The sequence below is a fragment of the Actinokineospora spheciospongiae genome, from assembly GCF_003182415.1.
GTDB classification, from domain to species: Bacteria; Actinomycetota; Actinomycetes; order Mycobacteriales; family Pseudonocardiaceae; genus Actinokineospora; species Actinokineospora spheciospongiae.
The window spans coordinates 169023-284365 of sequence record NZ_QHCP01000010.1 but is presented as its reverse complement, the minus strand read 5'-3'; the positions used below and the strand labels follow the sequence as shown (position 1 = coordinate 284365).

The 115343-nt window shown below is 72.4% G+C and carries 104 protein-coding genes and 2 pseudogenes (2 of these 106 cut by a window edge); 70 read left to right on the top strand and 36 right to left on the bottom strand.

Annotation, left to right across the window (positions count from 1 at the left end):
• Positions 1-854: the 3' portion of an ATP-binding protein gene (locus DFQ13_RS24950; RefSeq protein ID WP_035290669.1), read on the top strand. Its footprint begins 559 nt before the window's first position; the window shows 854 of its 1413 coding nt (coding positions 560-1413); the start codon falls outside the window, past its left edge; the stop codon is at positions 852-854.
• Positions 851-2818, top strand: a complete 1968-nt coding sequence (locus DFQ13_RS24945; protein ID WP_110081548.1) for a vWA domain-containing protein — start codon at positions 851-853, stop codon at positions 2816-2818. Before DFQ13_RS24950 ends, DFQ13_RS24945 begins: the two co-directional genes overlap by 4 nt.
• A gap of 495 nt (positions 2819-3313) precedes the next feature.
• Here the strand turns inward: DFQ13_RS24945 and DFQ13_RS24940 are convergent, their stop codons facing one another.
• Positions 3314-4501, bottom strand: a complete 1188-nt coding sequence (locus DFQ13_RS24940) for a toll/interleukin-1 receptor domain-containing protein (RefSeq protein ID WP_110081547.1) — start codon at positions 4499-4501, stop codon at positions 3314-3316.
• Positions 4502-4518: 17 nt separating this feature from the next.
• A complete protein-coding gene (locus tag DFQ13_RS24935; RefSeq protein WP_110081546.1) occupies positions 4519-5775 on the bottom strand; it encodes an Rv0361 family membrane protein in 1257 nt (418 codons plus the stop codon).
• 139 nt (positions 5776-5914) lie between these two features.
• On the opposite strand from DFQ13_RS24935, the gene DFQ13_RS24930 reads away from it, so the two are divergent.
• The 3 genes from DFQ13_RS24930 to DFQ13_RS24920 are packed head-to-tail and all read left to right on the top strand — an operon-like array spanning position 5915 to position 7388.
• The gene (locus DFQ13_RS24930) at positions 5915-6340 is read left to right on the top strand and encodes a VOC family protein (RefSeq protein WP_035285156.1); all 426 of its coding nucleotides are present in this window, start codon (positions 5915-5917) and stop codon (positions 6338-6340) included.
• A 47-nt stretch (positions 6341-6387) separates the two neighbouring features.
• Entirely contained in the window at positions 6388-6603 is a 216-nt protein-coding gene (locus DFQ13_RS24925) for a hypothetical protein (RefSeq protein ID WP_233438568.1), read from the top strand.
• Positions 6600-7388, top strand: coding sequence for a hypothetical protein (locus DFQ13_RS24920; protein WP_110081545.1), 789 nt, complete (start codon positions 6600-6602; stop codon positions 7386-7388). The genes DFQ13_RS24925 and DFQ13_RS24920 overlap by 4 nt, the downstream gene beginning before the upstream one ends.
• Positions 7389-7431: 43 nt before the next feature.
• Here the strand turns inward: DFQ13_RS24920 and DFQ13_RS24915 are convergent, their stop codons facing one another.
• The 3 genes from DFQ13_RS24915 to DFQ13_RS24905 form a co-directional block, all read right to left on the bottom strand.
• A complete protein-coding gene (locus tag DFQ13_RS24915; RefSeq protein ID WP_110081544.1) occupies positions 7432-8535 on the bottom strand; it encodes a J domain-containing protein in 1104 nt (367 codons plus the stop codon).
• Between the two features lie 102 nt (positions 8536-8637).
• Positions 8638-9639 carry an ABC transporter permease gene (locus DFQ13_RS24910; protein ID WP_110081543.1) on the bottom strand — a complete coding sequence of 334 codons (1002 nt, stop codon included), beginning with the start codon at positions 9637-9639 and terminating at the stop codon, positions 8638-8640.
• Positions 9636-12533: an alpha/beta fold hydrolase gene (locus DFQ13_RS24905; RefSeq protein WP_233438567.1), complete on the bottom strand. Its 2898-nt coding sequence runs from the start codon at positions 12531-12533 to the stop codon at positions 9636-9638. The genes DFQ13_RS24910 and DFQ13_RS24905 overlap by 4 nt, the downstream gene beginning before the upstream one ends.
• A gap of 346 nt (positions 12534-12879) precedes the next feature.
• On the opposite strand from DFQ13_RS24905, the gene DFQ13_RS24900 reads away from it, so the two are divergent.
• Together DFQ13_RS24900 and DFQ13_RS24895 are read left to right on the top strand one after the other, a co-directional pair.
• Complete coding sequence (locus DFQ13_RS24900; protein ID WP_035285076.1) at positions 12880-13929, top strand: TerC family protein; 1050 nt, start codon at positions 12880-12882, stop codon at positions 13927-13929.
• A 75-nt stretch (positions 13930-14004) separates the two neighbouring features.
• On the top strand, positions 14005-15933 hold the full coding sequence (locus tag DFQ13_RS24895; protein WP_035285077.1) for a S9 family peptidase: 1929 nt from the start codon (positions 14005-14007) through the stop codon (positions 15931-15933).
• Positions 15934-16156: 223 nt separating this feature from the next.
• Here DFQ13_RS24895 and DFQ13_RS24890 read toward each other — a convergent pair whose 3' ends face one another.
• On the bottom strand, positions 16157-16591 hold the full coding sequence (locus DFQ13_RS24890; protein ID WP_052021415.1) for an SSI family serine proteinase inhibitor: 435 nt from the start codon (positions 16589-16591) through the stop codon (positions 16157-16159).
• Positions 16592-16844: 253 nt separating this feature from the next.
• Between DFQ13_RS24890 and DFQ13_RS24885 the strand changes: the two genes are divergently transcribed.
• The 6 genes from DFQ13_RS24885 to DFQ13_RS24860 all read left to right on the top strand — a co-directional run bounded on the left by DFQ13_RS24885 (position 16845) and on the right by DFQ13_RS24860 (position 23527).
• Positions 16845-17954 carry a transposase domain-containing protein gene (locus DFQ13_RS24885; RefSeq protein ID WP_110081541.1) on the top strand — a complete coding sequence of 370 codons (1110 nt, stop codon included), beginning with the start codon at positions 16845-16847 and terminating at the stop codon, positions 17952-17954.
• A 46-nt stretch (positions 17955-18000) separates the two neighbouring features.
• Positions 18001-19053: a Gfo/Idh/MocA family oxidoreductase gene (locus tag DFQ13_RS24880; RefSeq protein ID WP_110081540.1), complete on the top strand. Its 1053-nt coding sequence runs from the start codon at positions 18001-18003 to the stop codon at positions 19051-19053.
• A gap of 70 nt (positions 19054-19123) precedes the next feature.
• Positions 19124-20542: an MFS transporter gene (locus DFQ13_RS24875; RefSeq protein ID WP_233438566.1), complete on the top strand. Its 1419-nt coding sequence runs from the start codon at positions 19124-19126 to the stop codon at positions 20540-20542.
• Positions 20543-20770: 228 nt separating this feature from the next.
• Positions 20771-21307 carry a hypothetical protein gene (locus DFQ13_RS24870; protein WP_110081539.1) on the top strand — a complete coding sequence of 179 codons (537 nt, stop codon included), beginning with the start codon at positions 20771-20773 and terminating at the stop codon, positions 21305-21307.
• Positions 21308-21419: 112 nt separating this feature from the next.
• Positions 21420-22715, top strand: a complete 1296-nt coding sequence (locus DFQ13_RS24865; RefSeq protein WP_110081538.1) for a diaminobutyrate--2-oxoglutarate transaminase — start codon at positions 21420-21422, stop codon at positions 22713-22715.
• 113 nt (positions 22716-22828) lie between these two features.
• On the top strand, positions 22829-23527 hold the full coding sequence (locus DFQ13_RS24860; protein ID WP_110081537.1) for an alpha/beta fold hydrolase: 699 nt from the start codon (positions 22829-22831) through the stop codon (positions 23525-23527).
• Between the two features lie 21 nt (positions 23528-23548).
• On the opposite strand, the gene DFQ13_RS24855 is transcribed toward DFQ13_RS24860, so the two are convergent.
• The gene (locus DFQ13_RS24855) at positions 23549-23923 is read right to left on the bottom strand and encodes an FKBP-type peptidyl-prolyl cis-trans isomerase (RefSeq protein ID WP_110081536.1); all 375 of its coding nucleotides are present in this window, start codon (positions 23921-23923) and stop codon (positions 23549-23551) included.
• A 466-nt stretch (positions 23924-24389) separates the two neighbouring features.
• On the opposite strand from DFQ13_RS24855, the pseudogene DFQ13_RS36010 reads away from it, so the two are divergent.
• Positions 24390-24731: pseudogene (locus tag DFQ13_RS36010) on the top strand (DUF6359 domain-containing protein); the annotation flags it as partial.
• Positions 24720-25511 (top strand): endonuclease I family protein, encoded by a 792-nt coding sequence (locus tag DFQ13_RS24850; protein ID WP_407643205.1) that lies wholly within the window; start codon positions 24720-24722, stop codon positions 25509-25511. The pseudogene DFQ13_RS36010 and the gene DFQ13_RS24850, both read left to right, overlap by 12 nt.
• 25 nt (positions 25512-25536) lie before the next feature.
• On the opposite strand, the gene DFQ13_RS24845 is transcribed toward DFQ13_RS24850, so the two are convergent.
• Both DFQ13_RS24845 and DFQ13_RS24840 read right to left on the bottom strand, forming a co-directional pair.
• The gene (locus DFQ13_RS24845; protein ID WP_035285093.1) at positions 25537-25887 is read right to left on the bottom strand and encodes a DUF1801 domain-containing protein; all 351 of its coding nucleotides are present in this window, start codon (positions 25885-25887) and stop codon (positions 25537-25539) included.
• 256 nt (positions 25888-26143) lie between these two features.
• Positions 26144-28051, bottom strand: coding sequence for a UvrD-helicase domain-containing protein (locus tag DFQ13_RS24840; protein ID WP_146241355.1), 1908 nt, complete (start codon positions 28049-28051; stop codon positions 26144-26146).
• A gap of 179 nt (positions 28052-28230) precedes the next feature.
• Between DFQ13_RS24840 and DFQ13_RS24835 the strand changes: the two genes are divergently transcribed.
• Positions 28231-28461 carry a PhdYeFM domain-containing protein gene (locus tag DFQ13_RS24835; RefSeq protein WP_233438565.1) on the top strand — a complete coding sequence of 77 codons (231 nt, stop codon included), beginning with the start codon at positions 28231-28233 and terminating at the stop codon, positions 28459-28461.
• Between the two features lie 66 nt (positions 28462-28527).
• Here DFQ13_RS24835 and DFQ13_RS24830 read toward each other — a convergent pair whose 3' ends face one another.
• A complete protein-coding gene (locus DFQ13_RS24830; protein ID WP_035285097.1) occupies positions 28528-29205 on the bottom strand; it encodes an MBL fold metallo-hydrolase in 678 nt (225 codons plus the stop codon).
• A 126-nt stretch (positions 29206-29331) separates the two neighbouring features.
• On the opposite strand from DFQ13_RS24830, the gene DFQ13_RS35275 reads away from it, so the two are divergent.
• Positions 29332-30600 carry an acyltransferase family protein gene (locus DFQ13_RS35275; RefSeq protein WP_110081533.1) on the top strand — a complete coding sequence of 423 codons (1269 nt, stop codon included), beginning with the start codon at positions 29332-29334 and terminating at the stop codon, positions 30598-30600.
• Here the strand turns inward: DFQ13_RS35275 and DFQ13_RS24820 are convergent.
• Positions 30573-31256: pseudogene (locus DFQ13_RS24820) on the bottom strand (maleylpyruvate isomerase N-terminal domain-containing protein); the annotation flags it as partial. The gene DFQ13_RS35275 and the pseudogene DFQ13_RS24820 overlap by 28 nt on opposite strands.
• Before the next feature lie 254 nt (positions 31257-31510).
• On the opposite strand from DFQ13_RS24820, the gene uvrA reads away from it, so the two are divergent.
• The 3 genes from uvrA (at position 31511) to DFQ13_RS35680 (ending at position 36571) form a co-directional block, all read left to right on the top strand.
• Positions 31511-34360 (top strand): excinuclease ABC subunit UvrA, encoded by a 2850-nt coding sequence (gene uvrA / locus DFQ13_RS24815; protein ID WP_110081532.1) that lies wholly within the window; start codon positions 31511-31513, stop codon positions 34358-34360.
• A gap of 185 nt (positions 34361-34545) precedes the next feature.
• Complete coding sequence (locus DFQ13_RS34095; protein WP_035285107.1) at positions 34546-34749, top strand: hypothetical protein; 204 nt, start codon at positions 34546-34548, stop codon at positions 34747-34749.
• Entirely contained in the window at positions 34739-36571 is a 1833-nt protein-coding gene (locus tag DFQ13_RS35680; protein ID WP_110081531.1) for a YcaO-like family protein, read from the top strand. Before DFQ13_RS34095 ends, DFQ13_RS35680 begins: the two co-directional genes overlap by 11 nt.
• 46 nt (positions 36572-36617) lie before the next feature.
• Here DFQ13_RS35680 and DFQ13_RS24800 read toward each other — a convergent pair whose 3' ends face one another.
• From DFQ13_RS24800 to DFQ13_RS33275, 4 genes are all read right to left on the bottom strand, one after another.
• Positions 36618-38405 carry a fatty acyl-AMP ligase gene (locus DFQ13_RS24800; protein ID WP_110081530.1) on the bottom strand — a complete coding sequence of 596 codons (1788 nt, stop codon included), beginning with the start codon at positions 38403-38405 and terminating at the stop codon, positions 36618-36620.
• On the bottom strand, positions 38402-38593 hold the full coding sequence (locus DFQ13_RS34535; RefSeq protein WP_146241353.1) for a hypothetical protein: 192 nt from the start codon (positions 38591-38593) through the stop codon (positions 38402-38404). Before DFQ13_RS34535 ends, DFQ13_RS24800 begins: the two co-directional genes overlap by 4 nt.
• A 525-nt stretch (positions 38594-39118) precedes the next feature.
• The gene (locus DFQ13_RS24790; protein WP_146241352.1) at positions 39119-41092 is read right to left on the bottom strand and encodes a DNA sulfur modification protein DndB; all 1974 of its coding nucleotides are present in this window, start codon (positions 41090-41092) and stop codon (positions 39119-39121) included.
• A gap of 3 nt (positions 41093-41095) precedes the next feature.
• Entirely contained in the window at positions 41096-41695 is a 600-nt protein-coding gene (locus DFQ13_RS33275) for a GIY-YIG nuclease family protein (protein ID WP_181400139.1), read from the bottom strand.
• Between the two features lie 793 nt (positions 41696-42488).
• Here DFQ13_RS33275 and DFQ13_RS24785 point away from each other — a divergent pair.
• Complete coding sequence (locus DFQ13_RS24785) at positions 42489-43109, top strand: L-threonylcarbamoyladenylate synthase (RefSeq protein ID WP_035285113.1); 621 nt, start codon at positions 42489-42491, stop codon at positions 43107-43109.
• A 93-nt stretch (positions 43110-43202) separates the two neighbouring features.
• Here DFQ13_RS24785 and DFQ13_RS24780 read toward each other — a convergent pair whose 3' ends face one another.
• Positions 43203-44579 carry a cation:dicarboxylate symporter family transporter gene (locus DFQ13_RS24780; protein ID WP_110081528.1) on the bottom strand — a complete coding sequence of 459 codons (1377 nt, stop codon included), beginning with the start codon at positions 44577-44579 and terminating at the stop codon, positions 43203-43205.
• A gap of 154 nt (positions 44580-44733) precedes the next feature.
• Between DFQ13_RS24780 and DFQ13_RS24775 the strand changes: the two genes are divergently transcribed.
• Positions 44734-46452 carry an ATP-binding protein gene (locus tag DFQ13_RS24775; protein ID WP_110081577.1) on the top strand — a complete coding sequence of 573 codons (1719 nt, stop codon included), beginning with the start codon at positions 44734-44736 and terminating at the stop codon, positions 46450-46452.
• Positions 46449-47123, top strand: coding sequence for a response regulator (locus DFQ13_RS24770; RefSeq protein ID WP_035285117.1), 675 nt, complete (start codon positions 46449-46451; stop codon positions 47121-47123). The genes DFQ13_RS24775 and DFQ13_RS24770 overlap by 4 nt, the downstream gene beginning before the upstream one ends.
• Here DFQ13_RS24770 and DFQ13_RS24765 read toward each other — a convergent pair.
• Positions 47104-47463, bottom strand: a complete 360-nt coding sequence (locus tag DFQ13_RS24765) for a DUF1844 domain-containing protein (protein ID WP_035285118.1) — start codon at positions 47461-47463, stop codon at positions 47104-47106. The two genes, DFQ13_RS24770 and DFQ13_RS24765, sit on opposite strands and share 20 nt — an antisense overlap.
• Before the next feature lie 294 nt (positions 47464-47757).
• Between DFQ13_RS24765 and infC the strand changes: the two genes are divergently transcribed.
• The 18 genes from infC to DFQ13_RS24675 all read left to right on the top strand — a co-directional run bounded on the left by infC (position 47758) and on the right by DFQ13_RS24675 (position 67552).
• Positions 47758-48363: a translation initiation factor IF-3 gene (infC, locus tag DFQ13_RS24760; protein WP_052021418.1), complete on the top strand. Its 606-nt coding sequence runs from the start codon at positions 47758-47760 to the stop codon at positions 48361-48363.
• Between the two features lie 96 nt (positions 48364-48459).
• Positions 48460-48654: a 50S ribosomal protein L35 gene (gene rpmI, locus DFQ13_RS24755; RefSeq protein WP_035285120.1), complete on the top strand. Its 195-nt coding sequence runs from the start codon at positions 48460-48462 to the stop codon at positions 48652-48654.
• Positions 48655-48716: 62 nt separating this feature from the next.
• The gene (gene rplT, locus DFQ13_RS24750) at positions 48717-49094 is read left to right on the top strand and encodes a 50S ribosomal protein L20 (RefSeq protein ID WP_035285123.1); all 378 of its coding nucleotides are present in this window, start codon (positions 48717-48719) and stop codon (positions 49092-49094) included.
• Positions 49091-49918, top strand: a complete 828-nt coding sequence (locus DFQ13_RS24745; RefSeq protein ID WP_110081576.1) for a TrmH family RNA methyltransferase — start codon at positions 49091-49093, stop codon at positions 49916-49918. The genes rplT and DFQ13_RS24745 overlap by 4 nt, the downstream gene beginning before the upstream one ends.
• A gap of 246 nt (positions 49919-50164) precedes the next feature.
• Complete coding sequence (locus DFQ13_RS24740) at positions 50165-51397, top strand: ATP-grasp domain-containing protein (RefSeq protein WP_110081527.1); 1233 nt, start codon at positions 50165-50167, stop codon at positions 51395-51397.
• Positions 51394-52191: a hypothetical protein gene (locus tag DFQ13_RS24735; RefSeq protein ID WP_110081526.1), complete on the top strand. Its 798-nt coding sequence runs from the start codon at positions 51394-51396 to the stop codon at positions 52189-52191. Before DFQ13_RS24740 ends, DFQ13_RS24735 begins: the two co-directional genes overlap by 4 nt.
• Entirely contained in the window at positions 52188-53246 is a 1059-nt protein-coding gene (locus DFQ13_RS24730; protein ID WP_035285130.1) for a PLP-dependent cysteine synthase family protein, read from the top strand. Before DFQ13_RS24735 ends, DFQ13_RS24730 begins: the two co-directional genes overlap by 4 nt.
• On the top strand, positions 53243-54250 hold the full coding sequence (locus tag DFQ13_RS24725) for a dipeptide epimerase (protein ID WP_233438564.1): 1008 nt from the start codon (positions 53243-53245) through the stop codon (positions 54248-54250). The genes DFQ13_RS24730 and DFQ13_RS24725 overlap by 4 nt, the downstream gene beginning before the upstream one ends.
• Complete coding sequence (locus DFQ13_RS24720; protein ID WP_110081525.1) at positions 54247-55455, top strand: MFS transporter; 1209 nt, start codon at positions 54247-54249, stop codon at positions 55453-55455. The genes DFQ13_RS24725 and DFQ13_RS24720 overlap by 4 nt, the downstream gene beginning before the upstream one ends.
• A complete protein-coding gene (locus DFQ13_RS24715; RefSeq protein ID WP_110081524.1) occupies positions 55452-56252 on the top strand; it encodes a class I SAM-dependent DNA methyltransferase in 801 nt (266 codons plus the stop codon). The genes DFQ13_RS24720 and DFQ13_RS24715 overlap by 4 nt, the downstream gene beginning before the upstream one ends.
• Positions 56253-56262: 10 nt before the next feature.
• Positions 56263-57795, top strand: a complete 1533-nt coding sequence (locus DFQ13_RS24710) for an ABC transporter substrate-binding protein (protein WP_110081523.1) — start codon at positions 56263-56265, stop codon at positions 57793-57795.
• Positions 57792-58730, top strand: a complete 939-nt coding sequence (locus DFQ13_RS24705) for an ABC transporter permease (protein WP_219994637.1) — start codon at positions 57792-57794, stop codon at positions 58728-58730. The genes DFQ13_RS24710 and DFQ13_RS24705 overlap by 4 nt, the downstream gene beginning before the upstream one ends.
• A 180-nt stretch (positions 58731-58910) precedes the next feature.
• Positions 58911-59237, top strand: a complete 327-nt coding sequence (locus DFQ13_RS33270; protein ID WP_146241350.1) for a hypothetical protein — start codon at positions 58911-58913, stop codon at positions 59235-59237.
• 44 nt (positions 59238-59281) lie between these two features.
• Positions 59282-61492 carry an ABC transporter ATP-binding protein/permease gene (locus DFQ13_RS24695; RefSeq protein ID WP_233438563.1) on the top strand — a complete coding sequence of 737 codons (2211 nt, stop codon included), beginning with the start codon at positions 59282-59284 and terminating at the stop codon, positions 61490-61492.
• Between the two features lie 12 nt (positions 61493-61504).
• Positions 61505-62044 carry a GNAT family N-acetyltransferase gene (locus DFQ13_RS24690; RefSeq protein WP_035285144.1) on the top strand — a complete coding sequence of 180 codons (540 nt, stop codon included), beginning with the start codon at positions 61505-61507 and terminating at the stop codon, positions 62042-62044.
• A 133-nt stretch (positions 62045-62177) separates the two neighbouring features.
• Positions 62178-63248, top strand: a complete 1071-nt coding sequence (gene pheS / locus DFQ13_RS24685; RefSeq protein WP_035285145.1) for a phenylalanine--tRNA ligase subunit alpha — start codon at positions 62178-62180, stop codon at positions 63246-63248.
• Entirely contained in the window at positions 63245-65755 is a 2511-nt protein-coding gene (pheT, locus tag DFQ13_RS24680; RefSeq protein WP_035285146.1) for a phenylalanine--tRNA ligase subunit beta, read from the top strand. Before pheS ends, pheT begins: the two co-directional genes overlap by 4 nt.
• A 183-nt stretch (positions 65756-65938) precedes the next feature.
• A complete protein-coding gene (locus tag DFQ13_RS24675; protein WP_110081521.1) occupies positions 65939-67552 on the top strand; it encodes an alpha/beta hydrolase in 1614 nt (537 codons plus the stop codon).
• Here DFQ13_RS24675 and DFQ13_RS24670 read toward each other — a convergent pair whose 3' ends face one another.
• A complete protein-coding gene (locus DFQ13_RS24670; RefSeq protein WP_110081520.1) occupies positions 67553-68392 on the bottom strand; it encodes an alpha/beta fold hydrolase in 840 nt (279 codons plus the stop codon). It lies immediately after the preceding gene.
• Positions 68393-68428: 36 nt separating this feature from the next.
• Between DFQ13_RS24670 and DFQ13_RS24665 the strand changes: the two genes are divergently transcribed.
• The 10 genes from DFQ13_RS24665 to DFQ13_RS24620 all read left to right on the top strand — a co-directional run bounded on the left by DFQ13_RS24665 (position 68429) and on the right by DFQ13_RS24620 (position 75561).
• Positions 68429-69073: an MOSC domain-containing protein gene (locus tag DFQ13_RS24665; RefSeq protein WP_035285150.1), complete on the top strand. Its 645-nt coding sequence runs from the start codon at positions 68429-68431 to the stop codon at positions 69071-69073.
• Positions 69070-69528: an NUDIX hydrolase gene (locus tag DFQ13_RS24660; protein WP_035285152.1), complete on the top strand. Its 459-nt coding sequence runs from the start codon at positions 69070-69072 to the stop codon at positions 69526-69528. The genes DFQ13_RS24665 and DFQ13_RS24660 overlap by 4 nt, the downstream gene beginning before the upstream one ends.
• 74 nt (positions 69529-69602) lie before the next feature.
• On the top strand, positions 69603-70271 hold the full coding sequence (gene rpe / locus DFQ13_RS24655; protein ID WP_110081519.1) for a ribulose-phosphate 3-epimerase: 669 nt from the start codon (positions 69603-69605) through the stop codon (positions 70269-70271).
• Between the two features lie 684 nt (positions 70272-70955).
• A complete protein-coding gene (gene ribD, locus DFQ13_RS24650) occupies positions 70956-71951 on the top strand; it encodes a bifunctional diaminohydroxyphosphoribosylaminopyrimidine deaminase/5-amino-6-(5-phosphoribosylamino)uracil reductase RibD (protein WP_110081573.1) in 996 nt (331 codons plus the stop codon).
• Between the two features lie 32 nt (positions 71952-71983).
• Positions 71984-72637 carry a riboflavin synthase gene (locus DFQ13_RS24645; RefSeq protein WP_110081572.1) on the top strand — a complete coding sequence of 218 codons (654 nt, stop codon included), beginning with the start codon at positions 71984-71986 and terminating at the stop codon, positions 72635-72637.
• A complete protein-coding gene (locus DFQ13_RS24640) occupies positions 72630-73907 on the top strand; it encodes a bifunctional 3,4-dihydroxy-2-butanone-4-phosphate synthase/GTP cyclohydrolase II (RefSeq protein WP_181400137.1) in 1278 nt (425 codons plus the stop codon). Before DFQ13_RS24645 ends, DFQ13_RS24640 begins: the two co-directional genes overlap by 8 nt.
• A complete protein-coding gene (gene ribH / locus DFQ13_RS24635) occupies positions 73904-74401 on the top strand; it encodes a 6,7-dimethyl-8-ribityllumazine synthase (protein ID WP_035287657.1) in 498 nt (165 codons plus the stop codon). The genes DFQ13_RS24640 and ribH overlap by 4 nt, the downstream gene beginning before the upstream one ends.
• Positions 74398-74838, top strand: a complete 441-nt coding sequence (locus DFQ13_RS24630; protein WP_110081517.1) for a PH domain-containing protein — start codon at positions 74398-74400, stop codon at positions 74836-74838. Before ribH ends, DFQ13_RS24630 begins: the two co-directional genes overlap by 4 nt.
• 63 nt (positions 74839-74901) lie before the next feature.
• Positions 74902-75129: a ribbon-helix-helix domain-containing protein gene (locus DFQ13_RS24625; protein ID WP_110081571.1), complete on the top strand. Its 228-nt coding sequence runs from the start codon at positions 74902-74904 to the stop codon at positions 75127-75129.
• 39 nt (positions 75130-75168) lie between these two features.
• Positions 75169-75561 (top strand): type II toxin-antitoxin system PemK/MazF family toxin, encoded by a 393-nt coding sequence (locus tag DFQ13_RS24620; protein WP_110081516.1) that lies wholly within the window; start codon positions 75169-75171, stop codon positions 75559-75561.
• Here the strand turns inward: DFQ13_RS24620 and DFQ13_RS34530 are convergent.
• A complete protein-coding gene (locus DFQ13_RS34530; RefSeq protein ID WP_146241349.1) occupies positions 75463-75777 on the bottom strand; it encodes a hypothetical protein in 315 nt (104 codons plus the stop codon). The two genes, DFQ13_RS24620 and DFQ13_RS34530, sit on opposite strands and share 99 nt — an antisense overlap.
• Positions 75778-75959: 182 nt before the next feature.
• On the opposite strand from DFQ13_RS34530, the gene DFQ13_RS24610 reads away from it, so the two are divergent.
• From DFQ13_RS24610 to tpiA, 9 genes are all read left to right on the top strand, one after another.
• Complete coding sequence (locus tag DFQ13_RS24610; protein WP_233438561.1) at positions 75960-76469, top strand: Rieske (2Fe-2S) protein; 510 nt, start codon at positions 75960-75962, stop codon at positions 76467-76469.
• Between the two features lie 144 nt (positions 76470-76613).
• The gene (locus DFQ13_RS24605; RefSeq protein ID WP_110081514.1) at positions 76614-77639 is read left to right on the top strand and encodes a GDSL-type esterase/lipase family protein; all 1026 of its coding nucleotides are present in this window, start codon (positions 76614-76616) and stop codon (positions 77637-77639) included.
• Between the two features lie 102 nt (positions 77640-77741).
• Positions 77742-79802, top strand: coding sequence for an excinuclease ABC subunit UvrC (uvrC, locus tag DFQ13_RS24600; protein WP_110081513.1), 2061 nt, complete (start codon positions 77742-77744; stop codon positions 79800-79802).
• Entirely contained in the window at positions 79799-80707 is a 909-nt protein-coding gene (rapZ, locus tag DFQ13_RS24595) for an RNase adapter RapZ (protein ID WP_181400136.1), read from the top strand. Before uvrC ends, rapZ begins: the two co-directional genes overlap by 4 nt.
• An 11-nt stretch (positions 80708-80718) precedes the next feature.
• Positions 80719-81669 (top strand): gluconeogenesis factor YvcK family protein, encoded by a 951-nt coding sequence (locus DFQ13_RS24590; RefSeq protein WP_110081569.1) that lies wholly within the window; start codon positions 80719-80721, stop codon positions 81667-81669.
• A gap of 79 nt (positions 81670-81748) precedes the next feature.
• Positions 81749-82735: a DNA-binding protein WhiA gene (gene whiA, locus DFQ13_RS24585; protein ID WP_035287665.1), complete on the top strand. Its 987-nt coding sequence runs from the start codon at positions 81749-81751 to the stop codon at positions 82733-82735.
• 507 nt (positions 82736-83242) lie between these two features.
• The gene (gene gap / locus DFQ13_RS24580) at positions 83243-84247 is read left to right on the top strand and encodes a type I glyceraldehyde-3-phosphate dehydrogenase (protein ID WP_035287666.1); all 1005 of its coding nucleotides are present in this window, start codon (positions 83243-83245) and stop codon (positions 84245-84247) included.
• An 11-nt stretch (positions 84248-84258) separates the two neighbouring features.
• Complete coding sequence (locus DFQ13_RS24575; protein WP_110081512.1) at positions 84259-85446, top strand: phosphoglycerate kinase; 1188 nt, start codon at positions 84259-84261, stop codon at positions 85444-85446.
• Complete coding sequence (gene tpiA, locus DFQ13_RS24570; protein ID WP_035287672.1) at positions 85446-86231, top strand: triose-phosphate isomerase; 786 nt, start codon at positions 85446-85448, stop codon at positions 86229-86231. Before DFQ13_RS24575 ends, tpiA begins: the two co-directional genes overlap by 1 nt.
• Positions 86232-86285: 54 nt before the next feature.
• Here tpiA and DFQ13_RS24565 read toward each other — a convergent pair whose 3' ends face one another.
• The 3 genes from DFQ13_RS24565 to DFQ13_RS24555 all read right to left on the bottom strand — a co-directional run bounded on the left by DFQ13_RS24565 (position 86286) and on the right by DFQ13_RS24555 (position 89195).
• Positions 86286-87596 (bottom strand): serine hydrolase domain-containing protein, encoded by a 1311-nt coding sequence (locus DFQ13_RS24565; RefSeq protein WP_110081511.1) that lies wholly within the window; start codon positions 87594-87596, stop codon positions 86286-86288.
• A gap of 9 nt (positions 87597-87605) precedes the next feature.
• Positions 87606-87830, bottom strand: a complete 225-nt coding sequence (locus DFQ13_RS24560) for a hypothetical protein (RefSeq protein WP_035287674.1) — start codon at positions 87828-87830, stop codon at positions 87606-87608.
• A gap of 228 nt (positions 87831-88058) precedes the next feature.
• Positions 88059-89195 carry a beta-1,3-glucanase family protein gene (locus DFQ13_RS24555; protein ID WP_110081510.1) on the bottom strand — a complete coding sequence of 379 codons (1137 nt, stop codon included), beginning with the start codon at positions 89193-89195 and terminating at the stop codon, positions 88059-88061.
• 248 nt (positions 89196-89443) lie between these two features.
• Here DFQ13_RS24555 and secG point away from each other — a divergent pair, with 248 nt between their 5' ends.
• Positions 89444-89683, top strand: a complete 240-nt coding sequence (gene secG, locus DFQ13_RS24550) for a preprotein translocase subunit SecG (RefSeq protein ID WP_035287676.1) — start codon at positions 89444-89446, stop codon at positions 89681-89683.
• A gap of 90 nt (positions 89684-89773) precedes the next feature.
• A complete protein-coding gene (locus DFQ13_RS24545) occupies positions 89774-90115 on the top strand; it encodes an RNA polymerase-binding protein RbpA (protein ID WP_035287678.1) in 342 nt (113 codons plus the stop codon).
• Positions 90116-90178: 63 nt separating this feature from the next.
• Here the strand turns inward: DFQ13_RS24545 and DFQ13_RS24540 are convergent, their stop codons facing one another.
• Positions 90179-91591, bottom strand: a complete 1413-nt coding sequence (locus tag DFQ13_RS24540; RefSeq protein WP_233438560.1) for a sensor histidine kinase — start codon at positions 91589-91591, stop codon at positions 90179-90181.
• 135 nt (positions 91592-91726) lie between these two features.
• On the opposite strand from DFQ13_RS24540, the gene pabB reads away from it, so the two are divergent.
• A complete protein-coding gene (gene pabB / locus DFQ13_RS24535; protein WP_110081509.1) occupies positions 91727-93775 on the top strand; it encodes an aminodeoxychorismate synthase component I in 2049 nt (682 codons plus the stop codon).
• A gap of 10 nt (positions 93776-93785) precedes the next feature.
• Here pabB and DFQ13_RS24530 read toward each other — a convergent pair whose 3' ends face one another.
• On the bottom strand, positions 93786-94781 hold the full coding sequence (locus tag DFQ13_RS24530; RefSeq protein ID WP_110081508.1) for a sigma-70 family RNA polymerase sigma factor: 996 nt from the start codon (positions 94779-94781) through the stop codon (positions 93786-93788).
• Positions 94782-94847: 66 nt separating this feature from the next.
• On the opposite strand from DFQ13_RS24530, the gene DFQ13_RS24525 reads away from it, so the two are divergent.
• Positions 94848-95672: an alpha/beta fold hydrolase gene (locus DFQ13_RS24525; protein ID WP_110081507.1), complete on the top strand. Its 825-nt coding sequence runs from the start codon at positions 94848-94850 to the stop codon at positions 95670-95672.
• A gap of 65 nt (positions 95673-95737) precedes the next feature.
• Complete coding sequence (locus DFQ13_RS24520; protein ID WP_181400135.1) at positions 95738-96829, top strand: MFS transporter; 1092 nt, start codon at positions 95738-95740, stop codon at positions 96827-96829.
• Positions 96830-96840: 11 nt separating this feature from the next.
• Here the strand turns inward: DFQ13_RS24520 and DFQ13_RS24515 are convergent, their stop codons facing one another.
• Positions 96841-97149, bottom strand: coding sequence for an ArsR/SmtB family transcription factor (locus tag DFQ13_RS24515; RefSeq protein WP_233427851.1), 309 nt, complete (start codon positions 97147-97149; stop codon positions 96841-96843).
• Positions 97150-97246: 97 nt separating this feature from the next.
• Between DFQ13_RS24515 and DFQ13_RS24510 the strand changes: the two genes are divergently transcribed.
• On the top strand, positions 97247-98425 hold the full coding sequence (locus DFQ13_RS24510) for an MFS transporter (protein ID WP_035287683.1): 1179 nt from the start codon (positions 97247-97249) through the stop codon (positions 98423-98425).
• A 12-nt stretch (positions 98426-98437) separates the two neighbouring features.
• On the opposite strand, the gene wsfD is transcribed toward DFQ13_RS24510, so the two are convergent.
• The 7 genes from wsfD to tkt form a co-directional block, all read right to left on the bottom strand.
• A complete protein-coding gene (gene wsfD, locus DFQ13_RS24505; protein ID WP_146241348.1) occupies positions 98438-99955 on the bottom strand; it encodes a glycan biosynthesis hexose transferase WsfD in 1518 nt (505 codons plus the stop codon).
• Positions 99956-100211: 256 nt separating this feature from the next.
• Positions 100212-100940 (bottom strand): 6-phosphogluconolactonase, encoded by a 729-nt coding sequence (gene pgl / locus DFQ13_RS24500; RefSeq protein ID WP_035287687.1) that lies wholly within the window; start codon positions 100938-100940, stop codon positions 100212-100214.
• On the bottom strand, positions 100937-102043 hold the full coding sequence (opcA, locus tag DFQ13_RS24495) for a glucose-6-phosphate dehydrogenase assembly protein OpcA (protein ID WP_110081504.1): 1107 nt from the start codon (positions 102041-102043) through the stop codon (positions 100937-100939). The genes pgl and opcA overlap by 4 nt, the downstream gene beginning before the upstream one ends.
• Complete coding sequence (zwf, locus tag DFQ13_RS24490) at positions 102040-103575, bottom strand: glucose-6-phosphate dehydrogenase (RefSeq protein WP_035287691.1); 1536 nt, start codon at positions 103573-103575, stop codon at positions 102040-102042. The genes opcA and zwf overlap by 4 nt, the downstream gene beginning before the upstream one ends.
• Positions 103572-105200 (bottom strand): glucose-6-phosphate isomerase, encoded by a 1629-nt coding sequence (locus DFQ13_RS24485; RefSeq protein ID WP_110081503.1) that lies wholly within the window; start codon positions 105198-105200, stop codon positions 103572-103574. The genes zwf and DFQ13_RS24485 overlap by 4 nt, the downstream gene beginning before the upstream one ends.
• Positions 105201-105300: 100 nt before the next feature.
• The gene (tal, locus tag DFQ13_RS24480; RefSeq protein WP_110081502.1) at positions 105301-106407 is read right to left on the bottom strand and encodes a transaldolase; all 1107 of its coding nucleotides are present in this window, start codon (positions 106405-106407) and stop codon (positions 105301-105303) included.
• Entirely contained in the window at positions 106404-108524 is a 2121-nt protein-coding gene (gene tkt / locus DFQ13_RS24475) for a transketolase (RefSeq protein WP_052021811.1), read from the bottom strand. Before tkt ends, tal begins: the two co-directional genes overlap by 4 nt.
• A 318-nt stretch (positions 108525-108842) precedes the next feature.
• On the opposite strand from tkt, the gene DFQ13_RS24470 reads away from it, so the two are divergent.
• A complete protein-coding gene (locus tag DFQ13_RS24470) occupies positions 108843-109790 on the top strand; it encodes a heme o synthase (protein WP_110081501.1) in 948 nt (315 codons plus the stop codon).
• A 238-nt stretch (positions 109791-110028) separates the two neighbouring features.
• Here the strand turns inward: DFQ13_RS24470 and DFQ13_RS24465 are convergent, their stop codons facing one another.
• From DFQ13_RS24465 to DFQ13_RS24455, 3 genes are read right to left on the bottom strand one after another with little or no spacing between them, the layout of a single operon-like run.
• On the bottom strand, positions 110029-110667 hold the full coding sequence (locus tag DFQ13_RS24465; RefSeq protein ID WP_110081500.1) for an HD domain-containing protein: 639 nt from the start codon (positions 110665-110667) through the stop codon (positions 110029-110031).
• Between the two features lie 50 nt (positions 110668-110717).
• Positions 110718-111311 (bottom strand): hypothetical protein, encoded by a 594-nt coding sequence (locus tag DFQ13_RS24460; RefSeq protein WP_052021816.1) that lies wholly within the window; start codon positions 111309-111311, stop codon positions 110718-110720.
• Positions 111312-111345: 34 nt separating this feature from the next.
• Positions 111346-112314: a hypothetical protein gene (locus DFQ13_RS24455; RefSeq protein ID WP_181400141.1), complete on the bottom strand. Its 969-nt coding sequence runs from the start codon at positions 112312-112314 to the stop codon at positions 111346-111348.
• Between the two features lie 226 nt (positions 112315-112540).
• Here DFQ13_RS24455 and DFQ13_RS24450 point away from each other — a divergent pair, with 226 nt between their 5' ends.
• Positions 112541-113095, top strand: coding sequence for an FKBP-type peptidyl-prolyl cis-trans isomerase (locus DFQ13_RS24450; RefSeq protein ID WP_110081499.1), 555 nt, complete (start codon positions 112541-112543; stop codon positions 113093-113095).
• A gap of 41 nt (positions 113096-113136) precedes the next feature.
• On the top strand, positions 113137-113595 hold the full coding sequence (locus DFQ13_RS24445; protein WP_233438559.1) for a MarR family winged helix-turn-helix transcriptional regulator: 459 nt from the start codon (positions 113137-113139) through the stop codon (positions 113593-113595).
• A 499-nt stretch (positions 113596-114094) separates the two neighbouring features.
• Here DFQ13_RS24445 and DFQ13_RS24440 read toward each other — a convergent pair whose 3' ends face one another.
• The gene (locus DFQ13_RS24440) at positions 114095-115096 is read right to left on the bottom strand and encodes a quinone oxidoreductase family protein (protein WP_110081498.1); all 1002 of its coding nucleotides are present in this window, start codon (positions 115094-115096) and stop codon (positions 114095-114097) included.
• Between the two features lie 149 nt (positions 115097-115245).
• On the opposite strand from DFQ13_RS24440, the gene DFQ13_RS24435 reads away from it, so the two are divergent.
• Positions 115246-115343, top strand: the beginning of a protein-coding gene (locus DFQ13_RS24435; RefSeq protein ID WP_052020281.1) for a hypothetical protein. Its footprint extends 184 nt past the window's final position; only the first 98 of its 282 coding nucleotides appear in the window; it begins with the start codon at positions 115246-115248; its stop codon lies beyond the right edge, outside the window.

The following is a 115343-nucleotide window of genomic DNA, read 5'->3' as shown; positions in this document are numbered from 1 at the left end:
CCATCAACGAGCTGCCCGACCTGGCCGAGCGCATCCAGGTGGCGCTGCTCAACGTGATGGAGGAGCGCGACATCCAGGTCCGCGGCTACACCCTGCGGCTGCCGCTGGACGTGCTGGTGGTCGCCACCGCGAACCCCGAGGACTACACCAACCGCGGCCGGATCATCACCCCGCTCAAGGACCGCTTCGGCGCCGAGGTGCGCACCCACTACCCGACCACGGTCGCCGCCGAGGTGGAGGTCATCCGGCAGGAGGCCGACCTGGTCGCCGAGGTGGGTGAGCCGCTGCTGGAGGCGCTGGCCCGGTTCGTGCGCAACCTGCGCGACTCCTCCGCGGTCGACCAGCGCTCCGGGGTGTCCGCCCGGTTCGCCGTGGCCGCCGCCGAGACCGTCGCCGCCGCCGCGCTGCGCCGCTCCGCGCTGATCGGCGAGGACCCGGCGGTGGCCCGGCCGATCGACCTGGAGGCGGTGCCCGCGGTGCTGCGCGGCAAGCTGGAGTTCGAATCCGGCGAGGAGGGCCGCGAGCAGGAGCACCTGACCCACCTGCTGCGCCGCGCGGTGTCGGAGACCGCCCGCGACCGCTTCGCCGGGCTGGACCTGCGCCCGCTGGTGGACGCGGTGGTCGACGGCAACCTGGTGGCCACCGGCGAGCGGGTGCCGGGCAGCGAGGTGCTCTCGGCGCTGCCGGAGCTGCCGGTGCTGCACGAGGTCGCGGCCCGCTTGGGCGTCGAGCCGACCGACCCGCCGGGGCGGATCGCCATGGCGGTGGAGCTGGCGCTGGAATACCTCTACCTCGGGCGCAAGCTGGCCAAGGACTCCGAGGGCGCGGGCGGGGCGGCGGTGTACGGACCGTGACAGCCAACCCCGCCGACCGCTGGAACTACGGGCCGTGGCACGACGGCCCCGACCCGCTCGCGCCGCCGGTCGACCTGCGCGACGCGCTCGAGCAGCTCGGCCGCGACGTGATGAACGGCTCCTCGCCGCGCTCGGCGCTGGAGGAACTGCTGCGCCGGGGCACCGACGGCACCCAGGGCCTCGACGACCTGACCCGGCGGCTGTGGGAGCAGCGCTCGCGCATCCAGCGCAGGAACAACCTCGACGGCACGCTCACCGAGGTCCGCGAACTGCTCGACCGCGCGCTGACCGCGGAGAAGCGGGCGCTGTTCCCCGACCCGTCCGACGACGCCCGCTTCCGGGAGGCGCAGCTCGACGCGCTGCCCACGGGCACCGCCGCCGCGGTCAACGAGCTGGCCAACTACGACTGGCAGTCCGACGAGGCGCGGGCGGCCTACGAGCAGATCCGCGACAAGCTCGGCCAGGACCTGATGGAGTCGCGGTTCCAGGGCATGAAGCAGGCCCTGGAGCAGATGTCGCCCGAGGACGTCGAGCGCATCCGCCGGATGATGGCCGACCTCAACGACCTGCTGCTGGCCCACCTGCGCGGCGACGACACCGACGAGCGGTTCCAGGCGTTCATGCGCGAGCACGGCGAGTTCTTCCCGGAGAACCCGCGCACGGTCGAAGAACTCATCGACGCGCTCGCGGCCCGGTCCGCCGCGGCGCAGCGGATGATGAACTCGATGAGCGCCGAACAGCGCGCGGAACTCGCGGAGCTGATGGGCAACGCGTTCGGCGACCCCCGGCTGGCCGAGCAGGTGTCCACACTGGACGCGAACCTGCGCGCGCTGCGGCCGGGGGAGGACTGGACCGGCTCGGCCAGGATGCGCGGGAACAACCCGCTGGGCCTGGGCGAGGGCGCCCAGGCCATGCAGGACCTCGCCGAACTCGACGCGCTCGCCGAACAGCTCTCCCAGTCCTACCCCGGCGCCCGCCTGGAGGACATCGACCTGGAGGCGTTGCAGCGCCAGCTCGGCGACGAGGCCGGGGTGGACGCCCGCAGGCTCTCGGAACTGGAACGCGAGATGCGCCGGGCCGGGCTGCTCGAACGGGCCGCGGACGGGTCGCTGCAACTGTCGCCCAAGGCGCTGCGGCGCCTCGGCGAGACCGCGCTGTCGGACGTGCTCAGCGCGATGCGCTCGCGCAAGGGCGAACGCGACACCGCCAACGCGGGCGCCGCCGGGGAACCCACCGGCGCCACCCGCCCGTGGGAGTTCGGCTCCACCGAGGCCTGGGACGTCTCCCGCACGCTGCGCAACGCGGTGCTGCGCTCGGCCTCGGCGGGCGAGGCGCGCATCGGCATCGAGGTGGCCGACGTGGAGGTCGTGGAGACCGAGCAGCGGGCCAGGGCGGCGGTCGCGCTGTGCGTCGACACCTCCTGGTCGATGGTCCAGGACGACCGCTGGCTGCCGATGAAGCGGACCGCGCTGGCCCTGCACCAGCTCATCAGCACCCGGTTCCGCTCCGACGAGCTGCAACTGATCACCTTCGGCAGGCAGGCCGCGACCGTCGACATCGGCGAGCTGACCGCGCTGGAGGGCGTGTGGGAGCAGGGCACCAACCTGCACCACGCGCTGCTGCTGGCGGGCAGGCACCTGCGCAGGCACCCCGGCGCCAAACCGGTCGTGCTCGTGGTCACCGACGGCGAACCCACCGCCCACCTCGAACCGGACGGGGAAGCCGAGTTCCACTACCCGCCCACCCCGCGCACCCTGCGCAAGACGCTCGCCGAGGTCGACGCCCTGGCCAAGCTGGGCGCCTCGGTCACCGTGTTCATGCTCGGCGAGGACCCGAGGTTGGCGGAGTTCGTCGACATCGTCGCCCGGCGCGGCGGCGGGCGGGTGGTCAACCCCGACATCGACGGCCTCGGCTCCGCCGTGGTCGGCGACTACCTGCGCACCCGGCGTTCAGGCAGGCGTTGACCTGGGAAGCCGGTCTTCGCGCTGGGTGGTCGGGTGTGTTTCGCCGTGTCCGCTTTGCGAAGCGCGGGGTTTTGGTGGGTGTGCCCGGCTGGGTGGGCGTGCTCTGCCGTGGCTCTGGTTTCAGAACCCGGTTGTTTGTCGGTGGTGCCCGGCTGGGTGGATGTGTTTGGCCGGGGCCCCTATGGCGATCATGTGCTCCAGTGCGTCAGGTGGGGCTGAAAAGATGCCCCACCGCCCAGGCAGGCTGTCACATGATCGCCACCCCCGGCCAAACACATCCACCCACCCGGGCAGTTCGCTCGCCGGGCAGGCGGTTCTCAGGGTGGCCGGCCTGCGTTGAGGACATCCACCCACCCGGGCCTCTGCGTAGCTGGGGCGGCGGTTTTCGGGGTGGTCGGCCGCTGCGCAAGCAGGGCTTGAGGTGGCCGGGCCAGCGGGGGTTTTGGGTGGCCGGTGGGGGTTGGGGTCGGGGTGGCTGGTGGGGGTGGCTCTGCCTCACACGCAGACGCGCCACTCGCCTGCTTCGCGGACGAGGGGGAAGGTGCGGCGGTCGGAGACGTCCGTGCTCGCGTCCGTGGCCAGCACGGTGAAGGTCGGTGGTTCGGCGCCGGGGTCCACGCTCTCCAGGGTGAGGTGGAAGCCGCCGCCGAGAAAGGTGGTTCGGACCGTGGGGCGGACCTTCTCGCAGGCCACCTCCACCAGGCCGGCGGTGTCGCCGATGTTGACCGAGTCGACGAACTGGCGGGCGACCGCGCGGGGGTCGGTGGTGGAGTCGCCGAACCACAGGAAGCCCGCGACCACGACCGCGGCCACCAGCAGGGCCGTGCCGCCCACCCAGACCCAGCGCCTGCGGCCGAGGGGGCGGTGGCCCGCCGGTCCGCGGCCGGGTGGGCGGGGCGGGGTGCTCGGGCGGGGGCGGGCCGGGGCGTCACCCGACCAGGTGGCCTCCGGGGGCGGGACGCGGCGCTCGTTGAACTCGCGGCCCTCGTGCCGGACCAGCGTCGTCCACGCCTGCCCGTCCCAGTAGCGGCGGTCGACGCGGTGCTCCGGGTCGGGTTGCCAGCCGGGGGCCAAGACCTCCTCCAGCTCGGCGGCCTGCGCCGCGGGCACGTCCGGGCGGGCGCGCAGCAGCACCAGCAGCGCCCACACCCCGGCCCGGTCCTGCTCGTCGCGCAGTCGGGAGCGCAGCTCGCGGAAGATCGACCGCAGTTCCGCCTCGCCGAGCCGCGGGTCGGCGAGGCGGTCGCGGAACGGTTCCAGGTAGGGGACCGGCGGCTCCGGGGGCGGCGGGTCCGGCAGCGGGGGAGTGGTGGGCAGCGACAGCAGCGCCACCCGCAGCTTCGCCACCCGCTCCGCGCCGAGCCCGGCCGGGTCGAACACCGGGGCGTCGGTGACCTCCGGGGGCGGGGTGGCCGGGCGGGCGGGCACCAGCAGGACCGGCCGGTGCAGGGCCAGCGCGTACCGCAGTTGCGCCAGGCACCCGGGGTTGCGCACCGAGTCCGGCGACAGCACCAGCACGAACACCTCGCTCTGGCGCAGCCGGTGCAGCACCCCCTCCCACCAGCGCACCCCCACCGGCTCACCGCGGTCGAGCGCCACCTGCCTGCCCAGTTGGGCCAGGTCGGCGCGCAGCCGGGCGGCGGCGTCGCGGTCCGCGGACGCGTGGCTGACGAACACCTGCATGTTTCAACTCCGCGCGGTCAGCGGCCCGACAACGCCTTACCGATGTCGCATACCCGCCATTCGCCATTCTCCACCTCAAGCGGGATGCTCAAGCGCACCGACGCCGTTCCCGCCGTTCGTGCCGCCAGAATGGTGAACCTCGGGTCGGACCCGGCCGCGTCGACGCTCTCCAGCGTGACGTCGGCGGTGTCGAAGAACGCGCCGTAGAGGTGGGCGTTGGCGGTGCGGTCCCGGCTGCACACGTACTGGGTGACCGTCCCCCGGTCGTGGGTGTTGACCGCGTCGACGAAGTTGCGGGCGGTGCGGTTGGCCATGCTCTCGTCCGGCCCGAAACCCCGGTTGAGCAGCACGCCCCCGGTCACCCCGGCCGCCAGCACCAGCACCCCGGCGAGCACGAGCGCCGACACCCGCCTGCCGCGCCGGGGTGCCTCCGGCTCGGCCGGGGCGGGCGCGCGGCGGGGGCGCAGCACGGCGGGCACCACCGGGGTCGGGGTCGGCGGCTCCGGGCGCCGGGGCGGGTCGGGCACCTCCGGCGGCCTGGCCCGGTCGGTGAACTCGCGCCCGCCCTGCCACACCAGCGTGGTCCAGGACTGCCCGTCCCAGTAGCGGGCCTCGTGGTGCTCGCGCGGGTCGGGCTGCCAGCCGGGGGCCAGCACCTGCTCCACGCCCTCGGCCACCCCGGGCTCCAGTTCGGTGTGGCGCAGCCGCACCAGCAGCCGCCACGCGTCGGACCGCTCGCCGGAGTCGGCCAGCCGCGCCCGCAGCACCGCCAGCACCTCGGCCTGCGCGCGCCGGTCCAGCGCCCCGCGGTCGAGCAGCGCCTCGCAGTCGGTGATCGTCGCGGCGGGGAGCGCGGGCTCCTCGGGCAGGCGGCCGGCCGGCCGGTGCGCCGGGGGCAGCGCGTCGACGGCCGCGCGCAACGCCGCCGCGGTCCGCGGCGACGGCCGGGAGCAGTCGACGGTGACGGCACCGGCCAGCTCGTCCGGCACCTCGCCCGCGGGCACCGGGTGGACCACCACCGCCAGCACGGGCCGCCGCAACGCCAGCGCGTAGCGCAGTCCGGCCAGGCACGCGGGGGAGCGCACCGACTCCGGGGACACGGCGAAGACGAACGCCGCGCAGTCGCGCACGTGCCGCAGCACCTCGTCCCAGCCGCGCCGCGACCCCAGGACGTCACCGTCGGACCACACCCGGTGACCGGTGCTCTCCAGGTCCGCGCGCAGCCGGGTGATCGCCGGGAGATCACGCCGGGCGTGGGTGACGAATACGTGCATCCCTGGATCTCACGTCCACTCGCGTACCGGGTCTCGCAGGGTATGCCCGGCTCAGAAGAGCCGACAGGGACCTACGACCCTGGTTCGCCCGCCCGCTGTCGGTCCCTGCCCGTAGGATCGCGGGCCGGAGGTGGTGCTCGTGGCACTCGGTTTCCAGGTGACGTTCGACGCGCTCGACCCGGGGCGGCAGGCGGGGTTCTGGGCGCTCGCGCTCGGCTACGAGTTGGAGCCCCCGCCCCCGGGCTTCACCACCTGGGAGGAGTTCGGCGAGCGGATCGGGATGCCGCCGGAGCGCTGGGGCGACCTGGCCGCCGTGGTCGCCCCCGACCGCGACCGGCCCCGCCTCCTGTTCCAGCGGGTCCCCGAGGACAAGGCGGCCAAGAACCGCGTGCACCTCGACGTGCACGTGGACGGCCCGCGCGACGAGGGGCGGTGGGAGCGCGTCACCGCGCACGTGCGGCTGCTGGTCGAGGCGGGTGCCACCCTGGTCGCCGAGCGCCACGAGAACATCGGCGACTGGGTCGTGCTGCTCGACCCGGAGGGCAACGAGTTCTGCGTGCAGTGACCCCGGCGGGTGCGGGGCGGGTCGGTCCGGGGACGCGGGAGGTCGGTGTGGACGAGTCGGTGGCGCTGCTGCGGGCGCGGTTCGGGGGGCGCCTGCCGGAGTCGGTGGAGGCCCTCGACGAGGCCGAGGTCCGCGACCTGGCCGACGCGCTGCACTCGGCCCGCCGCAGGCAGCGCGTTGAGCTGGAGGAGTCCACCGAGGCCTCGCTGGCGCAGTTGCCCGGGGTGCTGCGCGCGCTCATCCGCCGGGTGCTGGGCCTGTGACCGCCCGCATCGAGATCGCCAAGCTGGCCCGCCTGCTGGGGGAGGACCCGGCTCGCTTCGGCTACCTGGCGCGGGTGCCGCCCGCCGATGTCCGGGCCGTGCGCGAGCGCGCCACCGAGGTGCTCTTCGACGCCAACCGGGCCGCCTACGAGCGGATCGCGGCGGCCAGCAGGCTGGTCCCCAACGCGATCACCGCGAGCGTGGCGCAGCGGGCGTTCGGCCCGGTGATGTGCGCCAGGGTGGCCTCGGTGCTGGAACCGGAGCGGGCCCTCGACCTGGCGGGCAGGCTCGGCACCACCTTCCTGGCCGACGTGGCCACCCACCTGGACCCGCGCCGGGCGGGCCCGATCGTGGGCACCCTGCCTCCGGCCCGGGTGGTCGAGGTCGCCCGCGAGTTGGTCCGCCGCCGCGACTTCCTCACCATGGGCCGCTTCGTCGGCGACGTCCCCGAGCACACCCTGCGCGCGGTGGTCACCGCCCTGGACGAGGATTCCCTGGTCCGCGTCGCCCTGCACAGCGACAGCCATGACCACTTCCCCGCGCTGTTCGCCATGATCACCACCCCGCGCCTGCCGGCCTTCCTGCACCCGATCACCGCCGACGACGACCTGGCCACCGACGTCCTCCCCCTGCTCACCGCCCTGGACGAGCCGGGCCTGCGCAGGTTGGCGGCCACCGCGGAAGAACTGTCCACCGTGGATCGCAAGAAGCTCCGCGCCGCCGCGGAGCGCACCGCGACCACCACCGGCCTGGGACCCCTGGCCGCCGCCCTGGGAATCCACTGAGGACCGATCGTCGCACCCGGGTCGCGCACGCCGATCCGGCGGATCACACCGCGGCGGCCTCGGCGGGAACCCGGTCGCGCAGCACCCGCAGCACGTGGTGGTCCACAGTGGCGCAGTCCCCGGCCAGCCAGCCCCCGACCACGCGCACGAAGTCGTCCGGCACCGACAGCGACACCCCGGCCACCGCCGTGCCGTCCACGCTCACCGCGCCCTGCCTGCTCGGGTACAGCAGCAGCGCCCCGCGCACCTCCACCCCCGGCAGCAGCTCGGCGAACGCCGCCACGGTCTCGGCGAGCGTGCTGTGCCCACCGCGGAACGGGTGGTCGTTGCGCCACACCGACCCATCGGCGTCGAGCTCGTAGTGCCCGGGCAGCCACAGCTTCGACTCCACCAGCACCAGCCGGTGTCCACACAGGACCGCGTGCTCGACGTCGGCGAACACCGAGCCGGGGCGGGACAGGCCGTGGAACAGCCGGGCGCCGGGCAGCCTGCCCGGGTAGCGGGCCAGCAGCTCGGCGGTCAGCCGCTCGGCCACCGGCTCGCGGTCGGGCACGCCGAACTCGGTGCGGTCGCCGAACTCGGCCGCCGCGGCCTCCCGCACCCGCTCCACCCGCGCGTACGCCCGCCCCAGCCGCACCGCGGCGACCACCGCCGCCACCAGCAGGCCCAGCCAGCACACCAGCACCACCGCCGACATCGACCCGACCGCCAGCAGCGGGCTCGCCAGCAGCAGCACCCCGGCGACCGCCGCCACCGCGGGCGCGTGGCCCGGCCCGGCGGAGATCCTGGGCTGGTGGCGGGTCAGGTGCCACCACGGCAGCGCCGTCGGCGGCACCGAGCAGCCGTCGGGCACGAACGCGGGGTCGTCGCGGAACCGGGGCGGGGCGGTGCGGGCACGGCGCCGGGCCGCAGGCCGGGGCGCGGGCACCTCCGGGGCCGGACCCCGGTCGTACTCGCGGCGCCGGACCGGGTCCGACAGCGTCTCGTAGGCCGACTTCAGCAGCCGGAACGTGCCCGCCGTGCCGCCCGCGTCCGGGTGCATCACCTTGGCCAGGGCCCGGAACGCCGACTTGACCTCCGCCGCCGACGCGTCCCTGCGCACCCCGAGCAGCTCGTAGTAGTCGACGTCGTCCACGGCGGTGATCATCCCAGACCACTCGCGGGTGCCCCGAATCGGGAATGCGTTCCACGCCCCGTGATCCGGTGGTCGGCGGCCCGACCGGCGCACCAGCCGGTCGGGCCGCCCCGGTCAGCTCGTGACGTCCTTGATCCGGAACCGGCGCGCGGCCAGCAGCCCGAAGACCGCCGCGTACACCACGGCGGAGAACGCGCCGTCGGCCATGTTCGTCCAGTCGATGTCGGTGGAGATCAGGTCCGACCAGGCGAAGGAGAAGTGCGTCGGCAGGTAGTCGCGCAGCCCGCCCAGGGCGGTGATCTGGTCGAGGATCTGCGACAGGATCGACACCAGCACCGCCCCGCCGACCGCGCCCAGCGGTGCGTCGGTGGCCACCGACAGGAACAGCGCCAGCGCCGCCACCCACAGCAGGTTGACCGCGATGTAGCCGACCGACCCGCCCAGGGCGAGCATCGAGTCCCCGAACGAGATGGCGTCCCCGGTGGGGCTCACCGCCTGACCCGTCCCGTAGAACACGACCCCGACCAGCAGCGCCACCGCGGGCAGCAGCACCAGCGACAGCAGCGACAGCAGCGCCGAGGCGGTCGCCTTCTGCCGCAGCAGCCGGTGCCGGGGGACCGGCATCGCCAGCAGGTACTTCAGGCTCGACCAGGACGCCTCCGAGGCGATCGTGTCGCCGAAGAACAGCGCCACGATCATCGGCAGCAGGAAGCTGCCCGCCGCGAACAGCACGAAGATCACGAAGTTCGGCGCGCTCGCGGTGGCCAGGTCCACGAACCCGCCGGAGCGCCGGTTGCCGGAGTCCTGGCCGAACTCGAACGCCGCCCACAGGATGAACGGCAGCAGGACCAGGAACCCGAGCAGCAACTGGGTGCGCCGCCGCTTGAGCTGGCGCAGCAGCTCCACCCGCAGCGGCAGCGTCCGCGTCGAGGAGAAGCCCTCGACCGAGCCGTTCGGGTCGAACCCGGTCGACTCGCCCTCGGCCGCCCTGGCCAGGCCGTCGATGGCGTCCGGGTCGGTGTAGACGGTGGTGACCGACTCACCCGGCCTGCTCCCGGGCACCTTCCAGCCGCCGGGCGCCCCCGGCCGGTGGCCGTTCGCGCTCTCGCCGCTCATCCGCTCGACTCCTCTCCGACCAACTGCAGGAACGCGTCTTCCAGGCGGCGCCTCGGCCCGGCCTGCTCGACCGCGACCCCGGCGCGCACCAGCGCCCCGAGCGCGGTGGAGCGGGGCACCCCGTCGGCGAGGTCGGCGTGCACCAGGTGCTCGCCCTCGACGGTCACCGCGTTGACCCCGGTGACCCCGCGCAGCGCCTCGGCGGCGGTGGCGGTGTCGTCGACCCGGAACGTGGCCTCGCCGCCGCCCGCCACGATGTCCTCGACCTTCCCGGAGGCCACCAACCGGCCCCGGTGCATGACCACCACGTGGTCGCAGGTCTGCTCCACCTCGGCGAGCAGGTGCGAGGACACCACGACCGTGCGGCCGGTGGCCGCGTAGCGCCGCAGCACCTCGCGCATCTGGTGGATCTGCGGCGGGTCGAGCCCGTTGGTCGGCTCGTCGAGCACCATCAGGTCCGGGAAGCCGAGCATCGCCTGCGCGATCGCCAGCCGCTGCCGCATCCCCTGGCTGTAGGTCTTCACCTTGCGCTCGACCGCGGCGCCGAGCCCGGCCACGTCCAGCGCCTCGTCGAAGTGCGCCTTCTGCACCGGGCGACCGGTCGCCGCCCAGTACAGCTCCAGGTTGGCCCGGCCGGACAGGTGCGGCAGGAAGCCCGCGCCCTCGACGAACGAGCCGATCCGCGACAGCACCGGGGCCCCGGAGCGGATCTTGTGCCCGAACACCCGGATCTCCCCGGCGGTGGGCTGGATCAGCCCCATCAGCATCCGCAGCGTGGTCGTCTTGCCCGCGCCGTTGGGCCCCAGCAGGCCCAGCACCTGCCCGCGCTGGACGGTGAACGACAGGTCGTCGACCGCCTTGAGCCCGCCCGGGTAGGACTTCGACAGGTTCTCGATCACCAGCGGCACCCCGGCCAGCTCCGGGTCGAGCTGGTCGGCCCGCTTGCGCCGCACCGCGCCCGCGACCACGGCTGCCGCGCAGACCAACAGCACCACCCCGATGCCCACGAGCGGGAACACCGGCACGGTGGTCGAGGAGCGGGTGCCCGCCACGACCGGCACGGCCAGCGCCGCGTCCTCGGCCAGCGAGACGCGGTAGCTCGCGGGCGCGGCGGGGGTGGCGTACGCCTGGTCGGTGGTGGTCACGGCCAGCTCCACCCGGTGGTCGGCCTCGACCGGCCGCACGACGCCCGGCAGCGACACGGTCACCTCCACGGGCGACCCGTCGGCGGGCAGCGACGGCACCCGGAACGCCGAGACCGCCGAGCCGGGCAGCGTGCGGGTGCCGTCCGGGGCGACGTCGTAGAGCTTGGCGAACAGCACCGCCCCGTCCGGGGACGGCGGGGCGCCCGCGGGCGCGGCGACGCGCAGCCGCACCGTGCTCGCGCCCGAGATGAGGAGCTGCTGGGTCTGCGGTTCGCTGGTGAACCGGGCCACCTGCCCGGGCAGGTCGACCGCGAGCCTGCCCGCCAGCCGGGAGGAACCGGAGATGAGCGAGCCGAACCCGGGCAGGCTGCTGATCGACGCCGGGTTGCCGCCCGGCGGGTTGACCACCACCTGCTCCGGGCCCGAGATCGGCAGCCGGGTGCGCGTGGTCGGCTGCCCACCGGTCAGACCGGGGTAGGTGTCGGTGGACACGGTGCGCACCGACGGGCTGCCCTGGGCGCGCAGCGCGCCCTCGACCGCGTACTCGAAACCCGTGCCGGGGTCGGTGCCCCGACCGCGCAGGTGGAAGTCGAACCAGTCGGCGATCTGCCCGCGCAACTGCGCGCCCGGCCTGCCGCCGTCGTGCCCGCCGGTGTACCAGACGACCTTGACCGGGGCGCCGTTCGCGCTGATCTGCCGGGCGTTCGCGTCGGCCTGGTCCAGGCCGAAGAGGGTGTCCTGCTCGCCCTGCACCAACATCGTCGGCTGGGTGATGTCGCCGGTCACCGCCGCCGGGGACACCGAGCGCAGCAGCTCGACCGTCCGCTGGTCGGCCCGGCCGGTGGTGGCGACCTGGGCGTAGGCGGCGCACACCGCGGCGGTGAACCGCCCGCACGCGTCACCGTCCGAGGCCGCGCCGGAGCCGCCCCGCGCGGCGCCGGGGTCGGGCTGCGCCGCCCCCGCCGCGGCGGCCGGGTCGGCGGTGCCCACCGCGCCGCCGGAGGAGCCGTCGTCCTCGGAACCGGGTTCGGTGGCCTCGGCACCGGGACTGCCCAGCCCGCCGCCGCCGAGCCCGGCGGAGAAGAAGATGCCCGCCCAGGAGCGCTTGAACACGCCGTCGGCCTGGTACGGGTTGGCCGCCGGGGACTGCGCCGCGGTCCCGGTCGTCGCCGAGTTGGGCAGCAGCGCCTGGCCGAGGTCGTTGTAGGTGATCACCGGGGCCAGCGAGTCGACCCGCTTGTCGGTGCCCGCGAGCAGCAGCGACAGCGCCCCGCCGTAGGAACCGCCGGTCACCCCGACCACCGGGTCGTCCGCACCGGTCTTGCTCACCTCCGGTTGCCCGGCCAGCCAACTGACCAGCCCGCTCGCGTCGGCGACCTCGAAGTCGCGCGCGTTGAGGCCGATCTCGCCCTCGCTGCGGCCGAAGCCGCGGGCGGACCAGGCGAGCGCGACGAAGCCGCGGCGGGCGAACTCGCGGGCGTCGGCGTCGACGCTGTCCTTGCTCCCGCCGAAGCCGTGGGCCACCATCACCACCGGGGCGGGCGTGGTCTCCGGCAGGTAGAGGGTGGTGTCGATCTTCACCGGCTGATCCCGGTCCGGACCGCTGAGCAGCTCGACGAACGCGTCCCGGGTGGACACCGGTGCCTCGGAGTCGCCGCGGTTGAGCCAGACGATGCCGGCTGCGGCGAGAACGAGGACGACGGCGGCGACGACCACCTGACGCGTGCGGAGGCGGGGAATCCTGAGCACGTCACGGACGGTATCCGCCGGTTCCTGAGAGACCTCCCAGCGGGTGTGCGCCCGCCACGGATGGCCGCTGCCGCGGTGTCGGAGCGCACCGCCCACCCCGGGAGGTTGCTCCATTCCCCGGGATGTGACGAACGGCGCCCCGCCCCGAGTGGTGCTCATCGGTGCCTGCGTGGAGAATCGCCCAGGCAAGATGTGTCGGAGGGGAGTATTCCTTCGCACCGGCTCCGTCAGCACGGCCTCCCGCGGGGGGCCCGGGGTCGGTGGTCGACGTGTCCCCCGCGTGGTGGCGCATCGACGGAAGAGACCTCCGGTGTCGGCGTGTGCCCGAAACCGGAGGAATTGACCCATGTTCGTACCCCTGTGGGTATGGCTCGCCACCATCGGCGGCCTGCTCGTCCTGCTCGCGATCGACCTCGTGATCGTCGACCGCAAGCCCCACGAGGTCACCGTGGGTGAGGCGGGCCGGTGGGTGGCGTTCTACGTCGCCTGCGCGGTGGCCTTCGGCGCGGGCGTGTGGATCTTCTCGGGCGGCACCTACGCCGGTGAGTTCTTCAGCGGCTACATCACCGAGTACTCGCTCTCGGTGGACAACCTGTTCATCTTCCTGATCATCATGTCCGCCTTCGCCGTCCCGAAGATCCACCAGCACAAGGTGCTGCTGGTCGGGATCGTGCTGGCGCTGGTGATGCGCGGCGTGTTCATCGCCGTCGGCGCCGTGGCCATCGCCCGGTTCAGCTGGGTCTTCTACATCTTCGGGATCTTCCTCATCTACACCGCCGTCAAGCTCTCCCGCGAGGGCCTCGGCGAGGACGAGGAGTACGAGGAGAACGCGATGACCCGCTTCGCGCGCCGCATCCTGCCGGTCACCGACAAGTACCACGGCGGCGCGACCACGGTGAAGCTCGACGGCAAGCGGTTCTTCACCCCGATGTTCATCGTCATGGTCGCCATCGGCACCGCCGACCTGCTCTTCGCCGTCGACTCCATCCCGGCGATCTTCGGCCTGACCCAGGAGCCGTTCCTGGTCTTCGCCGCCAACGCCTTCGCCCTGATGGGCCTGCGGCAGCTCTACTTCCTGCTCGGCGGACTGCTGCGCAAGCTGGTCTACCTGCCCATCGGCCTCGCGGTGATCCTGGCGTTCATCGGCGTGAAGCTGGTGCTGGAGGCGCTGCACACCAACTCGCTGTCGTTCCTCAACGGCGGCGAGCCGGTGCCGGTGCCGGTGATCGGCACCGTGTTCTCACTGGTCGTCATCGTCGGCGTGCTGACCGTCACCACCGTCGCCAGCATCATCAAGAGCAGGCGCGACGAGGCCAGGGGCGTCGAACCCTCGCCGCTGCCCGCCGGGGACAGCACCGGGGACGAGGTCGAGGAGAGCGCCCGGCACCAGGGCTGACCGGCGCACTTCTGTGGACGACTGGGAATAACCGACGGTCCTGGTCCACGACAGGTGTCGGGTAACGTCGTCGCGGTGCGTGCTGAGGACATCGAACTGCTGGCCACGCCCGGTACACCCGCGCTGAGCGGGGACTTCCTGCTCGTCTCGGTGACCGCGCCGGACCTGGCGGACAACACCTACCGCGGCGGTCTGCACCGGGTCGCGCTCGACGGCGGCCCGGTGCGCCCGTTCACCAGGGGCTTCCGCGACACCGCCCCGGTGGTGTCGCCGGACGGCGCGGCGGTGGCGTTCCTGCGCGCGGAGTCGGCGGACGCGCCTGCCCAACTGCACGTCATCGCGGTCGACGGCGGTGAGGCGCGCAGGCTGACCGGGCTGCCGATGGGCGCGGGCGCCCCGGTGTGGTCGCCGGACTCGCGGCGGATCGCGTTCACCGCCAGGGTTCCCGAGGCGGGCCGCTACGGCACCGCCACCCCGGACGGCGCCGAGCACCCCGCCCCCGCCGACGAGGCGCCGCGGCGGATCACCCGCCTGGACTACCGGCTCGACGACGTGGGCTTCCTGCTGGACCGGGCGCCGCAGTTGTTCGTCGTCGACGTCGACGGCGGCGAGCCGGTCCGGCTGACCGAGGGCCTGGCCGACCCGTCCGGGCCCGCCTGGGCGCCCTCGGGCGAGCACCTGGTGGTGTCGGCCAAGCGGGACTGGGGCGCGGCCGACACGCTGCGCCGCGACATCTACGCCGTCCCGGTGGAGGGTGGGGCGCCGGTGCTGGTGGCCAGGGCGGCGGGCACGGTGGAGTACCCGCTGGCCGTGGCCGAGGACATGGTGGTCTACCTCGGCGACGACTTCCCCGGAACCGAGGCGGTGGCCCGCAACACCGGGGTGTGGGCGGTGCCGCTGCGGCTGGACGGCGTCCCCGGCGAGCCGCGCAGGCTGACCGACCCGGAGACCGTGGACTGCGAGGGGCCCGCCCCGCTGGTCACCGGGGACGGCGTGCTGGTGTGCGTGCGCAACCGGGGCGCGGTCGAGCTGCGCCGGGTCCCGGTGGCCGCCGACGGCGCGACGCTGTCGGAGCTGGCGCTGCTGGCGGGTGAGCAGGCGGTGGTGCGGGGCTTCGCCGCCGACGGCGACCGGGTCGTCTGCACGGTGTCCACCTGGGACACCGCGGGCGAACTGGTGCTGGTGACCGGCGACGAGACCTGCACGCTGACCGACTTCGGCGCCCCGCTGCGAGCGACGGGGCTGCGGCCGGTGGTGGAGATCAAGGCCTCGGCGCCCGACGGCTACGCCACCCACGGCTGGCTGGTGCTGCCAGAGGGGGAGGGCCCGCACCCGGTGCTGCTGGCCGTGCACGGCGGCCCGTTCATGTACTACGGCTGGGGCCTCTACGACGAGGCGCAGGTCTACGCCGACGCGGGCTACGCGGTCGTGCTGCCGAACCCGCGCGGGTCGGCGGGCTACGGCGAGCGGCACGGCCGGGCCATCGTCGGCGCCATGGGCACGGTCGACGCGGTGGACGTGCTGGCCGTGCTGGACGCCGTCCTGGACCGCCCGGACCTCGACGCCGACCGGGTCGGGGTGATGGGCGGGTCCTACGGCGGGTGGATGACCGGCTGGCTGGCCGCCCACCACGGCGAGCGGTTCACCGCGGCGTGGAGCGAGCGGGCGGTCAACTCCTGGGAGTCGTTCGTCGGCTCGTCCGACATCGGCTGGTGGTTCGCCGAGGCCTACTGCGGGCAGGGGGCGGCGGCGCTGGCGGCGCAGAGCCCGCTGACCCACGCCGACGCCATCACCATCCCGTTCGCCGTCGTCCACTCCGAACAGGACTGGCGCTGCCCGGTGGAGCAGGCCCAGCGGATGTTCGTCGCGCTGCGCCGCAACGGCGTGGACGCCGAGTTGATCCTCTTCCCCGGTGAGGGCCACGAGCTGACCCGCTCGGGTTCGCCCCGCCACCGCGCCCAGCGCTTCGCCACCGTCCTGGACTGGTGGGCGCGGCACCTGTGAGCCCGGTCGCCCGGCCCCGGGAAAGCACCGGGGCCGGGCGGCGGCAAAGGCAATGGGTTCCGGATGTGCGGATGATCGACGAAGAGACCACGATCGGGTTTCCGGAAGTGGGAACGGGCCGCACAGTGGCGATGATCACTGCCGGAAATGTCGCACCGCTGTAACCTCGATTTCGCACAGTCCCCCGGTCGGGGTCACTCGATAAGGTGAATACGGGTGAGCGTTAAATCGCCGTGAAAGCACCGTCCACTTCGGATTGGGGTACCATCGGGTCCGGCGTCAGCGCGAACACCGGGCCGGTGCTGCCGACGAGCGCGCAGGCGTTGGGGAATGCGCGGTCGAAGGTGATCGGCCGCCCCCGCCAGTGACCGGCGGCCGAAGCCTGGACCGGGGCGTACTCCAGCGTGCACGCCTGCGCGGTGTTCACCTGCAGGGCTGAGAGGTCTCCTTCCACCTGGGTCAAGGCCGCGCAGGCCGCGTTCGCCGCGGGGTGGTTGCCCCCGGTCGGACCGCAGCGCAGCTCGGCGGTGGTGGTGCGCCCCCCGGCGTCGGTGACGGAGAGCGCGATCCGCGTCTGCGGCGCCTCGGGGGCCGGTCCTGGGGTCGGGGCCGCGGCCGCGAGGGCCGCGACGAGGGCGGTCAGCGTGATTGAGAACATGTCGACACTCCTGCTCGAAGATCGGTTTCCGGGCCGAATGGGGTAACCGGGGAAACCGCGCCCGGTCGCGCAGGTGGCGCCGGGGTGAAACGAGCGTAGGACGCGGCGAATCTTTTTGCGTCCCGGGGGCTCTGGCGCTGGGGCCGTGCCCGATGCTATTCATGTCGCCGCACTGGTCGACAAGATCGACAGGTTCATTACTTCCTTAGTGCGCTGGTGCAACATCGGGTTGAGAGGTCCATTGGTGGGCGGAATGACACGTGCGGCCAAAGCCGCGCGCGACCGGTTGTCCGACCGGGTGGCGATCGGGATGCTGATCGAGGCGTTCCCGCCCGCCGAGGTCGACGCCGCGATCGACGCGGCCGGGGTCCGCGAACAACGGTCCCGGTCGCTGCCCGCCCGCACGATGGTCTACTTCACCCTGGCGCTGTGGCTCTTCGGCGGCGCGGGCTACGACGCGGTGCTGGCCCGGCTCACCGCAGGCATGCGCTGGGCGGGGGTGCCGCTGGGCAAGCGCTCGGCGCCGAGCACCGGTTCGATCACCAAGGCGCGCAAGCGGCTCGGCCCCGAGGTGATGCGCAGGCTGCTGCAGGGCCGCGCGCTCGCCGACCGCGCGGCCGACGAGCGCTCCGGCCGGGCCGCCGACGAGCGCTGGCGCGGGCTGCGGGTGTGCACCCTCGACAGCGGCGCCGTCTCCGTCGCCGACACCCCGGCCAACCTCGCCGCCTTCGGCGGGCCGGACGTGTGGCTGTCGGTGCTCGCCTCACCCGGGCGGGGGGTGCTGGTCGACGTGGGCGTCGGCACCGCCCCCGACGACCCCGGCCGGTCCGTGCTCGACGCGCTCACCCCCGGCACCCTGGTCGTCTCGCACCGGCCCGGGCGCGCCCAGGACCTCTGGCACACCGCCGCGGAGGTCGGCGCCGACCTGCTCTGGTGCCCGCGCCCGTCCGTCGCGCTGCCCCGGCTGCAACCCCTCCCGGACGGGACGTTCCTGTCCCGGCTGGTCCCCGACCACGACCCGCTGGCCTCGTCGGTGGCGGTGCGGGTACTGGAGGTGCCGGACGCGGTGCTGGTGACCACGCTGCTCGACCCGGAGCAGGCCCCGGTGGCGGAGCTGGCCGCGCTGCACCGCGGCCGGTGGCGGTTCGAGGCGCTGTTCGACACCCTGGAGACCGGTCCGGTGACCCTGCGGTCGCAGGACCCCGACGGGGTGACCCAGGAGCTGTGGGCGATGCTCTGCGTGTACCAGGCGGCCCGCCCCTGGCGTAAGGAAGCGGCAAGCCAGGTTTCCGCGTCGGAGGACTCGCCCAGTACCGCGCAGAATCCCACGCCCCGCCGGAGCACCATGGTGGACTTGGCTTAGCGGCGCGCCGGGCGGCGCGGTGCCGGTGCGGCGGGAGGATGGACCCATGGCGGACGAGACCAGGGTGGCGGTCATCGGCTACGGCTTGGCGGGCAGCGCCTTCCACGCCCCCTTCGTCGACGCGGTCGACGGCCTGCGGGTCACCGCGGTCGTCACCGGCGACCCGGAGCGCGCCGCGACCGCCCGCGACCGCCACCCGGACGTCGTGGTGCACCCGTCGGTCGACGAGCTGTGGCGGCACGCGGACGACGTCGACCTGGTCGTCGTCGCCTCGCCCAACCGGTTCCACGTCGAGCAGGCCACCGCCGCGCTGGAGGCGGGCCTGCACGTCGTGGTGGACAAGCCGGTGGCCGCGACCGCCCGCGGGGTGCGGGCGCTGGGGGAGCTGGCCAAGCAGACCGGGAAGGTGCTGACGGCCTTCCAGAACCGCCGCTGGGACGGCGACTTCCTGACCGTGCGCAAGCTCGTCGAGGACGGCACCCTCGGCCAGGTGGGCCGGTTCGAGTCCCGCTTCGAGCGCGGCGCCAAGGCGGTCCGCTCCGCCTGGCGCGCCAGCCCGGACCCCGCCGACATGGCCAACATCCTCTACGACCTGGGCACCCACCTGGCCGACCAGGCGATCGTGCTGTTCGGCCGCCCGGTGACGGTGTACGCCGAGACCCGGGCGCCGCGGCCGGAGGTGCGGGTCGCCGAGGACGCCACCATCCTGCTCACCCACGAGGGCGGTGTCCGGTCGTACCTGCGGGCCAGCAACGTGACCATGCCGGTGACCCCGCGCTTCGCCGTGGCCGGTGGGACCGCGGGGTACCGGTGCTGGGGCTTGGACCCGCAGGAAGCCGCCTCCCGCGCGGGAACCCCGCCGACGGCTGAGGGCTTCGGCGTCTACGGCGAGGACCGCTGGGGCACTTTGACGACTCCCGACGGCGAGACTGTCGTCCCCACTGTGGATGGTGACTACCTCGCGTTCTACCGCGGGGTTCGCGACTGCGTGCGCGGCGACGGGCCGCCGCCGGTCGCGGTGGCCGAGTCGATCGCGCTGACCGAGACCATCGAGGCGGCGATCCGCTCGGCGGCGAGCGGGAAGCCGGTCGCCCTGTAGCGGCCCCGCTTCCGGGTGGCCCGGCTCTCCCCGGGGTGTGGGCTTCCGGGGGAGTGGGTAGGTGGGGTGGGTGGATGACGACCAGGCGCCCGACCCCCGGCGGTGGCGCGCGCTCGCGGTGACGCAGGCGGCGGGGTTCATGAGCCTGCTGGACGTGAGCATCGTGAACGTGGCGCTGCCGTCCATCCAGGCCGACCTGGGGGCCTCGCCCTCCGCCGTGCAGTGGGTCGTCTCCGGGTACGCGCTGACCTTCGGGCTGTCGCTCGTCGCGGGTGGGCGGCTCGGGGACGCGCTGGGGCGCAGGCGGATGTTCCTCATCGCCCTCACCGGGTTCGTGCTCACCAGCGCGTTGGCCGGGGCGGCGCCGAGCCTGGGGTGGTTGGTCGCGGCCCGGTTGCTCCAGGGGTTCACCGGTGGGCTGCTGACCCCGCAGAACTCCGGGTTGATCCAGGACCTGTTCCACGGTGCCGAGCGCGGTCGGGCGTTCGGGATCTTCGGTGCCACGGTGGGGATCTCGACGGCCGTGGGTCCGATCGCGGGTGGGGTGATCCTCGCCTTGTTCGGTGACCCCGGTGGCTGGCGGTGGGTGTTCTACGTGAACCTGCCGATCGGGGTGGTGGCGCTGGTGCTCGCGGCGCGGTTGCTGCCGAAGGTGCGCGGGCGGCACCGGCCCGACATCGACGTGGTCGGCGCCGGGCTGCTCGGGTTGGCCGTGCTGGCGCTGCTGTTCCCGTTGGTGGAGGCGGACGAGTTCGCCTCGCTGTGGTGGTTGTTCCCCGTGGCCTTCGTGGTGGGGTACGGGTTCGTGCGGTGGGAGCACCGGGTGGTGCGGCGGGACCGGGCGCCGCTGATGGACACCCGGCTGTTCACCGAGACCCCCGGCTACGTCTCGGGGTTGGGGCTGGGGTTGGCGTACTTCTGCGGGTTCACCGGGATCTGGCTGGTGTTCGCGCTCTACTTCCAGACCGGGCTCGGCTTCACGCCGTTGCAGTCCGGTCTCGCCGTGACGCCGTTCGCGCTCGGGTCGGCGGTGTCCTCGGCCGTGGCCGGGCGGTTGGTGGAGCGGTTCGGGCGACTGCTGAGCGTCGTCGGGTTGTGCCTGGTGGCGGTGGGGTTGGGGGCGGTCGCGCTGATCACGTTGGTGGTGGGCGGGTCTGCCGTGGTGTGGTGGATGATCGTGCCGATGCTCGTCGCCGGGGTCGGGGGTGGGGCGGTGATCTCGCCGAACACCACGCTCACCCTGGCCGAGGTGCCCAACCGGATGGCGGGGGTGGCGGGCGGGCTGTTGCAGACCGGCCAGCGGATCGGCACCGCCGTCGGAACTGCTGTGCTCAGCACCGTCTTCCACGTCGTGCTCGGCGCCACCGGCAGCTTCGCGCACGCCGCCGCCACCGCGCTGGGCTGCGCGGTGGCCTTCATCGCCCTCGCGCTCGTCGTCGCCGTGCTCGACCGGCGGCGGGCGGACCGGCGGACGGCGGTTGGGGTTTAGCTTCCGGAACATAGGGGTGCCCGGTTGGAAAATAGCCGGCCGAACCCCTGGGCGGGTCCGCGGGAGCGCATTACGCTCCCGTCCTGGGAGCGACGCACCGGCTGACCCGGACCCCGCGTGAACCACCGGGCCGTCGGCGGCCCGCTCTCCTGTCCTCGTCGCAGGCCCCCACCCCCAGCCCGGCGCCCCCGGGCCGGTGGCGGCTGCCACCGGAAGGAACCCGTCCCCATGCGCATTGCCCTGCTCCGCCTCGCCACGGTCGCCGCCTCCGCGGTCGCCGCGCTCGCCCTCGGCACCGGCTTCGCCTCGGCCACCGGCGGCGAGCACGACCCGGTGTCCACCCCGGCCGACGCCCCGATCTCCATCCAGGTCACCAAGCTCAGCCAGAGCGACGCCGCCGCGCGGTTCCGCTCCTCGGGCATCACCTGGTCCTCCAGCGGCGGTTGCACCAACCGGCAGAACTCCACCTGCACGTCGTTCGAGCAGATCAACCTCACCACCGTGCAGGGCGGCCAGACGTTCAAGAGCGCCAGCGGCTGCGCGGTCAACATCACCGGCGGCACCGAGGTCGGCCACGCCAGCGGCACCTACAGCCACTACAACGGCTACAAGATCGACATCAGCCTCAGCTCCTGCGTCACCGGCTACATCCAGCGCAACTTCACCGCCATCGGCGGCAACCAGTGGCGCTCCGGCAGCGGCAACATCTACTACCTGGAGAGCAACCACTGGGACATCACCTACTACAACTGCGGCGGTTGCTGACCCGCCCGACCGCCCGCCACCGGCCGCGCACCCCGTCCCGGGTGTGCGGCCGGTCGCATCTCTGGGTAGCCGATCGTCGCTGTCCGTGGCGGCAGGAGTACGTTCCCCGGGCATGACCGTTGCGGCAGTGCAGTCCGGGCAGGCGGGGTCGGCGGGTTCGTCGGTCTTCGACGAGGTGGAGTCGCGGGTCCGGCTGTACTGCCGCAAGTTCCCCGCCGTGTTCACCTCGGCGCGCGGCAGCACCCTCGTCGCCGAGGACGGCCGCGAGTTCCTGGACTTCTTCTGCGGCGCCGGTGCGCTCAACTACGGCCACAACGACCCGAGGATGGTCGCCCGGCTCGTCGAGTACCTGCACTCCGGCGGCCCGCTGCACGGCCTCGACCTGCACACCACCGCCAAGCGGCACTTCCTGCGGCGGCTGCGCGACGTGGTGCTGGCCCCGCGCGGCCTCGACCACCGGGTCCAGTTCTGCGGCCCCACCGGCACCGACGCCGTCGAGGCCGCGCTCAAGGTCACCCGCAAGGCCACCGGCCGCCGCCAGGTCGTGGCCTTCACCGGCGCCTTCCACGGCATGTCGCACGGCTCGCTGTCGGTCACCGGCTCCCGCGCCGCCCGCGGCGGGCACCACCTCGGCGGCGACGTGCTGTTCCTGCCCTACGAGGACGGCCCCACCGGCCGCTTCGACTCCCTGGCCGTGCTCGCGCACCTGATCGACGACCCCAGCGGCGGCGCGGGCCCGCCCGCCGCGGTGCTGGTCGAGTCGCTGCAGATGGACGGCGGGGTCTACCCGGCGTCGGCGGGCTGGCTGCGCGCGCTGCGGGAGCTGACCGCGGCCAGGGGCGTGCCGCTGGTGTGCGACGAGATCCAGGCGGGCTGCGGGCGCACCGGCCGGTTCTTCGGCTTCGAGCACGCCGGGATCGTGCCGGACGCGATCACCCTGTCGAAGTCGCTGGGCGGCGCGGGCCTGCCCATCTCGGTGCTGCTGCTGCGCCCGGAGTTGGACGTATGGGAGCCCGGCGAGCACACCGGCACCTTCCGCGGCAACCAGTTGGCCTTCGTGGCCGGGGCCGCCGCGCTCGACCTCTGGGAGGACCCGGCCTTCCTGGCCCGCCTGGCCCTGCACGGCGACCGGATGGCCCGCTTCGCCGCCGACGTGCGGGCCCTCGGCCTGCCCACCCGCGCCCGCGGCATGGTCGTCGGCGTCGACACCCCGGCCCCCGAGGCCGCCGAGCGCGTCCAGCGCGACTGCTACGACCGCGGCCTGATCCTGGAGACCTGCGGCCGCCGCGACAGCGTGCTCAAGGTGACCCCGCCGCTCACCATCACCCGCGCCGACCTCGACCGCGGCCTGGGCGTCCTGCACGCGGCGATCCACCGCGAGATCACCCCGGGCCGGGAGCAGGGCTGACCGCTGCCCGTCCACCGCCGCAGAACAGGTGCCCGCAACGGGATCGCGGTCGACGGTGGCGCTGCCGGACTTCTGGCTGGAGCACGTCGCCTCCGGCTGAGTAGCATGGCGCGATGGGCCACCCCACGCTGCTGCTGTTGCACGGTCTCGGCGCCACCGCGGCCGTGTGGGACGGTGTCGTCGAGCGCTGGCCCGGGGAGGCGGTCGCGGTCGACCTGCCCGGGCACGGCGGCGCGGAACCCCTGCGCCGCTACACCTTCGGCGCCCTCGCCGCCGGGGTCGAGGTGGACCCCACCCGCCGCTACGTCGCCGTCGGGCACTCGCTCGGCGGGGTGCTGGCGCTGACCCTGGCCAGCGGCTGGTTCGGGCTCGACGTCGAAGGCGTCGTGGGCGTCGGCATCAAGGTCGAGTGGACCGACGACGACTTGGCCAAGGCCGCCGCGCTCGCCGCCCGCCCGCCCCGCGCGTTCGAGACCCGCGAGGAGGCGGAGTCCTGGGCGGTGAAGCTGGCCGGGCTGCCCGGCCCGGACGCGAACCCGCGATCGGTGGTCCAGGAGGGTGGCCGGTGGCGGGCGGCGTTCGACCCGCGGGCGTTCGCGGTCGGCGCCCCGGACGTGGTGGGGCTGCTGCGAGCGGCGCGCTGCCCGGTGGTGCTGGCGGCGGGGGAGCGCGACCCGATGTCCCCGGTGGACCACCTCGCCGCGCTCGTGGACGACCCGGTCACCCTGCCCGGCCTGGGCCACAACGCGCACGTCGAGGACCCGGACGCGGTGCTGGCGCTGGTGGACCGCCTCGACCTGGTCCGGTCGTGAGCCGGTCCACCAGCGCGCGGCTCAGCGGACGCCGAGCAGGTCCACCACGAAGATCAGCGTCTCGCCCGGCTTGATGACCCCGCCCGCGCCCCGGTCGCCGTAGCCCAGGTGCGGCGGGATGGTCAGCTTGCGGCGGCCGCCGACCTTCATCCCCTGCACGCCCCTGTCCCAGCCCGCGATGACGCGACCGGCGCCGAGCGGGAACCCGAAGGGCTCGCCGCGGTTCCAGGAGGCGTCGAACTCCTCGCCGGAGGAGAACGCGACCCCGGCGTAGTGCACGCTGACGACCTGGCCCGCCTTCGCCTCGTCGCCGTCGCCGACCGTGATGTCCTCGATCACCAGGTCCGCGGGCGGCGGGCCGTCGGGGCGGTCGATCTCGGGCTTCTGCAGCGCCATGCTCTGCTCCAATACCTCGTTGTGCTTGCCGCTGCATCCTCCCGCGCGCGCCACCGCGACGCGCGATGACCCCCGCCCGGGCCGGTGTGCCGACAGGACTCGTCGAACGGGAACGCCGCGGGCGGTAACACCGCCCCGCGCCCGAGCGACGTAGGGGGTGCGGCCTTGCCACCCCCCGACGGCAGGGCCGCGCTTTCGTGTCCGCCCTCCTGCCGAACCCTGTTCGGCCGAGTGGCCCGGTCCGGGTGGACCTTTCCGACGCAGTTCGCTGATCGACACCGGAACGCCGTACCGAATTCACGCCACAGTGCGTTATCGCGTGGCAGCCTTCACTCGATCGTGAACACTTAGTCACTTTGCGTCGACCCCGCTGGGTCGGCCGTCGGGGAAGGGACTCAAGCCCGTGCGCCAACGCCGCTGGACCCTCTTATCCACGTTCTCGGCCCTCGTGGCCGTCCTCACCACAATGGTCGCGCTGCAGGCCCCTGCCGCAGGCGCCGCCACCCCGCTCACCGTCGCCCAAGCCATCGCGCAGCAGGGCGGCGGCACCGCCACCGTCCGCGGCTACGTGGTCGGGCAGCCGACGGCCACCAACACCGTCATCCGGTCGAACTACCCCTCGGACTACGCGCTGGCCATCGCCGACACCGCGGCCGAGACCGGCACCACCCGGATGATCTACGTGCAGATCCCCACCGCCCACCGCTCCGGCTACGGGCTCAAGTCCAACCCCTCCCTGCTGGGCAAGCAGCTCGACGTCACCGGCACGCTGGGTGCCTACTTCTCGCACCCGGGCCTGACCTCGACCACCGCCTTCGCCACGGTCGGCGGCAGCACCCCGCCGTCGAGCACCACCACCCCACCGACCAGCGCGCCCGGCGGCGGCAGCGGTGACTACGACAGCACCTACTACGCGAGCGCCCTGGGCAAGACCGGCCCCGCCCTGGAATCGGCGCTGCACAACATCATCAGCACCGGCGTCACCAAGCTCAGCTACGACGCGGTGTGGGCGGCGCTGAAGAACACCGACCAGGACCCGAACAACAGCGGCAACGTCATCCTGGTCTACTCCGGCCGATCCCAGTCCAAGTCCACCAACGGCGGCGGCGTCGACGACTGGAACCGCGAGCACGTCTGGGCCAAGTCCCACGGCGACTTCGGCACCGCCACCGGCCCCGGCACCGACATCCACCACCTGCGCCCCGAGGACGTCTCGGTCAACTCCACCCGGGGCAACAAGGACTTCGACAACGGCGGTTCCCCCGTCACCGAGGCCTCCGGCAGCTACACCGACGCCGACTCCTTCGAGCCCCGCAACGCGGTCAAGGGCGACGTCGCCCGGATGATCTTCTACATGTCCGTCCGCTACGAGGGCGGCGACGGCTGGGCCGACCTGGAGGTCAACGAAAGCACCTCCAACAGCAGCAACCCCAACATCGGCAAGCTGTCGGTGCTCAAGCAGTGGAACGCCCAAGACCCGCCGGACGCCTTCGAGAAGCGGCGCAACCAGGTCATCTACGACACCTACCAGCACAACCGCAACCCGTTCATCGACCACCCCGAGTGGGTCACGTCGATCTGGGGCTGACCCCCACCCAGGCCGCGGCGGGCGCTCAGCCCTCCAGCGCGAGCGCCTGCCGCAGCCACCCCGCGAACACCGCGGGATCGATGTCCGATGCGGACCGCAGTCGCACCTGCGCCATCCGGTTCGACATCGCCTCCAACCGCCCCGAAGCGTCCTCGACGTCTTGCCCCCGCCACAGGGCGAACGCCACGTGCGAGCCGTGGGCCTTCACGAAGCACACGCGCGCCTTGCCCACGCTCCAGGTCGGCGCACCGTGGAACAGCCCCTCGGTGGCCTCCGGCAGCGCACCGGACAACACCGGCCGCATCCCCTCCACGATCTCCCGCAGCGGCTCGGCGAGCGCGGCGGTGTACTCGTCCACAGTGGCGAACTTCGGCATGGCGGGCTCCTCTTCTCGGACTCTCACCCCTGCGTCGAACGGCCCGCCCCGAAAATCGACACACCCTGAGAACTTTCTCCGGCAAGGTCGAACCACCCAGTTCGGCCACGACCTCCGCCACCGGGCCTGCGGTTTTCGGGTGGTCGGCGGCTGGGCCGGAGGGGTTCGGGGTGGCAGGCAGCCAGGGCGCGGTTGGTCAGGGCGGGGTTGGTCAGGCCCTGGGCTGGATGTGTTGGGGTTGCTCGTATCGCTGAGATCAGGTGTTCGGGGTGACCGTGGCCCACCACAGGTGGTCGCGGGCCCTGGTGGCGGCGACCAGCTTCCGCCGCTCGCCCAGGCGACCCCCCTCGTCGTCGCGGTCCGGGGGTTCGCCGGTGTTGACCACCAGGACCGCCTGGAAGTCCAGGCCCTTGGCCCGCAGCACGGTCCCCACCTTCACCGTGCCGTCCGGTTCGCCGGTGTAGCGCTCCAGCGGGGTGACCGCGACGCCCGCCTTCTCCAGGACCGCGCGGCACCGGGCCACCGCCCCCCGACCGAAGGCGATCACGGCGGTGCGGTCCGGGTCCACCCGCAGCGCCCGCACCGCGCCCACGAGCGCCGCGGGCAGTTCCGCGTCGGTGCCGCGCCAGGTGGTGACCGTCCCACCGGGGGAGTGGGCGGCCTCGGCGTCGCGGAGGGCCACGCCCGCGCCGCCGTCGAGGTCGTCGATGGTGTCGGTGGCCTCGATGCGGCGGGCGAAGTCGAGGATCTCCGTGCGGTTGCGGTAGTTCACGCGCAGCACCTCACCGCGGCCCAGGATGGGGATGCCCGCCTCCGACAACCGCCAGCCACCGGGGTAGACCTGCTGCTGGCCGTCGCCGACCAGCAGGAGGCGATCGGGGCCGTCGCCCGCCAAGCGGTGCAGCAGGCGGAGACCGACCAGGGGGAGGTCCTGCACCTCGTCGACCACCACGGCGGCGTAGGGGCGCTCCGGTGGGCGGCGCCGGACCTCGCGGTCCGCCAGGGTGATCACGTCGGTGAAGTCGCAGGCACCCCGGCGGGCCAGTTCGTCGCGGTAGCGGTCGTGCAGGCGCCAGACCGCCTCGCGCTGCGACTCGGTCAGGCGGAGGCGGCGCCCGCGCCTGGGCACCGCCAGGTACTCCTCGAAGGTGCCCACCCCGCGCCCGCCGATCACCTGCGTCAGCTCGTCGCGCCAGTAGCCGGAGGTGGGCTCGACCGGTTGGAGGTGCACCCGCTCCCGCAGCCAAGCCTGGCCGAACGCCGCGTCGACCACCTTGCTCTGCAGCAGCACGGCGGTGCCCCTGGCGCGCAGGAACTCCACCGCCCAGGCATGCAGGTTCGTGAACTCCACCCGGCCGTCGAGTTCCGGTGCCAGGGTGCGGAAGGCGCGCGCGTGCACCTCCGGCAGGGTGCGCACGAACGTGGTGAACAGCAACGGCCCGCTGTGCCTGCGGGCGAGGTGGCGCAACCGGTGCAGCGCCACCACGGTCTTCCCCGTCCCGGCGGGCCCACTGATCCGCGCCGGACCGCTGTAGCGGCGGGTCACCAACCTGCGCTGCGACGGGTGCAGGAACGTCAACCAACTCTCGAACGGCCGGTCCCGCGCGGCATCCACCACGTCCGACACGACCACGCCGCCGTCGATCAACTCCCCCTGCTCCGGTGCGGGCGGGACAGGCCCGACGGACAACCGCCGGTAGGCCCGCAACCGCTTGGCCAACTCACCCGCCACCCGGTTCGCCGCAGCCGCACTGAGGTGCCTGGTCTCCCGGGTGGTGAGCACGGCCAACCCGGTCTCGTTCACTGCCTGGTAGAGCCGGTCGTCCCGACTCCAGGTGGGCTCGGCCCCGGGCCGCACCCACACCACCCCGACCGCCGTCGACGGGAACTCCCGCCCACCCGGCCCGCGCAGCCCGGCACAGTGCTCCTCGGCGTGGCGCACCAACGCCCGCCCGGTCCCGGCGTCCGGCGCCAGGTCGTCGACCACCACGGCGCGCACCCCACCCCGGCTGACCTGGAACGCGTCCGGCTCACCCGCCGCCCGCCCCACCCGGACGAACAACCCACCCCCGGTCGCGGTGTGCTCCAGCAGCGCCGCCAACACCCGCCGCTGCCCGGCATCCAACCCGGGCACCCCGGCGACCAGCTCCACCGCACCCGGCACGCCGCACCCCCCGTCTGTGACCCTGGGTAACCAATCTAGCGCGTAATGGTCATCCGCAGCCCGCCCAATCCACATCAATGGGTGCAAAGCAGTTGGCGTGGCGTCTGGAAATGCGTGGTTACGCTCTCGACATGCGTAGAATCAGTCGGAAGGAGTTCTGTGCCAACTCCACTGCCGCTATGGATGCCGTCCAGGAAGGCGAGACGTACCGCATCACCTGCAACGGTGTTGAGGTCGCTGAATTGGGCCCGCTTCCGCGCAGACGGCGGATGACGGCCGAAGAGTTGATGCGGCGCCACCGGCGGCTGCCCAGCATTGGAAGCGCATCACTGCGGCAGGAAGCTGATGAGTTCTTCGGTTCTGAGGAACGCGTCAGCGACAGCGATCCGTGGAAGCGTCCACCTGGCTGAGCGCATCGGGCAGGTGCTCCGGCGAGGAGATATACCGGCCCGCTCGCCGGAGCGCCCGACATTCACCTACCAACCGCGCTCGCGCCACATGTGGAGCTTCGGGCGCTCGTTGCCCAGGGTGCCGTCGTCGCCGTGGCCGGGGTAGAACCAGGTGTCGTCCGGGAGGGTGTCGAAGAGGCGGTGCTCCACGTCGTTGATCAGGGACTCGAAGTCCTCCGGGAGGGTGGTCTTGCCGACGCCGCCCGGGAACAGGGAGTCGCCCGTCCACAGGTGAGGGGTGCCCTCCGGGTCGCGGTACAGCAGGGCGATGGAGCCGGGGGTGTGGCCGCGCAGGTGGATGACCTCCAGCTCGACCTCGCCCACCGCGATCTTGTCGCCGTTGATGACCAGGCGGTCCGGGGGGATGGGGAGGGGGCCCGCGTCGTCGTTGTGGGCGATGGTCTCGGCGCCGAACTTGCCCGCGATGGCGCCGAGGGCCTGCCAGTGGTCGCCGTGCTGGTGGGTGGTGACGATGGTGCGCAGGGTGGGGCGGTCGGGGCCGGAGCCGATCAGGTCCGACAGCCGGTCCGGGTCGTTGGCGGCGTCCACCAGCAGCGCCTCGCGGGTGGCGGGGCAGGTCAGCAGGTAGGCGTTGTTGTCCATCGGCCCCACCGAGACCTTCGTCACCTCCAGGGTGCCGAGGGTGCGCCGGGCGGCCGGTCCACCGGGTTCGACGTGGCCGGTGTAGTCGTCGAGGAAGTCCACGCCGACCGACGCTAGCGCACGGCCGGGCCGGGTACCCGTTTCAGATGCTCGTACCCGGGGAACGTACCCTGTTACCAACGCGTGATCCGCTAACACGAGCCCCCGTCGCCGAACACCTGTGAGCACGTGGACACCACTGAGACAGCGAACCAGAAGCGGTCCCCGCGCAAGATCAGCTGGGACGTGATCCGGGTGTTGGCCGTCTACTCGGTCGTCATCCAGCACATCACGCACCAGTCGCCGATCAACCACCCCGAACTGGGTCCCTACCCGTTCGTGCTCCCGCTGCAGTTCGGCGCGAGCACCCTGCTGGTGATCTCCGCGTACTTCGTCTGCGTGACCGTGCGGCGCGGGAACACCGGCACCTGGCTGTGGAACCGGCTGGCCCGGCTGCTGCCCGCCTACCTGGTGGCGGTCGTGCTGACCTACGCCGTGTCCCGGGCGGTGGCGCCGCTGTTCGGCTGGTACCTGCCCACCCCGACCGACCTGCTGGCGAACCTGTTCCTGGTGCAGGCGTGGTCCCCGCAGTTCCACTGGGTCGACGCCTCCTACTGGACGCTGCCGGTGCAGGTCATGGCCTTCTTCGTGGCGGCGCTGCTGTGGCCGCGCGGCTGGGGGCGCGGCGCGAAGCTGCCGGTGCTGCTGTGGACCCTGATCCTGGCACCCCTGGTGATCCGGTTCCTGTGGCGCGGCGACGGCGCCCAGCAGTGGGTCATCTCCGTGTTCGACGGCCTCGCGCTGCACCGGGTGGCGCTCTTCGGCGTCGGCACGGCGATCTGGCTGTGGACCAAGGGCCGGTTCTCCGGCAGGCACCTAGCTTTCTACCTGCTCGCCGCACTGGTCGCCCAGGACGCGCACGCGTACTTCGCCGACACCCCGTCGACGATCGCCTTCGGCGTCATCCTGCTCGGCATCGTGGCCGCCGCGGGCGGGCCGGACTGGGACCTGCCTGTGCTGCGCTCACTCGCCGGGCCGATCCGCTGGCTCGGCGGCATCTCCTTCGGCGTCTACCTGGTGCACCAGGAGCTGGGCTTCGTGCTCGCCCGGTTCCTGCTCGACGCCGGGGTGGGCGCCTGGGGCAGGCTGGTCCTCTGCACGGCCATGGCCGTGCTGGCCGGGTGGGCGATGACCCGGCTGGTCGAGGCGCCCGCGCACCGCTGGCTGACGACGGTCTGGCCGAGGCGCTGGGCCGCCGCCAAGAACACCGCGCTGGCGGCGGCCGAGGCGCTGCGCGAGCTGCCCCAGGTGCCTCAGCCCCAGGCCGCGAGCTCCGGCGGCTCCCCGCTAATGCCGGACGCGTCGCCCCTGGTCAGCCACGCCAGCACCGCGGTGCCCGAACCGCGCAACTCCTCGGCCCCCGGGGCCGCGGCGATGGCCAGTTCCCAGCGGCGCTGAGCCCCACCGGCCAGTTCGGCCACCAGCACCACCGGCTCGCCGTCCACCCGCGCCAGGTGCGGGCGGACGGCGTGGTCGAGCAGCCGCTCCAGCGCCGCGTCCGGCACGTCGGCGTACCCCACGCCCACGTCCAGGTCGACCAGGTGGTTCCACGCCTCGAACAGGGCCATCTCCACGACCTGCTCCGCCGGGAACGCGCGGCCGGTGTAGTGGGCGACCGTGGCCGACCACTGGTCGTCGGCCAGGCCCTCGACCGCGACGTGGAAGCGGTCGCACGCGGCGCCCAGGTCCTCGCGGATGACCTGGGCCAGCCGGTCGGCGCCCGCCTCGATGTCGGCGTCGCGGTCGGCGCGGCTGGGGTAGGCGGGGTGCTCGATGCCGGTCCTGGCCCAGGTGAGCAGGTTCACCAGGGCGTCGGCGCTGCGCGCGAGGTGGCTCACCAGGTGCGCCCTGCTCCACCCCGGCAGCAGGCTCGGCGCCCGGAACGCGTCCTCGTCGAGCCCGGCGACCCGCTCGCGCAGCACCGACCAGGCCTGCCGGAGCAACCCGTGGGCCGACGCGGCGCGGTCGGCCGCGGTCGAACGGTCGGGCGTACGCTGGTCCGGCGGACCGCCCCGGCCCACCGCTGAACCGGCCGACGTGCTCGCTGCACTCATCCAGACCCCCGGCTGCCTCGTGCGGGCGCGGCGCACCCGTCACCACCCAGGGTAGGCGTCCGCGCGTCACCGGCGGGTAGACCCGGGTTGGGGTGCGGGCCGGGAAGCGGTCGGCGAGAATTGTCGGTGCCCCGTCCTAGCATGACCGCCTGCCGCCGAAGTGGGTGCCACCCGCACTGCCGCGCGCCTCCGACCAGGGGCCGCACGCCCGCCGCCGGCAGCCCGACCAGCAGTTTTCTACCGAAGGGACCTCAGTGGCCGACCGCCTCGTCGTTCGCGGCGCCCGGGAGCACAACCTGCGCGGCGTGGACATCGACCTGCCCCGCGACAGCCTCATCGTCTTCACCGGGCTGTCCGGCTCCGGCAAGTCGAGCCTGGCCTTCGACACCATCTTCGCCGAGGGGCAGCGGCGCTACGTCGAATCGCTGTCGGCCTACGCCAGGCAGTTCCTCGGCCAGATGGACAAGCCGGACGTCGACTTCATCGAGGGCCTCTCGCCCGCGGTGTCGATCGACCAGAAGTCGACCAGCCGCAACCCGCGGTCCACGGTCGGCACCATCACCGAGGTCTACGACTACCTGCGGCTGCTCTACGCGCGCGCGGGCAAGCCGCACTGCCCCACCTGCGGTGAGGCGATCAGCAAGCAGACCCCGCAGCAGATCGTCGACCAGGTGCTGGCGATGGAGGGCGGGCTGCGCTTCCAGGTGCTCGCGCCGGTCATCCGCAGCCGCAAGGGCGAGTACGTCGACCTGTTCTCCTCGTTGCAGGCCCAGGGCTACTCCCGCGCCCTGGTCGACGGCACCGCGCACTCGCTGGCCGACCCGCCGAAGCTCAAGAAGCAGGAGAAGCACGACATCGCCGTCATCGTCGACCGGCTGGCGGTCAAGTCGAGCTCCAAGCAGCGCCTCACCGACTCGGTGGAGACCGCGCTGCGCCTGGCCGACGGCCTGGTGGAGCTGGACTTCGTCGACCTCGACGAGAAGGACCCCGGCCGCCGCCGCGGCTTCTCCGAGAACCTGGCCTGCCCGAACGGGCACCCGCTGGGCCTGGAAGACCTCGAACCGCGTTCGTTCTCCTTCAACTCCCCGTATGGCGCCTGCACCGTGTGCACCGGCCTGGGCATCCGCAAGGAGGTCGACCCGGAGCTGGTCGTCCCCGACGACGAGCTGTCGCTGCTCGACGGCGCGATCGCCCCGTGGGCGGGCGGGCAGACCGCCGAGTACTTCACCCGGCTGCTCACCTCGCTGTCGGAAGCCCTCGGGTTCCGGATGGACACCCCGTGGCGGCGGCTGCCCGCGAAGGTGCAGAAGGCGGTGCTGCACGGCGTCGACGAGCAGGTCCACATCCGCTACAAGAACCGCTACGGCCGCCAGCGCTCGTACTACGCCGCGTTCGAGGGCGTGATCCCGTTCCTGGAGCGCCGCCAGGAGCAGACCGACTCCGAGTCGCAGCGGGAGAAGTACGAGGGCTACATGCGGGAGGTGCCCTGCCCGGCCTGCCAGGGCACCCGGCTCAAGCCGGAGATCCTGGCGGTCACCCTCCAGCACGCCCAGGGCGACCGGTCCATCGCCGAGGTGTCGGCCATGTCGATCGGGGAGTGCTCGGCGTTCCTCGACGCGCTGACCCTGGGCAAGCGCGAATCGATGATCGCGGGCGCGGTGCTCAAGGAGATCCAGGCCCGGCTGCGGTTCCTGCTCGACGTCGGCCTGGACTACCTGTCCCTCGACCGGGCCTCCGGCACCCTGTCCGGCGGCGAGGCGCAGCGCATCCGGCTGGCCACCCAGATCGGCTCCGGCCTCGTCGGCGTGCTCTACGTCCTCGACGAGCCGTCGATCGGCCTGCACCAGCGCGACAACCACCGGCTCATCGAGACCCTGACCCGGCTGCGCGACCTGGGCAACACGCTGATCGTCGTCGAGCACGACGAGGACACCATCCGCACCTCGGACTGGATCGTCGACATCGGACCGGGCGCTGGCGAGCACGGCGGCAAGGTCGTGCACAGCGGCACCTTCAAGAACCTGCTGCGCAACAAGGAGTCGCTGACCGGCGCCTACCTGGCCGGTCGCAGCAAGATCGACGTGCCGGACCTGCGCAGGCCGATCGACAAGAAGCGGCAGTTGACCGTCGTCGGCGCCCGCGAGCACAACCTGCGCGGCATCGACGTGGCGTTCCCGCTGGGCTGCCTGGTGTCGGTCACCGGCGTCTCCGGCTCGGGCAAGTCGACCCTGGTCAACGACATCCTGGCCACCGTCCTGGCGAACAAGCTCAACGGCGCCCGCCAGGTGCCCGGGCGGCACACCCGGATCAACGGCCTGCAACACCTGGACAAGCTCGTGCAGGTCGACCAGTCCCCGATCGGGCGCACCCCGCGGTCCAACGCCGCCACCTACACCGGCGTGTTCGACCACATGCGCAAGCTGTTCGCCTCCACCACCGAGGCGAAGGTGCGCGGCTACCAGCCGGGCCGCTTCTCCTTCAACGTCAAGGGCGGGCGCTGCGAGGCGTGCGCGGGCGACGGCACGATCAAGATCGAGATGAACTTCCTCCCCGACGTCTACGTGCCCTGCGAGGTCTGCAAGGGCGCCCGCTACAACCGCGAGACGCTGGAGGTGCACTACAAGGGCAAGACCATCGCCGAGGTGCTGGACATGCCCATCGAGGAGGCGGCGGAGTTCTTCGAGCCGATCAAGTCGATCCACCGCCACCTGCAAACCCTGGTCGACGTCGGCCTGGGCTACGTCCGCCTCGGCCAACCCGCCCCGACGCTGTCCGGCGGCGAGGCGCAGCGGGTGAAGCTCGCCAGCGAGCTGCAGAAGCGCTCCACCGGCCGCACGGTCTACATCCTCGACGAGCCCACCACGGGCCTGCACTTCGAGGACATCCGCAAGCTGCTGGGCGTGATCAACGGCCTGGTCGACAAGGGCAACTCGGTGATCGTCATCGAGCACAACCTCGACGTCATCAAGACCTCCGACTGGATCGTCGACATGGGACCCGAGGGTGGTTCCGGCGGCGGGACGGTCGTCGCCGAGGGCACACCGGAGGACGTGGTGCAGGTCGCGGAGAGCTACACCGGGCAGTTCCTGGGCAAGGTCCTCTGATCGACCGGGCCGCGCACCGTGCCCGTTCCCACCCGAACGGGCACGGTGCGCATCCGTACGCCGTTCCCGGCTCACAGCCGGTGACGGTTGCCCGCGAGATCTGGACACGTGTATCCCGGTGTCCGATGCTTGCTCCTACCTCGTAGACGCGGTCACCCGACCCCGTCGCCCGCGAGGAGGTCACCATGCCCGACATCCGGGAACTCGAAGCGCGGGTCCTCCCGCACGCGCGGCTCACCGCCGCCAGGCTGGCGCTGCTCGGCGACGACGACGAGCGGCTGTCCACCTGCGAGGTCCTGCGGGGGATCACCGGCTCCGCCGACTTCCGGTTGGTGCCCGACCGGACCCGGGGCCGGGCCGGGAGCAGGGGGACGGTGCGTGCGCGCTGAGGGAGTCCTGGACCAGGACGCCGCCGTGGACGAGACCGCCCCCGGCACCCGCGCGCTGCTGCTGCGCAGGCTGCGCGCCGAGTTCGGCGACCGGGTCGCGCTGGACCGGGCGGCCCCGGTCCCGCCCTCGGCCCGGCTGGCGGTGGCCGTCGGCGGCGGCGTCCGGGTCGACGTGGAGTTCCCGCGGTGGGCACGGGCCAACCGGCTGCGCGCGCTGACCGTGGAACTCGACGGCGGCACCGCGCTGGTGGGTCCGCTGGCCGTCCCCGGCCGCCCCGGTGGCCCCTGCTGCGCCCGGGCCCGCAGGCTCGCCGCCGCCGCGGCCACCCGGGACCGCTCGGGCTCCGCGCCCCCGGCGCCGCTGGGCTCGGTGCCCGACCGGGTCGTGCGCCTGGTCGCCGCCCTGCTCGACGGCGCCACCGACCTCGTCGACCACCTGGCCGAACTGGTCGACGGCGCCGACCCGCTGTGGCACCGGGTGATCCCCCTCCCGGCCTGCGGCGTCTGCGGCGGCGCCGACGGCATCGGCACCGTCGGCCTGCCCCCGGGCGACGACCCGGCGGAACTGCTGGAGGCGCTGGCGGGCTGGGTCGACCCGCTGACCGGCGTCATCCCGTGGCTGTCCCTGCGCCGCCCCCTCGGCCCCGGCCCGGGCCTGCCGTTCGTGGCGACAGCCGCCCCACCGCACCTGCTCGACGCCGACGGCACCCCCCGGGCCACGCCCGCGGGCTGGGGCAACGGCACCACCCGCCGCGCCGCCCTGGTCGCGGCCGTCGGCGAGGCCGTCGAGCGCTACTCGGCCTCCCTGCCCGACCCGGACCGCCTGGTGTGGGCCCGCCCGGCCGACCTGGACGGGGAGGTGCTGGACCCGCGCGAGTTCCCGCTGTACGAACCGGAGCAGTACGCGACCCCCGGCTTCGGCCACGTCCCGTTCGACCGCCGCGTCGACCACCCGTGGGTCCGCGGCACCTGGCTCACCACGGGCGCCCCGGTGTGGGTGCCCGCCGTCTTCGCCTACCTGGCGCTGACCGTCCTCCCGGAACACCTCATCTGCCAGGGCACCTCCAACGGCCTGGCCGCGGGCACCGACGCCGACTCCGCCGCCACCCGGGCCACCCTGGAACTGGTCGAGCGCGACGCGATGATGGCCGCCTGGCTCACCGGCGCCCGGGGCCGCTTCGTCGACCTGGACGACACCCTCGACCCGGACCTGCGCGCCACCCTCGACGCGCTGCAGGGCATGGGCCCCTCGGTCGAGGTCCACCTGCTGCCCACCTCCACCTACGGCACCACGGCGGTCGCCCTCGCCATCGGCGACGGCCGCCGCTGGCCCGGGGTCAGCCTCGGCCTGGGCACCGACCGCAGCCCCCGCACCGCCATCCGCCGCGCCGTCCTCGAACTCGCCCAGACCGCCCCCCACCTCGCCCGCGTCCTCCGCGAGGGCCACCACCCCGTCCCCGGCCGCCCCAGGGGTGTCCGCGAGGTGCTCGACCACGCCGCCTACTACTTCCCGGTCGAGCGCATCGCCGCCTTCGACCGCCTCCGCTGCGGCGGCACCACCACCCTGGCGGCCCTCCCCGAACCCACGTTCCCCACCACCCGCGACGACCTCGCCACGACCCTGGCGAACAAGGACATCCGGGTCGCCCTGGTCGACGTCACCAGCGCCGACGTGGCCACCGGCCCGTTCCGGGTGGTCCGCGCGGTGAGCCCCGACCTGCAACCCACCAGCCACGGCCACGGCAACGACCGCTCGCTGGTGGCCAGGCTCAGGCACGCCCGCGTCCCACCGCCCCGCAGGCTCATCCACCCGGTCTGGTGAGGACCGGCAGCGGCGGGTTCGAGGCGCACCGCTGCCGGTCGTCGCCTCAGCTCCCCGCGCGCAGCGTCCCCTCGGCGTAGCGGGCCCGGCAGGCGGAGCGCTGGATCTTGCCGCTGGAGGTGCGCGGCACCTCACCCGGCCCCAGGATCACCACGTCGTGGATCGCCAGGGCGTGCGCCCCGGAAACCGCGGATTTGACCGCGGCGGCGACTTCGGCGTGGTCGAGGTCGTCTGCGGTGAATTGCTTGGCCCGCTCGGCGACCACGACGGCCAGTTCACCGGTCTCACCGGGAACGGAGAACGCGCCCACGGTGTGGCGGCGGATGGCCGGGTGCGCCTGCTCGGCGGTGTACTCGATGTCCTGCGGGTAGTGGTTGGTGCCGTCGACGATGATCAGGTCCTTGATGCGCCCGGCGATGAACAGGTCGCCGTCGAGCAGGACGCCGAGGTCGCCGGTGCGCAACCAGCCCGCGCGGCCCCAACCGGGGTCGACCACGGTGCCGTCGGCGTCGGTCAGGGTGGCCTCGAAGACCTCGTGCGAGTCGTCCTTGCCCCAGTAGCCCTGCCCGACGTTGGGCCCGCTGGACCAGATCTCGCCGACGTGCCCCTCGGGCAGCGCGACCCCGGTGGCCGGGTCGGCGATGCGGACGAACTGCCCACCCGCGCCCTGCCCGGCGGAGACCAGGGTGGTGCCCTGCTCGGCGTGGACCGCCCGCCCCGCGGCGAGGCTGACCCGGTCGAGGGTGACCTCGCGCGGCGCGCGCCCCGCAGGGGACACCGAGACCATCACGACGGCTTCGGCGAGGCCGTAGGTGTGCCGGTGCACGCGGCGGTCCAGGCCGTTGTCGGCGAAGGTGGCGTAGAAGGTGTCCAGCGTCTTCGACATCACCGGCTCAGACCCGTCCCCGAGCGAGACGACGTGGTCGAGGCGCAGCCCGGCGCGCTCCTCGGCGGTCATGCGGGAGGCGACGTAGCCGTAGGCGAAGTTCGGGGCCGCCGAAACCACCGGCCCCTCCACCCCGGCGATCTCCTCCAACCAGCGCTGCGGGCGGAGCACGAACGCGATCGGGTCCATCAGCAGCGCGGTGAACCCACCGAGCACCGGGGTGGCGAGCCCGACGACCAGGCCCATGTCGTGGAACAGCGGCAGCCAGCACACCGAGGTCGTCTGGCCCTGCTCGCACTCGTAGGCCTCGTAGCCCTGCGCGGCGTTGGCCACCACGTTGCCGTGGGTGATCACGACACCGGCCGGGGTCCGGGTCGACCCGGAGGTGTACTGCAGGTACGCCACGTCCTCGGCCCGCAGGTCAACCGGCTCGGCACCGGCCCCGGTCCCGCTCGTCGCCACCACGTCCACCGACCCCAGCTCCGGCCCCGCCAGCTCCCGCTCGCGCAGGAACGACTCGACGGCGTCGGCGTGCGCACTGGTGGTCAGCACCAGCTCCGGGGCGCAGTCGGCCAGCACCGCGGCGAGCCGGTCGGTGTGACCGGGCAGCGGGTTCGGCTCGAACAGCGGCACCGCCACCAGCCCCGCCCGCAACACACCCAGGAAGGCCACCACGTAGTCGGTGCCCTGCTCCACCAGCACGGCCGCCCGCGCACCCCGGGCAGCCCGCTTCTGGCACCACGCCGCCACCGCGTCCACCCGGGCATCGAGTTCACCCCAGGTCAGCTCGGTGACCTCCCCCTCGGGGTCGACCCGGTGGTCGACGAACGCCACCGCCCGCTTGTCACCCTGCGTACGAGCCCACCTGGCCACAGCGGCGGGCAGCGACACGTCCCCGCCGTCGACCGAGTCCGGTGTCCGCCGCAGCCGCCCGTGGGTCGAAGTCATCGTGGTGCCTCCATCGTCCGGTTCGCGTCGGACATCCGTGCCGCCCCCCGGAACCCGCGCAGCTCCTGGTGCTGGTGGGTCCGGAAGGGCGTGTCGGGTGAGCAGAAGTCGATCGTGCTCAGGATGTCCGCGCAGTCGACCCTAACCGCGCAGGACGCGGAGTCGCCATAGGACACCGCCTCGGTCACACCAAGCGACAGTACTGTCGCCCTCTGGTGCGAAGCATCCGAGATCATCGAATGAATTCTCCACTCTTGAAAAGGATCTCGCATTGAACACGAACAAAGCCGACATCTCGGCTCCGTGGCAATATCTATCTCGAGGTCTGCCACGTTGGTGTTGTCAACTGAATGGAAGAGGACAGACACTGATGCAACGGCTAAACTTGTACCTGGTGTGGAATGCCCATGGGGAAGCATGCACTGTGTGTACGACTACGCCTGTGACAATCGACAGAACTTGCTGTAGAGGGACAGGCCTACCTAGGCTGGCGAAGGCACGACGACCACCTGCCGCAGCCGCGTAGATCCTCTGACTTCCTGACGATTCCCGCAAAACCCTTTCTGATCCATCAACAGTGGCTAAACGACTGTATTTCACACTGTAATCACACCTCGTACAGGAACCTGAAAACTAATTCGGCGAGGCTGCAAGTAGAATATCGAAAGAACCCTTCAGCTCTACCTTCTGCGCTTAGATTAATAACAACTTTCTCAATCGGTTGCCCAGAAAGCCATACGCCGGGCCCCGAAGGAGCGCAACAATTTTTCCACCCCATCGTCATCAAGAGTGACGTTATTGGCATCGGCAAGTTGGCCGATGTGACGTTTGATGCCATCTCGATACATTCGAGTAGCAGCCTTCATCAGCTTGACCAAGGGGTCATGTGCCTTCACTCCCGGTTCCAAACTGGCCAACGCTGTCACCCAACGCTTAGCCATGAGGGTCTGATGTTCAGTCGGTGCGTCGCACGTAAACCTATCACTTTCAATCAATTCCAAGATGGGGCCTCTATTAGAGCTGAGGAGGTTCGTAATGGACCTCTTTGAGAGTTGAACCTTCTCGATGGAAACTCCCATATCAGGGAAATCGATTGTTGCAAGTACTATTGCGCCCACAATAGCTTTCTTTGAGACTTGATTGTAATTGATGGACCCATCAAACAGTACTGCCGTGCCCCACCAGAAGTCACTGTTGTCCAGAAGACTTTCGATTCTTTCGTTGAAAATTTTAATCCATTGTTCAAGCACTTTTTGGCGAGAGTTCTCTATTTGCCACAGATCTGCGAGTTCATTTCTGAAAGAGTCGATTTCTCGCGCGGCCAGAATGAATCCACGCTGAAAAACCACTTGATATGCGAGACGGTATTTTTTCTTCACCGACTGACTCAACCTATCCGCGTCAGCCTTTGGATTTTCGCCGAATTGCGTGACGTATGCACTACGCCCGTCAGCGGCTTGTCCTAGCCAGAACTCCTTTTGGCCTCCCAGGAATCCATTTTCAGAATAGGCGGAAAAAAGCGCAGAATAAGGCGTCATACCGAGGAGGCACTGAACAATGATCTGACCAATGCTTTCACGGAAACCTTGTGCGGCTTCTTCTACTTCAGTGGTTGTCAAAGCGAATGGCAGATCATTTTGCTGGACTTCACGAAGGCGGTCCTTAATGGTATCTAGTTTCCAGATGTTTGATTTGGATAGTTCAAAACGCGCGGTTATACTATCCAGCCAAGCTTCCAGGCGTTCATACTCAGTCGGTCGCGGTTGGTTTGTGTTCACAACTTCCGAAACGAGCTGATGCAGAGACTGTATTGTCGATACAAAAAATCCATCACCGAATTTTGATCTATTTGGTTGATTCCAATCAATGATGGCCAACGGAATTCGACCTGGCCATGTTTTAGATTTTTCGAAAGATCCTCCACCGATGCCTGATGTCACTACGGAGCGAGTACAAACGGCGAGAAGGCTTCGGTCATCGAGCAAATACTCTCGCTCTGGGGAAACTTTTACAGCATGTTTATTGAGATCGGTAAAAATCGAGCGACTGGCCTTGAGGATCGTCTTCGGGCCTCCAACAGGTGGGTGAAATCCCATCCGCTGGTCCAGTACGAGAATGAGAACCGGAACTGATGTCATGTCGGGCCGAAGGATCAAAGGATTGCTTTGATGCACATGATCAAGAGCTCGAAATCGATGTTGCCCGTCAATGATTACTGCTTTTACCCGATCGGTTTGCCAGCGAATGTAACCGACAGGCTCACCTTTCAGTAGTTTTACGTTGACCGATCCTGCACTCGAGTGGTCGAAATCGGGAGAGGCTTCTTTCGCCAACTCCTCTGTTGACGGAAAGTTTTCGACAGGACGCCCATCGCCATCAATGGGCATCAGGACGACGGTCAACGAGTTGAAAAACTTCAATTGGTTGGGCTGGAGAAGATACGCGGCAATCTCATCTACAGCTCGATCGAGATTCAAATCCCGTTGGATTAACTCTTCAATGTTAATAGGAGTATCTGGATCTAGTGCGAGTTCTTTGGCAAGAGTAAGATAGCGACGAGAATCGCTGACGCTCATCACAATTGAAAAATACGGAACATGTTCACCACCCAGTGCATACTCGCCACGGACGAAGGCGAACTCTTGCGTCCATGCTGTTTGCGAAGCCCCAAGTTTTGAAAGAGTCAAGACTTAATCCATTCTATCGTTAAACACTGGATGACACGCTCGAATTACGACTGACTCGGCCAATCGTATCAGGCGATCCTGACTCTCTCTACCTGGTGGCACGTATTCCTCCTCTGTATTGTCTTCATTTTCCACTTTATCGTTTTGATGAACAGGCGATTCCGCATCATCGAGGGAGTCATCGTCTTCATACATACCTTCTCTCGTAAGTGGACAAAGTATCACTGCACAATCAAGGACTGAAGCACCGTGGTCACGTAACTTTTGCGAAAAAGCTGTTTTGTAATCAAAGTGATTACGGAGCCTACTGCGGAAATTGATCGCCTTTCCCACGTATAGCGGCCGCTGGAACAGCGTGGCGCACATGAGTGCCCAAGACATCTCCGGATGATTCTCTTCCAAAATTTCATCCAGCCGCTTGTGGGTCGAACCGCTCAATTTGGCGAATCGATCGTAGAGATGGACCTCTCGATAGCGACCTACACGTGCAACATCTCGGTACTGGTTAGAAACTTTGGAGAGCTGGGCAGATATTGCATCAAGCATCATTGACGCACTGCTCTCTGCTGACTCGAGAGTTCTGCCCAGCTGCAAGGTCCACACATAGATACCGGCCGACGTTGGCACAAGAGCTCTCCGTCTACTGGCTGTCCCGTTCAGGTAGTCAAATCCGTCAACAATGCGGACATGGTAGTTGTCAAATAGAATTTCGCACCTCTTTACTTTTTGATCAGTCTTTTATTGTGCAAGATTCGATTGTGGGGGCAGTTTGAAAAAATTCGCTATATTTACGACATTGATGGGCACCTCGGAGGGTAGGCATCTGCGTCAGGGCTCGATGAGTATAGCCCGGGAGTGTTGGGCAGCTGTATGCGTCTTGGTTGGATTTGAGTTACTCGAACACTTTGCACCCTATGTGGCAGCGATCAAGTTTCAGTGAAGACCAAGGCGTAAGTGGACAAATGGTTCGCCTATTGGCTTGCTGAATTCGGAATAATTTACATGGAATATTTGAGTCGCTGGCGCTTGGTGAGAGGTCGAAGCCGCCGTGGAGAAGGTGACGAGGATGCTAGCCGGTAAGTCATTGCACGCGCAGAGATCAAAGTCCTGATCGGCTGGCTTCGAAAATCGATCGGGCCGAAGCGGACAAGGCGGTCGATGTAAAATTCTACGAGGAAGTTAATTTGGAAATATTCTTAAGAGCAGGAGGGCGGATGGGCCACGTGACCATCTGTCCACCCCATCCTTGGAAGGGATGACACTGATGTCCGGGTGGGGACTCGCACGCCTATGGGTCTATGGGGCTGACTTGTCTGTGTGGACGGATGACTCTCGGTAGACCCTATGGCTTGACCCCAGATGAGCGCCTTGGGCCGGGGAGCGGCACACTCCACCCATGGCGAAGTACTTCGACATCCACCCCGACAACCCGCAGCGCCGAGCGATCGGCCAGGTCGTGGACCTGCTCAACCAGGGTGGACTCATCGCCTACCCCACCGACTCCTGCTACGCCCTCGGCTGCGCGCTGGGCAACCGGGACGCCATCGAGCGGATTCGGCAGATCCGCAAGTTGGACGAGAACCACCACTTCACCCTGATGTGCCGGGACTTCGCCCAGCTCGGGCAGTTCGTGCACGTCGGCAACGCCGTCTTCCGCGCCGTGAAGGCCGCCACGCCGGGGAGTTACACCTTCATCCTGCCCGCGACCAAGGAGGTGCCGCGGCGGTTGATGCACCCGAAGAAGAAGACCGTGGGGGCGCGGATTCCCGACCACGTGGTGACGCAGGCGATCCTGGCCGAGTTGGGGGAGCCGCTGTTGTCGACCACGCTGCTCATCCCGGGTGAGGCGGAGCCGATGGTGCAGGGGTGGGAGATCAAGGAGGAACTGGACCACGTCGTCGACGCGGTGATCGACTCGGGGGAGTGCGGGACGGTGCCGACGACTGTGATCGACTTCTCCGACGACGTGGCCGAGGTCGTCCGGGTGGGGGCTGGGGACGTGAGCCGGTTCGAGTAGGCCGCGGGTGCGGTCGGAGGGCCGGACGACCGAACCGCCCGGGTCCGGGGGCATCGGGCTCGGGCGGTTCGTTCGGTCCAACGACCGTGGCGGCTACTTCGATGCGGTGACCTTCTCGGGGGTCGGGTCCCGGGGGTCGGGGACGTCGGAGGCGGGGCCGTGGGCGTCGTCGGTCATCGTGGTCTCGTCGAAGGGGGACTGGCCGGTCAGGACGCGGTTGGCCTGGTCGTGGTCGAACTCCTTGGTCCAGGTGCCCAGCAGGACCGTGGCGACGGCGTTGCCCGCGAAGTTGGTCAGCGCCCGCGCCTCGGACATGAAGCGGTCGATGCCGACGATCAGGCCCACGCCGTCGACCAGGTCGGGGCGGTGGGACTGCAGGCCGCCCGCGAGGGTGGCCAGGCCCGCGCCGGTGACGCCCGCGGCGCCCTTGGAGGCGATGATCATGAAGACCATGAGCGAGATCTGCTCGCCGACCGACAGCGGGGCGCCGGTCGCGTTGGCCACGAACAGGGTGGCCATCGTCAGGTAGATGGCGGTGCCGTCGAGGTTGAACGAGTAGCCCGTGGGCACGGTGATGCCCACGACCGGCTTGCTGACGCCCAGGTGCTCCATCTTGGCGATCAGCCGCGGCAGGGCCACCTCCGACGACGACGTGGACAGGATCAGCAGGAACTCGCGGCCCAGGTAGGCCAGCAGCTTGAACAGGTTGATCCGGGTCACCAGCCACAGCAGGCCGCCGAGGACGACCGTCACGAACAGCAGGCAGGTCAGGTAGAAGCCGAGCATGATGACCGCGAGGCTCTTGAGCGCCGTCAACCCGGTCTCGCCGACCACCGCCGCCATCGCGCCGAACGCGCCGACCGGGGCCACCCACATGATCATCGACAGGATCTTGAAGACCAGCTTCTGGATGTGCCCGATGCCGCGCAGCACCGGCTCCCCGGTGCGGCCCATGACCTGCAGCGCGAAGCCGACCAGCAGCGCCACCAGCAGGGTTTGCAGCACCTCGCCCTCGGTGAACGCCGACACCAGCGTGGTCGGGATGATGCCGAGCAGGAACTCCGTGGTGCTCGCCGCCTCGCCCACCTGGGCCTCGCCCTTGGCCGCGACCGCCTCGGTGAGCTGCAGGCCGTCACCCGGGTGCAGGAGGTTGCCGACGACCAGGCCGATGGCCAGCGCCACCGTCGACATCGCCAGGAAGTAGACCAGCGCCAGCCCGCCCACCTTGCCGACGGCCTTGGCCTTGGCCACCGAGCCGACGCCGAGCACGATCGTGCAGAAGATGATCGGGCTGATCATCATCTTGATCAGGTTGACGAACCCGGTGCCCACCGGCTTGAGCGCCTTGCCCAGGTCCGGGAAGATCAGGCCGACGGCGACGCCGAGCACGACGGCGACGATCACGGCGATGTACAGGTAGTGCGTCTTGTCCCGGCGCTGCGGCGGTGACGCGCTGGTGGTGGTCGACACGGGTGCCTCCTGGGGAGTCGGGCCGCGGCGGGGCGGCCCGGGGGATCGGGCTGAGAGTCCCCTGCTTTGTGTTCCAGGTCACCATTGTGTTCATTGCGTTCACGGGTCGCCGACGTTTCGCCCCGCCCGGGGGCGGTGGTGGATGCTGTCGGGCATGAGCGGGCGCAAGCAGTGGAGCCTGGCCCGGCAACTGCTGGTGCTCCAGGTGGTGATCGTCGGGGTGCTGGTGGCCGGGGGCGCGGCGCTGGCCTGGGCGGACGTGGCCGACCGGGCCCGCGAGTCCAGCGCGGCCACGGTGGTTGCCCTGGCCAGGGCGGTCGCCGACGCGCCGTCGGTGGCGCAGGCCGTGCGCTCACCCGACCCGGCCGCGGTGTTGCAGCCCTACGCGCAGGCGGTGCTGGCCGACACCGACGTGGACTTCGTGACGATCATGGGCACCGACGGTGTCCGCTTCACCCACCCCAATCCCGCCGAGATCGGCAAGCGGTTCCTCGGCAACACCGGCGAGGCGCTGGCGGGTCGTGCCTTCACCGAGACCTACACCGGCACCCTCGGCCCGTCGGTCCGCGCGGTGGTGCCGGTGTTCGACGCCGACCGCCGGGTGATCGCCCTGGTCAGCGCCGGGATCACGCTGGAGGCGATCAGCGCCCAGGTGGCGGGGCGGGTGCTGCCACTGCTCGGCGTCGCCGCGGTCGGGTTGCTCGCGGGCGCCGTCGGCACCTACCTGGTGAGCAGGCGGCTGCGCAGGCAGACCGGGGGACTGGCCCCCGCCCGGCTCGGCCAGGTGATCGAGTACCACGAGGCGATCCTGCACTCGGTCCGCGAGGGCCTGGTCCTCGTCGGCCCGGACCACCGGGTGACCCTGTGCAACGACGGCGTGCGCGCCCTGCTCGACCTGCCCGCCGACGCCGAGGGCAGGCGGGTCGACGAGCTGGGCCTGCCGGACGCGCTGACCGCCCGGCTGCTCGCGGCCACCGAGATGCGCGACGAGCTGCACCTCACCGACACCCGGGTCCTGGTGGTCAACTCCTCCGCCGTGCGCTTCTCCGGCCGCGACCTGGGCAGCGTGGTGACCATCCGCGATCGCACCGACCTCCAGGCCCTGACCGGGGAGCTGGACTCCGTGCGCGGCTTCGCCGAGTCGCTGCGCTCGCAGGCGCACGAGGCGGCGAACCGGCTGCACACGGTGGTGTCGCTGGTCGAACTCGGTCGCGGCGCCGAGGCCGTCGAGTTCGCCACCGGTGAGCTGGCCATCGCCCAGCGGCTGACCGACCGGGTGGTGGCCGCGGTCGCCGAGCCGGTGCTGGCCGCGCTGCTGCTGGGCAAGGCCGCCGAGGCCAGCGAGCGCGGCGTCGAGCTGGTCGTCTCCCCGGACACCGAGATCGCCGACAGCGCCCTCGGCGCCGGGACCGACGACCCGCCCACCCCCCGCGACCTGGTGACCATCCTGGGCAACCTGATCGACAACGCCGTCGACGCCGCCGTGGAGGGCGCCGCCGCGGCCAAGCCCACCGTGCACGTCTCCGCCCGCACCACCCCGGACGAGCTGGTGCTCCGCGTCGCCGACTCCGGGCCGGGCCTGCCGGACGTGCCCAGTGCGTTCCGCCGCGGCTTTTCCACCAAGGCGGGCGCGGACGGCCGCGGCCTCGGCCTGGCGCTGGTCGGGCAGGCGGTGCGGCGGGCGGGCGGGACGATCGAGGTGGGCCGGGCGGGTGGGTCGGGTGATGTGGGCCGGGCGGGTGGGTCGGGTGATGTGGGCCGGGCGGGTGGGCTGGGTGATGTGGACGAGTTGAGTGGAATCGATGAGATGGGTGAGGCGGGTCGCGGTGGCGCGGTGTTCACCGTGCGGCTGCCGCTGCGGGGGCGCTCGTGATCGACGTGCTGGTGGTGGAGGACAACCCGGTCGCGGCCGACGCGCACCGCCTCTACGTCGACCGGGTGCCCGGCTTCCGCGTGGTCGGGGTGACCCACTCCGGCCGGGACGCGCTGCGCGCGCTGGAGTCCACCGCGGTCGACCTGGTGCTGCTGGACCTGTACCTGCCCGACGCGCACGGCCTCGACGTGGTGCGGGCCATGCGCGGCGTGGGGCACCCGGCGGACGTGATCACCGTGACCTCCGCCCGCGACCTGACCGTGGTGCGGACCGCGGTGTCGCTCGGCGTGGTGCAGTACCTGCTCAAGCCGTTCACCTTCGCCACCCTGCGCGACAAGCTGACCGCCTACGCCCGCTTCCGGGCCCAGGACGGCGAGGCCGCGGGCCAGGCCGAGGTGGACGGGGTGTTCGGGTCGCTGCGCGGCTCGGAGAACCTGACCCTGCCCAAGGGGATGAGCGGCGAGACGCTGGACGCGGTCCTCGCCGCCCTGCGCGCCGCCCCCGACGGCCTTTCCGCCGCGGCGGCGGGGGAGAGGGTCGGGGCGTCGCGGGTGACCGCCCGCCGCTACCTGGAGTACCTGGCGGACAACGCGCTGGCGGTGCGCAAGCCGCAGTACGGGGCGGTCGGGCGGCCGGAGGTCTGGTACCGGCTCAGTACACCGGCCCGGTGAACTTCTCGCCCGGCCCCTGACCGGGGGCGTCGGGGAACGCCGAGCCCTCGCGGAAGGCCTTCTGGAGCCCCTGCAGGCCGTCGCGGATCGGGGCGGCGTGCGGGCCGAGGTACTCGGCGGAGGCGGTGACCAGCCCGGCCAGGGCGGTGATCAGCCGCCGGGCCTCGTCGAGGTCGCGGTGCGGGCTGGTGTCCGGGTCGGCGTCGGCCAGCCCGAGCCGCTCCGCGGCGGCCGACATCAGCATCAGCGCCGATCGGCTGATGACCTCGACGCTGGGAATGTCGGCCAGCTCGCGGGTGTTGGACTGGGTGTCACCGGGGGTGGCAGATGCTTCGCTCACGGTCTGCTACCCTTGCACGTGCGACCAGCCCCCGTTTGCGCGGGGGCGGCAAAGTGGAGCCCCCGCTCCCACCCGAGTCACCGAACCAGGAGGCCGGGTCCGGTTGCCACGATCCTTCGCGGGGTCATGGTGTACCCGACTGCTCTTGACGTCGGGGATCGGTAGGAAGCGGGCCCCACGCCGGACACGGCGGCGGGGCCCATCGCTGTTGTAGGGGACCTCACGCGCCGCGCACGGGCCGACCCACCAGGGTCGGCACGCAGTACGACCAGGCATTTTGACCGAGGAGGCCCCATCAGCACGGAGACACGCATCAACGACCGCATCCGGGTGCCGGAGGTCCGACTCGTCGGGCCGAACGGCGAGCAGGTCGGCATCGTCCGCATCGAGGACGCGCTGCGCCTGGCCCTGGAAGCGGATCTTGATCTCGTCGAGGTCGCACCCCAGGCCCGCCCGCCCGTCTGCAAGCTCATGGACTTCGGGAAGTTCAAGTACGAGAGCGCGCAGAAGGCCCGCGAGTCCCGGCGCAACCAGGTGCTCACCGTCATCAAGGAGCAGAAGCTCCGGCCGAAGATCGACTCCCACGACTACGAGACCAAGAAGCGCAACGTCGTGCGCTTCCTCGAGCACGGGAACAAGGTCAAGGTCACCATCATGTTCCGCGGTCGCGAGCAGTCCCGCCCCGAGCTGGGGTTCCGGCTGCTGCAGCGCCTCGCCGAGGACGTGGAGGAGCTGGGCTTCGTGGAGTCGTCCGCCAAGCAGGACGGCCGCAACATGATCATGGTGTTGGCACCGCACAAGAACCTGAAGCCCAAGCCGAAGGTGACCTCGGACTCCGATGAGCCCAGCGGGGACTCCCCGGATTCCCCGGACACCCCGGAGAACACCACCGCGGAGTGACCGGGCCGGGGTTCCCCCGGTCGAACCACACCACGCCTGCCGCCCCGGCGAAGCACCACCCGTCCGGGGCGGCTCGATGACGAGGATCTGAACACCATGCCGAAGATGAAGACCCACTCCGGGACCTCCAAGCGCATCCGGGTCACCGGGAAGGGCAAGCTTCGCCGCCAGCAGGCGGGCCTCCGCCACAAGCTGGAGAAGAAGCCGACGACGCTGACCCGCAGGCTCTCCGGCACCGCCGAGGTCGCCAAGCCGGACGTCGCCCGCCTGAAGCGCCTGCTCGGCCGCTGAGGCACCCTCCCCCCTGACCACCAGGGCCGCACCACGGCCCACTAGATCGACAGGACGGACCCGTGGCACGCGTCAAGCGGGCAGTGAACGCCCAAAAGAAGCGCCGCACGACCCTCGAGCTCGCCAGCGGCTACCGCGGCCAGCGCTCGCGGCTCTACCGCAAGGCCAAGGAGCAGGTGCTCCACTCGCTCAACTACGCCTACCGGGACCGCCGCGCCCGCAAGGGTGACTTCCGCAAGCTGTGGATTCAGCGGATCAACGCCGCTGCCCGCCAGAACGGCATGAGCTACAACCGCTTCATCGAGGGCCTGCGGGTCGGCGGTGTCGAGGTCGACCGCAAGATCCTCGCCGAGCTCGCGGTGAGCGACCCGACCGCGTTCACCGCGCTGGTCGAACTGGCCCGCGCCAACGCGGGCACCCAGGGCAAGGCCGCTTCCTGAGCACGCGCTTCCCGCGACCCGGGGCTGATCCGTTCACCGAGCGGACGCCCCGGGTCGCTGCCGCTCGCGCCCTGACCAGGCGGGCGGGCCGGGAGAAGGCGGGCCGCTTCCTGGCCGAGGGCGCCCAGGCCGTGCGCGAGGCGCTGGCCTACGGGACGGTCCACGAGGTCTTCGCCACCGAGGCCGGGGCCGCCCGCAACACCGAGATCCTGCAGCGCGCCGACGAACTGCGCCTGCCGATCTCCCTGGTGACCGACAAGGCCGCGTCCGGCCTGTCGGAGACGATCACCCCGCAGGGCATCCTCGCCGTCTGCGACCTGCTCGACACCCCCGTGGCCGACGCCCTCTCCGGCGACCCCGCGCTGGTCGCCGTGCTGGTGGGCGTCGCCGACCCGGGCAACGCCGGGACGGTGACCAGGGTGGCCGACGCCGCCGGGGCCAACGCCGTGCTGTTCGCCGGGGACACCGTCGACCCGCACAACGGCAAGTGCGTCCGGGCGTCCACCGGCAGCGTGTTCCACCTCCCGCTGGCGCGCTCGCGCGACACCGCCGACGTGTTCGCCCGGTGCCGGGCCGCGGGCCTGCGCCTGGTCGCCGCCGACGGCCACGCCGAGGTGGACCTCGACGACTCGATCGACACCGGCGCCCTGCGCGCCCCCACGGCGTGGGTGTTCGGCAGCGAGGCCCACGGCCTGCCGGAGGAGATCCTGTCCGCTGTGGACGACGTGGTGAAGGTGCCGCTGTACGGCGCGGCGGAGAGCCTCAACCTCGGCACCGCCGCCGCGGTGTGCCTCTACGCCTCCGCCCGCGCCCAGCGCCACTGACCTCCCGGCGCCGTCGGACCCCCGGCGCCGCTGAACCCGCAGACCGCCGCCGCGGCCGTGTCTGCGGGTGATCACCCCGTCGCCTCCGGTCGACCCGTGACTGTTTCCGGCACCCGGGTCCGGGCCCGAGGCGTTCGCCTGGACGGCCCAATCTGGATCACTCATTCGAGTGGACGCACTTGTGCCCTTTGATCGACAATGATTATCATTCCGCCCCGATCGGACATCGCCGAGCGAGGGAGCGACGTGGGGCACCTGTTGATGGTCGAGAGCTGGGTCGGGGCGATGAGCTCCCTGCTCCCGCGGGCGATCCGGGAGGCCGGGGGGCGGTTCACGTTCCTCACCCGGGACCTGCACCACTACCTGCGCTCCGCCCCCGCCACCCCCCACCCGCTGCTCGCCGCCGACAACGTCCTGACCGCGGACACCAACGACCTCGGCACCCTCCTGCCCTACCTCGAACGGGTCCACGACGTCCTGGCCTTCGACGGGGTCATCACCTCCTGCGACTACTACCTGGAGACCGCCGCCCGCATCGCGCACCACCTGCGCCTGCCCGGTCCGGACCCCGACGCCGTCGACCGCGCCTACCGCAAGGACCTGACCCGGCAGGCGCTGCCCGACCTCGGGCCCGCGTTCGCGCTGACCGAGACCGTCGAGGCCGCCCACGCCGAGGCCGAGCGGATCGGGTACCCGGTGGTGGTCAAGCCGGTCGACCTGTGCGCCGGGATGTTCGTGCGGGTGGCCGCCAACCCGGCGGAGTTGAAGGAGGCCGTCGAGGCGATCGAGGGCTTCCCGGTCAACGCGCGGGGTCAGCAGCGCAACCCGTTGGTGCTGCTGGAGGAATTCCTCGACGGCCCAGAGTTCAGCGTGGAGACCGTGACTTTCGGGGGGAACACCCATGTGGTCGGGGTGACGGACAAGTCCGTCACCGGTTCTCCCTGGTTCGTCGAGAGTGGACACATGTTCCCGGCCGACCTGCCGGAGGAGACCACCGCGCTGATCGCGGAGACCGCGGTGGAAGCGGTGCGGCGGCTGGGGTTGGACCGGACCGTCGCGCACACCGAGATCAAGCTGACCGCCGCGGGTCCCCGGCTGGTCGAGGTGAACCCGCGCCCGGCGGGCAACCAGATCACCGAACTGGTGCGCCGCACCACCGGGATCGACCTGCCCATGGTCTACGCGCGCCTGGCGATGGGGGAGGACCCGGACCTGCGCCACGTCGACACCGGGGCGCGCAGCGCGGCGATCGGCTTCCTGCTGCCCGAGCGGCCCGGGACGGTCGCGGCGATCGACGGGGTGGACGCGCTGGGGCACGGCGACGTCGTCGACTGGGCCGTCAAGCCGGTGGGGCACGAGGCCGGGCCCGCCACCAGCAACAACCACTACCTGGGCCACGTCATGGTCGTCGACCGCGGGGCGGGCGCCCGGCGGCGGGCCGAGGAACTGGTCGGCGCCCTGTCGGTGACCTACTCGTGAACCTCGACTCGCTGCTGCGGCGGGCGCTCGCCGGGGAGCTGGGCCCGGACCCGGCCGATCAGCGGGTGAGCGTCGGTTTCACCACCCGGCAGGGGGTCCGACACCCCGGCCGCGACGGGGGGTACCGCAACGAGGTGGTCAGCCTGCGGGTCGGCGCGGCCGTGGGGTCGTGCGCGGTGGAACCGGGGCGCGTCACCGACGACGCGGTGTTCGAGTGCGTGGGCCGGTCCGTCGCGGAGCTGCTGGGGCACGCGGACCGCGCGGTGCGGGTGGCGGCGCTGGACGCGTACCTGATGGGCGTGCGCCCGCACGCGGAGGTGGCCGAGACCACCACGATCCCGGCGGGTGATTCGCTGGCGAAGTCGTTGCACCGGGCGGGAACGGTGGTGGACCTGCTCGCTCCGGCAGCGGGGCAGCGGGTCCTGGTCGTCGGTGTCGTCAACTCGCTGCTGCACCACCTGCGGCTGCGGCGGGTCGACTACACCCCCTGCGACCGCAAGGGCGGCACCACCGAGTGGGGCGAGCCGATCCTCACCGACGCGGCCAAGGGCCTCACCGACTGCGACGCGATCCTGGCCTCCGGCATGACCCTCGGCGACGACGGCGTGGACCTCCTGCTCGACCACGCCCGCACCACCGGTGTCCCGCTGGTGTTCTTCGCCCAGACCGGCAGCGCCGTGCTGCCCTGGTTCATCGGCGACGGCGCCACGGCCGTGTCCGCCGAGCCGTACCCGTTCTTCTGGCTCGACGGCGGCCCCACCCCGATCCACCGGTACCGGGCGGTGCCCGCGTGAACGCGAACCCGGCACTGCTCGACCTGGTCGGCCGCACCCCGCTGGCCCGGATCACCACCCCGCTGCCGCACGAGCACCCCGGCTTCTGGGCGAAGCTGGAGTGCCTTGGCGCGGGCGGGATGAAGGCGCGCGCCGCCGTGTCGATGCTGCGCGCCGCCCGGACCAGGGGCGCGCTGCGCCCCGGCGCCACCGTCGTGGAGTCGACCAGCGGAACCCTCGGGCTCGGGCTGGCCTTCGCCGGTCAGGCGCTGGGGCACCCGGTGGTGCTGGTCGTCGACGACGAACTCGAACCCGCCATGCGGGCGATGCTGCGCGCGCACGGGGCGAAGCTGGAGGTCGTGCGCCGACCGCACCCCGAGGGCGGCTGGCAGCAGGCCCGGCTGGAGCGGGTGCACGCGGTGTTGGCCGAACTGCCCGGGGCGTTCTGGCCCGACCAGTACAACAACCCGGACAACCCGGCCGGGTACGCCTCCCTGGCCACCGAACTGCTCGACCGCCTCGACCGCATCGACGTCCTGGTGTGCAGCGTCGGCACCGGCGGGCACAGCGCGGGCGTGGTGGCCGAGCTGCGCAGGCGGCGGCCGGGGGTGCGGCTGATCGGCGTCGACACCGTCGGCTCGACCATCTTCGGGCAGCCCGCGCTGCCCAGGGTCATGCGCGGGCTGGGCAGCAGCATCCACCCGCGCAACGTGGACTACCCGCAGTTCGACGAGGTGCACTGGCTGGGCCCGGTGGAGGTCGTGGACTCCTGCCGCAGGCTGGCCAGGGGCTCCTTCGTCACCGGCGGGTGGAGCACAGGGGCGGTGGCGCTGGTCGCGGCGTGGGCGGCGCGGGTGGAACCGTGGGCCGAGGTCGTCACGATCTTCCCCGACGGCGCGCACCGCTACCTGGACACGATCTTCGACGACGGGTTCTGCCGCGCCCGCGGGCTGTTCGGCAACCCCAGCGCGCACCCGGTGGAGGTGGCCGACCCGGCCGCGGTGACGGTGTCGGAGTGGGCCCGGTGCCGCGCGGTGGCCGACCCGCTCGCCGTGCGCGAGGCGGTGCCCGCGTGAAGCTGGTCTGGAGCACCCGGGAGCTGGTGCTGCGCGAGCCGTTCCGCATCTCCCGCTCGGTCATGGCCGGGCGGCAGGCGGTGGAGCTGACCCTGGAGCACGAGGGGCGGCTGGGCCACGGCGAGGTGGTGACCAGCGAGTACTTCCGCCTGGACGTCAACGGCATCGCCGAGGCGCTCACCGGCTGGCAGGGCGCCGTGGAGGCCGCGGCGACACCGGAGCAACTGCTCGACGCGCTGCCGCACGGGCCGCCCGGGGTGCGCGCCGCCGCCGACGCCGCGGTGCACGACCTGCTGGGCAAGCGGGCGGGGCTGCCCACGCACGCGCTGCTGGGCAGTCCGGAGTGGACGGCGGTGCCCACGGCCTACACGATCGGTTTGTCGTCGCCGCAGGACGCGGCGACCAAGGCGGAGGCCCTGGTGGCCAAGGGGTTCTCCGTCCTCAAGATCAAAGCGGGCGACGAGCACGACCTCGCCCGGCTGACCGCCGTCCGGGCCGCCGCCCCGGAGGCCCGGCTGCTGCTCGACCCCAACGGCGCCTGGACCCCCGAGCACACCGTGCGCTTCCTGGAGCGCACCGCCGACCTGCTGCTCGACGCCGTGGAACAACCGATCGCACCGGGCACCCCGGACCGGCTCGCCTGGGTCGGCGCCCGCTCCCCGGTGCCGCTGATCGCCGACGAGGACGCGAGCACCCTCGACGACGTGCGCGGGCTCGTCGGCGCCGTCGACGGCATCAACGTCAAGCTGGCCAAGTGCGGCGGCCTGCGGGCAGCCCGGGAGATCGTGACCGTCGCCCGCGGCGCCGGGATGGACGTCATGCTCGGCTGCCTGGTCGCCAGCTCGCTGGGCATCGCCCCGGCCGTGCAGCTCACCCCGCACGCCCGCTGGGTCGACCTCGACGGGCACCTGCTGCTGGCCCGCGACCCGTGGACCGGGCTCGGCGGCGAGGACGGCACGCTGCGGCTCAGCGGCCGGGCCGGCCTGGGGGTCGTCCGCCGATGAGGCGCTTCCCCCCGGCCGTGCGGTTGCTGCTGGTCAACCAGTTCGGCGTCAACGCGGGCTTCTACCTGCTGATCCCGTACCTGGCCACCTACCTCACCGAGGACATCGGGCTGACCATCGCCACCGTCGGCCTGGTGCTCGGGGCGCGCAACCTCAGCCAGCAGGGCCTGTTCCTGCTCGGCGGCACCGCCTCCGACCGGCTCGGCGCCCGCGGGGTGATCATCGCGGGCTGCGGCCTGCGGGCGGTGGGGTTCGGGCTGTTCGCCGTGGGCGAGTCGCTGCCGGTGCTGCTGGCCGCCGCCGTGCTCAGCGGGCTGGCCGGGGCGCTGTTCAACCCGGCGGTGCGCGCCTACATCTCCCTGGAGGTCGGGGAGGGGCAGCGGGCGGACGCGTTCGCGCTGTTCAACGTGTTCGCCCAGACCGGGGCCCTGGTCGGCCCGGTGCTCGGCGCGGCGCTGCTGCTCGTCGACTTCCGGGTCTCGGCCGTCGTGGCGGCCGGGATCTTCGCGGCGCTGACCGTCGCGCAGGCGCTGGTCCTGCCCGCCAGGGCCGTGCCGCCCGCGCCGGGGACGGTGTGGTCGGACGTGCGCGAGTGCCTGGGCAACAAGCGGTTCGTGGCGTTCACGCTGGCGCTGAGCGGGATGTTCGCGTTGCAGAACCAGCTCTACCTCGTCCTGCCGGTCGAGGCGCGCAGGCTGACCGGCACGCCCGCGTCGGTCGCGGCGCTGTTCATCGCCTCGACCGTGGTGACGCTGCTCGCGCAGGTGCGGATCACCCGGGCGCTGGCCGACCGGCCGCGCGGGTGGTCGATCGCGCTCGGGCTGGTGCTGATGGGACTGGCGTTCGCCGCCCCGGCGCTGGCGTACCTGTGGCCGTCGCCGGGGGCGCTGTGGCCGGGGCTGGCGCCGGTGCTCGTCGCGGCGGTGCTGCTGGCGGTGGGGCTGGCGGTGGCCCAGCCGTTCGTCTACGAGCTGATCCCCGCCTTCGGCGCCGAGCGGGTCACCGGGACCTACTTCGGCGTGTTCTACCTCGGGTCCGGGGCGGTCGCGGCGGTCAGCACCGTGGTCGTCGGCTGGGCGGGGGAGGGCAGCCACGGCTGGGCGGCGTCGGTGCTGTGCCTGCTGCTGGGGATCGGCGGCGCGGTCGGCGTGCTGCTGCTGGACCGCCGAGGCGCGCTGGCGCCGCAACCGGAGAGGGTGGCATGAGCAACTTCCTGACCGACAACCCGGCCATCTACGAGCGGCAGTTCCCCGACCCCGAGCACCGCGCCGCCCGCTTCGCCCACGACGTGCTCGCCCGCTTCGGCGGCGCGCGGCCCCTGCGCATCCTGGACCTGGGCTGCGGCACCGGCCGCGACGCCGGGCACCTGGCCGCCCTCGGCCACGAGGTCGTCGGCCTGGACTCCTCGCGGGCCATGCTGGAGTACGCCACCGAGCACCAGCCCGCCGCGACCTTCGTCGAGGGCGACCTGCGCGAGTTCGACCTCGGCCGCGAGTTCGACGCCATCACCTGCCTCGACAGCGCCCTGCTCTACTGCCACACCAACGACGACCTCAACGCCTGCCTCGACCGCTGCCACCGGCACCTGGCGCCCGGCGGGCTGCTCGTCGCCGAGATGCGCAACGGGGCGTTCTTCCTGGCCGGGACCCCCGGCAACACCGACCTCCTCGACGGCACCCGCACCCGGACCGTGACCGTCGACGGCGTGCCGCACACCTCGCACACGAGGCTGTACCTCGACCACGCCGAGCAACTGCTGCGCAGGCACCGGGTCTGGGAGTGGCCCGGGCAGACCGAGCCGCTGGCCCAGGACTCCGCCTGGCGGCTGCTGTTCCCGCAGGAGCTGCGCGCCTTCTGCGACCGCGCGGGCTTCGACGTGCCCGCCCTGTTCGACAGCCCCGGACCCCGCACCGACGAGCCCTGGCGCGCCGACGCGCCGCTCTCCTCCGGCCTGACCGGCGACCGCCTGCACCTGGTCGCCCGCAGGCGTCCCCACCGGTAAGGAAACCCCCATGATCGACCGTCGTCTCTTCCTCGGCCTCACCGCCGGGGCGTCCCTGGCCGCCCTCACCGGGTGCGGCTCCTCCGACGCGGGCCCCGGGGGAGCCGCGGGTGAACCGCGCCGGGGCGGCAGGCTGCGCGCCGCCTTCGCGGGCGGCGGCGCCAAGGAGGTGCTGGACCCGCACCTGGCCAACCTGTTCGTCGAGGCGGCCCGGTCCAAGGCCCTCTACGACAAGCTCGCCGACCTCGGCGACGACGCCGCGCCGGTGCCCAGGCTGGCGGAGCGGTGGGAGCCCAGCGCGGACCTGACCCGCTGGCGGATCACCCTGCGCAAGGCGGTGTTCCACGACGGCAAGCCGGTGCGCCCGCAGGACGTGCTCGCCAGCTACGCCCGGATCATGGACCCCAAGCGCGCCTTCCGGGCCAAGGCGAGCCTGTCGCTGATCGACCTGGCCAACAGCCGCGCCGTCGACGACCGGACCGTGGAGTTCGCGCTGACCAGGCCGTTCGCCGAGTTCCCCAACGCGCTCGCGGCGTTCTCCGCCTACATCATCCCGGAATCCACAGAGGACTTCACCAAGCCGGTGGGCTCCGGCCCGTTCCGGTTCGGCACGTTCACGCCGGGCCGCTCCACGCTGCTGACCCGCAACGCCGAGTATTGGGAGAACCCGCCGCACCTCGACGAACTGGAGTTCGTGCTCGCCAACGAGGAGTCGGCCCGGATCAACGCGCTGCTGGGCGGGCAGGTCGAGTACGCCCACGACCTGTCCCCGGTCACCGCCCGCAGCCACGAGGGCCGCGGCCTGTCGATCCTGCGCGCCCCCAACTCCGGCATGCAGGCGTTCGCCATGAAGGTCGACCGACCGCCGTTCGACAACCGCGACCTGCGCGAGGCGATGTTCCTGCTGACCGACCGCCAGCAGCTCGTCGACAGCACCCTGTCCGGCGCGGGCCAGGTCGGCAACGACCTGTTCGGCAAGGGCTTCAAGCACTACGCCGAGGACATCCCGCAGCGCACCCGCGACCTCGACCGGGCCAAGTGGCTGGTCGACCGCGCGGGCGCGCGGGGCCTGGCGGTGCGGCTGGACACCAGCACGGCCGCCACCGGCTTCGTCGAGGCCGCGACGGTGTTCGCCGAGCAGGCCCGCGCCGCGGGCCTGGACGTGCAGGTCGCGGTGGGCGACAAGGACACCTACTGGGCGAACTCGCTCAAGAACGGCTCGCTGACCAGCTTCCGCTCCGGCGCCATGCCCATCGAGTCGCACATCTCCGGCCGCCTGCTGTCCTCGTCGACCACCAACACCACCAAGTGGACCCGCCCGGAGTTCGACGCCCTCTACGACAAGGCCGTGTCCACAACGGACGAATCCGCCCGCGCCGCGGCCTACGGCGAGATGCAGCGCGTCCTGCACGCCGAGGGCGGCTACCTCATCTGGGGCCAGGCCGACTGGATCGTCGGCACCTCGGCGAAGGTCGGCGGGGTCCGCACGGCACCGGCCAACACCCTGGACTGGGCCCGCTTCGACACGGTGTGGCTGGGGTGAGGAACTACCTGGGCCGCCGCGCCCTCCTCGGCCTGGCACAGGTCCTCACCCTCGCCGTGGCGGTCTTCCTCCTGGTCGAAGCCCTCCCCGGGGACGCCGCCGTCGCCCTCGCGGGCGACGACCCGGACCCGGGCCGGATCGAGCGCATCCGCGCGTCCCTCGGCCTCGACCGCCCGATCCCCGAACGCCTCCTGGACTGGCTCACCGCCCTGGCCCACGGCGACCTGGGCACCTCGGTCGTGTCGGGCCGGGCGGTGACCGACATCATCGGCGCGGGCCTCGGCGTCACCGCCACCCTCGCCGGGGCGACGCTGGTCCTGCTGGTGCCGCTGGCGGTCGGCCTGGGCGTGCTCGCCGCCCGCCGCCCCGGCAGCAGGCTCGACCGCGGACTGACGGCGGTGTTCATCGGCCTGCACGCCGTACCGGAGTTCGCCCTGGCGATCCTGCTGGTGGCGGTGTTCGGCATCGGCCTCGGGTGGCTGCCGCCCACCGCGGTGGGCGTGGACCCGCTGCTGGACCCGGTGGTGCTCCTGCTGCCGCTGGTCGTGCTCCTGGCCCGCCCGGTGTGCTCCATCAGCCGCCTGGTCCGCGCCTCGATGATCACGGCCAACGGCGCCGAGTACGTGCGCCACGCCCACCGCCTCGGCCTGTCCGCGCGGCGGGTCCGGCTCGCGCACGCCCTCCCCAACGCCCTGGCCCCCGCCGCGACCCAACTGGCCCGCACCACCGACTGGCTGCTGGGCGGGGTGGTCGTGGTGGAAGCGGTGTTCGTCCTGCCCGGCGTCGGCACGGTCCTGGTGGACGCGGTGGCGGCGCGGGACCTCCCGGTGGTGCAGGGATTGGCGCTGCTGTTCGCCACCACGACGGTGACGGTGAACCTGATGGCTGACGCGCTGTCGTTTCGACTGGCGCCACGGGCGGGGGTGGGGGTGTGATGTCCGGAGTGGAGGGTGCCGGTCCCGGTGGTCGGGACCGGTCGGGTGCTCGTCCGGCGGATGGTGAGGGGAGCGTGGTCGACGTGGCTGCCGGGCCTGCCGTCGAGGTGCGCGCGGCGGGCACCGGTGTCGCCGGTGCGGGCGGGGAGGGTGCGGCCGGCGGGCTCCCTGTTGCCGCCGGTGCCGTTGGAGTTGAGGCGGGACCTGGTGGCGCGGGTGATGTCGGCGGCTCTGGCGGGGGTGTTGTCGGCGGCGCGGGTGGGGGCGAAGGTGCGGCCGATGGGCTTGCTGCTGCCGCGCGGTCGGTGGGTGTCGGTGGTGCGGGCGTGGTCGGCGCCGGGTCTGCCGTTCCGGGTGCTGTCGGCGCGGGTGGTGCATGCGCTGCCGGTGGGAGTGCTGTTGGTCGCACCGGTGGGGGTGAGGGTGCGGCTGGTGGGACCGTGGGTGGCGTGGGCTCCGGCGATGCCACCGGCACAGGTGCGGGCGTTGTGGGCGCCGCTGGGGTGAGTGCTGTCGGTTCTGGTGGTGCCCGGGCGGGTGGGGGCGGTCGGGTGAAGCGCGTTGTCCCCCTGGTGCTGGTGGGGGTGCCGTTGCTGGTGGCCGTGTTCGGGCCGCTGTTCGTCGGGGAGGCTTCGCGGTCGGTGGCGTTTTCCACCGGGGGGCTGCTGGGGACCGACTTCGTCGGGCGGGACGTGCTCCAGCAGGTGTTGCTGGGCGGGCGGACCGTGGTGCTGGTGGCGCTGGTGGCCACCGGGCTGGCCTACGCGCTGGGGATTCCGTTGGCGCTGGTGGCCGCGACCTCGCGCAGGCGGTGGGTGGACGAGGTGCTCATGCGCCCGCTGGACCTGGTGCTGGCCGTGCCCTCCCTGCTCGTCCTGGTGCTGGTGGCCGGGCTCAGCTCGCCGGGCTCCGTGACGCTGGTGGGGGTCGTGGTGGTGGTGCTGGTGCCGGAGGTGGCCAGGGTGGTGCGGGCGGCCGCGCTGCCCGCCGCGTCCGGGCCGGTGGTGGAGGCCATGCGGATGCAGGGGGAGGGGTGGTGGCGGACCTCCGGCGGGTACGTGGGGCGGTCCGTGCTGCCCACCGTGGTCGCCGACCTCGGCGTGCGGTTCACCTCCTCGGTGTACCTGGTGGCCTCGGCCGCGTTCCTGGGCGTCGGCGTGGCCCCGGACGCCTCGGACTGGGCGGTGATGGTGGACCGCAACCAGGGTGGGAGCTACCTGGTGCCCTGGGCGGTCGTCGTCCCCGCCCTGCTGATCGTGTCCCTGTCCGTCGGCGTCAACCTCCTCTTCGACGCCCACTCCACCGCCGTCCCGCGCACCCTGCCCGACGACCCCGCCGTCACCCCGCCCGCGGTCACGCCGATCCCCGCCACCCCGCCTGTGGACAACCCGGCGTCGAGCGGCGGATCGCGTCAGACCCCCGCGGTTGGATCGATTCGGGGGCTCCAGCGCACGGATGATCTTGCGGGCAGCGGGCTCGCGGCCCGGGTGCGCGACCTCCGCGTGGTCGTCGACGGCCGCCCGGTCGTGGACGGGGTGAGCTTCGAGCTGCCCGCCGGGAAGGTCCTCGCCCTGGTCGGGGAGTCCGGCAGCGGCAAGACCACCACCGCGCTCGCGCTCCTCGGCGAGGCGCCCGGTGACGTCCACGGCGAGGTCGCCACCGCCGGGTTCGTCGGGTTCGTGCCGCAGCACCCCTCGACGGTGCTCAACCCCGTGCGCCGGATCGGCGGTGTGCTGCGGGAGGTCGTCCGCGCCCGCAAGCCGGGGACCGACCCCGGTCCCGTGGTCCGCGACGTCCTCACCCGGGTCGGTCTGGACCCCACGTGGGGGTTCCGCCGCAGGCTGCCGCACCAGCTCTCCGGTGGGCAGCAGCAGCGGCTGGTGCTGGCCCAGACCCTCATCGGCGACCCGGCCGTGGTGATCGCCGACGAGCCGACCACCGGGCAGGACGCGCTGAGCCGGGGCGAGGTGGCCGCGCAGCTCAAGGGGCTCGCCGACCGCGGTGTCGGCGTCCTGCTCCTGTCGCACGACCTCGACCTGGTCGACGAACTCGCCGACGACGTCCTCACCCTGCACGCGGGCGTCCCCACCGAGACCCGCCCGCCCGAGCCCACCCCGACCCCCGCCCCCAAGCCGCCGCCCACTGGGCCGACCGTGCTCAGCGTCGACGGCCTCAGCGTCGGCTATCGGGGCAACCGCGTGCTCGACGGCGTCAGCCTCCGCCTGGCCGGGGACGAGTGCGTGGCCATCACCGGGCGCTCCGGGCAGGGCAAGACCACCCTCGCCCGCGCCATCGCCGGGTTGCACCGCCCCAGCGCGGGCACCATCACCGTCGACGGCGGCGTGCAGTACGTCTTCCAGGACGCCCGCCTGTCCTTCGACGACCGCAGGCCCGTGCTCGACCAGGTCGCCCGCACCGCCGTGCGCCTGCGCGGGCTGTCCACACCGGACGCGCGGGACGAGGCCGCCGCCCTGCTGCGCACCCTCGGCCTCGACCGGGCCACCGCGGCCCGGCGGCCCGGCGCGCTCTCCGGGGGCGAGCTGCGGCGGGCCGCGCTGGCGCGGGCGCTGCTGGCGCGACCGCGCGTCCTGGTGTGCGACGAGATCACCGCGGGCCTCGACGCCCGCACCCGGCGGGTGGTGCTCGACCACCTCGCCGACCTGGACCTGGCCCTGGTCGTGGTGACCCACGACGAGGCCGCGGTCGCCCGACTGGCCGACCGCACCCTGGCCGTCCAGGAGGGCGGCCTGCACAACCGGTAGAAGGATCAACCCATGCGCTACGACCTGCGCCAAGCCCGCCCGGACGACCTCGACGGCGCCCGCTCGGTCATCCTCGACACGCTCTACCGCGACCTGGGCTACGGGTACACCCCCGCCTGGCACGGCGACGTCATCGACCTCGAGGGCGCCTACCTGCGCACCCCCCGGCACGCGCTGTTCGTCGCCGCGCTGACCCACGACGACGGCCGCGAGGAGGTGGTGGCGACCACCGCCGTCCGGGCGGTCGCCCCGACCAGCCCGCCGCACCCGGCCTGGCTGGCCGAGCGCTACCCGGCGGGGCGCACCGCGCAGCTCTTCCGCGTCTACGTGCGCCCCGAGCACCGCAGGCACGGGCTGGCCAGGGGCCTGGTCGACCTGGCCACCCGGTTCGTCGCCGAGACCCCCGGCTACGACGTGCTCTGCCTGCACACCGACACCCGGGTCGAGGGCGCCGAGGGGTTCTGGCGGTCGGTGGCCAAGGAGATCCACGACGCCCGCGACGGCGACCCCGCCCGGTTCCAGACCGTCCACTTCGAGATCCCCTTCGGCTGAGCCCGCCAGGGGAAACGCCGCAGGTGGAACTCGGTTCAGGTGTCCGCGGCCGATCACCTAGGATCGAGCTGTTCACCCGGCCGACGGGTGCGCGTCAGGCCGCATAGGACCCCCGGGGAGCTGTCCACCAACCATGTCCGGAGCCAACGACCCGTACGACCCGAAGGAGGTCGCGGCGCTCGCGCCGGAGACGCTCCAGGCCGCCGTCGGCACCGCCCGCGAGGCGTTCGCCGCCGCGACCGACCTGGACGCGCTCGCCGCGGCCAAGCCCGCCCACCTCGGCGACAAGTCGCCCCTGCTGCTGGCCCGCCGGGAGATCGGCGCGCTGCCGCCCAAGGCGCGCTCCGAGGCGGGCAAGCGGGTCAACGAGGCGCAGACCGAGATCAAGGCCGCGTTCGACGAGCGGCTGGCCCGGTTGCAGGCCGAGCGGGACGAGCGGGTCCTGCGGGAGGAGGGCGTCGACGTCACCCTCCCGTGGGACCGCGCCCCGCGCGGCGCCCGGCACCCGCTGACCACGCTGTCGGAGCGGATCGCCGACGTGTTCGTCGGCATGGGCTACGAGATCGCCGAGGGACCCGAGCTGGAGGCGGAGTGGTTCAACTTCGACGCCCTCAACTTCGGCAAGGACCACCCGGCGCGCACCATGCAGGACACCTTCTACGTGGCGCCGGAGGACTCCGGGCTGGTGCTGCGCACGCACACCTCCCCGGTGCAGGTCCGGGCGCTGCTGGAGCGCGACCTGCCGGTCTACGTCGTCTGCCCCGGTCGCACGTTCCGCACCGACGAGCTCGACGCCACCCACACCCCGGTGTTCCACCAGGTGGAGGGGCTGGCCATCGACAAGGGCCTGACCATGGCCCACCTCAAGGGCACCCTGGACGCGTTCGCCAAGGCCATGTTCGGCGACGAGGCGAAGGTCCGGCTGCGGCCGTCGTTCTTCCCGTTCACCGAGCCCTCCGCCGAACCCGACGTGTGGTTCGCCGAGAAGAAGGGTGGCGCGGGCTGGGTCGAGTGGGGCGGCTGCGGCATGGTCAACCCCAACGTGCTGCGCGCCTGCGGCGTCGACCCGGACGTCTACACCGGGTTCGCCTTCGGCATGGGCCTCGAGCGCACGCTCCAGTTCCGCAACGGCATCCCCGACATGCGCGACATGGTCGAGGGCGATGTCCGGTTCACCCTTCCCTTCGGCACGGAGGCCCAGTGAGGATTCCCGTAAGCTGGCTCATCCAGCAGCTCGAACTCTCCGGTGAGCACCGGGACCTCGACGCCGAGCAGATCGCCGCGGCGTTCACCCGGGTCGGCCTGGAGGTCGAGGAGGTCAGCCCGCTCGGCCCGGTCACCGGACCGGTCGTGGTCGGCCGCGTGGTCTCCATCGAGGAGCTGACCGAGTTCAAGAAGCCCATCCGGTTCTGCGTGGTCGAGGTCGGCGAGACCGACGACGGCGCACCGGAGACCACCGAGGTCGTCTGCGGGGCGCGCAACTTCGTCGAGGGCGACCTGGTCGTGGTGGCGCTGCCCGGGGCGGTGCTGCCCGGCGACTTCGCCATCGCCTCCCGCAAGACCTACGGCCGGGTCAGCAACGGCATGATCTGCTCGGCCTCGGAGCTGGGCCTCGGCGACGACCACAGCGGCATCATGGTGCTGCCCAGCGGGGAGAACTCCGACGTCGAGCCGGGCGACGACGCGATCGAGCTGCTGGAGCTGACCGACACCGTCATCGAGCTGGCGCTGACCCCCGACCGCGGCTACTGCTTCTCGGTGCGCGGCCTGGCCAGGGAACTGGCCTGCGCGCTGGACCAGCGGCTGCTCGACCCGGCGGCGATCGACGTGCCCGCCGCCGAGGGCCCGTCCACGCCGGTCACCGTCACCGACGAGCAGGCGTGCCCGCGGTTCGTGCTGCGCCGGGTGACCGGGGTCGACCCGACCGCGCCGACGCCGTTCTGGGTGCGCAGGCGGCTGATGCTCGCGGGCATCCGCTCCATCTCCCTGGCCGTCGACGTCACCAACTACGTGATGCTCGAACTCGGCCAGCCGATGCACGCCTTCGACACCGCCAAGCTCAGCGGCGGGCTCACCGTGCGCCGGGCCACCGCGGGGGAGAAGCTGACCACCCTCGACGGCGCCACCCGCGCGCTGGACCCGGACGACATCGTCATCGCCGACGACTCCGGGCCGGTCTCGCTGGCGGGCGTCATGGGCGGGGCGAGCACCGAGGTGACCCCGGAGAGCACGGACATCCTGCTCGAGGCCGCCGTGTGGGACCCGGCCTCGATCGCCCGCGCGGTCCGCAGGCACAAGCTGCCGTCGGAGGCGGCCAAGCGCTTCGAGCGGGTCGTCGACCCGGCGCTGGCACCCGCCGCCCTGGAGCGCGCGGCCCGGCTGCTGCGCGACTACGGCGACGGCACGATCCACCCGGGCCGCACCGACGTGGGCCACCCGGCGCTGCCCGCGCCGGTGGTGATGGCCATGGACCTGCCCGACCGGGTCGCCGGGGTGCGCTACGACCGCGGCGTGACCGCCAGTCGCCTCCAGCAGATCGGCTGCACGGTCGAGGTGGGCGCCGCCGACGACGGCACGCCCACCGTGACCGCGTACCCGCCGAGCTGGCGCGCGGACCTCAACCAGCCCGCGGACCTGGTGGAGGAGGTGCTGCGGTTGCAGGGCTACGACACCATCCCGGCGGTGCTGCCCAAGGCGCCGTCCGGCCGCGGCCTGACCGCCGCGCAGCGCCGCCGCCGCCAGGTGTCGCGGACGCTGGCCGAGCACGGGTTCGTCGAGGTGCTGCCGTTCCCGTTCGTCTCCCCGACGGCGTGGGACGCGCTCGGCCTCGACGCCGACGACCCGCGCAGGCGCACGGTCAAGGTGCTCAACCCGCTGGAGGCCGACCGCGACGAGCTGGCCACCACGCTGCTTCCGGGTCTGCTGGACACGGTGGTGCGCAACGTGTCCCGGGGTGCCCGCGAGGTGTCGCTGTTCCACGTCGGGCAGGTCGTGCTCCCGCGCGCCCAGCAGTCCCCGATGCCGTCGGTCGGCGTCGCCGGGCGCCCCTCCGGGCCGGAGGTCGCCGCCCTCGACGCCGCCCTGCCCGCGCAGCCGACGCACGTCGCGGTGGTGCTGGCCGGGCCGCGGGTCCGCGCGGGCTGGTGGGGCAAGGCCGAGCAGGCCGACTGGGCCGACGCGGTGCAGGCCGCCCGGCTGGTCGCCGAGGCCGCCGGGGTGGAGCTGACCGTCACCCAGGGCGACACCGCGCCGTGGCACCCGGGCCGCTGCGCCCAGCTTCGGGTGGGCGACTTCCCGGTGGGGCACGCGGGCGAGCTGCACCCGAAGGTCGTGGAGGCGTTCGGGCTGCCCAAGCGCACCTGCGCCATGGAACTCGACCTCGACCTGCTGCCGCTGGTGGAGCGCAGGCCGGTGCCGAAGGTCTCGCCGTACCCGCCGGTCCTGCTGGACGTGGCGCTGGTGGTCGAGGACTCGGTGCCCGTCGGCGAGCTGACCCGCGCGCTGCGCTCCGGCGGGGGAGACCTGCTCGAGGAGCTGAGCCTGTTCGACGTCTTCACCGGTGCGCAGGTCGGGGAGGGCAAGCGGTCGCTGGCGTACTCGCTGCGCTTCCGCGCGGCCGACCGGACGCTGACGGTCGAGGAGGCCACCGCGGCCCGCGACGCCGCCGTGGCCGCGGCAGCGGAACGCCACGGGGCCGCGCTGCGCGGCTGACCCCGGAGGTCCACGACGGTGGGGGTGCCCGGCGGGCGCCCCCACCGTCTGTTTCGGACGCCCGCCTTCCCCGTCCGGGTGCGCGATTCCCCCGAACGGCTACGCCCCGCGGCCGTGTCGGGCGGCGGCATCGGGCGGTCGGTCGCGGAGAGTGGACCGGACAGTGCGAGAAAGGGGCAGCAGTTGAGAAGAATCGTGGCGATCGCCGCCGCGGCCGGTGTCGTGGTCGGGGGTGCGGCCTCGGCGCCCGCGGTCTCGGCCGCGCCCGCCGACACCCCGCCCGCCCAGGTGGCCTACGACCCGGCACCGATCGGGTGGGGCGCCTGCGCGAACCGGGGACTGGCCCGGCTCGGCGCGGAGTGCGGGTTCCTGGAGGTCCCGCTGGACTACGCCGAGCCCACCGGCACGAAGATCAGGATCGCGGTGTCCCGGATCAAGGCGAAGGTGGCCCCGGAGCAGTACCAGGGCGTCGTGATCACCAACCCGGGCGGCCCGGGGGGTTCGGGCCTGGTGCTGTCGGTGCTCGGTGGGATCGTGCCGAACGGCGCGGGCCTGTCCTACGACTGGATCGGCTTCGACCCGCGCGGCGTCGGCTCCAGCGAGCCCGCCCTGACCTGCGACGGGAACTACTTCTCCTACAACCGGCCGTTCTACGTCCCGGTCACCCCGGAACTGGAGCAGACCTGGCTCGACCGGTCCAGGGGCTACGCCGCCGCCTGCGGTGCGGCGGGCGGTGACCTGCTCGACCACGTCAAGACCACCGACACGGTCCACGACGTGGACGCGCTGCGCAAGGCCCTCGGCCAAGAGCAGATCAACTACTACGGGTTCTCCTACGGCACCTACCTGGGCCAGGTCTACGCGACCCTCTACCCCGAGCGCGTGCGCCGGATGGTGCTCGACGGCAACGTCGACGCGCGCAAGGTCTGGTACCGGGCGAACCTCGTCCAGGACGTGGCGTTCGACAGGAACATGTCCGTCTACTTCGACTGGATCGCGAAGAACGACGCGGTCTACCACCTGGGCACCACCGGCGAGGACGTGCGGAAGCTGTTCTACGCCCAGCAGGCCGCGCTGCTCGAAGCACCGGCGGGCGGCGTCATCGGCCCCGACGAGTGGATCGACGCCTTCCTCCCCGCGGGCTACTACGTCTTCGGCTGGGAGGACATCGCAGAGGCGTTCTCCGCGTGGGTCAACCAGGGCGACCACGGCCCGCTCAAGAAGCTCTACGACGCCGCCCACGGTCAGGGACCGGGCAGCGACAACGTCTTCGCCATGTACCTCGCCGTCCAGTGCACCGACGTGCAGTGGCCGACCAGTTGGAACCGGTGGCGGGCCGACAACTGGATGACCTTCCTCCGCGCCCCGTTCGAGACCTGGGGCAACGCCTGGTTCAACGCCCCGTGCCTCACCTGGCCCGCGAAGCCGGGCAAACCGGTCGAGGTCGACGGCCGCAAGGCGCCCGGCATCCTGCTGATCAGCGAAACCCTCGACGCGGCGACCCCGTTCGAGGGCAGCCTGGAAACCCGCGCGCGGTTCCCGAAGTCCGCCCTGATCGAGGGCGTCGGCGGCACCACGCACGCCGGTTCGCTCAACGGCGCGTCCTGTGTGGACAACCAGGTGGCCGCCTACCTGGCCACCGGCGAACTGCCCGCGCGCAAGCCGGGCCGCGTCTCCGACGCCACGTGCGACCCGCTGCCGCAGCCGGACCCGCAGGCACCCGCGCACCGGCGGTCGGCGGACGCCGACACCACCCGCGACATCCTCCGGGAACTGATCCGGGGCGTCCGTCCCTGATCACCCCTCGGGTCCGGCGTCCGCGCCGGACCCGAGGCCCGCCAGGAAGCCGCCGACGGCCTCGGTGAACTCCTCCGGCCGCTCCAACCAGGGGACGTGCCCGGTGTCCAGGGTGACCCGGGTGGCGTTCGGCAACGCCTCGACCAGGGAATCGACCGCCCAGCGCGGACGCAGGTCGTGCCTGCCGTCGACGACGAGCACGGGGGCGGCGAGGTCCGCGCACGCGGCGAGCAGGTCCGCCTCGTCACCGTCGCGGCCGACCGCGGCGTTGACCTCGTGGTTGATCGGGAACCACGGGGTGGCCATGGCCTCGGCGAGCGCGCGGGCGCGGCCCCGGTCGGCGAAGTCGGCGGTCCACTGCAGGACGGCCAGCTCGCGCTCCTCGACCTCGGTGCGCTCCCGCTCCCGCAGCCGGGTCCACGCGGCGAGGTCGTCACCGAGCCGGGCGCGGAAGGCGGCGGTGAACTCGGCGTGCCAGCCCGGGGACAGGCCCACCCCCGCCAGGTAGACCAGGCCGGTCACCCGGTGCGGGTGGGCCAGCGCGTACCGCAGGGCCAGGTCGGCGCCCCACGAGTGGCCGAGCAGCGCGGTCGCGGCGAACCCGGAGTGCGCGCGCACGTCGTCGAGGTCGGCGACGAACCGGGCGGTGGTGAACGGCCCGCGCCGCTGCGACCGCCCGCCGCCGCGCTGGTCCCAGCGCACCACCCGGCCCGGCAGCGCCACCGCGTCGAACATGTCCCACAGACCCGGACCGCCGTGGCAGCAGATCACCGGGTCGCCCACCCCGGTCGCCGTCGCCCACAACCCGCACCCATCGTCGGCCCGCACCGCGTTACCCATGTCGCGATCATCCCCCGGCCGGGTAGGTTCGGTCCCATGGACCAGGCACGGGTGCGGACGGTGAACGTCGGCAAGTCCCTCCCCATCGAGGCGAAGATCGGGCGCAGCGGCATCGACAAGCGGCCGGTGACCGGCCCGGTGGCCGTCACCGCCCCCGGCCCCGGCGGCAGCGGCCTCGCGGGCGACGACATCTGCGACGTCGCCAACCACGGCGGACCCGACCAGGCCGTCTACGCCTACGCCAGGGAGGACCTGGACCGCTGGGCGGAGGAACTGGGCAGGCCGCTGACCGACGGGCAGTTCGGCGAGAACCTGACCACCACCGGCATCGACGTCAACGCCGCCGAGGTCGGCGAGGTCTGGCGGATCGGCGACGAACTGGTGCTCCAGGTCACCACCCCGCGCATCCCGTGCCGCACCTTCGCGGTGTGGCTCGACGAGCGCGGCTGGATGAAGACCTTCACCCAGCGCGCCCTGCCCGGCGCCTACCTGCGGGTCCTGCGCCCGGGTGCGGTCCGCGCGGGCGACCCGATCGTCGTCGAGCAGCGCCCCGGCCACGGCATCACCATCGCCCTCACCTTCCGCGCCACCACCCTCGAACCGGAACTGCTGCCCCGCCTGGACATCGACGGCATGCCCGACGAGATCCGGCGCAAGGTCCGCCGCCGGATCGGCGCATGAGCCGCCGGTCGCTGCGCGTCGCCGCCTACGCCGTCTGCCTGGAGAACGAGGAGGTGCTCCTGGCCCGCTGGGTCGGCCCCAGCGGCAAGCGCTGGACCCTCCCCGGCGGCGGCATCGACCACGGCGAGGACCCCCTCGACGCCGCCGTCCGCGAGGTGTACGAGGAAACCGGCTACCAGGTCACCGTCGACTCCCTGCTGGGCGTCGACTCCATCCGCCGCAACCTCCCCGGCGCCCTCGCCGACACCGACTGGCACGGCCTCCGCGTCATCTACGCCGCCACCATCGCGGGCGGCGAACTCCGCTTCGAGGAGGGCGGCTCCACCGACATGGCGGCCTGGGTCCCCCTGGCCGAGGTCGCCGCCCTCGACCGCACCGAACTGGTCGACACGGCCCTGGAACTGGCCCGAACCCGCCCCCCGACCGGCCGCCTCGACGGCATCCTCCCGGCCTGACCCCCGCACCCGGCACCGGCCGGGAGCGCGGCCGGGGGCACGCCCTATCCTCAACGCCCGTGTCCCGTGCTCCGATGATCGCGCCCAGCATCCTGTCCGCCGACTTCGCCCGGTTGGCCGACGAACTCACCGCCATCCAGGGTGCCGACTGGGTGCACGTGGACGTCATGGACGCCCACTTCGTGCCCAACCTCACGCTCGGACTGCCCATTGTGGAGTCGCTGCTCAAGGTGACCGACATCCCGATGGACTGCCACCTGATGATCGAGGACCCGGACCGGTGGGCCGTCGGTTACGCCGAGGCGGGGGCGCACAACGTCACCGTGCACGCGGAGGCGGCCGGGGACCCGGTGAAGATCGCCCGGGACATCCGGGCGGCGGGGGCGAAGGCGGGGCTGTCGATCAAGCCGGGGACTCCGCTGGAGCCGTATGTGGAGGTGTTGAAGGAGTTCGACACGCTGCTGGTCATGTCGGTGGAGCCCGGGTTCGGCGGGCAGAGCTTCATCGCCGATGTGCTGTCGAAGGCTCGGGCGGTGCGTGACCTCGTCGACACCGGGCACCTGGACCTGCTGGTGGAGATCGACGGCGGGATCAACGCGGAGACCATCGAGCAGGCTGCCGAGGCTGGGGTGGACTGCTTTGTGGCCGGGTCGGCTGTTTACGGGGCTGATGATCCGGGGCGGGCTGTGCGGGCGTTGCGGGAGCAGGCTGCTTCCGCGCACCACCGGTTCGGTCGGGCTTGATCAGGTCTGCTTAGCCGTGGCTGGGTTTTAAAAGCCCGGTCGTTTTCGGGGCGTGCCCGGGTAGGTGGATCTGCTTGGGCGGGGCCCCTACAGCGATCATGCGCCCAGTGTGACCGAGTGGGGCGAAAAGAGTGCCCCACTGCCCGGGCAGGCTTGCACATGATCGCTTCCCCCACCCAAGCACATCCACCCACCCGGGCAGAGCCGTAGCCGGGCCGGCGGTTCGTTGGGTGGCTGGCGGCTGCGCCGCCGGGGTTTGGCGTGGCGGGCCGCCTGGCCGGCGGTTGGTGGGGTGGTTGGCGGCTGCGCCGCTGGGGTTTGGCGTGGCGGGCCGCCTGGCCGGCGGTTGGTGGGGTGGTTGGCGGCTGTGCCGTTGGGGTTTGGCGTGGCGGGCCGCCTGGCCGGCGGTTGGTGGGGTGGTTGGCGGCTGTGCCGTTGGGGTTTGGCGTGGCGGGCCGCCTGGCTGGCGGTTGGTGGGGTGGTTGGCGGCTGTGCCGTTGGGGTTTGGCGTGGCGGGCCGCCTGGCTGGCGGTTGGTGGGGTGGTTGGCGGCTGCCTCCGCGCGGGCCGCCGGGGGGTGGGTGGCCTGATCGGTTTGAACCCGGGTGGGCCCGGCCGGTCGCGTGTACCGGGGCCGGGGTGTCCTGCCAGACTGTCCGCCGTGGAGGAGAGCCTGGTCGCGGCGATGTGGACCGCCGTGGAGTGCGCGGAGGCGGTGCGGGGGACGACCAGTCCCAACCCGCCCGTCGGGTGCGTTGTGCTCGACCGGGACGGTGTTGTGGTCGGGACCGGGGGCACTCAGCCCCCGGGTGGGCCGCACGCCGAGGTGGGGGCGCTCGCTGCGGCGGGGGAGCGGGCCAGGGGCGGCACCGCCGTCGTCACCCTTGAACCGTGTTCGCACCACGGGCGGACCCCGCCCTGCACCGACGCGCTGCTCGCCGCCGGGGTCGCTCGGGTGGTCTACGCCGTGTCCGATCCGAACCCGCAGGCCGCCGGGGGTGGGCGGGTGCTCGCCGACGCCGGGGTGCGGGTCGAGGGTGGGGTGCTCGCCGACGAGGTCGCCGGTGGGCCGCTGCGGGCCTGGCTGCACTCGGTGGCGACCGGGCGACCGCACGTGACCTGGAAGTACGCCGCCACCCTCGACGGGCGGGTGGCCGCCGCCGACGGGACCAGTCGGTGGATCAGTTCGGCCGACTCGCGGGCCGAGGTGCACGAGGTGCGCCGCAAGGTCGACGCCATCGTCGCCGGGCGGGGCACGGTGCTCGCCGACGACCCGGCGCTGACCGCGCGGGACGCGGGTGGAACACCGGCGGCCCGGCAACCGTTGCGGGTTGTCGTGGGACTCGGTGACCTCCCGGACGGTGCGCGGGTGCTCGACGCCGCCGCCGAGACGCTGCACGTGCGCACGCACGACCCGGCGGAGGTGCTCGCCGTGCTCGGTGCGCGTGGCGTGGTCGACGTGCTGCTGGAGGGTGGGCCGACCCTGGCGGGCGCGTTCGCCAGGGCCGGGCTCGTCGACCGGGTGCTGGCCTACGTCGCGCCCGTGCTGCTCGGTGCCGGGCCGGTGGCGCTGGGTGACGCGGGCGTGTCGACGATCACCGGGGCCCACCGGCTGCGCGTCGAAGGGGTCACCATGAGTGGGCCGGACGTGCGGGTGTCCGCCGTCCCGGTCCGGGACTGACCCGGACCGACCGACCGAGGAGGAGAGTGGCGTTGTTCACCGGGATCGTCGAGGAGCGCGGTGCGGTGGTCGCCGTGCGCGACCTCGCGGACGCAGCACGGGTCACCATCTCCGGACCGCTGGTCACCAGCGACGCCAAGCAGGGGGACTCGATCGCGGTCAACGGCGTCTGCCTGACCGTGGTCGAGCTGGGCGGGGGCACCTTCACCGCCGACGTGATGCACGAGACGCTCAAGCGCAGCAGCCTCGACGGGGTGGCCGAGGGCGACTCGGTCAACCTGGAGCGCGCCGCCGCCGTGGGGCAGCGCTTCGGCGGGCACATCGTGCAGGGCCACGTCGACGGCACCGGGGTGCTGATCGGCCGGGAGCCGTCCGAGCACTGGGACCTGGTCACCATCGGCCTGCCGCCGCACCTGGCCAGGTACGTGGTGGAGAAGGGGTCGATCACCGTCGACGGCGTGTCGCTGACCGTCGTGGAGGTCGGGGACGACCGGTTCTCCGTCAGCCTCATCCCCGAAACGCTCCGGGCGACCACCCTGGGGCAGCGCGCGCCGGGCGACAAGGTCAACCTGGAGGTCGACGTGATCGCCAAGTACGTGGAACGTCTGACAACCCCACACCTGCCCGTCAGCGGTGCGGGGCAGACTGGGGGAGATCCCGCCGGACAGGAGAACCAGGGTGAGTGACTTCCCAGACATCGACCGCGCCCTCGCCGACATCGCGGCGGGCAAGGCCGTCGTGGTCGTCGACGACGAGGACCGCGAGAACGAGGGCGACCTCATCTTCGCCGCCGAGAAGACCACCCCGGAGCTGCTGGCCTTCATGGTCCGCTACTCCTCCGGCTACGTCTGCGTCGCGCTGCCCGACGCCGACTGCGTGCGGCTGGACCTGCCGCCGATGTTCCACACCAACCAGGACGCCCGCGGCACCGCCTACACCGTGACCGTGGACGCCAAGGAGGGCATCAGCACCGGCATCTCCGCGCACGACCGGGCGCACACCATCCGGCTGCTGGCCTCCGCCGAGGCCACCGCCGCCGACTTCAACCGCCCCGGGCACGTGGTGCCGCTGCGGGCCAAGGAGGGCGGCGTGCTGCGCCGGCCCGGGCACACCGAGGCCTCGGTGGACCTGGCCAGGATGGCCGGGCTGCGGCCCGCGGGCGTGCTCTGCGAGGTCGTCTCGCAGAAGAGCGAGGGCGACATGGCCCGCCGCGACGAGCTGGAGGTCTTCGCCGCCGAGCACGACCTGGCGATCATCACCATCGCCGACCTGATCGCCTACCGCAGGCGCACCGAGAAGCAGGTCGTCCGGGTCGCCGAGGCGCGCATCCCCACCGCGCACGGCACCTTCCGCGCGGTCGGCTTCGACAGCCTGCTCGACGGCATCGAGCACGTCGCGCTGGTCTACGGCGACCTCGGCGACGGCGAGGACGTGCTGGTCCGGGTGCACTCGGAGTGCCTGACCGGGGACGTGTTCGGCTCGCTGCGCTGCGACTGCGGCCCGCAGCTCGACGCCGCCCAGGAGGCCGTCGCCGCCGAGGGGCGCGGCGTGGTGCTCTACATGCGCGGGCACGAGGGCCGCGGCATCGGCCTCATGCACAAGTTGCAGGCCTACCAGTTGCAGGACGAGGGCCAGGACACGGTGGACGCGAACCTCGCGCTCGGCGTGCCCGCGGACGCCCGCGACTACGGCACCGGCGCGCAGATCCTCGTCGACCTCGGGGTGAAGTCGATGCGGCTGCTCACCAACAACCCGGCCAAGCGGGTCGGCCTGGAGGGCTACGGGCTCGCCGTGGTCGACCGGGTGCCGCTGTCGGTGTGGCCGAACCCGGAGAACCTGCGCTACCTGCGCACCAAGCGCGACCGGATGGGCCACGAGATCACCGAGCTGGAGCAGTACGAGGACGGCATCGCCGCCGGGGCGGTCGCCCAGCGCGGCGGGGAGGACCGGGCATGAGCGGCGCGGGCAGGCCCGAGGCGGTGGCACCGGACGCGACGGGCATCCGGTTGGCCATCGCGGCGACCAAGTGGCACGCGGAGGTCACCGGGCAGCTCCTGACCCGGGCGCTGGCCGCGGCGGAGGACGCCGGGGTCGAGGAGCCGACCGTGGTCCGGGTCGCGGGCGCGGTCGAGCTGCCCGTGGTGTGCCAGGAACTGGCCAAGCACCACGACGCGGTGGTGGCCCTCGGCGTGGTCGTGCGCGGCGGCACCCCGCACTTCGAGTACGTGTGCGACGCGGTCACCGCGGGCCTGACCCGCATCTCGCTCGACGAGTGCACCCCGGTCGGCAACGGCGTGCTCACGGTGAACGACGACCAGCAGGCGGTGGACCGCTCCGGGGTGCCCGGGGCGGCCGAGGACAAGGGGTACGAGGCGTGCGTGGCGGCGTTGGAGGCGGCACTGGTGCTGCGGGGACTGCGGCAGCCCTGGACCGAGCGGGGTTTCCGGTGACCGTCACCTCCCGGCCGCGCAAGGTCCGCTTCGTCGCCGCCGCGTTCGCCGTGGTGTTCGTCGCGGTGTTCACGGTGGTGGCGGTGCTGCTGCGCGACACCCCGACCGGGGTGTACTTCCAGGTGTCCGACCAGGTCGCCATGGTCGGCATCGGCGTGCTGCTGGCCTGCGGCGCGCTGTGGCTGACCCGGCCCAGGGTCGCCGCGGACGCCGACGGCGTCACCGTCCGCAACCTGCTGGGCAGCACCCGCTACCCGTGGGAGTACATCCGCTCGATCAGCTTCCCCGACGGCGCCTCCTGGGCCCGCCTGGAACTGCCCGACGACGAGTACGTGCCGGTGATGGCCGTGCAGGCCATCGACGGCGACCGCGCGGTGGCCACCATCCGCGAGCTGCGCAAGCTGCACCGGGCCGCCACGGTCACCGAGGCGGGCTGAGCGCTCCGGGTGGTGCGCTCGGGGTGATGCCCCATGGGTGCCACCCGGGGTAGCATCGGGGGTGTGAAACTGAGTGTGAGCCTGCCCGAGGAGGACGTGCGCTTCCTCGACGAGTACTCCGCGCGCGCCGACGCGGCCACGCGCTCCTCGGTGATCCACACCGCCATCGCGCTGCTGCGGCAGACCAGCCTGCAGGATTGCTACGCCGCCGCCTTCGACGAGTGGGACGCCGACGAGGCCGCCGTGTGGGAACCAGCCACGCCCGACGGCTTGGCCGAAGCCCGCGGCTGAGCCCCACCCGAGACCACCGATGCCCGAGCCCCGCCGCTGATGCCCGAACCCGACGCCCGCGCGGCCGAGACCCGCGTCAGGCACTTCCGCCGCGGTGACATCCACCTGGTCGACCTGGAGCCCGTCCGCGGCTCGGAGGCCGACAAGGTCCGCCCCGCCGTGATCGTCTCCAACGACGCCGCCAACCAGGTCGCGGGCCGCACCGGCCGCGGTGTGCTCACCGTCGTGCCGATCACCTCCAACACCACCCGGGTGTTCCCCTTCCAGGTGCTGCTCCCCGCCGCCCCGTGCGGGCTGTCGGTCGACTCGAAGGCGCAGGCCGAGCAGGTCCGCTCACTGGCCACCGCCCGGGTCCGCCGCCGGGTGGGCAGCCTCCCCGCCGCGCTCCTCGCCGACCTGGACACCGCCCTGCGCGTGCACCTCGGGCTGTGAGCGCCGCCGCCCCCGGGTCGCGCCGCGCCACAGCAGCACCGCCGAGACGACCCCGGGGCCGCAGTGCACCAGCAGCACGCCTGCCAGGCTCGGCCCGCCCCAGTCGTCGGCGTAGGACGCCGGGTCGAACACGTCGATGACGAACGGCTCCGCGAGTGCCCGGAACACCAGGTAGCCGCCGAGGAACACGGCCAGGGCGATCAGTGCTTTGCGCATGTCCCCACCCTCGCCGGACCCGCGCACCGGCGGCATCCGGGAAGCCCCCGACCCCGCCCGGAGTTCGCCCCCCACCTGAGGCGAACCTGTGAAAGCCCGGATCGGGTGAACCCCCCGGCGCGGGCCCGCGTACCGACCGGGGTAGACCCCGGACGTTCCCGTGCACCGAGGAGGCACCCCGCGTGACTGTCGAAACCACCACGACGACACCACAGACCCCCGCCGAGCCGCGCTCCCGCCGCCAGGTCCTCTGTGGCCTGATGGTCGCGCTGGTGGCGCCCGGCGCGCTCATCGCCGCCTGCGGCACCGAGACCGACTCCGGCTCCACCGTCGACAACCCGAACACCCCCGGCTCCAGTGCGGGCGGCGCGAGCCCGACCGGCGGGTCCGCCCCCGCGGGCGGGTCGGCGCTGGCGGCGCTGGCCGACATCCCCGACGGCGGCGGCGTGCTGGCCGACGGCCCGAACGGGCACGTCCTGCTGGTCCGCACCGGCTCGGCGGTCAAGGGCTTCGACCCGAGCTGCCCGCACCAGGGCGCCACGGTCACCGCGCCGCAGTCCGGTGTGATCACCTGCCCGCGGCACGGCAGCACCTTCACCAGCACCGACGGCGCGGTCACCAAGGGCCCGGCGAAGACCGGCCTCAAGGAGGTCGCGGTCAAGGTCGACGGCGCGAACGTCGTCCTCGCCTGACGGTCCACTGTGGAGTTTCCGTCCCCGGCCGGGTGGCCGGGGACGGACACCGGGTCAGACCCGTTCGGGTAATGGCTTCGCGTGGTCACTCCTGGTTGAGTGGTGGTCACACTAGGCTGTCGCTGAACCCCGGAGGCCCCCCGCATGCTGCCCGCCCGAACCCTCGGCACCGCGGTCGCCGCCGTGCTGGCCGCGGCACTCGCCGTACCGGCCCTGACCACCCCGGCCCGAGCCGACGACCGGCCCACCGCCGTGGTGTCCCTGGGCGACAGCGCCATCTCCGGGGAGGGCGCGGGCGACTACGAGGCGGGCACCGACGGGGAGGGCGGCAACTGGTGCCACCGCTCCCCGCACGCGCTGATCCACCAGACCCGGCTCGCCGACAAGGCGGTCAACCTGGCCTGCTCCGGCGCGAACGCCTCGAACGTCTCCCTCGCCGACACCACCCACAACACCGAGGGCTCCCAGGCGCGGCGGCTGATCCAGGTGGCCACCGAGAACCGGGTGACCGCGGTCGTGCTCCAGGTCGGCGCCAACGACGACCCCGACTTCACCGACACCATCATCGACTGCGTCCTCAAGTGGTTCAACCCGTTCGGGTCCGACTGCTCCGCGGCGCTGCGCGACCAGTGGCCGGGGCGGCTGTCGGCCATGGCGCCCCGGGTCGAGGCGGCCGTCGCCGACGTGAAGTCCGCCATGCGCCAGGCCGGGTACGCCGACACCGACTACCGGTTCGTGCTGACCTCGTACTCCTCGCCCCTCACCGAGAAGATGGACCCCGCCACCCACGGGCCCGAGGGCTGCCCGCTGCGCATCGCCGACGCCAAGTGGGGCCGCACCGAGGCGGTGCCGCAGATGGCCGAGGCGCTGCGCGGCGTCGCCACCCGCGCCGGGGTGTCCTTCCTGGACCTCAGCCGGGCCACCGAGGGCCGCGAGGCGTGCAGCGGCAGCCGCGACAGCGAGTGGCAGAACCGGCTGATGGTCGACCCGGAAGCGCTGGTCACCGGCGGTCTCGACGCCATCGGCGTGCACATGGCCCAGCAGTCCTTCCACCCGAACGCCCGCGGGCACGCCCAGCTCGGCCGCTGCGTGGCGGAGTTCGTGACCTCCGGGGCGGACGCGGCGGCCTGCGTCATCGGCGGCGACGGGAACCTGCACTCCGTCGCCTGACCCGCCCGATGCGACCGGCTCGGGCGTTCCCCGCGCTGATCGGCGCCGCGGCGGTCAACCCTGCGGCCGGGAGTGTCGTACCCCGGCCGTAGGGTTGACGCCGTGCCCGACCCGTCCGCCTACCGCCCCGCCACCGGCACCATCCCCGACGCCCCCGGCGTCTACAAGTTCCGCGACCCGGGTGGCCGGGTCATCTACGTCGGCAAGGCGAAGAGCCTGCGCAGCAGGCTGAACTCGTACTTCGCCGACGTGACCGCGCTGCACCCGCGCACCCGGCAGATGGTGACCACCGCGGGCGGCGTCGAGTGGACCGTGGTGGCGACCGAGGTCGAGGCGCTGCAGCTCGAGTACAACTGGATCAAGGAGTTCGACCCGCGGTTCAACGTCCGCTACCGCGACGACAAGACCTACCCGGTCCTGGCGGTGACGCTGAACGAGCAGTACCCGCGGCTGCACGTCTACCGCGGCCCGCGCAAGCGCGGCGTCCGCTACTTCGGCCCGTACGCGCACGCCTGGGCCATCCGCGAGACCCTGGACCTGCTGCTGCGGGTCTTCCCCGCGCGCACCTGCTCGACCGGGGTGTTCAAGCGGCACGGCCAGATCGGGCGGCCGTGCCTGCTCGGCTACATCGACAAGTGCTCGGCGCCCTGCGTCGGCCGGGTCAGCGCCGAGGAGCACCGCGGGATCGTGCTCGACTTCTGCGACTTCCTCTCCGGCAAGACCGACGCCATGGTCCGCCGCCTGGAGCGGGAGATGGCCCAGGCCTCCGACGAGCTGGAGTTCGAGCGGGCCGCCCGGCTGCGCGACGACATCGGCGCGCTGCGCCGGGCCCTGGAGAAGCAGGCCGTGGTGCTCGGCGACGGCACCGACGCCGACGTGGTCGCCTTCGCCCACGACGACCTCGAAGCCGCCGTGCAGGTCTTCCACGTGCGCGGCGGCCGGGTGCGCGGCCAGCGCGGCTGGGTCGTCGACCGGCTGGAGGAGGGCGGCGCGGAGGGCTCCACCAGCCCGGTGCCCGCCCTGGTGGAGCAGTTCCTCAGCCAGTTCTACGGCGACCAGGCCGAGATCGTCGAGCCCGGCACCGAGCCCGCCGCCCGCCCGACCGGCGACGGCCCGGTCAGCGACGGCACAGCCACCGACAGCCCGCCCGCCGACGACTCGGCGGGCAGCCCGGTGCCGCGCGAGGTGCTGGTGCCCGAGCTGCCCACCGACGCGGGCGCGCTCGCCGACTGGCTCAGCGGGCTGCGCGGCTCCCGGGTCGCCCTGCGGGTGCCGCAGCGCGGCGACAAGCGGGCGCTGATGGAAACCGTGGAGCGCAACGCGAAAGAGGCGTTCACCCAGCACAAGCTGCGCCGCGCGGGCGACCTGACGGCCCGCTCGGCGGCGTTGCAGGAGTTGCAGGAGGGCCTCGGGCTCGACACCGCCCCGCTGCGCATCGAGTGCGTCGACATCAGCCACATCCAGGGCAGCGACGTGGTCGCCTCGCTGGTGGTGTTCGAGGACGGCCTGGCGCGCAAGTCCGAGTACCGCCGCTTCGCCATCCGCGAGGCCGCCACCGAGGGCGACGTGGCCGCCATCGCCGAGGTCACCCGGCGCCGGTTCGCCAAGTACGCGGGCGAGGCGGGCGGGCAGGGGCCCACCCCCGGCATCGACCCGGAGACCGGCAAACCGCGCCGCTTCGCCTACCCGCCCAACCTCTACGTCGTCGACGGCGCGGGCCCGCAGGCCGACGCCGCCGCCGAGGTGCTCTCCGAGCTGGGCGTCACCGACGTGGCGGTGGTCGGGCTGGCCAAGCGGCTGGAGGAGGTGTGGCTGCCCGGCGACCCGGACCCGACCATCCTCCCGCGCACCAGCGAGGCGCTCTACCTGCTGCAACGGGTGCGCGACGAAGCCCACCGCTTCGCCATCGCCTACCATCGGCAGAAGCGCTCCAAGCGCCTCACCGCGTCGGCGCTCGACGACGTGCCCGGGCTGGGCCACACCCGCAAGGCGGTGCTCATCAAGCACTTCGGCTCGCTCAAGCGGCTGCGCGCGGCGAGCGTCGAGGAGATCGAGAGCGTGCCCGGCATCGGACCGGGCACCGCCCGCGCCGTGCACACCGCGCTCGCGGGCGGCGCGCAGGACACGACCGCCGCGGCAGGCGGGCAGGAGAGGCAGCAGTGAGCGAGGCGACAGTGCGCGACGAGCAACCCCCCGTCGGGGGACCGGGCATCGAGGTGGCCGTGGTCACCGGGCTGTCCGGGGCGGGCCGCAGCACCGCGGCCAAGTGCCTGGAGGACCTCGGCTGGTTCGTGGTGGACAACCTCCCGCCGGAGCTGATCTCCACCATGGTCGAGCTGGGTTCCCGGGCCAGGGGCGCGATCACCACCGTGGCGGTGGTGATGGACGTGCGGTCCCGGGCGTTCACCGAGGACCTGTCGGCGATCATCAAGGACCTCGACGCCCGCGGCTACAAGCCCAGGGTGCTGTTCCTGGAGGCCACCGACGACGTGCTGGTCCGCCGGTTCGAGTCGGTGCGCCGCGGCCACCCGCTGCAGGGCGAGGGCAGGCTGATCGACGGCATCACCGCCGAGCGGCAGCTCCTGATGCCGCTGCGCGGGGAGGCCGACCTGATCCTGGACACCTCGACGCTGTCGGTGCACCAGCTCCGGGCCAAGATCGAGGACGCGTTCGGCACCGAGTCGAGCACCGCCACCCGGGTCACCGTGCTGTCCTTCGGCTACAAGTACGGCCTGCCGATGGACGCCGACCTGGTGATGGACGTGCGGTTCCTGCCCAACCCGTTCTGGATTCCGGAGCTGAAGGACCAGACCGGCCGCGACGCCGACGTGCGCAACTACGTGCTCAGCCAGGAGGGGGCGGACGAGTTCCTCGACCGCTACCACGAGCTGCTGCGGCTCATCGGCGCCGGTTACCGGCGCGAGGGCAAGCGCTACCTGACCCTCGCCGTGGGCTGCACCGGCGGCAAGCACCGCAGCGTGGCGATCTCCGAGGAGCTGTCGCGCAGGCTGTCCGACGAGGACGGCATGGCGGTCAAGGTCGTGCACCGCGACCTGGGGCGCGAGTGACCGGTCGACCGCTGCGCGCGGTCGCGCTGGGCGGCGGGCACGGGCTGCACGCCACCCTGACCGCGCTGCGCGGGATCACCGAGGACGTCACCGCCGTGGTCACCGTCGCCGACGACGGCGGCTCCTCCGGTCGGCTGCGCCGCGAGCTGGGCCTGCTGCCGCCGGGGGACCTGCGCAAGGCGCTGCTGGCGCTGGCGGGACCGGATTCCGGGCCGTGGGGCACGGTCTTCGGGCACCGCTTCGGCGGCACCGGCGCGCTCGCCGGGCACGCCGTGGGCAACCTGGTGCTCGCCGGGCTGCTGGAGACCGTGGGCGACCCGGTGGCCGCGCTCGCCGAGGCGGCCCGGCTGCTCGGGGTCGCGGGCCGGGTGCTGCCGATGTCACCCGAACCGGTGGACATCGAGGCGGACGTGACCGGCCTGGCGGAGGACCCGGCGACCGTGCGGCACATCCGCGGGCAGGTCGCGGTGGCCACCACCCCGGGTCGGGTGCGCCGCATCCGGCTGCTGTCGGCCACCCGCCGGGGTGAACGCCCGACCGCCTGCGCCGAGGCCGTCGCGGCGGTCCTGGCCGCCGACGTGGTGCTGCTCGGCCCCGGTTCCTGGTTCACCAGCGTGCTGCCGCACCTGATGGTGCCGGACCTGCACGACGCCCTGGTGCGGACCGGGGCCACCAGGGTCGTGGTGCTCAACCTGGTCCCCCAACCTGGGGAAACGGAGGGGTTCTCCCCGGAGCACCACCTCGACGTGCTGGCCGAGCACGCGCCCAGGCTGCGGGTGGACGCGGTGATCGCCGACGTGGACTCGGTGCCCGTCCCGGACCGGCTGCGCCAGGCGGCGAAGGCCCTGGGCGCGGACATCCGGCTCGACCACGTCGCCGCCGCCGACGCCGCCGACCGGCACGACCCGGCGGCCCTGGGGGCCAGCGTGGCCCGCGCGGTGGCCACCGCGCTCGAACGGTGAGGGGCGCACGGACCGCGATGCGGCACGTGGTGGGATGTAGGCCGGGTACGCCCGGGACCGGGCCCGGAGAGGAGGACCAGTGGCGATGACCGCCGCAGTCAAGGACGAGCTGAGCAGGCTCACGGTGTCCAAGACCTGTTGCCGCCGGGCCGAGGTGTCCTCCCTGCTGCGCTTCGCGGGCGGGTTGCACATCGTCGCGGGCCGGGTGGTGGTCGAGGCCGAGCTGGACACCGGCGCGGCCGCGCGGCGGCTGCGCAAGGAGGTCCACGACCTCTACGGCCACCACGCCGACGTGCACGTGATCACCTCCGGGGGCCTGCGCAAGGGCACCCGCTACGTGGTCCGCGTGGTCAAGGACGGCGACGGCCTGGCCCGGCAGACCGGGCTGCTCGACCCGCGCGGCCGACCGGTGCGCGGCCTGCCCGCCCCGGTCGTCTCCGGCGGCGTGTGCGACGCCGAGGCCGCCTGGCGCGGGGCGTTCCTGGCGCACGGCTCGCTCACCGAGCCCGGCCGCTCCTCGGCGCTGGAGATCACCTGCCCCGGTCCGGAGGCCGCGCTGGCCATCGTCGGCGCCGCCCGCCGGATGGGCATCCAGGCCAAGTCGCGCGAGGTGCGCGGCGCCGACCGGGTCGTGGTCCGCGACGGCGACGCGATCAGCGCGCTGCTCACCCGCCTCGGCGCGCACTCCAGCGTGCTGGCCTGGGAGGAGCGCCGGATGCGCCGCGAGGTGCGCGCCACGGCCAACCGGCTGGCCAACTTCGACGACGCGAACCTGCGCCGGTCCGCGCGCGCCGCGGTGGCCGCGGCGGCCAGGGTGCAGCGGGCGATGGAGATCCTCGGCCCGGAGGCGCCCGAGCACCTCACCGCGGCGGGGGAGCTGCGGCTCAAGAACAAGCAGGCGTCGCTGGAGGAGCTGGGCCAGCTCTCCGAGCCGCCGATGACCAAGGACGCCGTCGCGGGCCGCATCCGCAGGCTGCTGGCCATGGCCGACAAGCGGGCCAAGGACCTCGGCCTGCCCGACACCGAGTCCGCGGTCACCCCGGACATGCTCGAGGCCGACGCCTGAGGCGGTTCCCGCCCCGGGCGGGAACCGCGCGGGTGAGCACCGCTCGGTTCAGCGGTCCACCGTCGGTGGATCTTGGTCGGGAATCACCGACCGTCGCCGGAATTTGTGACCTGGGTCTCATCGTGTATCCGGGGTGGCACCCGGAACTCTTCTACTGGTGTGAGGCTCGGGTGCCGCTTGGGGGAGGGGCATCCGGGATGGGGGAGACGGAGCGGGGTTCACCGGGCGTGGGGGTCGGTGAACCCCGCTCCGCTGTTTTCCGGGGGTTGTCCAGGGGTGGCGGCCGAGCGGTGTCCGAAGGTCGCGCGGGCGCACGAGCCGGGGGCGGCGGGTGCGCGCCCGGAGACAAAAACCACGCCGCGCGCAGATCGGTCTGGCGATCACCACACCGATCTGATTCGATAAAGAGAGACCGCTGACCTCCTGACCTGCGTCCGGCCGTCCGGGCGCTAGGGTTCCCGGTCAAGAGGTTCGCAAGAAGCACCCAGTCGCAAAGAGGAGACACAGGTGACGGTTCGCGTTGGTGTCAACGGCTTCGGTCGGATCGGTCGCAACTTCTGGCGGGCGGTCGCCGCCAGTGACCACGACATCGAGATCGTGGCCTTCAACGACCTCGGTGACGTGGCGACCATGGCGCACCTGCTCAAGTACGACAGCATCCTGGGCCGCCTGCCCCAGGACGTGTCGGTGACCGACGAGGGCATCAAGGTCGGCGACCACACCATCAAGGCGCTCGCCGAGCGCGACCCGGGCAAGCTGCCCTGGAAGGACCTCGGCGTCGACGTCGTGGTCGAGTCGACCGGCTTCTTCACCAAGGCCGCCGACGCCCGCAAGCACGTCGACGAGGGCGGCGCCAAGAAGGTCATCATCTCCGCGCCCGCCTCGGGCGAGGACCTGACCGTGGTGCTCGGCGCCAACGAGGCCGCCTACGACGGCTCGCAGACGGTCATCTCGAACGCCTCCTGCACCACCAACTGCCTGGCCCCGCTGGCGAAGGTGCTGCACGACTCGTTCACCGTGGAGCGCGGTCTCATGACCACCATCCACGCCTACACCCAGGACCAGAACCTGCAGGACGCCCCGCACAAGGACCTGCGCCGCGCCCGCGCCGCCGCGCTGAACATCGTGCCCACCTCCACCGGCGCCGCCAAGGCGATCGGCCTGGTGCTGCCCGAGCTCAAGGGCAAGCTCGACGGCTACGCGCTGCGCGTCCCGGTGCCGACCGGCTCGGCCACCGACCTGACGGTGACCCTGTCCCGCGACGTCACCCTCGACGAGGTGCAGGAGGCCTACCAGGCCGCCGCCGCGGGCCCGCTCAAGGGCATCCTGCGCTACAACACCGACCCGATCGTGTCCTCCGACATCGTCACCGACCCGGCGTCGTGCATCTACGACGCGCCGCTGACCAAGGTCACCGGCAACCTGGTGAAGGTCGTCGGCTGGTACGACAACGAGTGGGGCTACTCCAACCGCCTCGCCGACCTGACCGCGCTCGTCGCCTCCAAGCTCTGAGACGGACCACAGTGAAAACCCTGGACGACCTGATCGCCGAGGGTGTGGCGGGTCGGCGCGTGCTCGTGCGCGCCGACCTCAACGTCCCCCTCGACGGCGACACCATCACCGACGACGGCCGGATCAAGGCCGCCCTGCCGACGCTGCGCGCGCTCACCGGCGCGGGCGCCAAGGTCGTGGTGGCCGCGCACCTGGGCCGCCCCAAGGGCACCCCGGACAAGAAGTACTCGCTGGCCCCGGTCGCCGCGCGGCTGGCCGACCTGCTCGGCAGCACGGTCGTGCTGGCCGCCGACGTGGTCGGCGAGTCGGCGAAGGCCGAGGTCGCCAAGCTGCCCGACGGCGGGGTGCTGCTGCTGGAGAACGTCCGCTTCGAACCGGGCGAGACCAGCAAGGACGAGGCCGAGCGCGGCGCGCTCGCCGACGCCTACGCGGTGCTGGCGGACGTGTTCGTCTCCGACGGCTTCGGCGTGGTGCACCGCGAGCAGGCCTCGGTCTACGACGTCGCCACCCGGCTCCCCGCCTACGCGGGCGGTCTGGTGCTGGCCGAGGTCGAGGTGCTCAAGCAGCTCACCGGTGAGCCCCGCCGCCCGTACGTGGTGGCGCTGGGCGGGTCGAAGGTGTCGGACAAGCTGGCCGTGATCGAGTCGCTGCTGCCCAAGGTGGACGCGATCCTCGTCGGCGGCGGCATGTGCTTCACCTTCCTGGCCGCCGAGGGCCTCGGCGTCGGCGACTCGCTGCTGGAAGCCGACATGATCGACACCTGCAAGAAGCTGCTGGCCGAGCACCCCGGCAAGGTGCTGCTGCCCGCCGACGTGGTCATCGCCGACGACTTCTCCGCCGAGGCGAACACCCAGACCGTGCTCGCGGCCAACATCCGCGAGGGGTGGAAGGGCCTGGACATCGGCCCGATCACCGTCGAGCGGTACTCCGACGTCATCGCGGGCGCGGGCACCGTGTTCTGGAACGGCCCGATGGGCGTGTTCGAGCTGGCCCCGTTCGCCGAGGGCACCCGCGGCGTGGCCAAGGCCATCGTCGACTCCCCGGCCTACTCGGTCGTCGGCGGCGGCGACTCGGCGGCCGCGGTGCGGCTGCTGGGCCTGCCCGAGGACGGCTTCTCGCACATCTCGACCGGCGGCGGCGCGTCGCTGGAGTACCTGGAGGGCAAGGAACTCCCCGGCGTCGCTGTGCTGGAGGCGTGATGGCCAGGCAGGTCCTCATCGCGGGCAACTGGAAGATGAACCTCAACCACCTCGAGGCCATCGCCCTGGTGCAGAAGATCGCGTTCTCGCTGCCGGAGAAGTACTACGCGAAGGTGGAGGTGGCCGTGCTGCCGCCGTTCACCGACATCCGCTCCATCCAGACCATGGTGGACGGCGACAAGCTCCTGCTGCGCTACGGCGCCCAGGACGTGTCGAGGTACGACTCCGGCGCCTACACCGGCGAGGTCTCCGGCCCCATGCTGGCCAAGCTGGGCTGCTCGTACGTGACGGTCGGGCACTCCGAGCGCCGCGAGTACCACGGCGAGACCGACGAACTGGTCAACGCCAAGGTCAAGGCGGCCCTCAAGCACGGCATCGCCCCGATCCTGTGCCTGGGCGAGCGCCTGGAGGTCCGCGAGGCGGGCGGCCACGTCGACCACTGCACCGAGCAGTTGGTGGCCGGGCTCAAGGGCCTCAAGGCCGACGCGGTGTCCAAGGTCGTGGTGGCCTACGAACCGGTGTGGGCCATCGGCACCGGCAAGGTCGCCACCGCCACCGACGCCCAGGAGGTCTGCAAGGCCCTGCGCGGCAAGCTCGCCGAGAAGTACGGCGACGAGGTCGCCTCGGCCGTGCGCGTCCTCTACGGCGGTTCGGTGAAGTCGGGCAGCATCGGCGAACTGGTCGCCCAGGAGGACATCGACGGCGCCCTCGTCGGCGGCGCCAGCCTCCAGGCGGACGAGTTCACCAAGCTCTGCGCCCTGGCGGCGGGCGGCCCGCTGCCGTAGTCGGGGTTCGGTCGTCAGGGGCGCCGGGGGATTCCCCCGGCGCCCCTGCGCCTTTCAGGGGACCCGGTGGGCGGCGGCGCCGTTGTGCAGGAAGCGGGCGCGGCCGTGCCCGTCGGAGCCGACCAGGGACAGGACCTGGTGGGCGCCCGCCCGGGGTTCGGCGGTGATGATCGAGCTGTCGCCGAGGCGGACGACCTCGAAGCGGTCCTCGGACTTGCCGAGGAAGGACCTGGCGAGGTCGTTGCGCGGGCGCTGGACCAGGAACGCGCGGTCGCCGTCGGTGGTGAGGGTGGTGTCGTACAGGGTGGTGCGGTAGGTGCCGCACATGCGGTCGGCGTCGATCGGGGTGGGGTCCGCGGGTGGCACCGGCGGTGGTGTCGTCTCGACGCCCGCGAGGTCCCCGAGCGCCGCGCTGAGGATGTCGTGGGCCAGCGGCTCGCCGCGCGTGCTGTTGGTCAGCACGGCCACCGCCACCCCGGCCGAGGGGGCGACGCGCAGGAAAGCCTTCTGCCCCTTGGAAACCCCGGTGTGCCCGACGACGCCGTCGCGGTGGAGCATCCAGCCGAGCCCCCAGCCGAGGATGCCGCCGCCGAAGTCCGGGACGGAGTCGAGCTGGGGTTCGCGCAGCACCGCAAGAGCCGGGTCGGTCAGGTGCAGGCGGACGAACTCCATCAGCTCCCGCGCGCTCATCGCGAGGTAGGACCCGCTGGCCGCGGCGTAGTAGGACACCGCCCACGTCGTCGTGGGCACGAGTTCCCCACCCACCTCGACGTGGCCGACGGCGGCGCGGTGCAGGATCGCCTCCTCCGCGTCGGTGGCAACGGTGCGCAGCCCCAGCGGTCTCACCAGGCGTTCGCGGAGCACGTCGTGGAACGGCTTGCCGCGCAACACCTCCACCAGCCTGCCGAGCACCGCGAACCCGCTGTTGGAGTAGGAGAAGACGGTACCCGGCGAGAAAGGGTGCACCGCGTCGGCCAGGGTGGCGACGAACTTCTCAACCGCGTCGTCGTTGCGGCCGGTGTCGATGAAGTGGTTGCCGTCGACGCCGCCGGTGTGGGTGAGCAGGTGACGGGCGGTCAGCGACCCGGTCGCGCCCGGGTCGCTCAGCCGGAAGCCGGGGATGTAGTCGCGAAGGGCGCGGTCGAGGTCCAGGACACCGTCGTCCACCAACTGCTGGATGAGCGTGGCCGTCCAGACCTTGGTGATCGACCCGATCTTGAACACCGAGTCGGCCGTCACCTCGACCCGCGTGCGCAGGCTCAACACGCCCGCGGCCTCGTCCCGGATCTCCCCGCCCGCCAGCACGGCCACCTGCGCGCCCGGCACGTCGTACTCCGCGATCAGCTCGCTCAGATCCCACCCCATCCCGCCAGCCTAGAGGTGAGCCGGCAACACATCCCGAGCCCGCCACGCCCGGTGCAGCAGCGTCAGCCCGTTCGCCGACAGCCGGGGGTCCAGGCGGCGGATCGCCTCGGCCGTGAACGGGATGTGCCTGCCACCCCGCCCGACAACCCGCCCCTCGTCGTTGACCGCCACCATCCCCGCGAACAACCGGTCGAACACCGGGGCGTCGAGCACGGCCACGGTGAGCTGCTGCACCCCCGAGTTCCAGCGGCTCCACCACCAGCCCGAAGTGCCACAGCCGCAGGCCCCCGCCCGCCCGGGGGGTGATCCCGGTGAGCCGTTAGCTCAGCCGGTTCTCCAGCTTGCGTCCGCGTGCCCCGGGCGCCTGCCGGACCCGCAACCACTCTGCTTGCTCAACAGCCATTCGCTTACCTGCTGGTGTCTTGCCCCGGTGGGCGGGCCGGGAGCCCGCCCACCACGGCGTCAGAAGGGCGTGGCGGTGACCGTCATCGTCCTGGGGGCGCCGTCTTCGATGTACGGGGCGTGTTCGCACACGTCGTCGAAGGCGAAGCCGTAGGCCTTTCTGTCCACTGTGTTCTTGTGCATGATCCGCGAGTAGTGGTTGCACTGGGCGATCCGGTAGTACGACCCGGCGTCGGTGACGGGTTGCTGTGGGGTGTTGAGCAGGATGCCCCGGTTGAGTCCGGCGCCCAGTACCGCCGCCACCGGGCCGGTGACCCCGTCGTTGGGGGCGGCGAGGGTGCCGTCGCAGAACAGGACGTCGCGCGTGGAGGGCTTGGCGAACGCGCGCACCCCCCGGTCGAACACGAACAGGTCGCCCTGGACGCGGCCGGTGAACGTGGTGTTGTTGGCGTTGACCACCATGTTCTGGCCTCGATAGCGGGACCAGACCTCGTCGATGTGGCCTGCCAGGTAACCACCGGAGAAGCGGCCCGCGTTCAGGCCGTGGCCGGGGGCGATGACCCGGAGGTCGTCGATCACCAGGTTCGAGAAGCCCGACTGGGCGCGCATGGACTGGAACACCCGGGATCGGCCGCCCGCGACGAGCCGTCCGGCGGACTGGGTGCGGTTGCCCACGAGGTCGATGCTCATCGGCACCGACAGCATGTCGACCATCGTGGTGTTGCAGTGCATCCCGGAGCCGTCGTAGGTGAACTCCACGCAGTCGTGCAGGACGCGGTAGTTCGGGTCGGTGCTGACCCAGCCCGCCGGGTACGCCAGGGCGTCGCCGGGGTTGGCGCGGAACTTGAGCTTGTCGCCGACCGACAGGTAGATCCGGCCGGACATGCCCTGCGGCAGGGGGATGGTGCGGCTGCCGTTGACCGCGATCGCGTAGTCGGTGTAGCCGTCGCCGCCGTTGTCGGCGGTGGAGACCGGGACCAGGGCGCCGTCGGCGGTGACTCGGGACTGCCTGCCGGTGGCGAGGTTGGTGCCGACGACGTAGGCCCACAGGGTCTTGCCCGCGTGGGCGCCGGTGCTGTTGACCAGGGTCAGGGCGAGGGACGCGCGGGGCGTGGCGGACGCGAGCGCGGAGCCCGTGAACGGTGCGGTGGCGGCTGCGGCGGCGAGGCCGCCGAGGAGGGTCCTCCGGGTGATCATCGGCCGACTCCCTTGTTGGACGACGGGGTGCGGGGGTGGGTCGAGTATCGGCCCGGTTTGTTCTGAAACACAACAAATTCGCCCGAATGGTCCAGACCAACCCGGTACTGCACGTGCGTCCGCACGAGCTTCGGCGCCTGCGGCAAAAGGGCGGCGGAACTGCGGGACTTCCGTTGTGGGGCGGTGGTCGAACTCGGCGCGGTCACCAGGTAGCCTGTGTTCTCCACCGTCTCGACAGCGAGGATGAAATGACTGCTGTTCTGATCCTGCAGATCGCGCTCATCGTCACCAGCCTGCTGCTGATCCTGCTGGTGCTGCTGCATCGCGGTCGGGGTGGCGGCCTCTCCTCGCTGTTCGGGGGTGGGATGCAGTCGAGCCTCTCCGGTTCGAGCGTCGTCGAGAAGAACCTGGACCGGATCACCCTGTTCGTGGGCTCGATCTGGATCATCTGCGTCGTCGGCCTCGGGCTGCTGGTCAAGGTTTCCTGAGTGCGCCCCCACCATGGGGGCGTTTCGTTTTCCGTGATCCGGCGTGGGCATGGCGCCGGGTCGAATCACGCGGTGGGGGTGTGAACATCAATGGCCGGTGGCAACGCGATCCGGGGCACCCGGGTCGGTGCTGGTCCGATGGGTGAGTCCGAGCGCGGTGAGTCGGCACCCCGTCAGCGGGTGTCCTACTGGTGCGCGAACGGGCACGAGTCCCGTCCCTCGTTCGCCCTGGAAGCCGAGCGGCCCGAGTCGTGGGACTGCCCACGGTGCGGTCTCCCCGGCGGGCTGGACGAGCAGGCGCCGCCCAAGGCGCCGCGCAACGAGCCCTACAAGACGCACCTGGCGTACGTGAAGGAACGCCGCTCCGACGAGGACGGCGAGGCCATCCTCGCCGAAGCCCTCGCCAAGCTGCGCGCCAAGCGCGAGCTGTAGGCGACACGCGCCAGACCCCGCCCCGGAACCCCGGGAGCGGGGTCTCGTGCGTTCCGGCCCCGCTCAGCCGACCAGGGGGTAGGTGGCGCGGACGCGGAAACCGCCCTCGGCGGTGGGGCCCGCGTCGAAGGTGCCGCCGAGCAGGGTGGCCCGCTCGCGCAGCCCCAGCAGGCCGTGCCCGCCCGAGGGCAGCCCCGGGCCGCGGCGGCGCCGGGGGCGGTCGTTGTGCACCTCGACCAGCAGCGCCTCGCCCGAGGTGCGCACCCGGACCGAGGCGCGCGAGCCCGACGCGTGCTTGCGGACGTTGGTCAGCGCCTCCTGCACCGTCCGGTACGCCGCCCGCGAGACCGGCCCGGGCAGTTGCTCCGGTGAGGCGTCGATGGCGACGTTGATCTTGACGTCGTCGTTGTCGACCAGGTCGCCGACCTCCTCCAGGCCCGGCTGGGCGTCCACCTCGTCCCCGCCGGAGCGCAGCACGCCGACCAGCTCGCGCAGCTCCTCCAGGGTGCGGGTGCTCAGCACGCGGATGGTCTCGGCGCCCTCGCGGGCCTCGTCGTCCCTGGCCCCGACCTGCAGCGCGCCCGCCTGCATGGCGATCAGCGTGACCTGGTGCGACACCACGTCGTGCATCTCCCTGGCCAGCTTCGCCCGCTCCGCCGAGCGCACCGTCGCCGCGTACAGCCGCTTCTCCCGCTCCCGGCTGCGGTCGAGCTGCCGGATGCGGGCGAACAGCTCCGAGCGCATGGTCAGCAGCAACCCGATCGCCAGCGGCATCCCGGCCACGATCACCCCGTAGATGGCGTCGAGGATGTGCTCGCGCCAGGTCGTGGCGACGAAGTCCGCCCACGGCCACACCACGAACCGCGACACCCAGACCAGCGCCGCGCCGACCCAGGTGCGCCAGCGGGCCTTGTCCAGCCTGGCCAGCGAGCCCAGCGCGATCATGGCCGCGAGCTGGGCCCAGCCGTAGAAGAAGCCGGGGATGGCGACGAGCAGCGCCACGAACGGCACGTGCCTGCGCAGCAGCATCGCGGGCACCGCCAGCCAGGACAGCCAGATCGACCACGGCGGCGCGTCCGGCGGGATCACCAGCCACACGTCCAGCGCCGCGACGACCATCGCCAGCAGGTCGCCGAGCAGGCCGCGCAGCACGCGGTTGACCCGCAGCGCGGCGGGCCAGCGCGGCCAGCGCAGCGCCACCCTGGGCAGCAGGTCGGCGGAACCGGGCTCGCCGCGCTGTTCGGCGGGGCCGAAGGCGTCCGGGGTGACCGCGTGCGCGACCAGGGCCGCACCTCCTCGTTCGGCGGTGGTCCCGGGGGTGTCCCGGTCCACTGTGCTCTCGGTGCCCGTCCCGGTGTCGGTGTGCTGTCCGCGCAGCTCAGACCGGTCGTGGGCGCCCGCGCGCTGCTCGGGCACCGGTTCGGGGGCGGTAGCATCACGGCCGCCCCGGGCAGGTCCGCTCTGTCGCTGTGGCATGGCTCGCCCTCCCTGCGGCGCGACGTGCTGCACGGTCGTCACCCATCAAGACAGAGAAGGCAGGCCGGGGGACGTCGGGTTACAAACAACTGTGCGTCAGCAAATCCACAGTTGCCGTTCAGCGGGAGGGGCTCGGTGCGCACCCTGGTCGTCGACAACCACGACTCGTTCACGCACAACCTGGTGCAGGCGCTGGCCGTCCTCGACGGGGTGCGGCCGACGGTCCTGCGCCACGACGAGCCGTGGGACCCGGCCCGGCTCGCCGACTTCGACAACGTCGTCGTCGGTCCCGGCCCCGGGCACCCCGGCACCCCGCGCGACCTGGGCCTGAGCCGGGCGGTGCTGGAGCTGGCCCGGCAGCCGCTGCTCGGCGTGTGCCTGGGCCACCAGGGCCTGTGCCTGCTCGCGGGGGCGCGGGTGGGACCGGCGCCGGAGGTGCGCCACGGCAGGCTCTCCGCCGTGCGCCACGACGGCCGCGACCTGTTCGCGGGCATCCCGTCGCCGACCGAGGTGGTGCGCTACCACTCGCTGTCCGTCCACGACGTGCCCGCCGACCTGGAGGCCACCGCCTGGAGCGACGACGGGGTGCTGATGGGCGTGCGGCACCGGCACCGCCCCGCCTGGGGCGTGCAGTTCCACCCGGAGTCGATCTGCACCGAGCACGGGCCCGAGCTGCTGGCCAACTTCCACCGCCTGTCCCTGGCCTGGCGCGAGGAGCACCCGAGGGAGACCGCCGTCGCGGTGACGCGCCCGCAGCCGCCGCCCGCGCCCGCACCGCTGCGGGTGGTGGTCGAGCGGCTGACGCTGCCGGTCACCGCCGAGGAGGTCTTCGCCGAGCTGTACCGCGACTCCCCGCACGCGTTCTGGCTCGACAGCGCGGCGGGCGGCGGCTTCTCCTTCCTCGGCGACGCGAGCGGCCCCCTGGCCAGGACCGCCGCGGCCGACGTCGGCACCGGCCTGGTCCGCGTCACCGGCGCGGACGGCCGGGTCGAGGTGGTGGCGGGCCCCTTCTTCGACTGGCTCGACCGCGACCTGGCCGCGCACCGCGCGCACGCCCCGGACCTGCCGTTCGGCTTCGCCCTCGGCTGGGTCGGCCACCTCGGCTACGAGCTGAAGGCCGAGTGCGGCGGCGCCCGCGCCCACCCCGCCCGCGACCCGGACGCCCAGCTCGTCTTCGCCGACCGGGCCGTGGCCGTCGACCACGGCACCGGCGAGCTGCACCTGCTGGCCTTCGCCGGGGACGAGCGGTGGCAGACCGACACCGCCGCCCGCCTCACCGCCCTGGCCCGCCGCCCCCGCGCGGCCGGGCCGGGGGGCACCGGGCTGGTCCCGACCGGGCCGCTGACCGCCCGGCACGACCGGGCCGCCTACCTGGCCCGCATCGCCGAGTGCCACGCCGCGATCGACCGCGGCGAGAGCTACGAGGTGTGCCTGACCAACCAGCTCACCGCCGCCGCCGACACCGACGTGTGGACCGCCTACCGGCACCTGCGCCGGGCCAGCCCGGCCCCGTTCGGCGCGCTGCTGCGGTTCGGGCCGCTGTCGGTGCTGAGCACGTCGCCGGAGCGGTTCCTGTCGATCACCGCCGCCGGGGCGGTGGAGTCGCGCCCGATCAAGGGCACCCGCCCGCGCGGGGCCACCCCCGAGGCCGACGCCGCCCTGCGGGCGGAGCTGGCCGCCTCGGAGAAGGACCGGGCCGAGAACCTGATGATCGTGGACCTGGTGCGCAACGACCTGGGGGTCACCGCCGAGACGGGGTCGGTGAGCGTGCCCGGCCTGTTCGAGGTGGAGACGTACGCGACCGTCCACCAGTTGGTCAGCACGGTGCGCGCCCGGCTGGCCCCGGACCGGTCCCCGGTGGACTGCGTGCGCGCGGCGTTCCCGGGCGGCTCGATGACCGGGGCGCCCAAGGAGCGCACGATGGAGATCCTCGACCGGCTCGAAGGCGGCCCGCGGGGGGTCTACTCCGGGGCCATCGGCTACTTCGCCACCACCGGCGCGGTGGACCTCAGCGTGGTGATCCGCACGCTGGTGGTCCGCCCGGGGGAGGTGTCCTTCGGCGTCGGCGGCGCGGTCACCGCCCTGTCGGACCCGGACGCTGAGTTCGAGGAGACCGCGGTCAAGGCCACCACCATGCTCGACCTGCTCGGCACGGCCTTCCCCGGCCGGGTGCCCGCCCCGTGACCCCCGCGGGTTAGGGCAGTGCGGCGGGCAGCCCGAACGCGGCGAAGTGGGCCGCGCCGATGAACGAGGTGACCTCGGCGATCCGGTCGCCGCGCAGGGTCAGCACGTTGATCGCCCAGGCCGTGTGCTCCGCGGCGGTGTCGTCGCGCAGGTAGGCGGCCACCGCGGCCTGCCCGTTGGCCGTGACCGGGACGTGCCGCCAGGAACCGCAGGTGCTCAGCGGGACGCGCGTGGCGAAGTCCACCACCGCGTCCAGCCCCCGGTACCAGTGCGGCAGCGGCGGCATCGACCACGTGACGTCCTCGGTCAGCAGCGCCACCAGGGCGTCGGCGTCGCCGCGCTCCAGGGCGGTGGCGTACCCGGTGACGACCTCGCGCAGCCGCGCGTCGCCGATCATCCGCAGGGTCCGCTGCTGGCTGGGCACCGGGACCCGCTCGGCCACGACCCTGCGGGCCCGTTGCAGCGCGGAGTTCACCGAGGCGGTGGAGGTGTCCATGACCTCGGCGATCTCGGCGGCGGAGAAGCCGAGCACCTCGAACAGCAGCAGCGCCGCCCGCTGGTTGGCGGGCAGGTGCTGCACCGCGGCGACGAACGCCAGCTCCACGGTCTCGCGCTGCTCGTAGGCCGCCCCCGGCTGCTCGGCGAACGGCTCCAACCAGGCGACGTCGGTCAGCGGGATGTCGCCGAGGACGGCGTGGGTGCTCGACGGCCCCAGGTCCACCGGCAGGGCGCGGCGACCGCGCGACCGCGCGGTGTCCAGGCAGGTGCGCGTCGCCACGGTGTACAACCAGGACCGCAGCGTGCCCCGGCCGGTGAACCCGGGGAGCCCGCGCCAGGCCCGGACCAGCGCGTCCTGCAAGGCGTCCTCGGCGTCGTGGGTGGAGCCCAGCATCCGGTAGCAGTGCGCGTGCAGCTCGCGGCGCAGCGGTTCGACGAGGCGGGTGAACGCGGTGTCGTCGCCGTCGCGGGCGCGCGCCAGGTCGTCGGAGTGCAGCAGGTCGCCCATGGCCGATGATTCTGCCCGACCGGGCCGGTCACACCCGGTGCACAGCAGGTTTCCCAGGAGGCTCACATGAACGGCACCACCACCGTGACCGGCTCGACACTGCGCGTACCCGACGGCGAGCTGTACTTCGAGCGCCGAGGCTCCGGCCCGCTGGTCGTCCTGGTCGGCGCCCCGATGGACGCCCACCCGTTCGCCGGGCTCGCCGACCTGCTCGCCCCCGACCACACGATTCTCACCACCGACCCGCGCGGCATCAACCGCAGCCGCCTGGACGACCCCGAGCGGGACTCCACCCCCGAGCAGCGCGCCGACGACCTCGCCCGCCTCATCCGCCACGCCGACGCCGGTCCCGCCGTGGTGCTGGGCTCCAGCGGCGGCGCGGTCAGCGCGCTGGCGCTGGCCCAGGCCGAACCGGGGCTGTGCCGGGTGGTGATCGCGCACGAGCCCCCGCTCACCCGCCTCCTCGACGACCACGAGGACCTGCGCGCCAAGACCGAGGACATCATCGCCACGCACCGGGCGGGCGACCCGCTCGCCGCGGGCCGCAAGTTCCTGGCCCTGGCCAACCTGGACCTGCCGGAGGAGTTCATCCTGGAGATGTTCGGCAGTTCCCGCACCCCGCAGGAGGTCGCGGACGCCGACTACCAGAACAACCACATGCTGCGCCCCACCACCGCCTGGTTCCCCGACCTCGACGCCCTGCGGGCGAGCCCGGTCCGCCTGCTCGTCGGTCTCGGCGAGGACTCCACCGGTGAACTCTGCGAGCGCACCTCCGTGGCGCTGGCCGCCGCCCTGTCCACGACCCCGACGTACTTCCCCGGCGGGCACGTGGGCTTCGCCGAGGACCCGACCGCCTTCGCCGCCCGGCTGCGCGAGGTCATCGCGGGCTGATCCACCACCCGTGGTGCCGCCGGGGGAGCGGCACCACGGGCGGTCCACCGGTTGACTGCCGCAACGTGCAGGCGCTGGGTTTCCTGCTCATCGGTCTCCCGGCGGGCGTGTGGTGCGACCGCGTGCGCCGCAAACCGGTCCTGATCACGGCGGACCTCGTCAGCGCCGTGGTCCTCGGGTCCATCCCGGTGGCCGCGCTCGCGGGCGCGCTGACGCTGCCGCACCTTTGCCTGGCGGTTTTCCTCGCGGGCCTGTGCGGCGTCTTCTTCGACGTCGCGCACCAGTCGTACCTGCCGTCCCTGGTGGGCCGCGACCAGGTGGTTGACGGCAACGCCAAACTGGAGGCCAGCCGCACGGTCGCGTCGGTCGTGGGCCCATCGGCGGCGGGCGGGCTGGTCCAGTGGCTCACCGCGCCCCTCGCCCTGGCGGTCGACGCGCTGAGCTTCCTATGGTCGGCGGCGTGGCTGTCGAGGATCGAGGTGGTCGAACCGGCACGGCCCGAACGGGCCCGGTCCAGCCTCCGCCGCGACCTCGCCGAGGGCGTGTCGTTCGTCTGGCGGCACGCCACCCTGCGCACCATCACCCTCAACGCCATGACCACGGTCCTGTTCCTGGCCGCGCGCAACGCCCTGGTCGTCGTGTTCCTGGTGCGCGACCTCGGCCAGTCCGCTGGGGCGGTCGGGCTGCTGCTGTCCGCGGGCGGGGTCGGGGCCGTGGCGGGGGCGTTCCTGGTGGCGCGCGTGGCCCGCCGCTTCGGGCAGGTCCGCGCGATGCTCGAGTCCGCCGTCCTCGGCGCCGCCTCGGGGCTGCTGATCCCGTTGACCACGTCCGGTCCCGGGCTGGTCGTGTTCGCGGTGGGCTCGTTCGCGGGCTCGTTCGGCGTGGTGGTCTACAACGTCATCCAGGTCAGCTTCCGGCAGCGGCTGTGCCCCGACCACCTGCTGGGTCGCATGAACGCCACCGTGCGGTTCCTCGTGTGGGGGGTCATCCCGCTCGCCGGGCTCCTCGGTGGCGCGCTCGCCACCGCGACCGGGCTGCGCGCGGCGCTGTGGACCACCGCTGTCGGCGGGCTGCCGGCGCCGCTGTGGCTGTTCTGCTCGCCACTGCGCTCCCTGCGCGACTTCCCCGCCGTGGAACCGGAGGCCGCGCGGGCCTGACAGCGCGGGGTTCAGTGCGGGGCGTTGAGGATGCCGTCGAGCAGGCCGGGGTAGAGGGCATCGAGGTCGTCGCGGCGCAGGGTGGTGATGCGGGCGGTGCCCTCGGGGCGGACCCGGACCACACCCGCCTCGCGCAGCGCGCGGATGTGGTGGGTGCGGGTCGACTTGCTGATCGGCAGGTCGATGCTGCCGCACGGGGTGCCCTCGGGCAGCGTGGACAGCTCGCGCACGATCATCAACCGTATCGGGTCGGCCAGCGCGTGCAGCACGGCCTCGATCCGGATGTCGGCCCGCTCCGGGTGCGGCAACTCCTCGGTCACCCGTCCATGATACGAAATACATCGTAGTTCGACCAGTGACGTACTACGATCCCCGTCGTACCAAGTTCGGATCGACCAGCCGTCCCCCGGGAGTGCCATGTCCGCCCGCATCCACCTGCTCGCCGTCGGTGCCTTCACCGTCGGCTCCAGCGGGTACATCGTCTCCGGCGTGCTGCCCGCCGTGAGCCGCGAACTCGACGTCTCCACCGCCACCGCGGGCCAACTGGTGACCGTGTTCGCCATCGCCTACGCCATCGCGTCCCCGCTGCTGGCCACCGCCACCGGCCGCTGGGAGCGGCGCACCCTGCTGGTCGCCGCCCTGGGCCTGACCGCACTGGGCAACCTGCTCGCCGCGCTCGCCCCGAACTACGCGCTGCTGCTCGTCGCCCGGGTCGTCAGCGCGCTCGGCGCGGCGGTGTTCACACCCGTCGCCACGAACGTCGCCACCGTCCTGTCCCCGCCGGACCACCGCGGCCGCGCGGTCGCCACCGTGTTCGGCGGGCTCACCTTCGCCCTGATCATCGGTGTGCCCGCGGGCAGCCTGCTCGGCGACCCGATCGGCTACCGCGGGGTGTTCGCCCTGGTCGCGGGCGTGTCCGCGCTGGCGGCGGCGGCCACCTGGATCGGCATGCCCCGGGTGGCGGCGCCCCCGCACGTGCCGATCCGCGCCCGCCTGGCCGCCGCGGCCGACCCGCGCGCGCAGCTCGTGCTCGGCATGACGGTGGCGGGCTGCCTCGCGGCGTTCGCCGTGTTCACCTTCATCGCCCCGCTGCTCGCGGCCACCGCGGGCGTCAGCGGCACCACCCTCAGCGTGCTGCTGCTCGTCTACGGCCTCGGCGGTGCGGTCGGCAACACCCTCAGCGGCAGGCTCACCGACCGCTTCGGCAGCAGGCGCCCGCTGCTGGTCGTGTTCACCGCCTTCACCGTCGTGCTCGCGACACTGCCCCTCACCGCCACGACCGTCGTGGGGGCGGGGATCGCGCTGTTCGCGTGGGGCCTGGTGACCTGGTCGGTGAACCCGCCGATCCAGAACTGGCTGATCGAACTGTCCCCTTCGGACAGCGGACTGCTGCTGTCGGTCAACGCCTCCGCCGTCTACCTCGGCGTCGGCCTGTCCGGCCTGTTCGGCGGCTTCGTCATCGGCACGGCGGGCATCCTCGCCCTGGCCCCGATCGCCGCGATCGTCGGCGCGCTGGGCCTGGTGCTGCTGCTGTTGGCCGCCCGCGCGTCCCGCCGCGCGGAGGTGGTGGCGCCGCTCGAACCGGTGGCCGCCTGACCCCGCTCCCGGTCAGGCAGTCCCGTTCGCGGGCCTGCCGTCACCGCCGCCCGTGGGAACCGGCTCCGCGCTCGACGCCTCGACCGTCTCGGCCCCGTCGGGCGCGGAGCGGCGGCGCACCGCGGTGACGACGGCGACCACCGCGGCGCCGACCAGCGCCAGGAGGGTCACGTCGAACAGGTAGGCGGCGAGCCAGACGTGCTTGGCGACCTCGAAGTACCCGTCGCCGAGGATCGCGAGGGCGACCACACCCAGACCGATCAGGGCGGCGACGCCCGCGGTGCGGCACAGGACCGTGAGCGCCCGGTTCGTGCGGCGCAACAGCGCGAACACCCCCGCCAGCAGACCGAGGACCGCGACCGCCCACGGCTTCCACGGCAGCGCCACCGACGACAGCCACGCGCGCAGGCTCTCCCGGTCCGCGCCCTGGCTGCCCGCGACGGTGGGCTCCGGCGCTGTCCACACCATCCCCGGCAACCACTTCCGCGACGGCAGGTAGACGAGATCGCGGCTCTCGGTGGCCACCACGCCGACCGACAGCGCGGTCAGCGCCGCGCCGGGGTGAGCGGCGAGGACCTCCCACGCCCGGGTGCGGTACTCGCTGCCCTTGGCGATGATCTCGTCGGCGCCGGGTACACCGGCGGGACCGTTGGGGAAGTACGCGTTCCCGGCGTAGGACTGGGCCTCGGGGGTGAGTCCCAGTTCAGCGGTGGCGCCGGGGATCTCCTCGAGCACGACGGTGTAGACGAGGTTGAAGGTGTTGACACCCTTGTAGGAGCTGTCCTGCCAGGCCACGGTGGCGGTGAGCGGGCCGAACGCCGCCGCCACCACGGCGACGGCTGCGAGCGGCCCCACGACCCGGCCTGCCCAGCCGCGCGACCCGAACCGCAGCACCGCGCACAGCACGACCGCCGCGGCCAGCACCGGTGCGAACGACGGTTTCGCCGTTCCCGCCACCAGTCCGCCCGCGCCCATCAACACCAGCGCGACCGCCCGTTCCACCCGGTTCCCGGGGTCGGTGGTGAGCGCGACGGCCAGACCGCACAACACCGCGTAACCACCCACCAGCCCGGCGGGTTCGGCGAACATGGACACGAAGAACCGGGCGAAGTCGATGTTGAACAGCGGCACGGCGGCGGGCAGCAGCACCAGTGCCCACGCCGGACCGCGCTTGCTCAGCGCCCACGCCGCCACCCCGGTGACCACGGCCGCCGCGATCGCGTAGAGCCAGCCCAGGCGGGTGAGGGAGAACGGGTCTTCGCCCATCCCGGCGAGGCGCAGGGCCACCAGTGCCGACGACGGCTGCGGTACCCCGCAGGCGGGCCCGCGGACGAAGTCGATGGCCACGCCGCCGAGCCAGTTGGACCGCCCGGTGGGGGTGTCCGGGATCATCCCCGCGCCGCAGAACAGGCGGATGCCGTCGCCGTTGTCCCCGGCGCCGGAGGGGCTGTTCCCGAACAGGCCGAGGGTGAGGGCGATCCCGAACAGCATGACGACCGCGGCCGAGACCGCCACAGACAAACGTTGCACCGGTTCGAGAGTAGCCGGTCGATCACCGTCTCCGCCGTGGGCTCACCGGTTGACCGGTACGGCGGGCGACGTTCCGGGTCCGGTGGTCGCCCGCCTCTCGCCCACCTGGCCTGCCGCCACACGCACTCGGCGTGCCGGGGTGGAGTCGGCGGTGACGAACGGCAGGTCCGCGAGGCGACCGGAGGCGGGCGGCGTCGGAGCCGGAACACGGAGCGGGGGCCGGGGATGGCCCCCGGCCCCCGCTCCGCGCACACACTCAGTCCCGCTTCACCTCAGCGGCAGCTTCCTCATCGAGGAACCACACCGTCGCATCCCGCCCCCGGGCACCAGCAGCGGGAATCTCCACCTCCGAAACCCCCGCCAAAGCCTTCCCCACGGCCTCGGCCTTCGCCGCCCCGGTGGTCATCAACCACACCTGCGAAGCCGACCGCGCGGTCGACAGGGTCAGGCTGACCCGCGTCGGCGGCGGCTTCGGGCAGTCGCGCACCGCCACCACGACGTCCGTGGAGTGCACGGCGGGGGAGTCCGGGAACACCGACAGCGTGTGCCCCTCCTCGCCGACGCCGACCAGCAGCACGTCGAACTCCGGGGACCCGCCCAGCAGTTCCGCGTACGCGGCGGCGGCCGCGTCCGGGTCGTCGCCGAACCTGCCGTCGGAGGGGGCCATCGGGTGGACCCTGGTCTGGTCGACCGGGACGTGGTCGAGCAGGGCCGCGCGGGCCTGGGTCTCGTTGCGCTCCGGGTTGCCCGCGGGCAGGAAGCGCTCGTCGCCCCAGTATATGTCCACAGTGGACCAGTCCACCGCGGACGCCGCCGTGCGGACGGCCTCCAGGACGGCGATCCCGGTGCGACCGCCGGTCAGCACCAGCGACGCCGAGCCCTTCGCGGCCTGGGCGGCGGCCACCGCGGACAGCAGCCGGGTCGCGACCGTGGCCGCGAGGTCCTTGGCGTCGGGGAAGACGACGACCTCGTTCCCGCCGGTCACGACGACGCCTTCGCCTTGGCGCGGGTGGTCGTCGCGCGCCGCGGGGTCGCCTTCGCCTTGGCCGCGTCGCCGGTCTTCGCCTTGGACTGCGAGACCTGGTGGGCCCGCGCCGCCGACGGCTTCGGGTCGGCGGCGGGAGCCTCCGCGGCCCGCTCCGGGGCCGGTCGGGTGCGCGCCGACGCCCGGGCCCGGACGATCCTGGTCAGCCCCTTGAGGGTGTCCTCGTAGATCTCGTCCGGGTCCAGCCTGCGCAGTTCCTCGGCCAGGCAGTCGCGCACCTCGCGGCGCTGCAGCGCCACCCGGCGGGCGGGCTGCCCCGGCTGGGTCAGCGTGCCGACCTTGCCGTCCGGGCGGGTCAGCTCGATCGAGCCGGACTTGCGCTCCAGCACCACCGAGACGATGCCCTCGCCGTCGGTGGCCTTGACCCGCTTCACCGGCACCCGCAGCGTGTGCGCCAGCCAGCCCGCGAGCAGGTCGGTCGACGGCGAGTCGCCCTCGCCGGTGACCGCGGCGGCGGTGACCTTCTCGAACGGCGGCAGGTCCATCGACGCCGCCAGCACCGCCCGCCACAGGGTCAGCCGGGTCCAGGCCAGGTCGGTGTCGCCGTCGGAGTAGTACCGCTGGCGCACCTCCAGGGCCTTGATCGGGTTCTTGTCGGTGGCCGAGTCGGTGATCCGCCGCTGCGCCAGCCGCCCGATCGGGTCCTCGGCGGGCTTGGCGGGCGCCTCGAACGGCCACCACGCCACCACCGGGGCGTCCGGGAGCAGCATCGGGATCACGCAGCTCGCGCCCTCGTCGGCCAGCGCGCCGTAGAGCCGCAGCACGATGACCTCCGAGGCACCCGCGTCGCCGCCGACGCGGATCTGCGCGTCCAACCGGGCCGCGGCCCGCTTGGCGCCGCGGGCCACCACGATCACCCGGCACGGGTGCTCGCGGCTGGCGTCGTTGGCCGCGTCGATCGCGTCCTCGGTGCGCTCGCCGTCGTCGGTGACGATGACCAGGGTCAGCACCCGGCCCAGCGTTGTCGCCCCGCCCAGCTCGCGCACGTGCAGGAGCTTGGAGTTGATCTGGGCGGTCGTCGTCGAGGGAAGGTCTACGATCACGGTCGCCTCCAGTGCCTGCCGTCGCGGGCCAACATCTTGTCCGCGGAGTCCGGTCCCCACGTGCCTGCGGGGTAGCTGTCCGGCTTGCCCGCCGACTTCCAGTGCTTGAGCACCGGCTCCAGGATCTCCCAGGACAGCTCGACCTCCTTGTTCACCGGGAACAGGGAGGGCTCGCCGAGCAGCACGTCGAGGATCAGCCGCTCGTAGGCCTCCGGGGAGGCCTCGGTGAACGCGTGCCCGTAGGAGAAGTCCATCGACACGTCGCGCACCTCCATCGAGTTGCCCGGCACCTTGGAGCCGAACCGCAGGGTCATGCCCTCGTCCGGCTGCACCCGCACCACCAGGGCGTTCTGCCCCAGCTCCTCGGTCGCGGTGGCGTCGAAGGGCAGGTGCGGGGCGCGCTTGAAGACCACCGCGATCTCGGTGACCCGGCGGCCCAGGCGCTTGCCGGTGCGCAGGTAGAACGGCACCCCAGCCCAGCGCCGGGTGTTGACCTCCAGGGTGATGGCCGCGTAGGTCTCGGTGGTGGAGTCCTTGGAGAACCCCTCCTCCTGCAACAGCCCCGGGACCTTCTGCCCGCCCTGCCAGCCGCCCGCGTACTGCCCGCGCGCGGTGGTGTCGCCGAACGGCCCGACCGGCTTGGTCGCCTCCAGCACCTTGATCTTCTCGGTGCGCAGCGCGCCCGGCCGGAAGGAGACCGGCTCCTCCATGGCGGTGAGCGCCAGCAGTTGCAGCAGGTGGTTCTGGATCACGTCGCGGGCCGCGCCGATGCCGTCGTAGTAGCCCGCGCGCCCGCCCAGGCCGATGTCCTCGGCCATGGTGATCTGCACGTGGTCGACGTAGTTGGCGTTCCAGATCGGCTCGAAGAGCTGGTTGGCGAAGCGCAGCGCCAGCAGGTTCTGCACCGTCTCCTTGCCGAGGTAGTGGTCGATGCGGAACACCGACTCCTCGGGGAAGACCGCGTTGACCACCTTGTTGAGCTGGTGGGCGCTGGCCAGGTCGTGGCCGAACGGCTTCTCGATGACGACCCGGCGCCACTCCTCCGGGTTGTTCGCCTTCGCCAGGCCGGAGCGGGCGAGCTGCTTGGTCACCACCGGGAACGCCCCCGGCGGGATCGACAGGTAGAACGCGTGGTTGCCGCTGGTGCCGCGCAGCTCGTCGAGTTCCTTCACGGTGGCGGCGAGCTTGTCGAACGCCGCGTCGTCGTCGAAGGAGCCCTGCACGAACCGGAAGCCCTCGGCGAGGCGGTCCCAGACCGCCTCGCGGAACGGGGTGCGGGCGTGCTTCTTGACCGCCTCGTACACGACCTGGCCGAAGTCCTGGTCGGCCCAGTCGCGGCGGGCGAAGCCGACGAGCGAGAAGCCCGGCGGCAGCAGGCCGCGGTTGGCCAGGTCGTAGATCGCGGGCATCAGCTTCTTGCGCGACAGGTCACCGGTCACACCGAAGATCACCAGGCCGCACGGCCCGGCGATCCGCGGCAGCCGCTTGTCCCGCTCGTCGCGCAGCGGGTTGTTCCACGTCCGCTGGCTCACCCGCGCACCTCCGCCAGCGCCGCGACGAGGTGCGCCAGGCCCGCGGCCCGGTCGGTGAAGTGCAGCCGCAGCACCGGCCTGCCGTGCTCGACGAGCACCTGCCCGTCGCCGAGGGCCTGCGCCTGCTGGAGCACGCCGAGGGTGTACGGGCGGTCGGGGACCTCCAGGTCCTGCTCCACCGCGCCGGTGACCTGCAGGAAGACACCGTTCTGGTGCCCGCCCTTGTGGTACTGCCCGGTGGAGTGCAGGAACCGCGGACCCCACCCGAAGGTGGTCTGCAGCCCGGACTTGCGGGCGACCTCGGTGCGCAGCAGCACCGCCGAGGCGTCGTCGAGCCGGTCCAGGTAGGCCTGCACCGACACGTACCCGTGTTCGGGCGCGGCGGACAGCAGCGCGTGCACGGCGGCGGCGACGGTGGTCGTGCCCTCCGGCAGCAGGCCCTCGGAGGCGTGCACCTCGATCGGGCCGTCGACCAGGGCGGGCTCGTCGGCCTGCTCGTCGCCGGTGGAGTCCAGCAGGGCGCGGGCGGCCTTCTTCGCCGCCTCCACGTCCGGCTGGTCGAACGGGTTGATGCCCAGCAGCCTGCCCGCGACCGCGGTGGCGTACTCCCACAGCAGCATCAGGCCGCCGAGGCTGCCCTCGGTGGCGATCCGCGCCGCACCGGCGGCCGGGCCGATCGCCACGGCGGTGGCGTCGGAGCCCGCGTCGTGGAAGCCCGCGGCGTCCGGGCCGTCGACGACGACCGGCAGCAGGCCGGTGCCGTTCTTGCCGGTGGACTCGGCCACCAGTTGCTCGGCCCAGTCGCCGAAGCCCTTCACCGCGGACCCGGTGTCGGCCAGCACGACCTTCTCCGCGCCGCGCGCGTGCGCCGCGGCCAGCGCCGCGCCCAGCACCAGGCCGGGGTTGTCGGGGGAGTCCACCGACAGCTTCTGCGCCGCGGCGGCGGCCTCGTCGAGCAGCCCGGCCACGTCCGCGCCCGCCAGCCCGGCGGGCACCAGCCCGAACGCGGTCAGCGCCGAGTACCGGCCGCCCACGTGCGGGTCGGCCTGGAAGACCCGGCGGTACCCGGCCGCCACCGACGACTCCTCCAGCGGGGAGCCGGGGTCGGTGACGACCACGATCCGGCTCGCCGCGTCGATGCCCTCGTCGGTGAACGCCTTCTCGAAGATCCGGCGGTGGCTGTCGGTCTCCACTGTGGACCCAGACTTCGACGACACCACGATGACCGTGCGCGACAGCTCACCGGCCAGCGCGTCGGCCACCTGGCCGGGGTCGGTGGTGTCGAGCACGACCAGCGGTACACCCGCCGTGCCCGTGATGACCTCGGGGGCCAGCGACGACCCGCCCATGCCCGCCAGCACGACCCGGTCGACGCCCTCCGCGCGCAGTTCCGCGCGGAGGGCGTCGATCTCGGCCAGCAGGGGGCGGGAGGAGTCGTGCAGCGTCGTCCAGGACAGCCGGATGGCCGCCTCGGACTCCGCCTCAGGACCCCACAGCGTGGGGTCCTGCGCGGTGAGCTTGGACGCCACCTGGTCGGTGACCAGCCCAGCCACCAACGGCGTCGCCTCCTCGGCGAGCCGCTGGTCGAGCAGGGTTACTGCGACATCTCCGGGGTGCTCTGCCATGTGTGGCGTCAGCCCTCTCCCTGATTCCTCTTGTTCAGACGGGCACTGTGTTTGCCCGCTGTTCTTCTGCTGTCCTGCTCGGCGGCCCTGCTCGGCAGCCCTACTTGGCGCTGTCGAGCTGACCCTTGACGGAGTCGAGCAGTTCCTGCCAGGACTTCTCGAACTTCTCCACGCCCTCGACCTCGAGCGACTTGTAGACGTCGTCCACGTCGATCCCCACGGCGCTGAGCCGGTCGTAGACCTCCTGGGCCTCGGCGGCCGTGCCGGTGACCGCGTCACCGGTGATCTTGCCGTGTTCGGCCACCGCGTGCAGGGTCTTCTCCGGCATCGTGTTGACCGTGTCGGCCACGACCAGCTCGTCGACGTACATCGTGGGCGAGTAGTCCGGGTTCTTCACCCCGGTCGAGGCCCACAGCGGGCGCTGCTTGCGCGCGCCCTGCGCGGCCAGCGCCTCCCAGCGCTCACCGGAGAACGCCTCCTCGAACGCGGCGTAGGCGAGCCGGGCGTTGGCCACGGCCGCCTTGCCGCGCAGCGCCTTGGCCTCGTCGGTGCCGATCGCGTCGAGCCGCTTGTCGACCTCGGAGTCCACCCGGGACACGAAGAACGACGCCACCGAGTGGATCGTGGCCAGGTCGTGGCCGTTGGCCTTGGCCTGCTCCAAGCCCGTGAGGTAGGCGTCCATGACCGCGCGGTAGCGCTCCACGGAGAAGATCAGCGTGACGTTGACGCTGATGCCCTCGGCCAGGGTCGCGGTGATCGAGGACAGGCCCTCGACCGTCGCCGGGATCTTGATCAGCAGGTTCGGCCGGTCGACGGTCTTCCACAGCTCCTGCGCCTCGGCGGAGGTGGCCTCGGAGTCCGCCGAGATGGTCGGGCTGACCTCGATGGACACCCGCCCGTCCACGCCGTCGGTGGCGGCGTGGACGTCGCGGAACAGGTCGCAGGCGTTGCGCACGTCGGTGGTGGTCAGCTCGCGCACCGCCTGGTCCAGCGTCGCGCCGCGGGCCGCCAGCTCGCGCACCTGCTCGTCGTAGGCCTCGCCGTCGGCCAGCGCGGCCGCGAAGATCGTCGGGTTGGTGGTCACCCCGACGACGTGCTTGTCGCGGATCAGCTCGGCCAGGTTGCCCGACTTGATCCGCTCGCGGGACAGGTCGTCCAGCCAGATCGAGACACCGGCGTCGGACAGCTTCTTCAGGTTGTCGGTCACTGGGTTCCTCCAGTCGCTTCGAGCGAGCGGCGCGCCGCGTCCACGACGGCCTCTGTGGTCAGTCCGAACTCGCGGTAGAGGGTCTGGTAGTCCGCGGAGGCGCCGAAGTGGTCGATGGAGACGACCTCGCCCGCGTCGCCGACGAACCGGTGCCACGGCTGGGCGATGCCCGCCTCCACCGCGACCCTGGCCTTGACCGAACCCGGCAGCACCGAGTCCCGGTAGTCGAGGTTCTGCGCGTCGAACCACTCGACGGCGGGCATCGACACCACGCGGGTCGGGATGCCGTCGGCCTCCAGCACCGCGCGGGCCTCCACTGCGATCTGCAACTCGGAGCCGGTGCCGATCAGCACCACCTTCGGGTTGCCGTCACTGGCGTCGGCCAGCACGTACCCGCCCTTGGCGACGCCCTCGGCGGCCTTCTCCTTCGTGCCCTCGAGCACCGGCAGGTTCTGCCGGGTCAGCGCCAAGCCGACCGGCTGCTGGTGCTGCTCTAGCGTCGCCTTCCACGCCGCGGCGGTCTCGTTCGCGTCACCGGGGCGCAGCACCACCAGGTTCGGGATGGCGCGCAGCGCGGCCAGGTGCTCGATCGGCTGGTGCGTCGGGCCGTCCTCGCCCAGGCCGATGGAGTCGTGCGTCCACACGTAGGTGACCGGCAGGCCCATCAGCGCGGCGAGCCGCACCGCCGGGCGCATGTAGTCGGAGAACACCAGGAACGTGCCGCCGTAGGGCCGGGTCGGGCCGTGCAGCACGATGCCGTTGAGGATCGAGCCCATGGCGTGCTCGCGGATGCCGAAGTGCAGCGTCCGGCCGTAGGGGTTGGCGTTCCAGTGCGCGGTCGCCGACGACGTCGGGCCGAACGAGTCCGCGCCCTTGATCGTGGTGTTGTTGCTCTCGGCCAGGTCGGCCGAGCCGCCCCACAGCTCCGGCAGCAGGCCGCCGATCGCGTTGAGCACCTCGCCGGAGGCCTTGCGGGTCGCCACGCCCTTGGCGTCGGGCTCCCAGGTGGGCAGCGCCTCGGCGAAGCCCTCGGGCAGCTCGTAGGCGCTCGCCCGGTCCAGCAGGGCCTTGCGCTCCGGGTTGGCCGCGGCCCACGCGTCGAACGCGGTCTCCCACTCGGTGCGGGCGGCCTTGCCCCGGTCGCCGACGGAACGGGTGTGGGCCAGGACGGCCGGGTCGACCTCGAAGGTCTTCTCCGGGTCGAAGCCGAGGATCTTCTTGACCGCGGCCACCTCGTCGTCGCCGAGGGCCGAGCCGTGCGCCTTGCCGGTGTTCATCAGGTTCGGCGCCGGGAAGCCGATCACCGTGCGCAGCAGGATGAACGACGGCCGGGTGGTCTCGGCCTTCGCCGCCTCGGCCGCGGCCAGGATGCCGGAGACGTTCTCGCCGCCCTCGACCACCTGCACGTGCCAGCCGTAGGCCTCGTAGCGCGCGGCCACGTCCTCCGACAGGGCGATCGCGGTGTCGTCCTCGATGGAGATCTTGTTGTCGTCGTAGAACACGACGAGGTTGCCCAGCTCCTGGCGGCCCGCGATGGACGAGGCCTCGGAGGTGACGCCCTCCTCGATGTCACCGTCGGAGGCGATGACGTAGACGAAGTGGTCGAACACGCTCTCGCCCGGCGCGGCCTCCGGGTCGAACAGGCCGCGCTCGCGGCGCGCGGCCATCGCCATGCCGACCGCGGAGGCCAGGCCCTGGCCCAGCGGCCCGGTGGTGATCTCCACGCCGTCGGTGTGCTTGTACTCCGGGTGCCCCGGGGTCTTCGAGCCCCACGTCCGCAGCGCCTTGATGTCCTCGATCTCCAGGCCGTAGCCGGAGGTGAAGAGCTGCAGGTACTGGGTGAGGCTGGAGTGCCCGCAGGACAGCACGAACCGGTCGCGGCCGATCCAGTGCGGCGCGGCCGGGTCGTGGCGCATGACCCGCTGGTAGAGGGTGTAGGCGAGCGGTGCGAGGCTCATCGCCGTGCCGGGGTGGCCGTTGCCGACCTTCTGCACGGCGTCGGCGGCGAGGACGCGGATGGTGTCGACGGCCCGCTTGTCGAGATCCGACCAGTCGTCCGGCACCGACGCGCGGGTGAGTTCGGACAGGTCGTTGGGCACTTCACTGCTGACGGACACGGACTTCGGCTCCCACTTCCACAGTCTCGGCGGGTCGTGGCGCCCAGTCTTCCGCATCGGGTTCTAGATCGATCCCGCAGGCGGGTGACAAGGTTCGACCCGCAGTTCATCCCTGGTCCACGGGTAAGCGTAGTCCGCCCGCGGATCGGATGTGATCTCCGACCGAAAGCGGGCCACGCCGGACCACCCGGCAGGGGTACCCGATAACCGCGCGGTTAACATTTGCCCGGTGCCGCGGTCGTCGCCGCGGTGCGGACGCACTCGCCGTGACCGGCGTTACACCTGGTCGTGGCGGGTACCCACCACCTGAGGAGCGCGATGTCGTCGGTGACCCCCGTGCCCGTCGACCCGCGCGCCGAACAGGCACCGCGCACCACCCTCTCGGTGGTGAAGGCGTACGTCGCGCTGACCAAGCCGCGCATCATCGAACTGCTCCTGGTCACCACCGTCCCGGCGATGATGCTCGCCGCCCGCGGCATCCCCTCGCCGTGGCTGGTGCTGACCACCCTCATCGGCGGCTCGATGGCCGCAGGCAGCGCCAACGCCCTCAACTGCGTCGTCGACGCCGACATCGACGCGGTCATGAAGCGGACCAAGTCCCGCCCCCTGGCCCAGCACGCGGTCCCGACCCGCTCCGCGCTCATCTTCGGCGTGGTCCTGGGCGTGCTCTCCTTCGCCTGGCTGTGGACGACGACGAACCTGCTCGCCGCGGCCATGGCCGTCGGCGCCATCCTGTTCTACGTCCTCGTCTACACGATGATCCTCAAGCGCCGCACCGCCCAGAACATCGTCTGGGGCGGCGCCGCGGGCTGCATGCCGGTCGTCATCGGCTGGTCGGCGGTCACCGGCGACGTCGCCTGGCCCGCCCTGGTCATGTTCGGCGTCATCTTCTTCTGGACCCCCCCGCACTTCTGGGCCCTGGCGATGAAGTTCCGCGACGACTACGCCGCCGCGGGCGTCCCCATGCTCCCGGTCGTGGCCACCCCGCAGCAGGTGGCCAAGCAGATCGTCATCTACTCCTGGGTGATGGTCGCCTGGACCCTGCTCCTGCTCCCCGCCACCGGCTGGGTCTACGCGGCGTTCGCGCTGCTGGCGGGCGCGTGGTTCCTGGTGTTCGCGCACCGGTTGAACAGCGCGGTCCGCAAGGGCGAGCCGAACAACCCGATGAAGCTGTTCCACCTGAGCAACTCGTACCTGACCCTGGTCTTCGTGGCCCTCGCGGTCGACTCCGCCCTGTCCCTGCCGGTCCTGGGCCTGCCCTTCTGAGCGGGACCGCCGCCACCCACGGCTGAACGGCCGTGATGAACCGGGTGCGGCGATGGACACGGCTGATCCACCCCGCGTCCAGGCGCATGGCATCCGGGGGCCGAGCACTTGGTGGCCTGGGTGGACGGCGATCGTCTCGATGGTGGTCAGGGTTGCGCGGACCCGTCCACCTCGTCGCCGTCCACCGCGACCTGGGGACACGTCCACCGGCGGCTCCGGGTGGGCACGTCGCGGACGGTCAGGACGCCACTGCCGTCAGGAGGCGTTCCACTGTGGGGTCGTCGAGGGATTCCTTGATGCAGTGCCACAGTTCCAGGTTGGCCGTGGCCCAGCGGGAGTACGCCGTCGCGGCTTCGGGGGAGTAGAAGTAGAAGCCCTCCTCGTGCGGGACGTGCTGTTCGCCGACGATCTTGTTCGCCAGTTCGCGCAGGCCGATGCCGTTCTCGGCGAGGTACTTGTGCGCGAGCACCACCGGGGTCACCGGCAGGGCCTTGAACAGCGTGTCCGCGTCCGACAGGGCCTGGGCCTCCAGCGAGATGTCGCGGTGGCGGTTGGCCATCTCCGCCTCGTCGACCAGTGCGTCGATCCAGTCGACGAGGTCGGGGGTGACGCCCGCGGAGTCCAGGATGTCGCGGCGCAGGCCGCTGCCCGCCGCGGCGGGGGAGTTGCGGCGGACCAGGTAGTTCACGTCGTGGACCAGTGCCGCGGTCTCCACCACCGGGGTGTCCGAGCCGTTGAGGTCGGCGAACTCGACCGCCTTGTCCCGGACGAAGCTGACGTGGTGCCAGCCGTGGAACGGCAGGTTGCGGGCGTAGAGCGTGCACAGGTCCCTGACCTGCTTCTCCACCAGTTCGATCGTCGAGCGTGTGATGGACATCGGTAGTACCCCTCCCATAGGCCGTGGGTGGGGTGATGGTAAGCCGCCGCTCAGAGCAGGCTGGTCAGTTCGGCCAAGCGCGACTCGACTGGGGTGTGCCGGTGGCCGATGCCGGTGGCGGGGTCGTAGGACAGGCTCCAGGCGCGGACCGGGCGCGACTTGACCAGGAACGTCATCGTCGTGTCCAGGGCGGTCGGGATGCGGTGGAACTGCTCGGCGGTCAGCACCCCCGACTCGCCCGGCAGGCAGTCGGCGCGGCTGGTCAGCTCCGCTCCGGTGATCAGGCCGGTGTGCTCGTCGACCGTCGCGCGGAAGCGCTCGTGGCGGTAGCCGCCGGAGAGGATGACCGTGCAGAAGTGGTAGCGGTGGTTGTGCACCGAGTCGGCGTAGCCCGCCCGCCAGTCCTGCTGCGGCTTGTACTCGTGCAGCCAGAACGAGAACGGCTCGGCCGTGCGGTCGCGCAGGCACCAGGCGAAGTGGGTGGTGGTCTCCCGGGAGCGGGCGATCAGCGCCGCCGCGTTGGCCGGGGCCATCCCCAGCAGGTGGCTGCGCAGCACCGAGCGCAGCCCGGGGCCGTCGGCCCAGGACAGCACCTGTTCGTGCGCGGCCGCCCACCGCTGGTGGCCCAGGTCCGCGGCGCGCATCCGCGCGGCGAGGTCGGACAGGTCCGGCACGGGGTCAGCCTCCCAACTCGGCTTTGGCGGCGAAGTCGCGGCGGAACGCGTGGAAGCGCTCGGCCAGCTCCCGGAACCGCTCCTCGGTGGGCTGTTCCCCGGTGACCGCGGCGAAGTGCGCCAGGAACTCGTCCCGGGTGGTCTCCGGTGTGATCACGAACCGCGCGCCGTCGGTGGCGTGCAGCCGGGCGAACTCGGCGCGCTGCATGCCGTAGAGGAACGACCCCTCGGAGAACCGCAGCGACCGCGGGTAGAGCGACTGCGAGCCGGACACCGAGCTGTAGAGCGTCACCCACACGCTGTCGTCGAACATCTCCAGCCGGTCCAGCGGCGGGTCGGCCACCGCGGTGACCTCGATGGACGTGCACCGGCCGCGGGCGAGGAACAGCCCGACCAGCCCGATGCGGATCTCCTCGTGCAGCGCCTCCTGCACCCGCTCGTACTCGGTCTCGTAGTCGGCGTCGGCCCCCTTGTGCCGCAGCTTGTGCCGGGCCCGGCCGGTGACCGAGCCGCGGGCGCGCGGGTCGGCGACCACCGCGCGCACCTCCCACTCGGCGTGCGCCAGCAGCAGCCGCACCGCGGCGTAGCGGCCGGAGAACCCGCGGAAGAGGAACTGCCGGGTGCCACCGAGGTCGCGCATCATCAGGGCGTTGAACGCCGGGTCCGGGTCGGTGGTCGCCTCGAACACGTGCGTGGGGAAGAACTCCGCGTTCAGCGAGCGGTACTCGTCCGACAGCTCGCGCAGGGCCTTGCGGCTCTCCTCGACCAGCGGGGTGACCATCGCCCGCTGCGCGGCGGAGGCGGTGATCAGCGTCTGGCCGAACCCGATCACCGCCGAGACGAACGTCCCGGTCCCCAGTGCGGTGAGCAGGTTCTTCGGTGTCCCGGCGTCGATCGAGCCGGCTGCCCACGTGGACAGGCCGGACACGACGAGCAGGACCGACAGCAGCAACCCGGTTCGGGTCCAGAACATGTCCTGGATCGCGTGGGTGCGGAGCCGTCCGGCGTCCGCGGGCACGGCAAGCCACCTCCTGGTGCCCCGGGGAGAGGGCAGGGTGTTGGGCGGGGGGAAGTCACGGAAAAGGTGCGGAAGGTCACCCTACGCGCAATTTGCTGACGGGAAAATGCGTAATTCGGGTGAGAGTTCACCGCCGGTCACCCGGTTGACGCGTACCGGCCGGTATCTACACTGCTCGACCATGCGGAACCTCGGCAAGATCGTGCTCGCGGCGGCCCTGGCCACCGGTCTGACCGCCTGCGGCTCGTCGGACCAGGCGTCCCCCGGTTCGACCGGTGGGGTCACGATCGGCAAGACGACGACCACCACCACGGCGAGCAACCTGCCCGCCTGCACAGTCGACCAGATCCCGATCGGCGGCCAGGCGGGGGCGAAGCCGACGATCACCGTCCCGGACACCTGCTCGCCGCCGAAGGAACTGCTGAGCAAGGACCTCGTCGTCGGCACCGGCAAGGACGTCACCGCCGGGGTGACCATGCAGACCCACTACGTGCTGGTCACCTGGTCGGACAAGGTCGAACTGGACAACTCCTGGGACCGCGGCGAGACGTACCCGCTGCAGAACGTGGGCAAGGCCGGCGTCATCGACGGCTGGAACGAGGGCGTCATCGGCATGAAGGAGGGCGGCCGCAGGCTGCTGGTCATCCCGCCGGACAAGGGCTACGGCCAGGGCGGCAACGGCGTCAAGCCCAACGAGACCCTGGTCTTCGTGGTCGACGCGGTGGCTGTCTCCTGATCCCGGAGGGGGCGGGCGCGACCGACGCCGCGATCGACGACGTGGCCGACGACGTGGCCGACGACGTGGCCGATGACGCGGTCGCGTCCTGGCCGACCGGTCGGCTGCTGTCGGTGGCCGCCCGGCTGGTCGAGGGCTCCTGGGAGCGGGCGCTGGCCGAGCGCGGGCTGACCCACGCGGGACTGATCGCGCTGCACCTGCTGGTCGGCGGCCCGCAGTCGCAGCGGGCGCTGGCCCGCGGCGCGCGGGTCACCGACCAGACCATGAGCCGCACGGTCGACCGGCTGCTCCGGGCCGGGTTCGTCGACCGGGTGGTCGACGGCGCGGACCGGCGGCGGATGCTGGTGACGCTCACCGAGTCGGGCCGCGCCGTGCACGCCGAGGCGGTGCGGGCTGAACGTGAGGACCCCGCGGTGCTGGGTGCGCTGGTGGACTACGAGGCGTTTCGTCAGCAGTTGGTGGCGTTGGTCCAGGCGCTGGGGCCGGGTGGGCCGCAGTAGCACCCGGGTTCTGTTTCAGGGCCGGTCTTTTTGGCGGGGGTGCCGGGGTTTTGGTGGTGGTGTCCGGGTGGGTGGATGCGCTCAGCTTTGGAGCCCGGTCTTTTGTTGTGGGTGCCCGGCTGGGTGGATGTGTTTGGCCGGGGCCCCTATGGCGATCATGTGCTCCAGTGCGTCAGGTGGGGCTGAAAAGATGCCCCACCGCCCAGGCAGGCTGTCACATGATCGCCACCCCCGGCCAAACACATCCACCCACCCGGGCAGTTGCTTGGTCGGGCCGTCGGTTTGTGGGGTGGCCAGCCTGCGTGCAGGACCTCCACCCACCCGGGCAGTTGGCTTGCCGGGCCGTCGGTTTCGGGTGGGTGGCTGGCCAAGCGCATTCGCCCGCCCAGGCATTTGCTCGCCGGGCCGGCGGTTGGTGGGGTGGTCGGCCGCTGCGCTGATGCCGGTTCGGGCGGCCGGTGGTCGGGGTTGGCCGCGTGGCGCGTGTTCGCGGTCTGGGTCAGGGCAGCAGGAGGAGTTTGCCGGTGGTGCGCCTGCCCTCCAGGTCCGCGTGTGCCCGGGCCGCGTCGGCCAGGGGGTAGCGGTGGCCGATCCGGATGTCGAGGGTGTCCGCTGTGATCGCGGTGAACAGGTCGCCGGTGCGCCACCGCAGTTCTTCCGGTGTGGCGATGTGGTGGGCCAGCGTGGGGCGGGTGAGGAAGACCGAACCCGCGTGGTTGAGCCGCTGCGGGTCGACCGGGGGGACCGGGCCGCTGGAGGCGCCGAACAGGGCCAGTGTTCCGCGTGGGCGCAGGACTGACAGGCTTCCGTCGAACGTGGTCTTGCCCACCCCGTCGTAGACCGCCGCGACACCCTCGCCGCCGGTCAGGTCCCGGGTGCGGGTGGTGAAGTCCTCCTCGGTGTAGCGGATGACCTCGTCGGCGCCCGCGGTGCGGGCCAGGTTCGCCTTCTCCTCGGTGGACACCGTGGCGATCACCCGGCCGCCGCGGGCCTTGGCCAGTTGCACCAGCAGCAGGCCGACCCCGCCCGCCGCCGCGTGCACGAGCACCGTGTCGCCTGGTCGGACCGGGTGGGTGGAGGTGACCAGGTAGTGGGCGGTGAGGCCCTGGAGCATCGCCGCGGCAGCGGTCTCGTCGTCGACGCCCTCGGGCACCGGGACCACCGCGGTGGCGGGGACCACGGCCTGTTCGGCGTACCCGCCCAGTGGACCCGCCCAGGCGACCCGGTCCCCGACGGCCACGCCGGTGACCCCGTCGCCCACGGCCGTCACCGTGCCCGCGCCCTCCTGGCCGAGGACGAACGGGCAGGGGATCGGGTACAGGCCGGAGCGCTGGTAGGTGTCGATGAAGTTCACCCCGGCCGCCGCGACGGCCACCAGCACCTCGCCCGGGCCGGGGGAGCGCTCGTCCACCTCGGTGTGGCGCAGGACCTCCGGGCCACCGTTCTCGGTCACCAGCACGGCCTTCGGCACGGTTTTGCTCCTCTCGGGACGGGTGTTCATCACGCCGGGCGAACTCCGCCCGCCCCGCCCAGGATGCTCCAGTGGCCCCGCTCACGGTCGACAGGTGGCCCGGTCGCGCAGGGCCTACGCTCTGTCGGGTGGCTGACGAGAAGACCGCTGACGACAAGACCGCCGACCGCGCGCCCTCGGTGCCGCCGAAGGCCGTGAAGGCCGCCGCGGCCTTCGTGGCCAGGCACGGCAAGCCCGCCCGCGCCGTGGTCGAGAACATCGGCCGCAAGGGCGCCCG

What these genes read in the sequence shown, in the direction of transcription:
- DFQ13_RS24940 (WP_110081547.1), bottom strand. Translation starts at nt 4,501, where the DNA reads ATGCAGGTGTTCGTCAGCCACGCGTCCGCGGACCGCGACGCCGCCGCC.
- DFQ13_RS24935 (WP_110081546.1), bottom strand. Translation starts at nt 5,775, where the DNA reads ATGCACGTATTCGTCACCCACGCCCGGCGTGATCTCCCGGCGATCACC.
- DFQ13_RS24915 (WP_110081544.1), bottom strand. Translation starts at nt 8,535, where the DNA reads ATGATCACCGCCGTGGACGACGTCGACTACTACGAGCTGCTCGGGGTG.
- DFQ13_RS24910 (WP_110081543.1), bottom strand. Translation starts at nt 9,639, where the DNA reads ATGAGCGGCGAGAGCGCGAACGGCCACCGGCCGGGGGCGCCCGGCGGC.
- DFQ13_RS24900 (WP_035285076.1), top strand. Translation starts at nt 12,880, where the DNA reads ATGTTCGTACCCCTGTGGGTATGGCTCGCCACCATCGGCGGCCTGCTC.
- DFQ13_RS24890 (WP_052021415.1), bottom strand. Translation starts at nt 16,591, where the DNA reads ATGTTCTCAATCACGCTGACCGCCCTCGTCGCGGCCCTCGCGGCCGCG.
- DFQ13_RS24885 (WP_110081541.1), top strand. Translation starts at nt 16,845, where the DNA reads ATGACACGTGCGGCCAAAGCCGCGCGCGACCGGTTGTCCGACCGGGTG.
- DFQ13_RS24880 (WP_110081540.1), top strand. Translation starts at nt 18,001, where the DNA reads ATGGCGGACGAGACCAGGGTGGCGGTCATCGGCTACGGCTTGGCGGGC.
- DFQ13_RS24870 (WP_110081539.1), top strand. Translation starts at nt 20,771, where the DNA reads ATGCGCATTGCCCTGCTCCGCCTCGCCACGGTCGCCGCCTCCGCGGTC.
- DFQ13_RS24865 (WP_110081538.1), top strand. Translation starts at nt 21,420, where the DNA reads ATGACCGTTGCGGCAGTGCAGTCCGGGCAGGCGGGGTCGGCGGGTTCG.
- DFQ13_RS24860 (WP_110081537.1), top strand. Translation starts at nt 22,829, where the DNA reads ATGGGCCACCCCACGCTGCTGCTGTTGCACGGTCTCGGCGCCACCGCG.
- DFQ13_RS24855 (WP_110081536.1), bottom strand. Translation starts at nt 23,923, where the DNA reads ATGGCGCTGCAGAAGCCCGAGATCGACCGCCCCGACGGCCCGCCGCCC.
- DFQ13_RS24845 (WP_035285093.1), bottom strand. Translation starts at nt 25,887, where the DNA reads ATGCCGAAGTTCGCCACTGTGGACGAGTACACCGCCGCGCTCGCCGAG.
- DFQ13_RS24835 (WP_233438565.1), top strand. Translation starts at nt 28,231, where the DNA reads ATGGATGCCGTCCAGGAAGGCGAGACGTACCGCATCACCTGCAACGGT.
- DFQ13_RS34095 (WP_035285107.1), top strand. Translation starts at nt 34,546, where the DNA reads ATGCCCGACATCCGGGAACTCGAAGCGCGGGTCCTCCCGCACGCGCGG.
- DFQ13_RS24800 (WP_110081530.1), bottom strand. Translation starts at nt 38,405, where the DNA reads ATGACTTCGACCCACGGGCGGCTGCGGCGGACACCGGACTCGGTCGAC.
- DFQ13_RS24785 (WP_035285113.1), top strand. Translation starts at nt 42,489, where the DNA reads ATGGCGAAGTACTTCGACATCCACCCCGACAACCCGCAGCGCCGAGCG.
- DFQ13_RS24775 (WP_110081577.1), top strand. Translation starts at nt 44,734, where the DNA reads ATGAGCGGGCGCAAGCAGTGGAGCCTGGCCCGGCAACTGCTGGTGCTC.
- rpmI (WP_035285120.1), top strand. Translation starts at nt 48,460, where the DNA reads ATGCCGAAGATGAAGACCCACTCCGGGACCTCCAAGCGCATCCGGGTC.
- DFQ13_RS24720 (WP_110081525.1), top strand. Translation starts at nt 54,247, where the DNA reads ATGAGGCGCTTCCCCCCGGCCGTGCGGTTGCTGCTGGTCAACCAGTTC.
- DFQ13_RS24715 (WP_110081524.1), top strand. Translation starts at nt 55,452, where the DNA reads ATGAGCAACTTCCTGACCGACAACCCGGCCATCTACGAGCGGCAGTTC.
- DFQ13_RS24710 (WP_110081523.1), top strand. Translation starts at nt 56,263, where the DNA reads ATGATCGACCGTCGTCTCTTCCTCGGCCTCACCGCCGGGGCGTCCCTG.
- DFQ13_RS24690 (WP_035285144.1), top strand. Translation starts at nt 61,505, where the DNA reads ATGCGCTACGACCTGCGCCAAGCCCGCCCGGACGACCTCGACGGCGCC.
- pheS (WP_035285145.1), top strand. Translation starts at nt 62,178, where the DNA reads ATGTCCGGAGCCAACGACCCGTACGACCCGAAGGAGGTCGCGGCGCTC.
- DFQ13_RS24670 (WP_110081520.1), bottom strand. Translation starts at nt 68,392, where the DNA reads ATGGGTAACGCGGTGCGGGCCGACGATGGGTGCGGGTTGTGGGCGACG.
- DFQ13_RS24665 (WP_035285150.1), top strand. Translation starts at nt 68,429, where the DNA reads ATGGACCAGGCACGGGTGCGGACGGTGAACGTCGGCAAGTCCCTCCCC.
- DFQ13_RS24660 (WP_035285152.1), top strand. Translation starts at nt 69,070, where the DNA reads ATGAGCCGCCGGTCGCTGCGCGTCGCCGCCTACGCCGTCTGCCTGGAG.
- rpe (WP_110081519.1), top strand. Translation starts at nt 69,603, where the DNA reads ATGATCGCGCCCAGCATCCTGTCCGCCGACTTCGCCCGGTTGGCCGAC.
- ribD (WP_110081573.1), top strand. Translation starts at nt 70,956, where the DNA reads ATGTGGACCGCCGTGGAGTGCGCGGAGGCGGTGCGGGGGACGACCAGT.
- ribH (WP_035287657.1), top strand. Translation starts at nt 73,904, where the DNA reads ATGAGCGGCGCGGGCAGGCCCGAGGCGGTGGCACCGGACGCGACGGGC.
- DFQ13_RS24620 (WP_110081516.1), top strand. Translation starts at nt 75,169, where the DNA reads ATGCCCGAACCCGACGCCCGCGCGGCCGAGACCCGCGTCAGGCACTTC.
- DFQ13_RS34530 (WP_146241349.1), bottom strand. Translation starts at nt 75,777, where the DNA reads ATGCGCAAAGCACTGATCGCCCTGGCCGTGTTCCTCGGCGGCTACCTG.
- DFQ13_RS24605 (WP_110081514.1), top strand. Translation starts at nt 76,614, where the DNA reads ATGCTGCCCGCCCGAACCCTCGGCACCGCGGTCGCCGCCGTGCTGGCC.
- tpiA (WP_035287672.1), top strand. Translation starts at nt 85,446, where the DNA reads ATGGCCAGGCAGGTCCTCATCGCGGGCAACTGGAAGATGAACCTCAAC.
- DFQ13_RS24565 (WP_110081511.1), bottom strand. Translation starts at nt 87,596, where the DNA reads ATGGGGTGGGATCTGAGCGAGCTGATCGCGGAGTACGACGTGCCGGGC.
- DFQ13_RS24555 (WP_110081510.1), bottom strand. Translation starts at nt 89,195, where the DNA reads ATGATCACCCGGAGGACCCTCCTCGGCGGCCTCGCCGCCGCAGCCGCC.
- secG (WP_035287676.1), top strand. Translation starts at nt 89,444, where the DNA reads ATGACTGCTGTTCTGATCCTGCAGATCGCGCTCATCGTCACCAGCCTG.
- DFQ13_RS24545 (WP_035287678.1), top strand. Translation starts at nt 89,774, where the DNA reads ATGGCCGGTGGCAACGCGATCCGGGGCACCCGGGTCGGTGCTGGTCCG.
- DFQ13_RS24540 (WP_233438560.1), bottom strand. Translation starts at nt 91,591, where the DNA reads ATGCCACAGCGACAGAGCGGACCTGCCCGGGGCGGCCGTGATGCTACC.
- DFQ13_RS24530 (WP_110081508.1), bottom strand. Translation starts at nt 94,781, where the DNA reads ATGGGCGACCTGCTGCACTCCGACGACCTGGCGCGCGCCCGCGACGGC.
- DFQ13_RS24525 (WP_110081507.1), top strand. Translation starts at nt 94,848, where the DNA reads ATGAACGGCACCACCACCGTGACCGGCTCGACACTGCGCGTACCCGAC.
- DFQ13_RS24510 (WP_035287683.1), top strand. Translation starts at nt 97,247, where the DNA reads ATGTCCGCCCGCATCCACCTGCTCGCCGTCGGTGCCTTCACCGTCGGC.
- DFQ13_RS24485 (WP_110081503.1), bottom strand. Translation starts at nt 105,200, where the DNA reads ATGGCAGAGCACCCCGGAGATGTCGCAGTAACCCTGCTCGACCAGCGG.
- DFQ13_RS24470 (WP_110081501.1), top strand. Translation starts at nt 108,843, where the DNA reads ATGTCGTCGGTGACCCCCGTGCCCGTCGACCCGCGCGCCGAACAGGCA.
- DFQ13_RS24465 (WP_110081500.1), bottom strand. Translation starts at nt 110,667, where the DNA reads ATGTCCATCACACGCTCGACGATCGAACTGGTGGAGAAGCAGGTCAGG.
- DFQ13_RS24460 (WP_052021816.1), bottom strand. Translation starts at nt 111,311, where the DNA reads ATGCGCGCCGCGGACCTGGGCCACCAGCGGTGGGCGGCCGCGCACGAA.
- DFQ13_RS24455 (WP_181400141.1), bottom strand. Translation starts at nt 112,314, where the DNA reads ATGTTCTGGACCCGAACCGGGTTGCTGCTGTCGGTCCTGCTCGTCGTG.
- DFQ13_RS24450 (WP_110081499.1), top strand. Translation starts at nt 112,541, where the DNA reads ATGCGGAACCTCGGCAAGATCGTGCTCGCGGCGGCCCTGGCCACCGGT.
- DFQ13_RS24440 (WP_110081498.1), bottom strand. Translation starts at nt 115,096, where the DNA reads ATGAACACCCGTCCCGAGAGGAGCAAAACCGTGCCGAAGGCCGTGCTG.